Origin of the sequence: Clostridium sp. AF17-21AC (assembly GCF_003461365.1) — a bacterium.
In the GTDB taxonomy this organism is placed as follows: domain Bacteria; phylum Bacillota; class Clostridia; order Lachnospirales; family Lachnospiraceae; genus Coprococcus; species Coprococcus ammoniilyticus.
This window is the reverse complement of sequence record NZ_QTWY01000001.1, coordinates 519,044-634,386: the sequence shown is the minus strand read 5'-3', so window position 1 is coordinate 634,386 and position 115,343 is coordinate 519,044. Positions and strand designations below refer to the sequence as shown.

General features: G+C 41.6%; 94 protein-coding genes, 1 tRNA gene, 2 pseudogenes and 1 riboswitch (1 of these 98 cut by a window edge). Of the genes and pseudogenes, 13 read left to right on the top strand and 84 right to left on the bottom strand.

What is annotated here, in order from left to right; all coding sequences use genetic code 11:
• Window positions 1-3 precede the first annotated feature (3 nt).
• Window positions 4-1,035 carry an ABC transporter permease gene (locus DWW85_RS02815; protein ID WP_181986483.1) on the top strand — a complete coding sequence of 344 codons (1,032 nt, stop codon included), beginning with the start codon at window positions 4-6 and terminating at the stop codon, window positions 1,033-1,035.
• A 98-nt stretch (window positions 1,036-1,133) separates the two neighbouring features.
• Here the strand turns inward: DWW85_RS02815 and DWW85_RS02810 are convergent, their stop codons facing one another.
• The 14 genes and pseudogenes from DWW85_RS02810 to DWW85_RS02750 form a co-directional block, all read right to left on the bottom strand.
• Window positions 1,134-1,754: a YigZ family protein gene (locus DWW85_RS02810; protein ID WP_117807428.1), complete on the bottom strand. Its 621-nt coding sequence runs from the start codon at window positions 1,752-1,754 to the stop codon at window positions 1,134-1,136.
• A gap of 12 nt (window positions 1,755-1,766) precedes the next feature.
• On the bottom strand, window positions 1,767-2,234 hold the full coding sequence (gene nrdR, locus DWW85_RS02805) for a transcriptional regulator NrdR (protein ID WP_021943105.1): 468 nt from the start codon (window positions 2,232-2,234) through the stop codon (window positions 1,767-1,769).
• A gap of 56 nt (window positions 2,235-2,290) precedes the next feature.
• On the bottom strand, window positions 2,291-2,539 hold the full coding sequence (locus DWW85_RS02800; RefSeq protein WP_117785395.1) for a YlmC/YmxH family sporulation protein: 249 nt from the start codon (window positions 2,537-2,539) through the stop codon (window positions 2,291-2,293).
• Window positions 2,540-2,679: 140 nt separating this feature from the next.
• Window positions 2,680-3,471 (bottom strand): RnfABCDGE type electron transport complex subunit B, encoded by a 792-nt coding sequence (locus DWW85_RS02795; RefSeq protein WP_173783569.1) that lies wholly within the window; start codon window positions 3,469-3,471, stop codon window positions 2,680-2,682.
• A gap of 12 nt (window positions 3,472-3,483) precedes the next feature.
• A complete protein-coding gene (locus DWW85_RS02790; protein ID WP_117785396.1) occupies window positions 3,484-4,059 on the bottom strand; it encodes an RnfABCDGE type electron transport complex subunit A in 576 nt (191 codons plus the stop codon).
• A 728-nt stretch (window positions 4,060-4,787) separates the two neighbouring features.
• Window positions 4,788-5,444, bottom strand: a pseudogene (locus DWW85_RS12860) (electron transport complex subunit E); the annotation flags it as partial.
• Complete coding sequence (locus tag DWW85_RS12855; RefSeq protein WP_242995999.1) at window positions 5,444-6,055, bottom strand: RnfABCDGE type electron transport complex subunit G; 612 nt, start codon at window positions 6,053-6,055, stop codon at window positions 5,444-5,446. The gene DWW85_RS12855 and the pseudogene DWW85_RS12860, both read right to left, overlap by 1 nt.
• A gap of 42 nt (window positions 6,056-6,097) precedes the next feature.
• Window positions 6,098-7,033, bottom strand: a pseudogene (locus tag DWW85_RS12850) (RnfABCDGE type electron transport complex subunit D); the annotation flags it as partial.
• A gap of 11 nt (window positions 7,034-7,044) precedes the next feature.
• Window positions 7,045-8,370, bottom strand: coding sequence for an electron transport complex subunit RsxC (gene rsxC, locus DWW85_RS02775; protein WP_117785399.1), 1,326 nt, complete (start codon window positions 8,368-8,370; stop codon window positions 7,045-7,047).
• A gap of 96 nt (window positions 8,371-8,466) precedes the next feature.
• On the bottom strand, window positions 8,467-9,033 hold the full coding sequence (locus DWW85_RS02770) for a Gx transporter family protein (protein WP_117807425.1): 567 nt from the start codon (window positions 9,031-9,033) through the stop codon (window positions 8,467-8,469).
• A gap of 45 nt (window positions 9,034-9,078) precedes the next feature.
• On the bottom strand, window positions 9,079-9,444 hold the full coding sequence (locus DWW85_RS02765) for a NusG domain II-containing protein (protein WP_117807424.1): 366 nt from the start codon (window positions 9,442-9,444) through the stop codon (window positions 9,079-9,081).
• Entirely contained in the window at window positions 9,441-10,541 is a 1,101-nt protein-coding gene (locus tag DWW85_RS02760) for an FAD:protein FMN transferase (RefSeq protein ID WP_117807423.1), read from the bottom strand. The genes DWW85_RS02765 and DWW85_RS02760 overlap by 4 nt, the downstream gene beginning before the upstream one ends.
• Window positions 10,542-10,702: 161 nt before the next feature.
• Window positions 10,703-11,341: a hypothetical protein gene (locus DWW85_RS02755; RefSeq protein ID WP_117807422.1), complete on the bottom strand. Its 639-nt coding sequence runs from the start codon at window positions 11,339-11,341 to the stop codon at window positions 10,703-10,705.
• 78 nt (window positions 11,342-11,419) lie between these two features.
• Window positions 11,420-13,207 carry a hypothetical protein gene (locus tag DWW85_RS02750; protein WP_117807421.1) on the bottom strand — a complete coding sequence of 596 codons (1,788 nt, stop codon included), beginning with the start codon at window positions 13,205-13,207 and terminating at the stop codon, window positions 11,420-11,422.
• Window positions 13,208-13,443: 236 nt separating this feature from the next.
• Between DWW85_RS02750 and DWW85_RS02745 the strand changes: the two genes are divergently transcribed.
• Window positions 13,444-15,375, top strand: coding sequence for an ABC-F family ATP-binding cassette domain-containing protein (locus DWW85_RS02745; protein WP_117807420.1), 1,932 nt, complete (start codon window positions 13,444-13,446; stop codon window positions 15,373-15,375).
• Window positions 15,376-15,463: 88 nt separating this feature from the next.
• Here DWW85_RS02745 and DWW85_RS02740 read toward each other — a convergent pair whose 3' ends face one another.
• Genes DWW85_RS02740 through DWW85_RS02725 form a run of 4 tightly spaced genes read right to left on the bottom strand, consistent with a single transcriptional unit; the run spans window position 15,464 to window position 21,616 of the window.
• A complete protein-coding gene (locus DWW85_RS02740; RefSeq protein ID WP_117807419.1) occupies window positions 15,464-17,812 on the bottom strand; it encodes a hypothetical protein in 2,349 nt (782 codons plus the stop codon).
• Complete coding sequence (gene metA, locus DWW85_RS02735) at window positions 17,796-18,740, bottom strand: homoserine O-succinyltransferase (protein ID WP_117807418.1); 945 nt, start codon at window positions 18,738-18,740, stop codon at window positions 17,796-17,798. The genes DWW85_RS02740 and metA overlap by 17 nt, the downstream gene beginning before the upstream one ends.
• A gap of 51 nt (window positions 18,741-18,791) precedes the next feature.
• The gene (gene ligA / locus DWW85_RS02730; RefSeq protein ID WP_117807417.1) at window positions 18,792-20,753 is read right to left on the bottom strand and encodes an NAD-dependent DNA ligase LigA; all 1,962 of its coding nucleotides are present in this window, start codon (window positions 20,751-20,753) and stop codon (window positions 18,792-18,794) included.
• Window positions 20,723-21,616: a pseudouridine synthase gene (locus DWW85_RS02725; RefSeq protein ID WP_021944426.1), complete on the bottom strand. Its 894-nt coding sequence runs from the start codon at window positions 21,614-21,616 to the stop codon at window positions 20,723-20,725. Before DWW85_RS02725 ends, ligA begins: the two co-directional genes overlap by 31 nt.
• A 190-nt stretch (window positions 21,617-21,806) precedes the next feature.
• Between DWW85_RS02725 and DWW85_RS02720 the strand changes: the two genes are divergently transcribed.
• Window positions 21,807-22,274 carry an Lrp/AsnC family transcriptional regulator gene (locus DWW85_RS02720; protein ID WP_021944425.1) on the top strand — a complete coding sequence of 156 codons (468 nt, stop codon included), beginning with the start codon at window positions 21,807-21,809 and terminating at the stop codon, window positions 22,272-22,274.
• Window positions 22,275-22,461: 187 nt separating this feature from the next.
• On the opposite strand, the gene DWW85_RS02715 is transcribed toward DWW85_RS02720, so the two are convergent.
• Complete coding sequence (locus DWW85_RS02715) at window positions 22,462-23,193, bottom strand: hypothetical protein (RefSeq protein WP_021944424.1); 732 nt, start codon at window positions 23,191-23,193, stop codon at window positions 22,462-22,464.
• A 155-nt stretch (window positions 23,194-23,348) separates the two neighbouring features.
• Here DWW85_RS02715 and DWW85_RS02710 point away from each other — a divergent pair.
• Window positions 23,349-23,420: transfer RNA gene (locus DWW85_RS02710), tRNA-Arg, on the top strand.
• An 83-nt stretch (window positions 23,421-23,503) separates the two neighbouring features.
• On the opposite strand, the gene DWW85_RS02705 is transcribed toward DWW85_RS02710, so the two are convergent.
• Together DWW85_RS02705 and DWW85_RS02700 are read right to left on the bottom strand one after the other, a co-directional pair.
• A complete protein-coding gene (locus DWW85_RS02705) occupies window positions 23,504-24,958 on the bottom strand; it encodes an NCS2 family permease (protein WP_117807416.1) in 1,455 nt (484 codons plus the stop codon).
• Window positions 24,959-25,063: 105 nt separating this feature from the next.
• Window positions 25,064-25,882, bottom strand: coding sequence for an HAD family hydrolase (locus tag DWW85_RS02700; RefSeq protein WP_173783376.1), 819 nt, complete (start codon window positions 25,880-25,882; stop codon window positions 25,064-25,066).
• A gap of 175 nt (window positions 25,883-26,057) precedes the next feature.
• Here DWW85_RS02700 and DWW85_RS02695 point away from each other — a divergent pair, with 175 nt between their 5' ends.
• Window positions 26,058-26,636: a TetR/AcrR family transcriptional regulator gene (locus DWW85_RS02695; RefSeq protein WP_021944421.1), complete on the top strand. Its 579-nt coding sequence runs from the start codon at window positions 26,058-26,060 to the stop codon at window positions 26,634-26,636.
• Here DWW85_RS02695 and DWW85_RS02690 read toward each other — a convergent pair.
• The 31 genes from DWW85_RS02690 to leuC form a co-directional block, all read right to left on the bottom strand.
• Window positions 26,633-28,177 (bottom strand): AMP-binding protein, encoded by a 1,545-nt coding sequence (locus DWW85_RS02690; RefSeq protein WP_117807414.1) that lies wholly within the window; start codon window positions 28,175-28,177, stop codon window positions 26,633-26,635. The genes DWW85_RS02695 and DWW85_RS02690 overlap by 4 nt on opposite strands.
• Before the next feature lie 54 nt (window positions 28,178-28,231).
• Entirely contained in the window at window positions 28,232-28,474 is a 243-nt protein-coding gene (locus tag DWW85_RS02685) for a phosphopantetheine-binding protein (RefSeq protein WP_008402883.1), read from the bottom strand.
• A gap of 27 nt (window positions 28,475-28,501) precedes the next feature.
• Entirely contained in the window at window positions 28,502-29,890 is a 1,389-nt protein-coding gene (locus tag DWW85_RS02680) for a condensation domain-containing protein (protein WP_008402884.1), read from the bottom strand.
• Window positions 29,891-30,110: 220 nt separating this feature from the next.
• A complete protein-coding gene (locus DWW85_RS02675) occupies window positions 30,111-31,094 on the bottom strand; it encodes an alpha/beta hydrolase (RefSeq protein ID WP_242995993.1) in 984 nt (327 codons plus the stop codon).
• 105 nt (window positions 31,095-31,199) lie between these two features.
• Complete coding sequence (tsf, locus tag DWW85_RS02670) at window positions 31,200-32,270, bottom strand: translation elongation factor Ts (protein ID WP_117807412.1); 1,071 nt, start codon at window positions 32,268-32,270, stop codon at window positions 31,200-31,202.
• A gap of 41 nt (window positions 32,271-32,311) precedes the next feature.
• Window positions 32,312-33,049 carry a 30S ribosomal protein S2 gene (gene rpsB, locus DWW85_RS02665; RefSeq protein WP_021944417.1) on the bottom strand — a complete coding sequence of 246 codons (738 nt, stop codon included), beginning with the start codon at window positions 33,047-33,049 and terminating at the stop codon, window positions 32,312-32,314.
• 295 nt (window positions 33,050-33,344) lie between these two features.
• Window positions 33,345-33,983 carry a hypothetical protein gene (locus DWW85_RS12660; RefSeq protein WP_181986482.1) on the bottom strand — a complete coding sequence of 213 codons (639 nt, stop codon included), beginning with the start codon at window positions 33,981-33,983 and terminating at the stop codon, window positions 33,345-33,347.
• 36 nt (window positions 33,984-34,019) lie between these two features.
• The gene (locus DWW85_RS02650) at window positions 34,020-35,132 is read right to left on the bottom strand and encodes a hypothetical protein (protein WP_117807411.1); all 1,113 of its coding nucleotides are present in this window, start codon (window positions 35,130-35,132) and stop codon (window positions 34,020-34,022) included.
• Window positions 35,133-35,156: 24 nt separating this feature from the next.
• Window positions 35,157-35,921, bottom strand: a complete 765-nt coding sequence (codY, locus tag DWW85_RS02645) for a GTP-sensing pleiotropic transcriptional regulator CodY (RefSeq protein ID WP_021944414.1) — start codon at window positions 35,919-35,921, stop codon at window positions 35,157-35,159.
• 177 nt (window positions 35,922-36,098) lie between these two features.
• Window positions 36,099-38,180 (bottom strand): type I DNA topoisomerase, encoded by a 2,082-nt coding sequence (gene topA / locus DWW85_RS02640; RefSeq protein WP_117807410.1) that lies wholly within the window; start codon window positions 38,178-38,180, stop codon window positions 36,099-36,101.
• Between the two features lie 113 nt (window positions 38,181-38,293).
• A complete protein-coding gene (gene dprA / locus DWW85_RS02635) occupies window positions 38,294-39,394 on the bottom strand; it encodes a DNA-processing protein DprA (RefSeq protein WP_117807409.1) in 1,101 nt (366 codons plus the stop codon).
• A complete protein-coding gene (locus tag DWW85_RS02630; RefSeq protein WP_117807408.1) occupies window positions 39,384-40,967 on the bottom strand; it encodes a YifB family Mg chelatase-like AAA ATPase in 1,584 nt (527 codons plus the stop codon). The genes dprA and DWW85_RS02630 overlap by 11 nt, the downstream gene beginning before the upstream one ends.
• Window positions 40,968-41,118: 151 nt before the next feature.
• Window positions 41,119-42,081, bottom strand: coding sequence for a GTP-binding protein (locus tag DWW85_RS02625; protein ID WP_021944410.1), 963 nt, complete (start codon window positions 42,079-42,081; stop codon window positions 41,119-41,121).
• 9 nt (window positions 42,082-42,090) lie between these two features.
• Entirely contained in the window at window positions 42,091-43,206 is a 1,116-nt protein-coding gene (locus DWW85_RS02620; protein ID WP_117807407.1) for a GTP-binding protein, read from the bottom strand.
• 93 nt (window positions 43,207-43,299) lie between these two features.
• The gene (locus DWW85_RS02615; protein ID WP_117807406.1) at window positions 43,300-44,235 is read right to left on the bottom strand and encodes a mechanosensitive ion channel family protein; all 936 of its coding nucleotides are present in this window, start codon (window positions 44,233-44,235) and stop codon (window positions 43,300-43,302) included.
• A 4-nt stretch (window positions 44,236-44,239) separates the two neighbouring features.
• Window positions 44,240-46,153 (bottom strand): alpha amylase C-terminal domain-containing protein, encoded by a 1,914-nt coding sequence (locus tag DWW85_RS02610; protein ID WP_117807405.1) that lies wholly within the window; start codon window positions 46,151-46,153, stop codon window positions 44,240-44,242.
• 100 nt (window positions 46,154-46,253) lie between these two features.
• Complete coding sequence (locus tag DWW85_RS02605) at window positions 46,254-47,492, bottom strand: DUF1015 family protein (protein ID WP_117807404.1); 1,239 nt, start codon at window positions 47,490-47,492, stop codon at window positions 46,254-46,256.
• Between the two features lie 87 nt (window positions 47,493-47,579).
• Window positions 47,580-48,146 (bottom strand): AAA family ATPase, encoded by a 567-nt coding sequence (locus DWW85_RS02600; RefSeq protein ID WP_021944405.1) that lies wholly within the window; start codon window positions 48,144-48,146, stop codon window positions 47,580-47,582.
• Between the two features lie 98 nt (window positions 48,147-48,244).
• A complete protein-coding gene (locus DWW85_RS02595) occupies window positions 48,245-48,967 on the bottom strand; it encodes a class I SAM-dependent methyltransferase (RefSeq protein WP_117807403.1) in 723 nt (240 codons plus the stop codon).
• Window positions 48,960-50,777, bottom strand: coding sequence for an aminotransferase class I/II-fold pyridoxal phosphate-dependent enzyme (locus tag DWW85_RS02590; protein WP_117785422.1), 1,818 nt, complete (start codon window positions 50,775-50,777; stop codon window positions 48,960-48,962). The genes DWW85_RS02595 and DWW85_RS02590 overlap by 8 nt, the downstream gene beginning before the upstream one ends.
• Before the next feature lie 14 nt (window positions 50,778-50,791).
• Window positions 50,792-52,771, bottom strand: a complete 1,980-nt coding sequence (yidC, locus tag DWW85_RS02585; protein WP_242995997.1) for a membrane protein insertase YidC — start codon at window positions 52,769-52,771, stop codon at window positions 50,792-50,794.
• Between the two features lie 47 nt (window positions 52,772-52,818).
• Window positions 52,819-53,076: a hypothetical protein gene (locus DWW85_RS02580; protein ID WP_021944401.1), complete on the bottom strand. Its 258-nt coding sequence runs from the start codon at window positions 53,074-53,076 to the stop codon at window positions 52,819-52,821.
• A gap of 21 nt (window positions 53,077-53,097) precedes the next feature.
• Complete coding sequence (locus DWW85_RS02575; RefSeq protein ID WP_147340228.1) at window positions 53,098-55,155, bottom strand: hypothetical protein; 2,058 nt, start codon at window positions 55,153-55,155, stop codon at window positions 53,098-53,100.
• A 405-nt stretch (window positions 55,156-55,560) separates the two neighbouring features.
• The gene (asd, locus tag DWW85_RS02570; RefSeq protein WP_008402908.1) at window positions 55,561-56,646 is read right to left on the bottom strand and encodes an aspartate-semialdehyde dehydrogenase; all 1,086 of its coding nucleotides are present in this window, start codon (window positions 56,644-56,646) and stop codon (window positions 55,561-55,563) included.
• Window positions 56,647-56,673: 27 nt separating this feature from the next.
• Window positions 56,674-57,837: a phosphoglycerate dehydrogenase gene (locus tag DWW85_RS02565; protein ID WP_021944399.1), complete on the bottom strand. Its 1,164-nt coding sequence runs from the start codon at window positions 57,835-57,837 to the stop codon at window positions 56,674-56,676.
• A gap of 70 nt (window positions 57,838-57,907) precedes the next feature.
• A complete protein-coding gene (gene serC, locus DWW85_RS02560) occupies window positions 57,908-58,990 on the bottom strand; it encodes a 3-phosphoserine/phosphohydroxythreonine transaminase (protein ID WP_008402910.1) in 1,083 nt (360 codons plus the stop codon).
• 33 nt (window positions 58,991-59,023) lie between these two features.
• Window positions 59,024-60,706 (bottom strand): biosynthetic-type acetolactate synthase large subunit, encoded by a 1,683-nt coding sequence (gene ilvB / locus DWW85_RS02555; RefSeq protein WP_117807402.1) that lies wholly within the window; start codon window positions 60,704-60,706, stop codon window positions 59,024-59,026.
• Between the two features lie 25 nt (window positions 60,707-60,731).
• Entirely contained in the window at window positions 60,732-62,408 is a 1,677-nt protein-coding gene (gene ilvD, locus DWW85_RS02550) for a dihydroxy-acid dehydratase (RefSeq protein ID WP_117807401.1), read from the bottom strand.
• Window positions 62,409-62,422: 14 nt separating this feature from the next.
• Window positions 62,423-63,508, bottom strand: coding sequence for a 3-isopropylmalate dehydrogenase (gene leuB / locus DWW85_RS02545; RefSeq protein WP_021944396.1), 1,086 nt, complete (start codon window positions 63,506-63,508; stop codon window positions 62,423-62,425).
• A 259-nt stretch (window positions 63,509-63,767) separates the two neighbouring features.
• On the bottom strand, window positions 63,768-64,253 hold the full coding sequence (gene leuD, locus DWW85_RS02535) for a 3-isopropylmalate dehydratase small subunit (protein WP_117785428.1): 486 nt from the start codon (window positions 64,251-64,253) through the stop codon (window positions 63,768-63,770).
• Between the two features lie 18 nt (window positions 64,254-64,271).
• The gene (leuC, locus tag DWW85_RS02530; protein ID WP_021944394.1) at window positions 64,272-65,537 is read right to left on the bottom strand and encodes a 3-isopropylmalate dehydratase large subunit; all 1,266 of its coding nucleotides are present in this window, start codon (window positions 65,535-65,537) and stop codon (window positions 64,272-64,274) included.
• Between the two features lie 165 nt (window positions 65,538-65,702).
• Between leuC and DWW85_RS02525 the strand changes: the two genes are divergently transcribed.
• Window positions 65,703-66,743: a LysR family transcriptional regulator gene (locus tag DWW85_RS02525; RefSeq protein ID WP_117807399.1), complete on the top strand. Its 1,041-nt coding sequence runs from the start codon at window positions 65,703-65,705 to the stop codon at window positions 66,741-66,743.
• A gap of 27 nt (window positions 66,744-66,770) precedes the next feature.
• Here DWW85_RS02525 and DWW85_RS02520 read toward each other — a convergent pair whose 3' ends face one another.
• From DWW85_RS02520 to DWW85_RS02480, 9 genes are all read right to left on the bottom strand, one after another.
• Window positions 66,771-68,432 carry a DUF6541 family protein gene (locus tag DWW85_RS02520; RefSeq protein ID WP_181986481.1) on the bottom strand — a complete coding sequence of 554 codons (1,662 nt, stop codon included), beginning with the start codon at window positions 68,430-68,432 and terminating at the stop codon, window positions 66,771-66,773.
• A 55-nt stretch (window positions 68,433-68,487) separates the two neighbouring features.
• The gene (locus DWW85_RS02515; protein WP_181986480.1) at window positions 68,488-71,142 is read right to left on the bottom strand and encodes a YfhO family protein; all 2,655 of its coding nucleotides are present in this window, start codon (window positions 71,140-71,142) and stop codon (window positions 68,488-68,490) included.
• Window positions 71,143-71,343: 201 nt separating this feature from the next.
• Window positions 71,344-75,099, bottom strand: a complete 3,756-nt coding sequence (locus DWW85_RS02510; protein WP_117807396.1) for a phosphoribosylformylglycinamidine synthase — start codon at window positions 75,097-75,099, stop codon at window positions 71,344-71,346.
• A 169-nt stretch (window positions 75,100-75,268) separates the two neighbouring features.
• Window positions 75,269-76,207: a M14 family metallopeptidase gene (locus DWW85_RS02505; RefSeq protein ID WP_117807395.1), complete on the bottom strand. Its 939-nt coding sequence runs from the start codon at window positions 76,205-76,207 to the stop codon at window positions 75,269-75,271.
• Window positions 76,200-77,144, bottom strand: coding sequence for a M14 family metallopeptidase (locus DWW85_RS02500; RefSeq protein WP_117785519.1), 945 nt, complete (start codon window positions 77,142-77,144; stop codon window positions 76,200-76,202). The genes DWW85_RS02505 and DWW85_RS02500 overlap by 8 nt, the downstream gene beginning before the upstream one ends.
• 169 nt (window positions 77,145-77,313) lie before the next feature.
• Window positions 77,314-78,126 carry a sporulation transcription factor Spo0A gene (gene spo0A, locus DWW85_RS02495; protein WP_021944388.1) on the bottom strand — a complete coding sequence of 271 codons (813 nt, stop codon included), beginning with the start codon at window positions 78,124-78,126 and terminating at the stop codon, window positions 77,314-77,316.
• A gap of 172 nt (window positions 78,127-78,298) precedes the next feature.
• Window positions 78,299-79,123, bottom strand: coding sequence for a sporulation transcription factor Spo0A (gene spo0A / locus DWW85_RS02490; RefSeq protein WP_117807394.1), 825 nt, complete (start codon window positions 79,121-79,123; stop codon window positions 78,299-78,301).
• Window positions 79,124-79,353: 230 nt separating this feature from the next.
• Window positions 79,354-80,466, bottom strand: a complete 1,113-nt coding sequence (locus DWW85_RS02485; RefSeq protein WP_021944386.1) for a 4-hydroxybutyrate dehydrogenase — start codon at window positions 80,464-80,466, stop codon at window positions 79,354-79,356.
• 103 nt (window positions 80,467-80,569) lie between these two features.
• Window positions 80,570-81,988 (bottom strand): DUF512 domain-containing protein, encoded by a 1,419-nt coding sequence (locus DWW85_RS02480; protein ID WP_117807393.1) that lies wholly within the window; start codon window positions 81,986-81,988, stop codon window positions 80,570-80,572.
• Between the two features lie 161 nt (window positions 81,989-82,149).
• Here DWW85_RS02480 and DWW85_RS02475 point away from each other — a divergent pair, with 161 nt between their 5' ends.
• On the top strand, window positions 82,150-82,992 hold the full coding sequence (locus DWW85_RS02475) for a M15 family metallopeptidase (RefSeq protein WP_207660241.1): 843 nt from the start codon (window positions 82,150-82,152) through the stop codon (window positions 82,990-82,992).
• A 67-nt stretch (window positions 82,993-83,059) separates the two neighbouring features.
• Here the strand turns inward: DWW85_RS02475 and DWW85_RS12655 are convergent, their stop codons facing one another.
• From DWW85_RS12655 to clpX, 4 genes are all read right to left on the bottom strand, one after another.
• A complete protein-coding gene (locus DWW85_RS12655) occupies window positions 83,060-83,860 on the bottom strand; it encodes a hypothetical protein (RefSeq protein WP_181986479.1) in 801 nt (266 codons plus the stop codon).
• A 159-nt stretch (window positions 83,861-84,019) separates the two neighbouring features.
• Entirely contained in the window at window positions 84,020-85,762 is a 1,743-nt protein-coding gene (locus DWW85_RS02465) for a S8 family peptidase (protein WP_242995991.1), read from the bottom strand.
• Window positions 85,763-85,824: 62 nt separating this feature from the next.
• On the bottom strand, window positions 85,825-87,702 hold the full coding sequence (locus DWW85_RS02460) for a DUF885 domain-containing protein (protein WP_117807445.1): 1,878 nt from the start codon (window positions 87,700-87,702) through the stop codon (window positions 85,825-85,827).
• 346 nt (window positions 87,703-88,048) lie between these two features.
• Entirely contained in the window at window positions 88,049-89,515 is a 1,467-nt protein-coding gene (gene clpX, locus DWW85_RS02455) for an ATP-dependent Clp protease ATP-binding subunit ClpX (RefSeq protein WP_117807392.1), read from the bottom strand.
• Window positions 89,516-89,833: 318 nt separating this feature from the next.
• On the opposite strand from clpX, the gene DWW85_RS02450 reads away from it, so the two are divergent.
• The gene (locus DWW85_RS02450) at window positions 89,834-90,172 is read left to right on the top strand and encodes a P-II family nitrogen regulator (RefSeq protein ID WP_008402931.1); all 339 of its coding nucleotides are present in this window, start codon (window positions 89,834-89,836) and stop codon (window positions 90,170-90,172) included.
• 261 nt (window positions 90,173-90,433) lie between these two features.
• Here the strand turns inward: DWW85_RS02450 and proC are convergent, their stop codons facing one another.
• From proC to ribD, 12 genes are all read right to left on the bottom strand, one after another.
• Complete coding sequence (proC, locus tag DWW85_RS02445; protein WP_117807391.1) at window positions 90,434-91,228, bottom strand: pyrroline-5-carboxylate reductase; 795 nt, start codon at window positions 91,226-91,228, stop codon at window positions 90,434-90,436.
• An 80-nt stretch (window positions 91,229-91,308) separates the two neighbouring features.
• Window positions 91,309-91,698 (bottom strand): DUF6465 family protein, encoded by a 390-nt coding sequence (locus tag DWW85_RS02440; protein WP_117807390.1) that lies wholly within the window; start codon window positions 91,696-91,698, stop codon window positions 91,309-91,311.
• 253 nt (window positions 91,699-91,951) lie between these two features.
• On the bottom strand, window positions 91,952-93,319 hold the full coding sequence (gene murF, locus DWW85_RS02435; RefSeq protein ID WP_117807444.1) for a UDP-N-acetylmuramoyl-tripeptide--D-alanyl-D-alanine ligase: 1,368 nt from the start codon (window positions 93,317-93,319) through the stop codon (window positions 91,952-91,954).
• 143 nt (window positions 93,320-93,462) lie between these two features.
• Window positions 93,463-96,075, bottom strand: a complete 2,613-nt coding sequence (locus DWW85_RS02430; protein ID WP_117807389.1) for an ATP-dependent DNA helicase — start codon at window positions 96,073-96,075, stop codon at window positions 93,463-93,465.
• Window positions 96,076-96,080: 5 nt separating this feature from the next.
• Window positions 96,081-96,623, bottom strand: coding sequence for a DJ-1 family glyoxalase III (locus tag DWW85_RS02425; protein WP_117807388.1), 543 nt, complete (start codon window positions 96,621-96,623; stop codon window positions 96,081-96,083).
• Between the two features lie 16 nt (window positions 96,624-96,639).
• A complete protein-coding gene (locus DWW85_RS02420; protein ID WP_117807387.1) occupies window positions 96,640-97,164 on the bottom strand; it encodes a CYTH domain-containing protein in 525 nt (174 codons plus the stop codon).
• Window positions 97,165-97,188: 24 nt separating this feature from the next.
• The gene (locus tag DWW85_RS02415) at window positions 97,189-98,001 is read right to left on the bottom strand and encodes a DUF1189 domain-containing protein (RefSeq protein ID WP_021944373.1); all 813 of its coding nucleotides are present in this window, start codon (window positions 97,999-98,001) and stop codon (window positions 97,189-97,191) included.
• Complete coding sequence (locus DWW85_RS02410; protein ID WP_021944372.1) at window positions 98,001-98,804, bottom strand: Cof-type HAD-IIB family hydrolase; 804 nt, start codon at window positions 98,802-98,804, stop codon at window positions 98,001-98,003. The genes DWW85_RS02415 and DWW85_RS02410 overlap by 1 nt, the downstream gene beginning before the upstream one ends.
• Window positions 98,805-98,925: 121 nt before the next feature.
• Window positions 98,926-99,387: a 6,7-dimethyl-8-ribityllumazine synthase gene (gene ribE, locus DWW85_RS02405; protein ID WP_008402941.1), complete on the bottom strand. Its 462-nt coding sequence runs from the start codon at window positions 99,385-99,387 to the stop codon at window positions 98,926-98,928.
• 100 nt (window positions 99,388-99,487) lie between these two features.
• Complete coding sequence (locus DWW85_RS02400; RefSeq protein ID WP_117807386.1) at window positions 99,488-100,684, bottom strand: bifunctional 3,4-dihydroxy-2-butanone-4-phosphate synthase/GTP cyclohydrolase II; 1,197 nt, start codon at window positions 100,682-100,684, stop codon at window positions 99,488-99,490.
• Window positions 100,685-100,713: 29 nt separating this feature from the next.
• Entirely contained in the window at window positions 100,714-101,370 is a 657-nt protein-coding gene (locus DWW85_RS02395) for a riboflavin synthase (protein ID WP_021944370.1), read from the bottom strand.
• 443 nt (window positions 101,371-101,813) lie between these two features.
• A riboswitch (FMN riboswitch) is annotated at window positions 101,814-101,945 on the bottom strand.
• A gap of 33 nt (window positions 101,946-101,978) precedes the next feature.
• Complete coding sequence (ribD, locus tag DWW85_RS02390) at window positions 101,979-103,073, bottom strand: bifunctional diaminohydroxyphosphoribosylaminopyrimidine deaminase/5-amino-6-(5-phosphoribosylamino)uracil reductase RibD (RefSeq protein ID WP_117807385.1); 1,095 nt, start codon at window positions 103,071-103,073, stop codon at window positions 101,979-101,981.
• Between the two features lie 123 nt (window positions 103,074-103,196).
• Here ribD and DWW85_RS02385 point away from each other — a divergent pair, with 123 nt between their 5' ends.
• Window positions 103,197-103,703, top strand: coding sequence for a YqeG family HAD IIIA-type phosphatase (locus tag DWW85_RS02385; protein WP_117807384.1), 507 nt, complete (start codon window positions 103,197-103,199; stop codon window positions 103,701-103,703).
• A gap of 136 nt (window positions 103,704-103,839) precedes the next feature.
• Here the strand turns inward: DWW85_RS02385 and DWW85_RS02380 are convergent, their stop codons facing one another.
• Entirely contained in the window at window positions 103,840-105,912 is a 2,073-nt protein-coding gene (locus DWW85_RS02380; RefSeq protein ID WP_117807383.1) for a hypothetical protein, read from the bottom strand.
• Between the two features lie 183 nt (window positions 105,913-106,095).
• A complete protein-coding gene (locus DWW85_RS02375) occupies window positions 106,096-107,874 on the bottom strand; it encodes a mutS domain V protein (RefSeq protein WP_021944366.1) in 1,779 nt (592 codons plus the stop codon).
• A gap of 292 nt (window positions 107,875-108,166) precedes the next feature.
• On the opposite strand from DWW85_RS02375, the gene DWW85_RS02370 reads away from it, so the two are divergent.
• Entirely contained in the window at window positions 108,167-108,583 is a 417-nt protein-coding gene (locus DWW85_RS02370) for a hypothetical protein (protein ID WP_117807382.1), read from the top strand.
• 77 nt (window positions 108,584-108,660) lie between these two features.
• Here the strand turns inward: DWW85_RS02370 and DWW85_RS02365 are convergent, their stop codons facing one another.
• The 3 genes from DWW85_RS02365 to DWW85_RS02355 are packed head-to-tail and all read right to left on the bottom strand — an operon-like array spanning window position 108,661 to window position 111,471.
• On the bottom strand, window positions 108,661-109,587 hold the full coding sequence (locus DWW85_RS02365; RefSeq protein ID WP_117807381.1) for a hypothetical protein: 927 nt from the start codon (window positions 109,585-109,587) through the stop codon (window positions 108,661-108,663).
• A 6-nt stretch (window positions 109,588-109,593) separates the two neighbouring features.
• Window positions 109,594-110,484 carry a TPM domain-containing protein gene (locus tag DWW85_RS02360; RefSeq protein WP_117807380.1) on the bottom strand — a complete coding sequence of 297 codons (891 nt, stop codon included), beginning with the start codon at window positions 110,482-110,484 and terminating at the stop codon, window positions 109,594-109,596.
• Window positions 110,485-111,471, bottom strand: coding sequence for a hypothetical protein (locus DWW85_RS02355; RefSeq protein WP_117807379.1), 987 nt, complete (start codon window positions 111,469-111,471; stop codon window positions 110,485-110,487).
• 256 nt (window positions 111,472-111,727) lie between these two features.
• On the opposite strand from DWW85_RS02355, the gene DWW85_RS02350 reads away from it, so the two are divergent.
• Complete coding sequence (locus tag DWW85_RS02350; protein ID WP_117785440.1) at window positions 111,728-111,979, top strand: chorion class high-cysteine HCB protein 13; 252 nt, start codon at window positions 111,728-111,730, stop codon at window positions 111,977-111,979.
• Here DWW85_RS02350 and DWW85_RS12650 read toward each other — a convergent pair.
• A complete protein-coding gene (locus DWW85_RS12650; protein WP_173783371.1) occupies window positions 111,976-112,140 on the bottom strand; it encodes a hypothetical protein in 165 nt (54 codons plus the stop codon). The two genes, DWW85_RS02350 and DWW85_RS12650, sit on opposite strands and share 4 nt — an antisense overlap.
• 109 nt (window positions 112,141-112,249) lie before the next feature.
• Between DWW85_RS12650 and DWW85_RS02345 the strand changes: the two genes are divergently transcribed.
• Together DWW85_RS02345 and DWW85_RS02340 are read left to right on the top strand one after the other, a co-directional pair.
• Window positions 112,250-112,861: a hypothetical protein gene (locus DWW85_RS02345; RefSeq protein ID WP_117807378.1), complete on the top strand. Its 612-nt coding sequence runs from the start codon at window positions 112,250-112,252 to the stop codon at window positions 112,859-112,861.
• A gap of 77 nt (window positions 112,862-112,938) precedes the next feature.
• Complete coding sequence (locus tag DWW85_RS02340; protein ID WP_117807377.1) at window positions 112,939-113,196, top strand: hypothetical protein; 258 nt, start codon at window positions 112,939-112,941, stop codon at window positions 113,194-113,196.
• 218 nt (window positions 113,197-113,414) lie between these two features.
• On the opposite strand, the gene leuS is transcribed toward DWW85_RS02340, so the two are convergent.
• Window positions 113,415-115,343: the 3' portion of a leucine--tRNA ligase gene (leuS, locus tag DWW85_RS02335; RefSeq protein WP_021943381.1), read on the bottom strand. It continues 489 nt past the right edge of the window; the window shows 1,929 of its 2,418 coding nt (coding positions 490-2,418); its start codon lies off the right edge, out of view; the stop codon is at window positions 113,415-113,417.

The following is a 115,343-nucleotide window of genomic DNA, read 5'->3' as shown; positions in this document are numbered from 1 at the left end:
CTTATGCTGTTACGTCAATACAGAATCCTGTTAAAACGGACTTCAAAAAAATTCATCAATCTTCTTCTGCTGCTGATCATTCCGTTCACGGCATTCTATATAAAAAATCTGCCGGTGGAAGAAAAAAGTACGGTATTCATCTGTGGATATTATATGGAAGAATCAAACAGTTACCTGACACAGGTGGAGCAGGAGCTCTCCGGACATCAGGACTGTTTTACTTTCGAGAAATGCGGTTCTATGGAGGAATTAAAGGATCAAGTTGCATCCGGGCGGTATGACTGTGGATTTGCGTTTGACAATGGGTTTTCTGACGCATTTATACACGATATCAAGAACTGCCACATCCGCTTATACACTTCCCCATCTTCGATGTTCCAGTCAATTTTTTCCGAAACATTATTTGACCGGCTGTTGGATGCTTTCTCGCCGGCTATTGTCGTCAACTATCTGGCATCGAATTCTGCCACAAAAGACTTTTATCGAAGTTCTTTCCAGTCATATCTGGAAGATCAATACAGAAATTATATGAACAGTGATTCTGTCTTCCGGTTATCTGTCAATAATACAGGAGCCTACCACGGAACAACCGACCGCATAGATCTGTTCCCGGTTCATGAATTTACCGGTTTTCTTCTGTTCTTATCTTCTCTGGTCGGTTTGCTGGTCTATTTGAAGGATCAGGATGACCACATCTATGACAGAGTATCCAAACGGAAAAGACTGCGTTTCTGTCTGACCGGTATTCTTGCTAATATAACACCGGTATGGCTGATCAGTGTGGTTACGCTCTACTTATATGAGCAGCCGGAAGCCATCTTGCCATTTCTGTTAAAGATGTCCGGATATGTACTGCTGTGTCTGCTATTCGCTTTTATCTGTCTGCTCATCTTCCGACATTATAAGCCGTTTGTATCGGCTCTGCCAGTTCTTGTAATCTGCACTTTGATCTTCTCGCCGATCTTCCTGCATCTGGAGGATTATGTGCCGATCCTGCGGTATCTGTCCTACCTTTTTCCGCCGACCTTTTTTTAGGGAAAACAAAAATAAGCTTGCCTGTAACGCTATATGACGCTACAGACAAGCTTATCTTTTATTATTATAAAATAATTTGCGTAAAGAGCGAGTCCCATCTATACGAATTTCTCGCCTTTTTCGTCGATGACAGCGCGGGCTGCTGTTGCTTCTGTAATCTTCTTTTCGATCATAGATACATCGGAGACAGGGACTGCTGTATGGAAGGTTACGTCTGCGGCGTATTCTGTATTCTCTATGCTGATCTCATTTGTTGATAAGAGATACTGTACTTTGCCGAAATCATTATAGGAGCAGGTGATATCCATAAGCTTCATGCGCTGCATCTGGTGAATGCCGGCATCTGCAAGGGCAAGCTTAGCGGCTTCTGTGTATGCCCGGACAAGCCCTCCTGTTCCAAGCAGAGTACCACCGAAATATCTTGTAACCACAATACAAATATCTGTTACCTGATTTCCTGATATCACTTCTAATATCGGTTTTCCAGCTGTTCCCTGCGGTTCTCCGTCATCTGAAAAACGATAAAGGGTATTCTCTTTTCCGATTGCAAATGCATGGCAATTGTGTCGTGCATCATAATGTTTTTTCTTGACACTTTCTACAAACGCATATGCTTCTTCTTCTGAAGAAACTGGCTGTGCATAACCGATAAATCTGGATTTCTTCTCAACGATCTCATCGATGCCCGGTGTCAGTATTGTGTTATATGAATCTACCATGATTGTTCCCGTCTATTTCTTGTCAGAATTTGCAGATAATAACTTACTCAGCTCATTCATAAATGTATTCACATCTTTGAACTCTCTGTATACAGAAGCAAATCTTACATAAGCTACCTGATCCAGATCCTTGATCTTATCCATAACGATCTCACCGATTGTTGTACTCTCTACTTCTTTTGCCTCCAGATTAAAGATTTCGTTCTCGATATCATCGATACACTTGGATATCTGTTCCGCAGATACCGGTCTTTTATGACAGGATCTTATGATACCGGATTCGATCTTCTTTCTGTCATAAGTCTCTCTGTTCTTATCCTTTTTGATTACGATAAGCGGGATCGTCTCAACCTTTTCATACGTCGTAAAACGTCTGCCACAGGCATCGCACTGTCTTCTTCTTCGAATCGAACAACCGTCATCCGCCGGTCTGGAATCTATAACTCTTGTATCATCAACATAACAAAATGGACATCTCATGTTTTTGCCTCCGTAAATCAGGGAAAATTATTTTATCCCCTCTATTTTCTCTGCTACTAACTTTTACATATTCGGGGTGGAATGTCAACTAAAATAATATCCGGCCCGATCTTTACTACATTACAGAAATCAATGCGATACTCCTCGCAAGATCCAAAGCACCAGAAAATTTTTCCCTGCTCTGGAACAATTATCGCCTCAATTCTTCCGGAGCAGGGATCAAATTCAATATCTGCAACAAAGCCAAGCCGCTGGCAGTCCTTGCAGTTTATTACTTCTTTTTCTTTTAATTCACAAAATCTCATCTATATTCCCTTTTCAACAAAATCCACCTTCCGTATCATAATATGAAGCAGAGAATATATTTAGACATATAAATTATCGGTTTCACCGATCTGCCTATGAATCAGTCACAGCAGTCAGATTCTGAATCCGATCACATTGATCAGCTTATGATCTTGACCGGACACTTTCTGGCACATGCGCCACAATGGGTACATTTATCATAATCAATGTGTGCAAGGTTCTGATCTACCGATACCGCATCAAATTCACAGGATCTGACGCAGAGTGAACAGCCGATACACCCTGCTGAACATACTGCCTTTACTTCTTTTCCTTTTTCCTTTGAATTACATCTGACACGATGAGGAGCATCGTATGGAACCAGCTCGATCAGATGTCTTGGACAGACATCTACACACTTTCCGCACGCTTTACATTTTTCCTCATTTACAACTGCAATGCCATCTATAATATCAATCGCACCGAATTCACAGACTGCCTTGCAGGAACCATATCCTGTACAGCCATATGTACAGCCCTTTGGCCCGTTATTTGGGCTGTTTTGTGCAAGAACACAGGTCTTTGGTCCAACATAGTCATAGACATCCTTTGCCTTCTCACAGTCACCTGCGCATTTGACAAAGGCTACATACTTAGTGCTTGCTGTATTCTCTACGCCGAGTGCTGCACTGATTGCCTCTGCAACGGCTGCACCTCCAACAGGACATGCAGATGGTGGCATCTCACCCTTTGCAATGGCTGCTGCAAGACCATCACAGCCGGGATATCCACATCCACCACAGTTATTTCCGGGAAGAAGTTCCCGCACCATAACTGCCTTTTCATCTACCGGAACTTTAAACTTTTCACCAGCTACACCGAGCAGAATACCAATGATAACACCAACGCCTGCTACAACAGCAACTGCGATCAGAATTGTTGTAATATCCATAACGATCCCTCCTTATATCAATCCGGCAAAGCCAAAGAACGCTATTGCCATCAGACCTGATGTGATCAGAACGATCGGAGTACCCTTAAATGCTTCCGGAATATCACTATATTCCAACTTCTCACGGATACCTGCAAGGATCGTAATTGAGATCGCAAAACCTACTGCTGAACCAAAACCATTTACTATACTCTCAAGGATCGTATATTCATTCTGTACATTTGAAAGTGCGATACCAAGAACTGCACAGTTTGTTGTGATCAGGGGAAGGTATACTCCAAGTGACTCGTATAAAGACTTCATATTCTTCTTTAAGAACATCTCTACAAACTGTACCAGTGCCGCTATTACAAGGATGAACACGATTGTATTCAGATAATCTAATCCCAGCGGGGAAAGGATTCCATAATAAACAATACTCGTTACCGCTGAAGCGATCGTCATTACAAATATAACTGCCCCGCCCATACCGGTTGCTGTGTTTACACTCTTTGATACGCCAAGGAAAGGACACAGTCCGAGGAACTGGCTTAATATTACATTATTTACGAGGGCTGCTCCAACTGCCAATAATAAAATATGCATTATTTTCTACCTCCCCTTTTCTTATTCTTTTTATCTGTCGGTTTCTCATCAAATTCCTGATATTTGTTTACCTGATCTGCACTTGCAACATCTGGTCTTACAAGCTTTGATGTGTCAACCATATCGGATTCTTCCGATACTACTTCCGCTTTCTCTGGCTCTGAAACCGGATTGTCTGTCTCTGAGAGAACAACTGCATGTGGTACTCTATTCAGATTCGCCGGAATATGGATTCTCGGTCTGTCAGACATCTCTTTTGCCACCTGAACCGGAGTCTGCTGCACGGTTGACGCTGGCTTTTCCTGTACCGGCTGCTGCTCTGGTTGTACTGCCTGTGCTACCTGTATTTGTGGCTCCTGTGAAACCGGAGTAGTCGTAGTCTCTGATGAAGCTGCTATCTGTGGCTGCAGTGTACTCTGAGCAACAGCCTGCTGTACGACTGGTGCTGGTTGCTCTGGAACCGGCTGCTGCGCTGATTGTACCGACTGCACTTGTTGTCCGTTTTCCTGCTCTACCGGTTTCTTTGCTATCTTGTCTGGGATCACAACCTTTTTCAGCTGTGGTGCCGGTGCTGTCGGAGTCTGTGCAGCGGATGCCTTGCCGGCATTTGTCTGAACATTAACCTGAGTATCCTGCATAGCAGCCTTTCTTCCTGCACACATGATGTTTGCGCATCCCATACAGGATTCCGGCTTACAGCTTGCAGGGATCTCTTCTCCAATTGCAAGTGCCTTTGCTGCCTTCTTCGCATTTCTCTTATTGATCGTTGCAATAATAAAAGCAAGTACAAAGAATGCTCCCGGTGCAAGTACAAAGATTGTGATCGGCGTATATGCTGCAAGCACATCTCCGATTGCTTTTCCTGCTCCTGATGTCTTCTGAAGAAGGTTACCATCTCCAATGATCTGGAATCCGAATACACAGCCTTTTCCGATCAGTTCACGGAACATACCGATCAAGGTAAGACCGATCGTAAAGCCAAGTCCCATTCCAAGTCCGTCAAAGATTGACGGAAGAACTTTATTCTTCGAAGCGTAACTCTCTGCACGTCCAAGAATAATACAGTTTACTACGATCAGTGGAATATAGATTCCAAGACTGTCATTTAAGGACGGCAGGTATGCCTGCATTAAAAACTGAATAACCGTTACAAAGGAAGCAATGATAACAATATAAGATGGTATTCTGACCTTATCCGGTATCACTTTACGAAGCAGTGAGATAAACGCATTGCTCAACACCAGAATACAGGTTGTAGAAAGTCCCATACCTGCTCCGTTGATCGCTGATGATGTAACCGCAAGTGTCGGACACATACCAAGCATCTGTACGAAGGTTGGATTTTCTTTCACGATACCATTGTATAAACGTTCTGTACATTTACCCATTAGTTTGCTCCTCCTTTCAGATAATCTGCATAGGAAAGTCCCGCATTTACTGCATTCGTGACTGCATTTGTCGTGATCGTCGCACCACTTAATGCATCGATCTCCTCATCCGATGCCGCACCGGATTTTGTATATTTAAACTGTGCTACATTCTTGCCTGAGAACTGTGATTTGAACTCATCAGTATCTGCCTGCATACCAAGACCTGCTGTCTCACTTAATGACAGGAAGGAGATACCATTTGTAGTTCCATCCTCTGCTACACCAAGAGCAAGCTGAAGATCTCCGCCATATGCCTCATGGGATGTAATAACAAATACATAACCAAGTGCATTTCCATCTTTGTCACAGGCAGTTACTGCCTCATCTATATCTGCCTTATAGCCTTTATCCGAAAGCCATGTAGATGCAGTCTCACTGTCGAAGCCATCTACCGTCCGGAAGGCATCCGCATCTGTAAATACTTCCCGGTATGCGTCCTCCTTTGCCTGCTGTTCCGCCTGTTCGATCGGCTTCTTTGTGATCTGCTGTACATATGCAAGCACACCGCCGGCAACAAGTGTAATGACAAGGATTGCTACCGTTGCGATGACAATTGATTTCTTATCCATCTTCTTGCTGTCTGCTGCCGAGCCGCCTTCTTCCTTCTGAAGCTCAGCGCCCTTACCAAATGACTTCGGTTGTGTAAACCGTTCGATCAACGGAACAAGAAGGTTCGAAATAATGATCGCATAGGATACACCTTCTGCCGAGCCGCCATAGATTCGGAACAGGAAGGTCAAAAGTCCAAGGATAATACCAAATACCACTTTTCCCTTCTTTGTAATAGGTGAGGTCACATAGTCGGTCGCCATAAAGAAAGCGCCTAACATCAGACCACCACCACAAAGGTGCGCTGCCAGATATAATGGTTCAAAGCCCATGCCGGATGCAAGGGAGTACAGGAATATAAATACGGAAAATGTTCCAATATAAACCAGTGGAATGATCGGGCTGATCACCTTACGAATAATCAGATATAAACCACCGATCAACAGACAGATCGCAGATGTCTCACCGATCGTACCTGCAATTCTTCCGATAAACATATCTAATACATCTACTGTTCCGCCACTCTTTAAAATCGCAAGCGGGGTCGCTGTTGTAACTCCATCATATGTAAATGTAGTCATCTTTCCCGCAAATGATATTAACAGGAAGCATCTGGCTCCAAGTGCCGGATTCATAAAGTTCTGACCCAGACCGCCAAATAACTGTTTTACTATAATAATGGCAAATGCGCTTCCGAGTATCGCCATCCATACAGGAACCTCCGGCGAAAGGTTAAGTGCCAGAAGCAGTCCTGTTACGACTGCACTGAAATCTTTTACTGTACTGTTTCTGTGCAGGAGCATTTCCACGCCCCATTCAAAAAAAATACAAGATGCTATACAGGTTAAGATCAGCACAAATGCTTTTGTTCCAAAATTATATACACCAAACACACTCGCCGGCAGTAATGCAATGATCACGTCCAGCATCAGGGATGATGTTGTTTTCCGATCTCTGACGTGCGGAGATGCAGAAATACTCAATGTTGTTTCTTCCATGTCTCCACCTCCTACTTCTTCTTACTTGCCAGAATACTCTTTCTGGTTCCGGCTATTGTCTGTGTCAAATGTCTCTTGGCAGGACATACATAAGAACAACAGCCACACTCACAACATTCCATGCCATCATGCTTTAAGAATGCATCTATATTGCCATGTTCTGCATATTTTGCAAGATCTGACGGAATAATTCTTCCCGGACAGACATCCACGCATCTTCCGCAACGGATACATGCAGATGGCTCCCAGTCCTGAACCTCATCATGTGTCATACAAAGAAGTGCTGACAGACCTTTTACTGCCGGAACATCGAGCGAGAACATCGCTTTACCCATCATAGGTCCACCTGCAATGATCTTCTCCGGCAGCTTGCCATCCTTAAAACCGCCTGCCGCTTCTATGATCTCCCGACAGCTTGTACCATTACGGACCAGCAGATTACATGGATTAACGATAGCATCACCTGTAACCGTTACGATTCTGGTGTACAGTGGCTTACCCTCGATCACCGCCTCATAGATGGAAACAATCGTATCTGCATTATGTACGATACAGCCCGCATCTGCAGGAAGCATCTTGGAATTCACATATCTTCCTGTCGTTGCATAAATCAACTGACGTTCCGCACCCTGTGGATATTTTGTCTTTAAAACTTTTACCTCGATCTTATCGTTATCAGCCAGATGCTCTGAGATCTTTGCAATTGCTTCCGGCTTATTGTCTTCAATCGCGATAATTCCCTTTGCCTTATCAAACAGATTTACACAGATCTGAAGTCCAAGGATCAGCTTATCTGTCTCCTCTAACATTCTTCTGTAATCAGAAGTCAGATACGGTTCACACTCCGCACCGTTTACAATGATATATTCGATATCATCTTCATTTCTCGGTGACAGCTTTACGTGAGACGGAAAACCTGCACCGCCCATTCCAACAATACCTGCCTCCTTGATCATATCCTTGATGTCTTCTCTGTAAAGTGTGGAGAGATCTCGCACATTCTCGGAGAAATCAACCGTCTCAAATAAACCGTCATTTTCTATTACGATTGAATTTACTTTATTACCGCCACTTGTCATCCTCGGTTCGATCATTTTTACCGTTCCTGAGATTGAAGAATGGATATTTGCCGAAACAAATCCTCCCGCCTCTGCAATCTTCTGTCCTACCAGTACACGGTCGCCACGCTTTACGATCGGAACAGCCGGTGCACCTATATGCTGACTGAGCGGATAAACACACTCTCCCTTTGGAAGATATTCTCTGACAGGCTTGTCTTTTGTTAGATCTTTGCCTTCATATGGATGAATACCACCCGAAAAAGTTAATAAACCCATCTGCATACCTCTTTCTCTCGTTATTCTTATCAATTCATTCTCTGTTATCGAGAAAAACTAATCATATAATAATACTTCACAGGGTCAAAAACAACCCTAAAACTTGCCAATCTGGCCGCCAACCGCCCGCATGACAAATGCTGCCGCAAGACCGATCAGAACTCCCGTGATCGTTCCAGAGACCAGTAAAACCGGAGCATATATCAGGATATTTTGGTTCTTTATCACCAGATATGCAACGATAAGCTGACCAACATTATGTCCGATACCTCCAAGAATACTCGTTCCCGTTGTTGAAAAAAAACCAATCTTAACAGAGATCCACATAAACAGCATGCTGACTGCTGCTCCGGCAAGACTGTATATCATAACGGTAAAATTGCCAAATAATAAAGACGACAGGAAGATACGGAGCACGGATACCAAAACCGCATCCGCAAGTCCAAGCTTGCACAGCACTACAATAGTTACAATATTGGCAAGTCCGAGCTTGATTCCCGGTACCGCGATATCGATCCGGATAAAGGATTCGATATATGAAAACACCATTGCAACCGCAATAAACATTCCAAGCTGTGCTATCGTTTCTGCGCTGTTATGAGCCTTTTTCTGTATCTTTCTATTTGTAGATTTTTTTTTGGAATTTTTTTGTTTCTTCCCCATCTTTTCTTTCTATATATGCCTTTCCTGCTATACTATGAATAGCCCTTATCGATTATCATATTCTGATTTCTGTCCAACATCACCCTCCACCTGAATCACCAGCTTATGCGGCAGGCAGACGATAGTTTCTCCTGTCTTTGATATCTTCCCCATACGGATGCATACCTGATCCGGACAGTCTGCTTCTGTTACATATGCCATTCCATTCTTTATTTCCAGAATATTCATTCCTTTTGCGGTCTGAATCTCTTTCGTGGTATCTGTATTCAGATCATATCTGCCAATCTCTTTCTGGTCTTCATATATAATAACCTGACTGCCTTTTTTCTGACCCAGCCGGATGACTCCACAGCAGACGATTCCTAAAAGGATCATCACAAATGCCAGAATGATGTCTCTTTTTTTTATCATTTTACTTTATAGTCTCCATTTGTTATCGTGAACTGTTTTCCTGCCTGCTCGGTCATATATATATTCTTATCCTTATCGATCAGGATCACATCTGCGTCAAAGCTTTTTACAAGCTTAAGTGCCCGATCCGCCGGAAGCAGAATACACATCGTTGATAAGGCATCACTTAATGCACCGCTTTCACAGATCACTGTCGCTGATATCGTTCCGGTGTCTGCCGGGTATCCGGTCTTTGGATTTAAGATATGATGATATCTTTTTCCATCCTGAATAAAATACTTCTCATAATCGCCGGATGTTGATATATAGACCGGATGCTTGTCTGACCGGACTTCTACGGTTCCCATCATATCATTTTCATTTCCTCTCGGATCACGAATACCGATCCGGAAACCGGAACCATCCGGCTTTGCGCCGTAACATAAAACGCTGCCGCCGACTGCCACACAAGCGCCTTCCACCTGATTTTCTTCAAGGCTTTCTGCCACCCGGTCACAGGCAATGCCTTTTCCCATCGCACCGAAATCAAGGCTTAAGCCTGTTTCATCAAACAGCACATACCATGTTCCATCCTCTGAAAGCTCATTTACCTGTGTCAGCTCTTTTCCCTGTTCGTCTACGATATGCACTTTCGAATCGTTAACTACCGAACAGGCTTCTTCTATCTTCTGAGTCTCCGGTACTTCTTTCTTCCCATCTTCGATACCCCAGCAGGACGCTAACGGACGGATCGTGAGTGCCAGCAGATCATCTCCTGCCGCGCTTACTTCTTTTTCCTGCAAGACCGCAGATGCCAGGTCATAGCTTATCTCATAAGGCTCTCCTGCCTTATATTCATGATTCACACGGTATACCTCTGCGCCTTCTATCCGCCATGAGATCTGTTCACGCTCCAGTCTGCTTACGCAGTCGATCACTGCATCCGCATCCTGTCTGCCCTGATCCGAATAGACCGATACCGTAACTGCGGTTCCCATGGCAAATCCGGCCGTCGTATACCCTTCCTTTTTCTGATTATCCTTTCCGGTATAAAAGATAAACGCAATTACCAGACCGATACACAATATACCTGATAATAATGCAAGTTTATTCTTCAAAGCATTTATTCCTCCATATAAACAGCCAACACGGGCTTAAACGCACTTTGCAAACTTATTCACAGGAACATCACCCGCGTAAATAAAAAGAGCTGTTGCCAACCACGGTTCCAGCTCTCTTTTTGTCTCTGTCTGCAAAGCTCCTCGCTCCGCAGCTTTTTCTATCCTCTGTAATATTTCAGGATCGCATCTACATCAAAATATCTGCTTCCAAAATCTTTATAAATGGCATTCTTCGTCATCGCATAGACAAATACATCACCCTGACCCTTGATTCCGTCTAAAGCAGATGGCTCGATCGCAACTGCAAACTCATCAAAGTGAAGTGCAAGTGTAAAGCCCTCTGTATAATATGTATTATACAGATTCATCACTGTGAGCTCTGTCTCCGGTGTGATCGTCATATCTGAGATCGTAAGGCTGTTACCTCTTGGAATATTCATATATATCTCAGCTTTCATTTCTTTACCGAAGGAAAGCTTTACGGATACAGGATCTTCTGTCGCACGAATGCTTTTCAGAACCTCTGCTGCTTCGGCCGGTATTGCTCCCGGTGTCTTCGTGCAGTCTACAACTTCACGTCCTGCCATATATTTCTTATCCAGAATGTTGACACATTTTACAATCTTGTTGTCATTTCCCGGATTCGGTAATATGCTTGCAACCTTGTAATAGTCTTCGTTCTCTAAGATCTCCTTGAACAATAAGCTCTTAATATCATAAAACTTTGCCAGCATTACAGGCTTGTAATCCATGTACTTGATCGCTGACCGTATTTCATTTATATCTCTGATTTCCATTTGTATATTGTCTCCACTTCATTCAAATTTGTTCCGCTCAAATCATACATCCATTTTCTGATCTTTGCAACCCGGTTTTTAATGGAATTCCTGACAGACCAGTTCTCGCAGTCGATATCGGAAAGCTTTCTCGTATTCCTCGTCTTCATCGACGCTGTGATTTACCTCCTCAAAACAGGCTTTGCGAATAGCTTCCTGTGTAAATATCGTAGGGCTTTCGTCGTCTCTGCCCCAGTAGAACACTGCACCATCAATACTTTCATTTCCATAGATCTCCTGCATCCGGCTGATGCAGCTCTCATCTCCCAGGAACACATGACAGATACCAGCTAATGATTTACAGAGAACCTCTGCATTGATCGTATATCCGTCAAAATCCTGCGCCCAATCCGGAATCTGCTCCGGCTTATCTACAAGGATCACCGGAAGGCTTCTACCATCATGCGAAAGAAGATTTTTAAGCTGGTCCGCGGATATCGGAACCGCTTCGGTGTCTTCATCCATAAATACACCCGCATCCAGGAATCCGACCTGATTAAATATATCCCGCATAAACTTCGGTCGATTATACCGGCGCTCTCTGGAATAGATATTCTCACAGATATGACGGCAGGTCAGATACAATCCATCGCTTTCTTTTCGGAGTTCTGCAACCACATGCCAGATCATACCGGCTTCTTCATTGCTGATCGTCTGCATATCCATTAGAAAATATTCCTTCTCTGCAACAACCTTTAACTTATACCCCATCACTTCATAAGAAACAGACTCCATTTTTTTTGGCATCTGTCCGAATATCAGGGAGATATGCTGGTACGCCCATTCGTATATGATCTCACTTGCCCGGTCAAATCCGTCATCCCGTATCCGTATCGTCTGGTCAAATACCAGATCCGATACCAGCGGCCGGATCTCCTGCTTGATCTCTTTGTTCAACACCCTGCCGAACTGTTCTCTGTCAAGCTGTGCTGATATGAATTCGTCATTTACCACTTCTTTATTAATGAGGTAGATTACCCTATTCGGCGACAATACCTTCTGATATTTTTTATTCAGCAGAATATTTACAAGCTGCTGCTTGGATACCGCCCAGAACTTCTCTACGACCTCCGGATGTTCATCAAAATATGCACGAACCTCAGGCTTGATCTTATCCTGTGTGATCTTTAACCGGTATTTGCTTCGGATCGCATTTTCCCAGTTTTTCTTGATATACTGATCTCTTGCCAGATTATCGAAGATCTGCACGATTGACCAGTCGCACAGCTCTAGGTTTGCGATGATGCTGTTCATCATGCGGGCATCCTTTTCCTGTCCATCCCACAAACTGCTTCTGTTATCATCAAAGCCTTCATCCATTTTATACTTGTACCGCATCTCATGCTCGATCTCATGCCAGCCCTCAAACAGAACCGTTCTGAGCTGAACCTCAAAGGTCCGGTCAAATGGCTGCTCCCACAACTGATCGGATATGTTGATCAGATATTTGCTTGGGATCTTAAATACACCATTGCACTTCTGGGCTTCAAACCGGTTCTCTTCCCATGCTGTCTTTGACCAATTATCTACCATAAAGGTGTCTTCGAGCAGTGCTTCACTAATCCTGATATCTTCTGTATAAAATAAATTAATACGGATACCGATCAGATCCTGTATCTTCTTATCATCTTTTCCCGTGCCATATTTTCCTGTATCTAACTTACGCTGTAATGACGTCAGTGTCTTTACTCTCGACATACTGTGAAAATAGATTCCGGCATTTCTGAGCTTCGTCATCAACGTCTGTTCCAGCTTCGTTCTTATATCATTCAATTCCTGAATATCTTTGTCACTGATCAGTGCCAGAGACTCATTATTACGTTCCATATAACCACCTGCTTTTCAAATAACTTTCACCCGTAAAAAGCGCACAAAAATACACTGTTATGATACCATTTTATTCCCTTGTCAGTCAATTTTTATGACATAACCTTTTTCTAAATTTTATGTGAAAATATTCCCTTTTTATTAAAATTCTATTTCAATGGATATTGCTTATTTCCTGACACACCGATATAATGTTATGAGATCTGACATGATATAAGAAAATAAGGAGGAATCTTATGATTCTCGATTGTCAAAATATAAGTAAAGCATTCGGAACCAACGTAATTCTCGACAATGTATCCTTTCATCTTGAAGATAAGGAAAAAATGGCGATCGTTGGTATCAATGGTGCAGGCAAAACAACATTATTAAAGATCATTATGCAGGAAGAAGAAGCAGATTCCGGACAGATTGTTTTATCAAAAGACCGTACGATCGGTTACCTTTCCCAGCATCAGGATATTTTCTATGACGATACGGTATACGGCGTGATGGAGGATGCCATGAAGCCTTTGATCGAGCTTCAGGATAAGATCCACAAACTGGAACAGGATATGACAACACTGACTGGCGACGAACTGAAAGCCGCCCTCTCAACCTATAACCGCTATACACATGAATTTGAATATAAAAACGGATATGCCTACGAAAGTGAGATCACCGGAGTATTAAAAGGTCTCGGCTTCTCCAAAGAAGATTTCGACCGTCATACCGATACCTTATCGGGCGGACAAAAAACCCGTCTTTCACTCGGCAGACTTCTTCTTACAAAACCGGATATCATCATCTTGGATGAGCCGACCAACCATCTGGATATGGATTCGATCAGTTGGCTTGAAACCTTTCTAACCGGATATCAGGGAAGTGTGATTCTTGTCTCCCATGACCGTTACTTTCTGGATAAGATCGTAACAAAGGTCGTAGAACTTGATCGTGGACACAGCACCGTATATAACGGAAACTACACCTACTTCTCTCAAAAGCGCGCCGAGATCCGGACAAATATGATGAAAGCCTACTTAAACCAGCAGGCAGATATCAAGCATCAGGAAGAAGTTATCACAAAATTAAAGCAGTTCAATCGTGAAAAATCGATCAAACGGGCAGAAAGCCGTGAAAAAATGTTAGACCGTGTGGAACGTCTGGACAAGCCAACCGAATTAAACAGTGAAATGCGGCTGACGCTGGAACCATCCGTTATCAGCGGTGAAGATGTACTTACGATCGAAGGGCTGTCCAAAGCCTTTGAACAGTATAATCTGTTTTCCGATCTGAATATGGAGATCAAACGTGGTGAGCATGTCGCCCTGATCGGCGGAAACGGAACCGGTAAGACTACGATCTTAAAGATCATCAACAAGCTTGTTCCAAAGGATGACGGAACTGTCATCTTAGGCTCCCGTGTCAAGATCGGTTACTACGATCAGGAGCATCAGGTCCTGAATATGAACAATACGGTATTTGACGAGATCAGCAACGCCTATCCCGACCTGACCAATACCAGGATCCGAAACGTTCTTGCCGCCTTTCTGTTTACCGGAGAGGATGTGTTCAAACGGATCGCAGACTTGAGCGGGGGCGAAAAAGGGCGTGTATCCCTTGCCAAAATGATGCTCTCATCTGCAAACTTCCTGATTCTCGATGAGCCGACCAACCATCTGGATATCACATCCAAGGAGATCCTTGAAGAAGCGATACGGAACTATACCGGAACAGTCCTTTATGTATCCCATGATCGATATTTTATCAATCAGACAGCAACAAGGATCATCGAATTAAAGGATAAGCAGTTAACCAATTATATTGGAAACTATGATTACTACGAAAGCCACAGAGCCCAGCCGGCTTCCACCGGAAAGCAGGCATTTGCACCAGTATCTGATACTGTCTCTCAGGAAAAACAGGCAGAATCCCAGGCAAAGCTCTCTTGGAAGGAAAACAAAGCCGAACAGGCAAGACTTCGAAAAAAAGCAAATGATCTGAAAAAGCTGGAAGACAAGATCGAACAGCTTGAAAACCGTCTGGCTGAAATTGATGAAGAATTTCTGGTTCCTGAAAATGCAACAAATGTTGCACTGTTAAATGATCTGACAAAAGAACGAAATTCTGTAGAAGAAGAATTGAACACGATGTATGAACAGTGGGAAGAATTATCTTCTGAGGAATAAACATCTAAAAAAGCATTAGATACGGACAATTTGCTGTTGTAAGTTACATACAACCATGCAATATCCGCATTCTAATGCTTTTGTATTATCAGTCGATCACATTTATGATCTTTCTTCCATATGTATATGTATTGCCGGATGCCGGAATACAATAAGTACTGTTACTGATATAGACCTGACTACTGCTTCCCATTCCACCGTGAATACACCAGTAAGTTCCATCATTATCATAATAAGCGCCCCAGTCCTTGACACAGGCTTCCGCCAACTGTTTGGAAACACCCATCCGGATCAGATATTTCTTAACCGCTGCCGCATTTTTAAACTTACCAAGAAACAGGGAAACATGGCTTGCCTCTGTCTCTCCGTTTTTATAATATACGATCACGTCTCCCGGAGTTAATGCATCATATGAGAAATCTACAATATCTGAATTCAACTGAATCGAATCCTGTTTCATCCAGCTTTTCCCATCTGACAGAACAACTTTTCCGGTCACAGTTCCGGCACCGCCCCATTCCGTTCCGGTATACATCCGATCTAACAGGATACCGCCTTTTTCCGGACTTGTATACTGAACCGCAAGTTTCTGCGATGGATCATCTCCACCAGCAAGTGCAAATGCCTGATCGACAAATACATTGCAATATATATTTGTCTTACCCAGATATGCCAGGATCACGCGCTTCATCCATGCATCCGTATCCCAGTAAACAGAACCTTCCAGTCGTCTGCTATATGCACGTCCATATTTATCAAAGTCATATAGATATCCATCCACGGACTGACTTCCAGATACACTCTGTCCCTGTTCATTCATCAGGTAATATACCGTCTTGCCATTGATCTGGACAGTAACAATCCCCGGAACGATCTGATCCAGCTTCTGTCCTTCTCTGTATATGGAATATTTTCCGGTCTTGTCATAATATATGTATTTTGATACTTTTCCGGAAGCATCCGTATAGACTGCAGTTTTTTTGTCAATGGTCTGCCAGCCCTCTTCTGCCTTTATCACGCCATCTTCCGGTATATAATAATAATCCGAATGAATATTTAATAATTTATCTGTTACCTGCTGCCATCCGGAACTTCCTGCATCATAGATCCATACTGTGTTCCTGTATTTGCTCTTTGAATAGCTGGCATTAAAATACCGGTACAGACTTGTTCCATTTTTATCATAGTAAAAGGTTTTTCCTTTATTATATGGCGCCCACATACTGGAAACTTTCTTCCATCTGACTCCATTTGCCTGATACAGCACATATCCGTTTCCGGACTGTTTTCGTTTATAGAGCACTTCTCCCTTTCGGATATAATACATGGTCGTATCATTTGAGCTGTACCATCTGGTTGATGTATAATGTCTTCCATTTTTAAAATATACAAATGAGCCATCGATCTTATAAATGCCATCTGTTACAAAATTCCATTTGTTTTTACTGTAGATCTTATACATTCCGATCCGCTCGCTGTCCTTATATCCATCCAGATAATAGGTCTTTGTATTACGTGCATTTGCATTAAAATACATCATGGCATTTTTTACATTTACCCATGTATCTCTTACTGCTTTGCCATCTTCGCCAAAATAATAGCCATAACGATCAACCTTTTTATAATAGTTCCGACGGCTTACACCATCCCGCAGATAATAATATTCTCCGCCGGCCTGTTTCATTCCCTGTGCCAGTGCACCCGCTGCATCAAACCAGTACACTGTGCCTTTAACGCTGATGTAACGATCCGTTACACGCTGTTTCTTGCCATTTGTAAATGAATAACAGGCATCTCCTGAAAAGCGGAATATTGTCTTTCCATCCTTTACATATACCTGTGATCTTCCATATGGATACCAGCCGGTTTCATCCACCCGCTTTCCTTTCCGGAAGAAATAATACGTTCCTGCTACCTTCTTGATTCCTTTTACCGGTGTTCCGTCAATGTAATATATATCCTTTGAAAAACCGGTTGTCAGAATGGAATAATCGTCACTATAGTAAAAGCATTTTTCAAGAGCTGTGTTTCCGGTTTTATTTTTTGAAAACCGAAGCACGGTCTTTGTCGTTGCCGGCTTAAATTTCAATGACATCTTGCCTGTATAAGAGCTGGTATCATAGGAACCATTAAACTCACTTTTCTTAGTTACTACAACCGCCCACAGCTTCTCATCATAGCTTACAAGTGCATATTTCAGTCCGGTGCTCTCATCTACACCCATACCTTTATAGTAATCTGACTTTACTGCATAATCATATTGGAAGGAACCGTCACTGGCATTTGAAAATGTATGTGTGTTCTCGTCCTGTGATAATGCCTGTTTCTTTACTGATTCCGCAGCCTGCACATTTCCGGTATTTTTCCCGGCTCCCATAAACAATATCAACAAAGCTGCTATACATAGAAGTATTAATCGTTTATTCTGCTGTTTCATCTTTCTTTTTATCCGCCTTTTCTGTCCATAAATATGGGGTTATCTGGTATACGTAATAATTCAGCCAATTGGCATATAATGTATTAGCATGGCAGCGCCAAGATTTGATCGGTGTCTTGCTTGGATCGTTGTCCGGATAATAATTTACCGGAATATCCGGATTCAGTCCCTTTGCAAGATCACGCTTATATTCTTTATCAAGTGTCAGAATATCATATTCCGGATGTCCGGTTACGAATATATTCTTTCCTTCATCGCCAATGATCAGATAAGGACCTGCCTCATCGGACTCCGCTACGATCTCCAGATGCGGATTTTTTACGATCTCATCTTTATCGACACCTGTATATCTGGAATGCGGTACATAAAAGATATCATCAAACCCACGAACAAGCGGTGTCTTTCTGTGGAAGGTATGATGCATATAGATTCCTGATAATTTCTTATCCAGCTCATGCTTCTGCACCCCATACCGATAATACAGACCTGCCTGTGCGCCCCAGCAGATATGGATCGTGGAGGTTACATTTTTCTCCGACCAGTCCATGATTTCTTTTAATTCATCCCAGTATTCTACATCTTCAAATTCCATCTTCTCGATCGGTGCTCCTGTGATAATGAATCCATCCCATTTCCGATCTTTGATGCTGGAAAAATCGGTGTAGAACCGTTCCAGATGGCCTTTTGGTGCATGCTTGGATTCATATGTCATCGTACGGATCAGGGAAATATTCACTTGAAGCGGCGTATTTGACAGACTTCTCATAAGCTGTAATTCTGCATCCTGCTTTAAAGGCATCAGGTTCAATATCAATATATCAAGCGGACGGATATCCTGACGGATGGCTCTGTCTGAACCCATCACAAAGATATTCTCATCCTCCAGTATTTTCTTTACCGGTAAATCATCGTCAACTCTAATTGGCATTTTCTATCAAGTCCTTTCTGTTCCAACTGCCATTTTTCTGTTTCTATATTATCAGGAAAACTGTTCCAGAAACTGCGCTTCTGAAATGATCGGTATTCCCAGACTCTGTGCTTTTTTATTCTTCGAAGATGTGGATGTCTCATCGTTATTGACCAGATATCCGGTCTTTGAAGATACAGAACCTGCTACCTTTCCGCCCCGGTCTTCGATATACTGCTTCATCTCATCCCGGTTTGCAAATTGTACCAGACTTCCGGTTATTACAAAGGTAATACCTGCAAGCGTCTGTGGTACCGTTTCAGTCTCTGCTTCAAACTCTAATTCACGAAGCAACCTATCTATAATAGCACAATTCGACGGATTTTTAAAATATCTTACAATTTCCTCTGCGATCACTGTTCCAATTCCATCAATCTCTGTATATGCTTCTACATCCGCATGCATGATCTGATCCAGGTTATTTTTAAAATGTTTGCAGATCAGCTTCGCTGTTGCATCTCCGACCCCAGGAATTCCAAGGCCATAGACAAAACGGTTCATCGTTGTGTGTCTGGATGTATCAACAGCCTGAATCAGCTTCGCATAAGACTTCTCTCCAAAGCCTTCCAACTCAACGATCTCTTCTTCATGACGATTCAGGTGATAGAGATCATCCAGATGATCCAGATATCCCTGTTCAATAAATTTGTCTATCGTGGCTTCTGATAGGCCGTCAATATTCATAGCATTTCTGGATACAAAATGAGCAAATGATTTTAACTTCTTTGCAGGGCAGAATTCATTGGTACAATAAAGGGTCTCTACCTGATCTACACCCTCTCCCTCCGTCACGATCTTTGTCAGACCACCACAAGCAGGACAGGATTCCGGAATCGGTACATTTCCACTTCTGGTATGATTTTCGGCAATCTGCGGAATGATCATATTTGCCTTATAGACCGAGATCTCATCTCCGATCCCAAGCTGCAACGACCGAAGGATACTGACATTATGGATACTTGCACGGCTGACTGTTGTTCCTTCAAGGGACACCGGATCAAATACAGCAACCGGATTGATAAGTCCCGTTCTGGAAGGGCTCCACTCCACATACTGCAGATGGGTCACTGCCTGTTCATCCGCCCATTTGAATGCCATACTGTCTCTTGGGAACTTCGCTGTTCTACCGAGGCTCTTTCCATATGCAAGATCTTCTAACACCAGTACCAGACCATCCGAAGGAAAATCGTTCTGCTCAATCTGTTCTGCAAACTTTGCTACACACTCCGGCAGCTTATCAGCATCGATCAAATAATGCTCTACGACATCAAAGCCCTGATGCTCCAGCCAGTCTAATTCATAAGAAAAGGAATTCTTAAAGTCCACATCTTCTCCATCCACCAGATTAAAGGCAAAGAAATGTACGTTTCTCTCTTTTGTAATGCGGTTATTCAACTGTCTGACAGAGCCGCTGCATAAGTTTCTCGGGTTTTTATATTTTGCATCTGCATCTGCGATCTGCTCATTTATCTTCTCAAAATCTGAATACTTGATAACTGCCTCTCCACGGATCGTCAGCTTACCCTTATATGGAATCTCTTTCGGAATATTTGCAAATACTCTTGCGTTGTTCGTTATAACCTCGCCCTCTAAGCCATTTCCTCTGGTTACTGCTTTTACAAGCGTGCCATTCTCATAGGTAAGGACAACGGTAAGACCATCTAACTTCCATGAGATCACACCCTGATGTTTGCCAAGCCATGCTGCCAGTGCTTCCACACTCTTGGTCTTATCCAGAGAAAGCATTGGATGCTCATGAGCCTCTTTCGGAAGCTCACTTACAATCTCATATCCGACATGAACCGTCGGACTGTTCGACATTACAATTCCTGTCTCTTTTTCAAGTTCTACCAGTTCATCATACAAGGCATCATATTCCAGATTGCTCATGATCTCGGTATCTTCCTGATAATATTTCTTTGATGCCTCATTCAGTTTTTCAACTAATTCTTTGATTCTGTCTCTCTTTTCCAACTGACATACCTCTTATTTCCAACAACATTCTGTTCATTTTTATTATCCGGCTGTGCTTCTTCCCGCTTTGTTTTCACTTCTTCTTTTCGTTCCACTAAACGTCTGAGTTCTGTTTCTTCTTCCTTTGTCAAATGGCGGTACTCACCCGGTCTCAGATTCCCCAGACGAATATTGATCACTCGAAGCCGTTTCAGATTTACGACCTTATATCCAAAATATTCGCACATTCGTCGGATCTGGCGATTCAGCCCCTGTGTAATTATGATCTTAAAGGAATAATTATCGATCTTATACAGACGACATTTTTTTGTCACCGTATCAAGAATCGGAACACCTGCCGCCATCTGTGTTAAAAATTCGTCCGTGATCGGCTTATTCACACGGACACGATATTCCTTCTCATGATTATTGACTGACTTCTGGATACTGTTTGACAGGTCTCCATCGTTTGTCAAAAGCAGTAATCCCTGTGAATCCTTATCTAATCTTCCTACATACTGCAATCGGATCGGATACTTAATATGATCAAAGATGTTATCCGGATCATCATGACTTGCCGTGCAGGTCAGTCCCAGTGGTTTATTGTATGCAAGAATAACTGTCTCTTCACGCTTTCTTACAGGCTTTCCATCGACCATTACCCTGTCATTTGCCTCTATCTTCTGTCCCATTTCCGCAGGCTTCCCATTTATTGTGATCCTGCCTTTTAATATATATTCATCTGCCGCACGTCTGGAACAAATGCCAGCTTCGCTCAGATATTTATTAATTCGAATGCCTTCTGCCATATCATGACCCTTCCTGTTCTGTCTCTCTGCTGCGACTGTTTTGCCGCTCTTTTTATCTGTTTTCTTTATAACCATATCTTTTTAATCATACCATTCTGATCATTAAAAGTAAACAATTACAACTTTTCAATTTCGGGGCTTGTTTTTTCTCTTTTTCCGACGTATAATAAGGCAAACGCAAAGGTGTGTTTCTACGGAAACGCACCTTTTTTTGTATTTAAATTTAGAAGCTGAAGTTATAACATTTTATAAAGGACGTGAATATATGGATAATATCGATAAGAAAATATTACATTTATTACAGCACAATGCCAGAACCCCTTTAAAGTATCTGGCAAATAAAGTATTTCTCTCCTCTCCTGCGGTATCCGCAAGAATCGACCGGCTGGAAAAGGCAGGTGTGATCACCGGATACCATGCAGGCATCAACCCGGAAGCTCTGGGGTATCACATTACCGCATTTATACACATGGCACTCGATCCAAAACAGAAACCAACCTTTTATCCCTTTATCGATGCCTGCCCCAATGTACTGGAATGTAATTGTGTGACCGGTGCCTACTCTATGTTGATGAAGGTTTGTTTTCCAAGCACAATGGAACTGGATTCTTTCATTGGCCAGCTACAGCGATTCGGAAATACAGAAACACAGATCGTATTCTCCACTCCTGTTCAAACTCGTGGAATCGACATCGGTATTGTATCTCCTGTAAATGAAGAAAATGCTATCTAGTATGTCTGTGGACGGTCGTCTGTAACTTCTATATTATATAAGGCAAATAATAAAACAAAAAAGTTCCGTATCAGAATTCTGTCATATCCAAAGAATTCTTTTATGGAACTTTTTATGTCTTGATATCTGCTTACAAACCTACTGCTAACTGGTTCACACATTTGCAGAATCAGCTAAAATATCCTTCCTATTGTGCATCTTCCGGTGTAGCTGCAGTATTCTCTGTTGTAGCCGGTTTGCTGATCAGATCATAAAATGCCCGGAATGTTTTATCTGTATCCAGAAGATATTCTGTATTCTCTTTTACATGAACATAGATATCCTGAATATCCTTTGATGCCTTAAAGCTGTTCAGATAAGAAAGCTGTGCATTTGACAGCTCCCCATTAGCGATCTTATACGAACCATCCTGGTCTGTTATAATATAGAAGGTCACGATATCAAGCGGCTTTGATTCTACGTCCGCAATGTCCATATAGGACAATTCAACCACAACATATTCTCCTTCTGCATAACCATCTGCCAGATAACAGGTCGTATCTTCAAAACCTTTTAGGTATTTTGCAGAGTTTTCCAATACTGACATATCATCAAACTCGGTTGGATCCGTCACCAGTGACTGTAACGTTGCCTGATCACAGGCTGCTTTTGCCGTAAGATACTTACTAACCAGATCATTGATCTCTGAAACATCACTTTTCTTATATGATGCATTCTCCGGAATCGTCAGCTCAACCGTATTATTTTCTCCCGGCACAATTTTGGGTTTTCTGATAAAAAATGCGTACACATAACAGGAACACAATAATGCAAATATCACCCAGCCGATCGCAAGCTTCATTCCAGCCCGGATCACGATCTCTCCTTCTTTTGTCTTTATATATGTATCACCAAGAAAACTGTTTTTTTTATGATTCAATTTTCCTATGCTCCTTTTCATATTTTATATCGACAAAATTCTACCATTCTGTTCTGTATTTTGCAAGTTCATCCAGGAAGTATTCATAATTCAGCGAAGAAATATAAGAAAATATTTGATTATTTCAGCGAAATATTGTATTATATATAAGCCATGCACCAGTAGCTCAGTGGATAGAGCAACGGCCTCCGGAGCCGTGTGCGGTGGTTCGATTCCACTCTGGTGCATATTTTTTATGCATAAAAATACCGGCAGCCACTTAAAAGGAATGTGGCTGCCGGTATTTTCTTTTAATAAAATGATGATATTTTTACATTGTAACAAAGATGAACTTTACAACGAATAACGCTGCGATGATCGTTACAACAATATCTTTCTTCTTGTAGTTACCTGTGAATAAGGTAATCAGAACGTATGAAATTGATCCTACACCGATACCATTTGAGATAGAATAGGTTAATGGGATCATAAGGAAGGTAAGGAACGCAGGAACTGCTGAACGCATATCATCCATATCGATCTTGGCAAAGTTCTTAGCCATTAATACACCTACAAAGATCAGTGCCGGAGCTGTTGCACATGTTGGGATCACACCTGCGATTGGGCTTAAGAACAGACATACTGCGAAGCAGGCTGCTGTAACTAAACTTGCAAGACCTGTTCTACCACCTGCTGCGATACCGGATGCAGACTCAACGAAGGTTGTACATGTCGATGTACCAAGAATAGCACCTGCTGCTGTACCGATAGAATCGCACATCATACTCTTATCTAAGTTGATCGGGTCACCATTCTCATCTAACATATTTGCCTGTGATGCGGTTCCATATAAGGTTCCGATCGTATCAAACATATCTACCAGACAGAATGCAACGATCAGCATGATACCTGAGAACACGCCACCAACATATGGGCTTTCAAATGCATTTCTCCATGCATCCGCCTTGAAGCATCCAAGGAAACCGATCTCGCCAAAGTCTTTGAAAGACTGACCGATGCTGGATACATCAAAAGATGGTGTCTCCAGATTAAATACATAATAAAGAACTGTGGAAACAATGATACCGATTACGATATTTCCCTTTACATTTAACTTTGCAAGAACTGCGATCAGGATAATACCGATGATAGTTACAACCGGTGGAATAACTGCTTTCCATGCAGCTGCCGGTGTCTCTGCGCCTGAAATCGCTCCATGGAAATCAAAGATCTGTACCAGTGTATACTTATTCGCCTGTACAAGACCTGAACCCTTTAAACCAACCAATGCGATGAACAAACCGATACCGGCCGGTATTGATTTCTTCAGACATTCCGGCATGGCTGTCGCAATGTACTTACGAAGTCCGGTTACAGACAGGATCAGAAATACGATACCTGATAACAGGATGATAACAAGACCTGACTGATAACCTTCAATCACGCTGCAGCCTGCAAAGAATGCACCGGATACAAATGAGGTACAGAAGAATGAATTCAGTCCCATACCACATGCCTGTGCATACGGCATTCTGGCAAGGAATGCCATAAGAAGTGTACCGATAACAGCCACAAGAACGGATGCGATAAATACTGCATTCCAAACCCTGCCTACTTCTGCTGCGCTTGCGCCTTCTGCAACAAGCCATCCAGCCTTACCATCTGCTGCTACCTGATTTGGGTTTACCAGGACAATGTATGCCATGGCAAAAAATGTTGTGAGTCCGGCCATAATCTCTGTACGAACATTAGAACCGCGCTCTGAAATGTGGAAAAATTTATCCATATTTCCCTTCCTTTCTTTTGTTTATTCTTATTAAAAGCATTGGTTGTCTACCTGTCCCTCACTACAGATATATGCCATGCTTTATAATCAAAATTCTGTGTGCCGTTACCGCACTGTTTCTTCCAGAAATTCGGCTACACTGTCATCCAGATAATCACCGATCACAAGATCCGCCGCTTCCTTGCAACGCTCTGTCGCATTTAAAACCGCAACTCCAAGTCCGGCTTCTGCTAACATCTCACTGTCATTATCTCCATCGCCGAAAGCAATTGTTTCTTCCATTGATATTCCAAGGAATCGTAAAACTTCCTTTAACCCATTATGTTTGCCGGAATGACGATCAGATATCTCAATCAATCGCGGCGCTCCGGATGTTACATAAACAGTATGGATATTTTGCGTTAATTCATGCATGATACGGTATTTTTTCTCTGTCGGTCCTACAATTGAGATCGAATCCAACTCCGTATTATGCTGTAAAATAAACTGCCTTATATCAGGCACCGGCGTTCTGGTGCTTCTTACATAAGCACTGATATCCTCTGACTCTCCAAAATTCATTGGATTCTCATAATATATCTCAGATGTATATCCTCTACCGTCTATAAAACATTCAAAGAATACATCTTTATCCGTAACCAGATCAAATATCTGCTCCGGTACTTCCGGTCGTAATTTTAAATTATATACTGAATGATCATCTGATAAATCATAGATTGCTGCCCCATTGGATGTGATCGCATACCGGACACCCCGAATCTCCCGGATGCATTCTGGAATGGAATAAACAGATCTTCCACTTGCCGGAATAAAAATAACGTGGCTGTCTGCCAGTTTTTCAAGAACTTCCTTTGTTCTATGGGAAATCCCATCCCGTCTTAAAATCGTTCTGTCCAAATCTGAAACCACGCATCTGTACTTCATATGCTTTTCCTCTGTTTTCGAATTTACTTTCATATGTTACCATATTTCGTAAGGGAAATAAAGATATTATAAACTTTTTTACATAAATACAGAAAAAGGAGCTATTTTCATTACATTTTTACCCGGTTGTATAAAAACTGTGATAAAATAAATACACATCAGAAAGGAGACCACTATGTTGCATGAAATATCCGATGAACGCTACTGCTTTATTGAAGATACCATTTGTGATGCATTTTTATTGGTATTGAAAGAAAAAGGAATAGAAAAAATTACCGTGACCGACATCATAAAAAGAGCCGGAATTGTTCGCAGTACATTCTATAACCACTACGAAAATATTCCAGCTCTTATAACTGCTGTTGAAGATAAAACTATCCAGGATATTTTCACCCTCATGGAAGACTTTCATCCTGAAAACAATCAGGATATATGCAAATCTTTCTTTCTGACAATTTGTAATTATACCAAAACGAATCCGTTTCTGGCAAATATTCTCCGGAGTCCAAGAGGCGATGAATTCTTTGAAAAGGCTTTAACTATGTTCCATCGTTATGTAACAGATGCCACCCGGAAAACAACGCCTTCCATGCACTCCAAGGAAGAGGTCTCCTATATGATCGCATGCAGCATTGGCAGTACCTTGGGTGTTCTCCATAAATGGACAAGAGAAAATTTTGAGAGTTCCGAAGAAATCATTGCCGGGATACTGACACAGTCATTTCTCACAGGTATACTTCCTTATCTGTCTTAAAGTGCTTCATCAATCAGAACTTCCTGCCTTTTTATCTTCTTAGTTGCACTCTTGATAAATGGATATTTACGAATAATCAACCCCGTAATCCGACGATAGGTCGGCTGCGTATTATTATAACTGTCAATAAATGCCTGAAGCTCTGATCTGATTGTTTCCTCGTTCATCCGTTTTGCCGAGACAGCATCCTGATCCGGATAGATTCTTGCAATTAGGCCATTGTTCTCTCCTGTCACAATCACCTCTCCCACCAGTTTTCCAAGAGCAAGTTTATTTTCTATTTCCTCCGGTGATATATTTTCTCCGTTTGAAAGAATGATCAGATTTTTTATTCTTCCATTGATAAATAAGAATCCGTCTTTATCCAGATATCCTTTATCTCCCGTATGCAGCCATCCACCTTTTAAGGTCTCTGCAGTCTCTTCCGGCATCTGATAATAACCCTTCATAACGCTGCTGCCCCGTACCAGAATCTCGCCATCCTCAAAAGAAATTTCAACATTGGAAAGCGGTCGTCCTATAGAACCGGTCTTATGATCTTCCGGTACATTGCTGCTGATAACAGGCGAACATTCCGACATTCCATATCCCTCATAAATATTTACACCATATTCTGCAAATTTCTCAATATAAAACGGATCCAGATGTGCTCCACCTGTAAATATTGTTTTCAGCTTTCCCCCAAATGCCTTGGCTGCAACTATTTTCTTTGGGATCAACGGGTTCATTGCCGAAAGACGTTTGTAGATTGTTTCTACCATCAAAGGTACCATCAGCATAATATCAGGATGAAAGACGCCCATATTTTTTACCATATGCAACAGAGAATCATTAATACATACCGTTGCTCCAAAGGAAAAACCTTTGAGCCAATCCATAACAAGGCAAAATGCATGATGAATCGGTAAAACACTTAATACTATGGTTCCGGGCTCTGCAGTATAATTAACAGATTTTACATTTTCTGCCAGATTTCTCTGTGTCAGCATAACACCTTTACTTTTTCCTGTAGTTCCGGAGGTGAAAATAATCGTAGCAATATCTTCCGGATCCGGTGCTGCAAAATCATCTGTACCGTTTATACCTGACGTCATTAATTCTGCTACAGATGCAACTTTTTTCTGATTTGTTTCGATGTTTTCTTCCTGTAATATCCAGATTTTTTTCAGTTTTGGACATTCCTCCAGTATCCGTTCCGACAAGGTCTGAATTTTAGGACTTAAAAAGAGTGCTTCCGCATCTGAACGATTCAGAAGATCTATCAAATCCTCTACCGGAAGTCCTGCATCAAGAGGAACGGCTACTGCCTGACCTGTTATAATTCCAAGATAAGCTTCTATCCATTCCACAGAACTACTACCGATCAATGCTATATGCTTTCCCTGAAAGCTTTCCTCACACAATCCTTTTCTGACATACTTGACATTCTCCATCAGCTCCCGGTAGCTTCTATCACAGATCTCCTTTTTCTTCAACCATTTTACTGCCTTTATTTCTGAAAACTTTTTTTCGCTTTCTTCCAAAATATCACGAATCAACATATCTTATTATACCTCCGCACATACTTACTGCGATCATATACTTATATTCTCTGATTATACAGTTTCCTGCTGTAATCGCTCTAACAGATCAAGTGCTTCTACAATTGTGAATACATGCAGTGCATCGTCTTCCTCCAGTTCAATGTCAAATGTGTCTTCGATTTCTCCCAAGAAAGACATAAAATCAAGCGAACTAAAGCCCAGATCTTCTCTGAACTTCATATCGTTTGTCATCTCCTCCGGCTTAACATCACAATACTGTGCTATGATTTTCTTAAATTGCATTTCCTGTGTCATAATAATTTCTCCTTTATATGTTTTATTTTATACCTGTTCCATGATTTCTCCGATACTCATATCAGGTTCCGCGATTCCTTTAAACAATATCCGCATCATATAGTAATATAACAATTCCATATCATGTTCTGCCAAATGTGCGGTCTGGTAATGATATGAAAAATTCATACCTCCATTATCTGTATGAGATACTGTCAGATACATTTTCTTTGTAGCTGCACCATTTGCAAACCATTTTGCATGCTGTGGAATTTGTACCAGATGAGGATTATCCAATTTTACCGGCATCGGCTGATAAGTAAGGTAACAGCTTTCATAGGCTGTATTCTTCGGTGTATGATATCGTTTCTGCATCTCCTCTCTGATCAACGCCGGATCATAGTTACTGTGCATATAGATCCGATTCTGCATATTCTGGATCTCATATGCTGCCGACAGGAAATCAGTATCTGCCGAAATCACAGTTCTACATGGAAACATAATAGTTCGACTACCACCGGAGGTCCATTCATCATGAGTAGACCGTCTTGAAATGAAGTTTTCTATCGTAATATCTTCCTGTCCATGATTCATCTTTGACAGATATGTACGAATACCAAGCAACAACAGATTTGTCATTGAAAGCTGATGGTTCATACAAAAATCTATCAAGTTTTTCGTTGGCTCCGGCTCCAGTTGATAATCCTTTACTGCCACAAACAACTGATCTAATTCTATATCGGCAGCCCTGAGTGTTTTATTCCTATGTAACTTTCTTGATGCTTCCAGTACATCTAAACCCTGGATATCAGAATAAAGGGGTTCCCCCCATGCATCCAGCTGATCATCCCAGAACTTTTTATCTTTGGCAAAACGTTTTTCATTATTTGCACGATTCAGATCTTTAACCAGCACTTCCTCAAAATCAGCTAACTTCTGCGGATATGGTGTATTGAATTTATAATGCGTATATAGCTGCATCAGATCATTGATCATCACAACCAGTCCACAGGAATCAATCAATCTATGATCCATATGGATGAAGAAACCATTATATCCATCCGGCAGTTTTACCATCACTATATCGCAAAGCGGAATATCATCTCCGTCAAATGTCTCATATGCCCACTGCTGCATTAGATTGTCTGCTTCTTCCATATGCATTCCTGATAAGTCTTTTAAAGGAATGTCACGGGTTTCTTTTTCAGTAAGATATTGCTTCACATCACCATTTTTATCACGTTTCGTAAAACGAATACGCATACATCCATATCTCTCATATTCCAACTGAATACATTTTTTTAAAAGTCCGAAATCTAGTTCTGCTTTTAAAGATGCCACAACACTGACACCGGACACCTGCTGTGTTTTATATTTTTTTATCCAGTCATCATGCATTTTTTGTGCTGCTGTTAAGGGATATTGTTTCATCATCATGGATAACCTCCTGTATTCTTTATTCCTTTGTGAACTTATCACATTTCATTTTTGAATTCCACCCCTTGTACAACTTAACAAACACTTTACATGAAATTGACCGAAACTTTAAAAGTAATCTATGGATCAGAATTATCCCAATATAAAAATCCCCCTTAAACAGATTCGGCATTTACCTTATCTGCTTAAGAGGGATCCTGTTACTTCCGGTGATTCTATTTTAATTATCATATTTTTCAAAAAAATCAAGCATCTTTTGTCGGTAAAGCCCCGGAGCTGCATATGGCGCACATAGATGCCGTGCTTCCGGTATAATGACCAGTTCTTTGGGAGCACTGCATAATGCATAATTATATACAGAATTCTCTGGAACTACATAGGTATCTGCTTCCCCATGAAAAAACAAAACCGGACGTTTATTTTTCTTCATTGCTTCTATCGTGTCAGCATCACTCATACGAAATCTTCCAAACATCCTGCAAAACAGATCTACACGGAACAAAAGCAGCTCTACCCAGCCCAAATGGAACCAGTTAGCTGCGATATCCTGAAGCTGACGCTTCATCGAACAAAATCCACAATCTGCAATCAAGCCTTTCACTTCTTCCGGCAGCTTATGTCCTGAAGCCATAAGCACCGCCGCAGCCCCCATGGATTCTCCATAAAGATAGATTGGGAGCTTCTCTTTGTTTCTTGCAGCAATATAATAACTCCATTGCTGTACATCCCATTGCTCTTTTGCACCAAATGTAATATATTCACCCTCGCTCAAACCGCAGCATCTCTGATCAATAAACAATAAATTACACGCATTCTCATGAAGGAAACGTGCTGTATATGCAAAATCGCCAAAGCCACTACCTTTATATCCATGACTTAACAAAACAAAACGTTTCGCTTCTTTTGTCGGAAGATAATAAGCATGCAGATACAGTCCATCTCTGCTTCTGATAAAGCAATCCTTCATCTGCTGCTCAGCACACCACAGTTTTCCTTCTTCATATTCCTTTTCGTATTTGTCTCTTGGATGATTTTTCTTTATATGAGACAGTTGAAACCATTTCTTTTTCTTCTGTCGTTTTTTTCCTTTGCAACGAACAAGCATATCAAAGAAAGACCAACCAAATGCAACAAACAGACCAAATGCACCGGCTGTTATTTCCAGTAATCTTAATATTTTCTGCTTATTCCCTGTATCATTCATAATCGTTATCTTCTCCGCTTCTTTTTCGCGTATTTGTAAAACAGCCCTTGAAAACATAATGTTTTCAAGGGCTTGAAATACTTTATTATCATTCAACAAATAAAATTATACATTCATCTGCTTAGCAACTTCTGCTGCGAAGTCTTCGTTCTTCTTCTCCATACCTTCACCAACTTCGAAGCGAACGAACTTAGCGATCTTAAGAGCAGGATTTACAGACTTCAGGTATGCTGCAACTGTCTGCTTGCCATCTTCAGCCTTAACATATACCTGATCAAGAAGACAGATTTCCTTCATCTGCTTAGAGATACGTCCTTCAACAAGTCCTGAGAAGATCTTGTTGCCTGAGATCTCTTCCTTATCAGCACAAGCGATCTCTGCTAACTGAGCCTTAGCTTCCTTTGAAAGGAAGTTCGGTAAGAAATTCATGTTTGACTTCTTCTCTTCGTAGATAGCTACATCTTCTGCGCTCCATACACCGGCTACAGCCTTCTCGATCAACTTGGAAAGAACCGGCTTTGGAAGTGAGAACGGATCATTTAATGCACTGTCAATTGTGATCTCTTTCATCTTAGCAAGCTCATCTGCTGAGATCTCGTCTCTTGAGATGTACTGTGGGTTCATAGCAGCGATCTGCATTGCAATGTTTGTAAGTGCTTCCTTAGCTGCATCATCTGAAGCACCGTTACCGGCTACAAGAACACCGATTCTTCCGCCACCATGGATATAAGAAGCAACAACATCTGCTGTAACCTTCTCAAATCTTCTGATGGAGATCTTCTCACCAATCTTGAGAATCTTATCATCAAGATCAGCCTTCATATCAAGGATTGAAACAACGTCTTCGCCATCTCCAGCCTTTTCTGTATCTACTGTAAGTGCCTTATCTGCAACTGCCTGTACAAACTCCTGGAAAATTGCATTCTTTGCAACGAAGTCTGTCTCTGAGTTAACTTCAACAACTACTGCTGTATTACCATCAATTGCAACCTTAGCGATACCTTCTGCTGCAATTCTTGCTGCTTTCTTCTCAGCCTTAGCTGCACCACTCTTTTTGAGTACTTCCACAGCGGCATCCATATCACCGTTTGTCTCTGTAAGTGCTTTCTTACAATCCATCATACCAGCACCTGTGAGTTCTCTTAACTCTTTTACCATGCTTGCTGTAATAGCCATCGTAATAACCTCCAAAATTCTAGTATTTATATTCTAAAATATTACTCTTCTACTGCTGCATCCTCATCTGCAACTTCTTCAGCATCTGTTGCATCAGCGCCCTGCTGAGCTTCGATAACTGCATCTGCCATCTTTGAAACAATAAGCTTTACAGCTCTGATAGCATCATCGTTACCAGGAATAACATAATCTAATTCTTCCGGATCACAGTTCGTATCAGCAATACCTACAAGCTTGATTCCAAGTGAATGAGCTTCCTGGATACAGATTCTTTCCTTCTTAGGATCTACAACGAAGATCATGTCAGGAATTTCCTTCATTTCCTTGATACCGCCAAGGTTCTTCTGAAGCTTCTCCATCTCCTTCTTGATCTGGATAACTTCCTTCTTAGGAAGAACATCAAATGTTCCGTCAGCTTCCATAGCTTCGTACTTCTTAAGAGTAGCGATTCTTGTCTGGATTGTGCTGAAGTTTGTAAGCATACCGCCTAACCATCTCTCGTTTACATAGTACATACCGCAACGCTCTGCTTCACTCTTGATTGAGTCCTGAGCCTGCTTCTTTGTACCAACGAAAAGAATCTTTCCACCATTTGCTACGCAGTCACCGATTGCATTGTAAGCATCGTCAACCATTCCTACTGACTTCTGAAGGTCGATGATGTAGATACCATTACGCTCTGTGTAGATGTATGGCTTCATCTTAGGGTTCCATCTTCTTGTCTGGTGTCCGAAATGTACACCTGCTTCTAATAACTGTTTCATTGAAATAACGCTCATTTTTTCTACCTCCATGGTTATATTCTTCTGCTGATCTCTCTTTCACCGAGTCACCCGAGCTATAGGCACCACTTCAGGAATCAACCAGCATGTATATTATTTTTACGAGCCTGCTATATTCAAGCCCACACACAAAATCGATAATAACACAAAAAGAAAGTGCATGCAAGCACTTTCTTTTTATAATCTCATGTCACTTAACAGTTCCATGTCTTTTTCGCATTATGCTGGTATGTGCGAGCACATTCCAGCGCAATGCTCATTATCTCATATTTTGTTTTAATTCATGCTATAACTATCGTCCATCTCTCATAATGGTAATCATCTCATCGTAGGTTTCATCACCCTTGAATGTGAAAGTTCCACACATCAGTTTCATGGAATTACCGGAGCTTACAAGGTAATCATAAAAATCCTGTACACTGTCTACCATTCCGATATCATATAATGCCTGAGAGATTGCCTCTGCATACATACCCGGCTTGATCGTAATCGAACCACCCTTTTTCTTTTCTTCTGTAGTTGTCTCTGTCGTAGCTTCCGTAGTTGTTTCTGTCGTCGTCTCTGTCGTAGCTTCCGTAGTTGCTTCTGTTGTAGCTTCCGTGGTTGCCTTGGTTGTACTTTCGGTTGTGGCTTCCGTGGTTGCCTTGGTTGTATTTTCCGTTGTGGTTTCCTTTGTCGCCTCTGTTGTAGCTTCTGTCGTCACTTCCGTCGTTGCCTTAGCTGCATCCTCTTTTGTCGTTTCCGTTGCAGTCTCTGTCGTTTTCGCTGATTCAGTAGTTTCTTCTGATGCAACAACTTCTACCGCATCTCCTTTTGACGGATCATTCTTCTTTGTATCTGCAAAGCTTCCGGACTTAATTCCAACCATCATAACGAGCGCACCAATGATAAGTCCAAAGCCTAATCCTCTGAAAAAATATTTTTTCTTCATACTGCCGTTTCTCCTATCGTATAAAACAATTTCAATTTACTGCTTCTGATTCTCAATATTTTTAATGATCACCTTGGTTTCACCAACACCGATTCCAAGCTGGTTCGCGATCTCCATAATTCCAAATCCCTGCTTGTAAAGCTCTGCCACTTCTTCATCGATATTTTTCTCATCATCCCAGATTTCTTCCGGTGCAGGAGCTTCTTTCTTTGCCTCCTGTGCACGATTCTGATTTCTGTTTGTTCTGTTCTTCTTGCGGTTCTTCTTTCTGGAACGGTTGCCTCCCGCCGGCTGTTCTGTCTTCTGTACAGGCTCAGTACCGGTTGCTTCTACGACTGTTGTTTCTTCTGTAATTTCGGTTGCTTCTGACTCAACAGCAGGCTCTTCTGCTTTCTTAAAGGCAACAACATTGGATTTTTCTTCTGCCGCTTCTTTCTCGGCTTCCTCAGCAACAACTTCTTCTGCAACAGCTTCCTCTACTTCTTCCTTTGGTTCCTCCGCATCATCTTCTGCTGTGTTCTCTTCAACATCCTGTTCCGGTACAGTTTCGGTTATATCACCATTTGCAACTGCATCACCGGAAATAACTGTCTCCGTCTCACTTGCCTCTAATGCTCCGAGAGAATTCTCATCCGGCTCTTCTTCGATTTCTTCTGTCTGCTCATTTTCTTTGGGAGCTTCTTCTGTCTGCTTCTCTTCCGAAACAGCTTTTTCAGCCTGTTGTTCTTTTTCTTTTGCGATCTCTTCTTCGGTTTCCTTTACTTCCATTTCAAGAAGTTCTTCATAAGTAACCGCTTCCGGTTTTTTCTCTGCATCCGGATTATATTCTTCATAGGCTTCTGCAAGGCTCTGATTGATATAATCGATCATCTCCTTCTTTGCCTTTTCAGACAACTTGGATGCCCATTTTTCAATCTGTTCCTTCAGTTCCTTTTCTGTCTTCTTGCGAACATCTTCGCTGTATTCGTCTAATGATGTCTTGCTCTGCTCAAGAAGAGAATCACATAATTCCGTGATCTTTCGTTTTAATTCTTCTGAGCTTTCATTATATATCTCATCTTCCTCTTTAAAATCATGACTATCCAGAATAAAAAAGCTTACACCTACAACTGCTACGCCAACTAATAATGTTATGATTGGTAATATCATTTCTTTACTCTCCTTTGCAAAATTTTATACGGCCTTTAATTCGTCAAATACAACATCATTCAGAACCTTAATGTAAGTTCCCTTCATGCCTGAGGATCTTGCTTCTATAACACCAGCACTCTCAAACTTTCGAAGTGCATTCACGATTACGGAACGGGTAATTCCGACCCGGTCTGCAACCTTACTTGCAACAAGAATTCCCTCATTTCCATCCAGTTCTGAGAAAATATGCTTGATCGCCTGTAATTCTGAGAATGATAAAGTACTGATCGCCGAACGCACAATTGCAATCTTACGATCTTCTTCTGCATTTTCTTCATTTAAAGCCCGCATCATCTCAAGTCCTACAACCGTCGTTCCGTATTCCCCGAGAATAATATCATCAATATCATACTGTGCATCCAGCTTATACAGAAATAACGTTCCAAGCCGTTCTCCTGCTATATCGATTGGAAGCAGAAGTCCCTGATATTTCTCTATGTTATCACTGTCAAATCCGAGCGTAGTCAAATTTACATTTTCTTTTGTTGACAATACAAGGAGAAGTCTCTCATTCAGCATACTGTCGATCAGAAGACCGACCTTATCCTCGATCAGTTCATGGATCTCAGGTATATCTTCACGGTTCTTAATTCCCAGAACCTTTCCTTTTTTACTGATAACCAGTACATTTGATTTTAAAATATCACTCAAAACATCACAAATATCATTAAAAACAACCTTATGCGAATTGTTATTGTGCAATAATTTGTTGATTTTTCGTGTTTTATCTAATAATTGAACACTCATTTCTGTTCCTCCGTATGTAAAATACAAAAAAGTTGTTTTTGCATAAAAAAATCTACACTATTTGACATTCTATCACAATGGTCTGGAGATAACAATAGTCTTTCCTGTCAAACGAGAGATTTAATATTTAAAAACAACTTTTTTTATATGGCAGGCCGGACAACTTCATCCGATCACTTATGCCTGTTTTTCCTTTTCGGTATTATCTCTGGAATATCCACAGTTTTCTGCTGAACAAAGTAACTTATTACCCTTTTCAACCATATAACTGCCACATACCGGACATTTTTCCCTTGATGGTTTCGCCCATGACATAAAATCACATTCAGGAGCATTGATACATCCATAGTATCTTCTGCCCTTTCTGGTCTTCTTTATTACTATGTCACCACCACATTTTGGACAAGGAACTCCTGTCTTTTCAAAGAACGGCTTCGTAAATTTACAGTCAGGGAAGCCCGGACATGCAAGGAATTTACCGTGTGGACCATACTTAACGACCATATTGCGTCCGCACTCGTCACATACCTCATCCGTTACTTCATCCTCAATCTTAATGGACTGCAACTCACTCTCGGCTTTCTTAACCGCCGCATCGAGATCTGGATAGAAGTTTCTTACTACAACTTTCCATTCGATAGCACCCTCACCGATCTTATCGAGAAGGGACTCCAGATTCGCTGTAAAATTCACGTCGATAATAACCGGAAATGCCTGTTCCATAATCTGATTAACGGCTTCTCCCAGTTCTGTTACGTATAATTTCTTATTCTCTTTTGTGATATAACGACGATTCAATATCGTTGAGATCGTCGGTGCATAAGTACTTGGTCTTCCAATGCCAAGCTCCTCTAAGGTTCTTACCAGAAGTGCTTCTGTATATCTTGCCGGCGGCTGTGTAAAATGCTGCTTCTCGTCAAAATCTTCTAATTTTAACAGATCTCCTTCATTCAGATCCTTAATACCGGCAATATGCTCACTCTTCTCATTGTCCACATTATAAACCGTTGTAAATCCTGCAAATGCAATCTTTGATACTGAGGTCTGGAACCGATAGCCTGCTACTTCTGCCTTTACGGTCTTAATGCTGTATACTGCCTCTGCCATCTGGCTTGCAAGGAAGCGGTTATAGATCAGCTGATACAGACGGAACTGTTCTCTGCTTAACTGATCCTTGATAGCTGCCGGTGACAGTGTGATATCCGTCGGACGGATTGCTTCATGCGCGTCCTGGATCTTCTTACCCGGTTTGTCTGCCCGAGGTATTCCCGCTGTATAATCTTCTCCAAAATTCTTTATGATATAATCTTTGGCTGCTGCTGCCGCTTCATCTGATATTCTGGTAGAATCCGTTCTCAGATAAGAGATCAGGCCGATGGAACCTCTGCCCTTGATCTCCACACCTTCATATAACTGTTGTGCGATACGCATCGTTTTGGATGTCGCAAAATTCAACTTGGAGGAAGCTTCCTGCTGCAACGTACTGGTTGTAAATGGAAGTGGCGCTTTCTTATGACGCTCACTGTCCTTGATCGATGCGATCTTAAAAGACTGCTTTCCGATCGTTTCTATGATCTGATCCAGTTCCGCTCTGGAAGATATTTCTTCCTTATCGCTCCCATTTCCCATGTATTTGAATTCAATGCTTTTCTTGGCCTTTTCCGGTGCCAGCATAGCAGAAAGTGTCCAGTATTCCTTTGGAATAAATTCGTTGATCTCTTTTTCTCTGTCACAGATCAGCTTCAATGCCACTGACTGTACACGTCCGGCACTTAAACCTCTCTTGATCTTTGCCCAGAGAAGCGGACTGATCTTATAACCAACCAGTCTGTCCAATACACGTCTCGCCTGCTGTGCATCCACAAGTGCCATATCGATATCGCGTGCCTGCTTAATTGAATTCTTTACTGCATTTTTCGTAATTTCATTGAAGGTAATTCGCTTGTACTTCTTATCATCCAGTTTCAGTGCTTTTGATAAATGATAGGAGATCGCTTCTCCCTCACGGTCGGGGTCAGTTGCAAGATACACCTTGTCAGCTTTCTTTACTTCTTTTCGAAGCTGTGCGAGTATATCTCCTTTTCCTCTGATCGTTATATATTTTGGTTCAAAATCATTATCAACATCAATGCCCATCTGGCTTTTAGGCAGATCACGCACATGACCATTCGACGCAATCACTTCATAATTACTGCCTAAAAACTTTTTAATCGTCTTGGCTTTCGCCGGAGACTCTACAATAACAAGATATTTAGCCATGTACTCTTTCCTTTCCTGTTCGTTTAAACGACACAAACTATACACCATTTTTCCCTGCCATGCAAGTGAATATTTTATTACAATTTTCTGAAAAAATGCCCCGGATCCTGTTTTCATCCCTGTGCAACAGCAAAATAATACCGTACCGGCTGCCGAATTATTCCTTTTCTTTCCATATCAAATAACGCTGTCAGGATTCTTGCAGGAGGCTGATCCACGCGGGCACAGATTTCCTCTATATGCAGCACTTCCCGCCCCATACAGACACATATCTTCTGTTCCAGAGCGGTAAGCCGGCTGTTCTCCCGACATTCTGCTTTCCCTGCTGCAAGGATCCTCCGTTCAAGTTTTAAATCCTCCACAATATCCTCAGGATCCGTCACAAGCATAGCCCCCTGCCGGATCAGATGATTGCAGCCCTCACTGTTTCTGTCTCCAATCCGTCCCGGAACTGCATACACCTCACGCCCCTGTTCCAGCGCCTGATCGGCGGTGATCAGAGATCCGCTTTTCTTCTGTGCTTCTACAACCAGCACCCCTTTTGCAAGTCCACTGATGATCCGGTTCCTAAGTGGAAATCTCCATGCCGCAGGCTCTATATCCAACCCATATTCTGACAGGATCACACCCTGACGCCCAATCCGTTCAAACAAATTGTAATTTTCCTTCGGATAACAGATATTGATCCCACAACCTAGTACTGCAACTGTAAATCCATTTTCTACATTGATTGCGGCATGCTGGGCGGCGCCGTCGATTCCTGCTGCAAGTCCGCTGATAATACCAGTCCGATATCCTGCAAGCACAGAAGCAAACTGCTCCGCCATCTCTTTCCCATATGCGGATGCCTTTCTTGCACCTACGATCGCTATACCGGTTCTGTCTGTTTTAAGCGTCTCCACACACCCCTTTGCATACAGCAGAAACGGACAATCCGGAATTTCCCGCAGGACTTCCGGAAAATAAGGATGTCCTGGATATATATATGTAATATTCCGCTCTTTTAGTCTGTTTTTATAGACGATTATTTTCTTTTCATCCCGTGTGCACAGGATCCGTTCACTCTGTTTTTCTGTCAACGTTTCCCGAAGCACATGTTCTGGAACATTCCACAGTTCTTCAGGTCCTCCAAAATAATCAAGGATCCTGCCAAGTGCTGCATTCCCCATATCCGATATCATCCCCAGCCACAGCCTTATAAGATCATACTCCATATCTGTCCCCCCCTTTCATTCCTTTGTACTGCATATTTCCCTCTGCCTCTTCTGTAAGATTCTGATACCGGAAAAACAATGCCTCTTTTAAATGTTCCTCATGGATCCCGATACTTCCTGCCAGATCAGCGATCGTCCTTGCGATCTTAAGTACCCGGTTATAGCCTCTGGCAGAAAGTTCTGTATGTTCAAACGCTTCCCGCACCAGCTCCTGCTCTGCCCTTCCCAGGGAAATATATTGCTTTGTTCTCTTTCCATCCAGTTGGGAATTAAAATTTATCGACTCTGAACGGTAACGCTCCTTCTGTATATTCTGCGCCGCAAGCACCCTTTCCCGGATCTCAGCCGAAGTTTCTGCCCGTTTATCCTCTAACAGGTCAGAACAGTCAATCCTGCGGACATTTACGTTGATATCAATACGATCGAGCAGAGGTCTGCTAAGCCTTGCATTGTATTGTCGGATCTGCCTACAGGTACAGGTACATTTATTCAGATCCGGATACATGCCGCAGGGACAGGGATTTCGTGCCGCAACCAGCATAAATCCTGCCGGATATATATATTTACCCTGGATCCTTGCAATCGTTACTTCCCGATCTTCTAACGGCTGCCGCATTACTTCAAGAACATTTCTGCCAAATTCCGGAAGCTCATCCAGAAACAACACCCCATTATGACTGAGACTGATCTCTCCCGGCTTCGGTATTGCTCCGCCACCGGTCAGAGCAATGGCTGATACGGTATGATGCGGTGCCCGGAACGGACGCTTTGTTATCATCGCCTGTCCTTTTTTCAGCAGACCTGCCACACTGTATATCTTGGTAATATCAATACTCTCCTCAAATGTCAGACGTGGAAGGATCGTTGGCAGGCATTTTGCGATCATGGACTTTCCTGAACCTGCTGCTCCTGTCATCAGAATATTGTGCATTCCGGCTGCTGCGATCTCCATTCCGCGCTTCAATATTTCCTGCCCTTTAATATCTGCAAAATCTCCCAGTTCCCCCATATCCTCCTGGTCGAGCAGAGCCTCCACATCTACAAATGCAGGCTCGATCACCGCTTTTTCATTCAGATAAGATTCCGCTTCTGACAACGTCCGGAGCGGGATCACTTCTATATTTCGGATCAGTGCCGCCTCCTCTGCATTTTCCGCCGGAACAAGACAGCGTGTGATTCCTTGTTTTACTGCATGATGAACAACCGGGAGTATTCCTGATACAGCATTGATCCTGCCATCCAGCCCCAGTTCACCCATAATCAAGGTATTTTCTATTTTATCGTTTGGAATAAGCCCCATAGATACCATAATTCCTATGGCAATGGGAAGATCGTAGGCAGTTCCTTCCTTCCGGATATCTGCCGGTGATAAATTGATCGTAATCTTTTTCGGTGGTATCTGAAATCCAGAGTTTTTGAGCGCTGTTCTCACCCGCTCTCCGGCTTCCTTTACGCATGCAGACAAAAAGCCTACCATATGAAACATTGGCAGTCCGTCATTGATATCTGTTTCCACCTGAATCAGAAGTCCCTCTACTCCAAGGACTCCTCCACTTGTTACTTTACTGTACATCTGTATCTGCTCCTTTCGACATTTCTGCCGTCTCTCCATGGAGCATGCCTGAACAGAATCAGCGGAAACAAAAAGCTGCCACCTGGCAGCTTTTTATACGCCTGCATTTATACTACCTGTATCCATACAAAAAGTCAAATGCATTTTTATATTAACTGAAGTATACAACCTCTTCTTCCGGCGGACCGGTCAGCACAACCTTCTCTGCATAGAGAACCGGACCATCTCCCTCAAAATCAGGATAGTATTCTTTCTTGATCGTTGCTGTTACATCTACCCACTGTCTGTCAATCAGATTCTTAGAGCCATCGTAATAGCATTTGAAGCCTACAAATGTAATATCCTCTACACAGCAGGTCATCGCAAAACGTCCCGGTACAAATGCATTCTTACCATACTGTTTCGGCTTGAATACCATGCCACGGAAATGGATCTTCTTACCGACATAACGATCCGGCTGATCGGAGGCATCCACATACCAGATACCAAAATCCTCATCGTTCAGCTCGATCACGTCAGCCTTTACATCGTATGGCAGATCTTCTTCGTCATTCTCATCCGGTGCGATCGAACCATCCTTCATCTCAAAGATGATCTGTGCCCGTCGGTTGACTGCTTTGATTCCTCTGCGCCATTCTGCGCGCTTGGACTTCTCATCACAACGGTTAAATACAACCATATCCGCACTGTTAACCTGATCCATCATTGTTGCTTTCATATTCTGCTGATATACATCATATGTCTCAGCATTTACAAAGGATAATACCTGGACAACGGTCCATCCTTTCGGCACACGGATATCAAAGATCTTGTCCAGCTTCCACATACCATTGTATTCGATCATAACCTGCTCCGGCTGATATTTGTCCTGCAGATCTAACAGATGCTCTGTGTTCAACTGATCTTCTTCTATGAATTCCAGAAAAATATTTTTCTTTTTCAGGTCTTTCTCATCGTACTCTTCTTCACCGTCTTCGCATACAAGAAGCAGTGTCTTGGCGCCTCCGGTGAATTCCCGGTCTAATAATGTCTCCTTCACAAATGTAGTTTTACCACTGTCAAGGAAGCCCATAAATACATAAACCGGAATCTCTGTTTCCTGTTGTCTTGCCATCATTTTCTCCTATACCTCAAACAGCTCTGCAAGCTTGTCTTCTGCCAGTTTGCTTCCGATCACACATAACTTACCTGTGATATCCGGATTTCCCTTACGGATCTCATACTCACCCGGTACAAGATCAAAGTATAACCAGTCTGTACCATCACTTGGAACGATACCCTTTGCACGAAGGATAATACCATATTCCTCTGTATTAGCAAGCTCATCCAGAGTCTCTTTTAACTTATCTTCATTAAACTTATGTGGAGTTTCCTTACCCCAGCTTGTAAATACCTCATCTGCATGGTGGTGATGGTGATGATCGTGATCATGACAGCCACAACTACATTCGTCGTCATGGTCGTGATGATGATGTTCATGATCGTGGTCATGATCGCCACAGCCACATTCATCGTCATGGTCGTGATGATGATGTTCATGATCGTGGTCATGATCGCCACAGCCACATTCATCGTCATGGCCGTGATGAAGGTGGTGATGCTCATGCTCATCTTCATCCTCAAATAAAGCGTCCTTAACGGTTTTATGATTCTGCATAGCTTCTTTGATCTTAGAACCGTCAATATCATCCCATGGAGTCGTGATGATCGTAGCATCTGCATTGTGCTCACGGATCATGGCAACTGCCTTTTCGATCTTATCCTGGGAAGCTGTCTGTGTTCTGCTCAGTACGATCGTATTTGCACTTTCGATCTGATTATTGAAGAATTCACCAAAGTTCTTCATGTAAATCTTGCATTTGGATACATCTGCAACTGTTGTATAGCTGTCAAGCTGTACTTCAACTTCTTCTGCAACATCCTTTACAGCCTTGATAACATCTGAAAGCTTACCAACACCGGATGGCTCGATAATGATTCTGTCCGGTGCATATTCTGTAATAACCTTCTTTAAAGCCGTACCAAAATCTCCAACTAAGGAGCAGCAGATACAACCGGAATTCATCTCAGTAATCTGTACACCGGCATCCTTTAAGAATCCGCCGTCAATACCGATCTCGCCAAATTCATTCTCAATCAGCACAAGCTTCTCGCCCTTAAAACCTTCTTCGATCAGCTTCTTGATCAGAGTTGTTTTTCCGGCACCTAAGAAACCGGAAATAATATCAATCTTTGTCATTTCTAAATCACTCCTAATCTATTAAATGTACGGATAATTGTGTGATAGTAAACTCATCACACAATTATCTAGTTTTCATATCACAACCGATTATTATACTCGATTATCTGTTTTTTTGCAAGAATCGAGGTTGACATCCAGTTTATTATATGGGATAACGATGCCATTTTCATCAAATGCTTTCTTGATATTCCATCTTGCCGACCAGAGTGCATCCCAGTACTGGTCGATCTTCGCATAGAACCGAACACTGACCACAATGCTACTATCTGCGAATTCATCAATGAAGAAATCCACGACTTCATCCTCCAGATATCCCGGAACTGTCTTTACCGCATCCAGTACCACACGCTTTACCTTATCCAGATCTTCATCGTAACCGACACCGAGCTTGATCTCTGCCCGCCTCTTATCATGTAAAGTAACATTCACCAGTGATGTATTCGATATGCTTCCATTTGGTATGACTACGGAACGATTATCGATCGTCTTAAGCTTTGTATAGAATATATCGATCGATACAACCTCGCCTTCACATTTGGTATTATTCTCGATAATATAGTCACCTACATGAAATGGTTTCAATATCAGGATCAGCACACCACCGGCAAGATTGGACAGGCTGCCCTGCAGCGCAAGACCGATCGTCACACCTGCCGTTCCAAGCAATGTAACAAATGAAGTAACTTGAAAACCGACAATGGATGCCGCCGTTATCAATATTATAAAATTCATCAGAATACGGATGGCGGACAGCAAAAATCCTGCGACACTGACATCCATATTGGAACGGTCAAAGGTTCTCTTTATCAGCTTGATGATCCATTTCACAACCCGAAATCCGATCACCATAAAGATAACCGCCACTACCAGGCTTCCAACCTTTGACATGCACCAATCCAGCAGATCTGTCATATACTGTCTGAGCAATCCAGCTTTTTGTTCAGCATCCTGTACGATCTCCGATGCCGTTTCTGATGCTGACTCTGTAGTATCTGCCAGCTTCTCCGTCAATGCTATACCTATCACTTAATTATTTCACCTTCTTAAATACTGTGATTGAAAGTGCCGGGAGAACAATCTCGATATCACCGTCCTTCGTCACCTTCTGCTGTTTATTGTTATTACCTTCTCCACCATACTTTGCCGCATCACTGGAGAAGATCTCTTTATAAGTTCCCGGAGCTCCGGTCTGTAATACATAGCTCTTCTGATCTGAAGTTCCAAAGTTCGCAGCTACATAACAGACAGAACCCTTACTGTCTGTTCTTGTGAAGCATACGGTATGTGGCTCCTGCTCTCCTGCAAATACAAATGGAAGTTTGTCTGCTTCATAAAATGCCGGTTCTGCAAGATATAAAGCATTCAGATCCTTTACATACTTCTGAAGATATTTATTTGCTTCAAACTCCAGAACGCTCCAATCAATAACATGATAGCCATCAAAGCCGCCAAACATTCCAATCTCCTGTCCCATAAACATCAGTTTTTTACCAGGAAGGAACATATTCAAACCATAAAATATACGAAGATCTGCATATTTGTCTTCATAGCCACCCGGCATCTTCTCTATAAAGCTTCCCTGACCATATGCCACTTGATCATGTGATAATGCACTTACCTCCTGATGCTCGGATATAAATCCGGTTACAGAAGATACATAGTCTACAAAGTTCTCTCTGCGATCCGGCGCAGTCTTCATATACTCTGTAAGCTTTGAAACGCCCATTGTGTTCCATGTAAGATCCACCATAACATCCGCATATCTGTCTCCGGTCACCTTTCGGAAGGAACGGATCAGCTCTTTATTATCCAGACGGATGCCATCCAGATGATACGCTTCCAACCAGTAAGTCATACAGTCAATATCCATCACAGGCACCATATCAAGGATCACACCAATACCTTTTGCATGCAGATAATCAACCATTGCCATGAAATCAGTTGGAGAACCAAATCTGGACGTTGGTGCATAGATACCCGTCGTATCATATCCCCATGTATCCTCACCGGAATATTCCATGATCGGCATAAGCTCAATGTAATTATACTTCATGCTCTTTACATAAGCTGCGATTTCTTTTGCAAATGCCTGATAGGAAAGCCGTTCTCCATCTTTGTCGGTCTTAAATGTCTGCATATGTACCTCATAGATATTCACAGGTTCCATGCTGATATTCTTCTTTTTCCGGTCTGTCATATATGCCGCATCCATCCAGTCATATGTCAGCTCTGTAAATAAGGACGCATTGCCCGGAACCGGTTCAAATGCTGTTGCATATGGATCGGAGAAAATATCGGTTTCTCCATTTTCATATAATACTTCAAATTTATATCTGGTCTGGTTAATGTCATATGGTATAAACAGTTCAAACAGATCGGTATACTCAATCTTCCGCATCTGGTTCACTCTGCCGTCCCAGTTATTGAAATCTCCGACCACGCTGGCTCTGACGCAGCCCGGAACCTGAATACAGAATGCCACTCCTTCTGTGCCATCAAAGTTCAGCTTTCTGGCTCCAAACAATTCTTTGATCCGGAAGCCTGATTCCACGTCATCTTCTCCATTTACCACCTGCATTACTTTTTCAAGATCCGCAGAATAGAAAAAGCTGTATGCATCCTTTATCAGACTGACTTCATCTGCTTCTTCTCCGTCTGCATCCCATACCTTCCGGACAATCTTTAGCAGATATGCAAATGGCTGCCGGTTCTCAATCTTTACTGTAAAAAATCCATCGGCGTATTCTACATGCATCGGATATTCTGTCTGATCCTTTTCATCCACTACATAAACTTCTGCTGCATCCGGCAGAAATGCATTTACATATACATCAGCCAGACAGGCATGCATACCAAGTATGTGATGTGGATTGCCATGTCTCGCCCCCGTGATCGCCATAACCTCATCCTGATTCAGAACGAAAATCTCTGTGTTCTTTGTCATAACCCATTCTCCTCATGTGTATTCTTTTCTATATGCAAAATACGAAATAGCTGCACCGTTTCCCTGTTCAATTTTCTCATTTGCATATGACTGTTCATCTTTATTCGTTTATCTTGTGGATAAAGATTCCGCTTCGAAGCTTTGGTTCAAACCATGTAGACTTCGGCGGCATCAATTTGCCTGCATCCGCAATATCAAATAATTCTGTAATGGAAGTCGGATACATGGAAAATGCTACCTTCTTTCCTCCATCCACCAGTCGTTCCAGCTCGGAAAGTCCACGGATACCACCGACAAACTGGATCCGTTTGTCCGTTCTCGGATCTCCAATGCCAAGCATCGGTGCCAGAACATTTTCCTGAAGCACAGATACATCCAGACAGCCGACAACATCCTCCGGAACAACTCCGTCCTTTACCGTTAACTGATACCATCTGCCATCCATATACATGCCAAAGCTGCCTTTCTTCTCCGGTGAAACAGCCGCATCACATGCTTTTACTTCAAATTTGTCTTCCAGTTTATTTAAAAATTCGTCATCAGTCATACCGTTCAGATCATTTACAACACGGTTATATGGAAGGATCATCAACTGATCATGCGGAAACAGAACGGACAGAAAATAATTAAATTCTTCCTCTCCGGTATAATCCGGATGCTGTTCTCTCATATGGAGGCCTGCTTTTACAGCAGAAGCAGAACGATGATGTCCGTCTGCTATGTAAATCTCGTTGATACCTGCAAATGCTTCCTGAATTATCTGAATATCATCTGCTTCATCAATGATCCATACATTATGTGTGATACCATCCGGTGAAGTAAAGCCATATAACTTTTCTCCTGTCTTTACCCGGTCAATGATCTGATTTACAATATCAATCGAACGATAGGCAAGGAAGATTGGTCCGGTCTGCGCACCACAGGCTTCTACATGGCGGATACGATCCTGTTCTTTGTCTTCTCTGGTATTCTCGTGTTTCTTGATCACACCATTCACATAGTCATCAATCGAAGCACAGGCAACCAGACCTGTCTGATGACGTCCATCCATGATCAATTCATATATGTAGTATACCGGCTTTTCTTCCTCAATATAAGTACCATCCTCCATCATCTCATGCAGAAGATCTCCTGCCTTCTTATACACTTCCGGTGCATAGGTATCCACACTGTCATCAAATGATGTCTCTGCACGATCTACCTTTAAAAATGACATCGGTTCCCGACGTACTTCTTCACAGGCTTCTTTTCTGCTATACACATCATATGGTAATGCTGCCACTCTGTCGCAGATATCCGGTCTTGGTCTGAATGCTTTAAAGCATCTGATTGCTGCCATGTTCTGTTCCTCCTGATCTCTGTTTGTCTATATAAATATTGCAACAGAAAACATTGCTGATTCCTGTTGCAATACTCAAAATCACTATCAACCTCTGATTGCCTTAACAACCTTATCTATAGATGCCTTAAATTCTTCATCGGAAGAATTCTCAAATATAAAGAGCTCTTTGATATTTGTTGGCGGATTGAAGTTCTGACTGTTGATATATTCATCCCAGTGCTCCAATTTCCAGGTATCTCTGTCTGATGCACGCTTGATCATTCTTTCGTGGCAGACATCTTTTCTGGTATTTACCCAGATCACAAAGAGCTCTGCACCTTTTTCTGCAAGCTTTGCACGGAGATTGTCAAGATATTCGTCATCTCTGATCTCATCTGTGAATGGTGCATTTATAAGAACTGTATCATTGTATTCCAGTGCTTCAAATGCAAGATCCAGTACACAATAATATTCGTAGTCGCGGATATTTTTCTGGAAGAAATCGGATGAACGGTTATATTCCTCACCAGCCACTACAAAAATCTGCTTTGAAAGAACAATTAATGTATCCTTATCCAGATATACACAATTTGGCAGTGCCTTTGCCACCTGTTTGGAAATAAATGTCTTTCCACAGGCTGGTGGTGATGTAACTAAAATTAATTTCTTCATGTGTGTGCCTCCATTTTTCTCATTATCTCAATCCTGTTTGATTTTAGCACAATTGTATGATGGTAGCAAGAATTTGTTAGCGAATTTGGTGTTATTTCTTATTTCTTAATAATTAATACATTGTACATAAATTGACTATTCCAGTAATATGGATTTTCAACAGATGTAAATACCAATTCACAACCATGCCTTTGTGAAAACATTTCAAACATGGATTTTGAAACAAATAACTTATCAAGATTTTTATATTTTTCATCATAATTCTGTATTTTAGCTCTTCTATACTGCATGCAGGCATCTTCCAGCTCTTTATCAAATATCTCTGTGATCAGCACAGCCTTATGCGCTTTTTCATACATCTTCTCCAGAACATCAGATACATATGTTTCATCTGGGAAATATGCAAATACAGAATCAGCCATCACAACATCAAATTTTTCATCTGTTGAAATATGGTCAGCTTCCATACATGCTATCTCCGCTTCTTTTAATACAATTTTTGCAATTTCTGTACTCTGTCTGGAATAATCAATTCCACCAACCTTTTTATTCTGTCTGGAAAATAAATATAAGGTTGCTCCTGCTCCGCATCCTACTTCAAAAATGCTGTTCCACAGACCAACATGCATATCCAGAAGTGCACATTCTTCTTCCCAGCTATTATAAAATGCATTATAATATGCATCTGCCGAATCTCCCAGATCCACATCAAATCCATCAATTCGTTTCAGCTCCCGCCAGATTGCTTTAGGATCTTCAAGCGACTGCAAAAAACATTCATCCGCTTCTCTTCTATTCCAGATTGCTTTCCAGTTATTCAATATATTCACCTCCAAATTTTTTCAACAATTCAACCAGATGCAGATTCTCTTCATCCGTCCGAACTGCAAGTCTGATCATTTCCTTTTGGTTATTTAATTTCTCATTCAGCACTTTGATCAAAATATTATTTTCCAGTAAAAATGATGCAAGTTTCCTGCTTTTCACTCCATCTGAAAGTTCACACATAACATAATTTGCCTGCGATGGATATACCTTCATATATGGGAGTTTTTCCAGCTCTTTCATGAAAATCTCACGGGACTTTCTAAGACGATCCAGTGACAGTCTGTAATCCTCCTTGTACTTTTCTATGATCTGTAAAAAGAATTCTGCATAAGAATTAATATTCCAGATTGGCAGTTTGCGCTGGATCTGATCAAGTTTTTCACTGTTTCTTCCAGCTAATATTCCCAGTCTGCAGCCCGGAACCCCATATGATTTTGAAATACTTTTTATTACATAAAACTCATCATACAGTTCCAGATACGAATCAGCTATACAAGATTCTGCCTCATCCGAAAAATCCGAAAAACTCTCATCTAATATAAGACATATCTTTTTCTTCTTACACCAATGGATCAATTCATATATTTCTCTGGAATCAATATAATTCCCACTAGGATTATCCGGATTTACCAGCACAAGCATTTGAATATGCTTCTGTTCAAAATAATCCTGAATGTCCTGTCCAGAATATGAAAAATCCATTTTTCTGGTATCCATAATAACTCTTTGTTCCTGCTTACAGCAATTTATATATTCCTCAAATGTCGGAGTCACAAAACCTATTTTTCCATTCGTTTCCTGCATCATTTCACGAATTAATTCCGCCGCTCCATTACCAACTATAATTTTCTTATCTGATATGCCAAACAGTTTGCCTGCCAATAACCGTATCACTCTTGCACCAGAGGGATACAGCATGATCAGCCGGTCACTGTTGGCACGAATTTCTTCCAACATGTGTTCTGTTGGGAAATACGGATTTACAAGATAGCAATAATCGACCAATTTAGGATATCTCCAAAAACCACCATATCTGGCAGTTATTTTTTTATACTGTTCCTCTGTATTATCTGTAAACAGGCTTTCTGCAATATCCAGATCCTGAATATCATCAATCTCATACCAGCGCTGACCGTTAAGCCGTCTGGCCTGCAGCTCTTTCGTGTCAAGCATTGCGATCAGGCGGATAACAGACTCATAATATTCATTATTTCCCATTGCCATTGCATACGCCTTTAGAAAAGGCACATATGTATACTTGGAAAAATGCCTGCTGAATTTATATATATTCACTGTCTTATAGTATTGATCCGCATTTACAAAATGAAGATTTTTTTTTGCGACCATATCCACAATACAGTCATTCTCATCCAAAAGCATACATGTACCATCCATCCAGCTTTCAAACCGATCAACAAGTGCAAGGTTCTCTCTTGGATCACATAATATCAGATCTATTACCGTTTCATCAAAAATCAGATCTGATTCCAGCAAGAGGGTGTCTTCTTCCTCCAGAAAAGTGGCTGTTAAAGACAGGGAATAAATATTATTTGTTTTATCATATATTGGATTTTCCACAAATATGATCGGTGTATGTATTGTTAATGACGCAATATATTCCTTTAATGTCTCTTCCTGATACCCTGTCACTATAACGATCCTTGACAGGTCTTTTCTGTCAAGGATCTTCAGCATTCTTTCAATCAGAGATATTCCATTTACTTCAACCATACATTTAGTCTTACTCTTTGTAATATTCTTTAATCGTTTCCCCATTCCTGCTGCTAATATTATACCCTGCATTCTCCTACCCCTCTCTATTCCATAAGCCGTTTCATAATATATTTTCCACTTAATATCCGGCTCTTTCCGATATTAAAAATATGTTTCTCTCTGGCATCCGCAATCTGCTTTCTATACATGTCCTTTTGCTTTAACATATCTGTAGATATTTCAAGTATATTATCAATATCATTTACAGATATCGCCTTCCCAAGCACATTTCGCAATGTCACATTAATTGGCTTCTGCTCAATCTTATCATATTCAGGATTCATGATTTTCATTGGCGTATCAATAAACAGCACTGGTTTCAATGTTGTAAATGCATATTCAAATGATATATCTGACCAGTCTGTTATCAGCAGATCAGCATCCATAACCGTACTGTTAGAAGAAAAGTCCGTCTGTATAGTTATATTATCATCCTTTGCATATCGCTCCTGCATTTCCACAAACCGTTCCATCTGATGTCTCACCTGCTGCGGATGCGGCCGTACAATGACCTCATATGGTGTATTCTTATATTTATCTAATATCTGCTCAATACACAGATCAATAATATTTTCCGGCTGCCACGATGGTGCGATCAGTATCTTTTTCTTTTCATTTTCTTTTCTGTTTTCAATCTGATACTGCTCGATCATCTGATCCAATAACGCATATCCTGTCTCAACCAGAGTTTTAGGCTGTGTCACATACAGTGCTTCCATTTGCTGTATTTCACGTACCGAATCGATTCCTACACAAAAAACCGTGTCATAATAATCTAATGCACCTTTCCGTAATGTAAGTGCATTACTTCCCATCCCATGTGCTACATAAATATATTCAATATCTGATCTTACCTTGGAACGCTTGATATGATATTTTTCCAGATCTGGCATCGTCATCAGACAGATATCACAATCCAATTTCATAAACAAAGGAATCAGATACTTGTCCTGTGCTATATAATATGCCCGGACTGCCGACTGCTCCTGCTTCAGGATCGGATCCTCCGGATCACTGGTAACATAATCCATTTTATAATCAGACCGTTCAGCCAGATACTCTATGATCGGCTGATAATATTTATAAAAGCCCCGGTCCTCTGCATAAAATACAATTCTCTTTTCAGTCTTCTCAAACCGATGATAATCCTGTTTCTCTGTTCTCCCATACTTTTTTCGTATCTTTTCTTTTTCCTCTGCTGTTTCATTCAAGATCCGTATGTAATCCATATCAATATATTTTTCAGGCGGCATCACAATATTTACCAGATACATGGAAGGAATTGCGAACAAATTTCCAAAGATCCAATATACCCCGACTCCAGCCGGAACAAGGAACGCAAAATATGTGGAAAATGCTATCATAAATACCGTCATTCCTATTTTATTCCATTTTCCGGCATATAACTGCAGCACATTTATTTTATTTTGAACAACACACATGAGCCATGCGCTCACACCCGATAAAACAGGAATCAAAACCAGTTTATTATGTAATGATAATTGTGGTTTCTCTGATAAATTAAATCCGATAAAATTCATATCAAAATCTGATATCTTTTCTATCAGTCCCATAAGGTTTTCAGGCACACCGCTAATACCATTCTGTATTTCATGGATCATTGTCAACTGGTAAGAATTATCCTGCAATGTCCATCCAAGCCCCTCAAACCATTTTTGCAGCATAGCGATATCGGGATCCTGCATCCGCAGGATATATGAAAGCGGGCAATACATAACACCCACCAATCCAAGAACGATCAGAATCTGGATCAGCAGTGGTATCATATCCAGTAATGGATGATATTGCATTTTTTTATATAATTCCAGTTGTGCATCTGCATACCGATCTTTATCATCCACATATTTTACTTTTAAAGCATCAAGTTCCGGACGCATCTGTGCCATTTTTATCGAATTTTTCTGTGTAATCAATGAAATAGGAAATAATACAAATTTTGTAAAAATCGTAAACACAATAATTGACAATCCATAATTATTTACAAAAACATAGCACCATCTCATTATGATCCCGAAAAAATCCGAAACATAATTAATTATCTGATTCACTTCTATTCCTCATCATCTAACAAATCATCTGCAGTAACAATTTTCTTTTCTTCATTTCTTGTCTTTTTTACGGGCTGTTCTTCTGTTTTTCCTTTTTTTAATGCTCTTTTTATTTTACTGAATGCAATTCCTGCTACCGCACCTGCTGCGATCACTACTCCGGCAATTATCTGGATCAGATAACTTGTCGTCGCCGGATCAATATATAATTTCATTGTTGGAAATTCCTGTACTAATAAATTCATTTCATTAAACATCATACTATCTCCTTTTCTTGTTTTTTAATACCAGAAATCGATCAACGGTATCTTCTGCTTCGGTTTTGCACCTGCATATTTCCTTAATTCATCCTTGTCTCCCTGATATGTATACTTATACAAACAAGCATAATTTGCTGAATCATTTTTCAGAAGATCGGATATATTTTCCTTGTACTGTCGTATATATACACTTCTTGACCGATTTTCATCCGCTTCATAATCATAAATGGTTTTATCTTTGCTTTCACCTGTAATAAGCTTCATGATCGTTGGCATAAACTCTTCCGCACTTACCGGAGAACTGCAAACTGCAAGCCTGTCATTCTTTTTATAGGGTTCTTTGATAAAGAAAATAGGCTGAATACCATCTACCGTCATGATTTTTCCATGATCTGCCGTTATTATGATCGTCGAATTATCATAAACTCCCATATTTTTCAATTCATCAAGAAAAACGTACACATCATTTAGATTATCGTAAGCCGCTTCTGGCAGATTTTTTCCCTTTCCATCCCCATAATCATGCATTCCGCTAAAATGGTAAATTGCAAATGTTCCAGAACTGCTGTTATATTCTAGTCCCTGTGTCTGTAATTTTAAATAAAAATCATCATCCAGGTCCGGCGAATCTTCCCCTCCGCCGGAAGAACTGACCGCACCATCAAAATCACTGGTAACAACTAAAGAAAATCTCTTTAATGCCAGCGGCAATACTTTATACATTGCCCCCTTTATAATATTTTTCCGGACTGCGTGGTAATCGACTAAGATCTCACCATCTGCATTTTCCTGTACATTATCATAATATTCATATAGATTCTTTGCATTAAGAAAACTAACTGTTGCTTTATCCGTATATATATTACAAGAATACTGTTGTTCTTTTAGTGTATTATAAAATTCGACAGCCTTTTCTGAATGAAATGCTTCTTTAGAATATTCCCGACAAGGAATCGTATTATCAAATTCCTGTCCCGTTAACAGATAATTCATTGCCAGCGCTGTTCCGTCATATTTGCTGTCATAATTATCATAATATGTAAAATCATGCAGCGGCTCTAACGCATCCGGATATTGCTCTGTCATTTCGTCAATAAAATCATTGCTGTATGTATCAAGAACAAATACAAAAATATTTTTTTCTTCCGATACTGTATATTCATTTTTGCCTGAAACATAGTAATTTGTAATCTCTGCTTCTGAAGTATTCCTATAACCTCCGGATTTTATAACCAGATATACAGTTGCCGATATCTGAATACATAATAAACACACTGCTACATATTTCAAAATACTAAAGAATTTATTTTTAAATTTTGCAAACAAAATAACCGGAACTACAATACAGATTCCCCATACAATTCCGGTCATGATCATCTTGCCGGAATAATCACTCCATTTAATTGCATAAGCATCCGTAATACCAAGGTCACGATCAAATATCATAACCTGAATATAGGAAGCTACCGCTAATCCCCATAAACAACAACTGATAATCTTTGTTACATTCGTTTTCAATAAACTGACCAGAACAGATATGATAACGGATAAGAAAAAAGACTGCACGATCATACTACCCCAGAAATCAGATAAGTTAAATTCCAAGGTCTTTCGATTGGTATAATAAAATTCCAGTGTATTCTCTATAAATACCCAAAACATCAACAAAAACAGGGAAAGGAAGATATTAAAAAATCTTTTTATAATTCTTTTATATCGAACAACCTGTACTTTTCGGTTTTCTGCTGTTTCTGTAAACAGCCAGTATAACATTCCCGGATTTTTATCAACTGCTCCAAAGGTAAACAAACATAATAAAACAAGCCAGATGATCAATAATAAAGCAAACAGCCAATTTGAAAAATATTGAAAATCATCTGATCTTGCAACGATCATACATATAATAAAGGCAAAGAAGCCTGCAATATTCTGAAGCATATGCATTTCCCAAATGGATTCCCGCAGCTTTTTCATCACCATAAAGAAAGCATTTACCAGATATGACATAATAAAGAATCCCCCGCTGATCCCCCATTCGCCATTTGGAAGATATAACAGGATCAACATTCCCCAAAACATAAACGAACTCATCACTTGTTCATGCCAGTTCTTCAGCACTTTAATTACCCGATTATCTCTTCCAATATGATTGAAAAGGAATGGTAATCCTATTTGAAGAATAACCATGAAAAGAACAATTAGCAGATACAGTATTTTTACACGGCATTTACCAACAAGCACATAGTAAAACAATCCAGTCACATCATACAAATATAAAAAATACGAAAATAACATACATGGATTATTTCCCTTTCTTTTCCATATATAACGAAACACTGTAAGAAAAATAACACATATAATAAACCAGACCCCCAGCATTTTATCCTCCTCATACAAATCTTGCATTATGTTATGAAAGAAAAGAGGCTCTTTTTGTATATTCTAAAAGAACCTCCTTTTTTCAACTTATTGCTTTATGAACATTTATTTCTTTGTGATATATCCCTGTGCTTTTAATAACTCTGCGCAAAGGACAGCACCACCTGCTGCACCTCTGACTGTATTATGGGATAAACCAACAAACTTCCAGTCATATACAGTGTCTTCACGAAGACGACCAACGCTGATTCCCATACCATGTTCAAAGTCAACATCCATTGATACCTGTGGACGATTGTCTTCTTCCAGATACTGGATGAACTGCTTTGGTGCGCTTGGAAGCTCAAGCTCCTGAGGAACGCCCTTATATGATACCAACTTTTCAATCAACTGTTCCTTTGTAGGATTCTTCTTGAACTTAACAAATACAGCTGCTGTATGTCCGTTTAATACAGGAACACGGATACACTGACATGTGATAACCGGTGTTGTTGCAGGAACGATCACTCCATCCTCGATCTTACCCCAGATACGAAGTGGTTCCTTCTCTGACTTTTCTTCTTCTCCACCGATATATGGAATGATATTTCCAACCATTTCCGGCCAGTCCTTAAAGGTCTTACCTGCACCTGAGATTGCCTGATATGTGGTAGCAACCACCTCATATGGCTCAAACTCTTTCCATGCTGTAAGAACCGGTGCATAAGACTGGATGGAGCAGTTTGGTTTTACTGCTACAAAGCCTCTGGTTGTTCCAAGTCTCTTCTTCTGGAAATCAATGACCTTCATATGCTCCGGATTGATCTCAGGTACTACCATAGGAACATCCGGTGTCCAGCGATGTGCTGAGTTGTTGGATACTACAGGAGTCTCTGTCTTTGCATATGCTTCTTCAATCGCCTTGATCTCTTCCTTTGACATATCAACTGCACTGAATACAAAATCTACAGTTGCAGCAACCTGTTCTACTTCATTTACATTATGAACGATGAGCTTCTTAACGCCCTCCGGCATCGGAGTATCCATCTTCCATCTATCGCCGACTGCCTCTTCATATGTCTTTCCGGCACTTCTTGGGCTTGCAGCCACTGTTACAACCTCAAACCATGGATGATTCTCTAATAATGCTATAAATCTCTGTCCTACCATACCGGTAGCACCAAGAATACCAACTTTCAGTTTATCACTCATTTTTACTAATCTCCTAATCTTTTTTTCTTAGATCGCGCGAACCTTGATAACACCATCAATTGCAAGCAACGCATTGATATCGTCTTCTGTAGGAACCTTATCAATGTCAAGGATTGAGTATGCATATTCACCCTTTGCCTGACTGATCATTCCCGATACATTTCCGCCCTGCTTTGCAAATACGCCTGTAAACTGTGTCAGCATGTTAGGAATATTCTTATGGCAGATTGTAACTCTGGCAGTATCACCACATACGCCCATATTTACATTTGGATAATTTACGGAGTTCTTGATATTACCATTCTCCATAAAGTCTGTGATTTCTTTACATGCCATGATCGCACAGTTATCTTCAGATTCTTCTGTAGAGGCACCAAGATGTGGTAATGCAATTACATTTTCTGTACCTGCGATTGCCGGATTAGGGAAATCTGTTACATATTTTGCTACCTTGCCGCTTGCAAGTGCTGCCTTGATATCTTCATCATTTACAAGAACATCTCTTGCAAAGTTCAGGATTCTGACACCATCCTTCATCATGGCAAATGCATCTGCGTTCAACATTCCCTTTGTTGCAGGAAGTGCTGGAACATGGATTGTGATATAATCACATTCCTTATAGATATCTTCTACATTTGTAATATGTTTGATGTATTTGGATAAGCCCCATGCTGCATCAACGGATACAAACGGATCATAACCATATACTTCCATTCCAAGTCTGACTGCGATATTTGCTACCTTGGCACCAATCGCACCAAGACCGATAACGCCGAGCTTCTTGCCGGCGATCTCATTACCTGCATACTGCTTTTTCTGCTTCTCAACTGCTTTTGCAAGGTTCTCGTCAGAAGCATTGTCCTTTACCCAGTTGTATCCGCCCATCAGATCACGGGAAGCAAGAAGCAGACCTGCTACAACCAGTTCCTTAACACCATTTGCATTTGCACCTGGAGTATTGAATACTACAACGCCCTTTTCTGCGCATTTATCAAGTGGAATATTATTTACGCCTGCACCTGCTCTTGCAACACACAGGAGTTTGTCTGAAAGTTCCAGATCATGCATGGATGCACTTCTTACCAGGACCGCATCTGCGTCTGCATAATTATCCGTTATTTCATATGTATCCGGTAACAGCTCCATGCCACATGCAGCGATCGGATTTAAACAATTCACTTTAACTGCCATTTTTTATTTAACTCTCCTTTATATCTGCCTCCGCATGCAATCCCAAAGGACTGCATGCAGAATGCTCTTATTATGAATTCTTCTCTTCGAAATCCTTCATGAATTCTACTAACTTCTCAACACCTTCGATCGGCATTGCATTGTAGATTGATGCTCTCATGCCGCCAACCGTTCTGTGTCCCTTCAGATTTACAAAACCAGCTTCTGTTGCAGCCTTTACGAACTTGGCATCTAATTCTTCATCACCTGTAACAAATGGAACATTCATTAAAGAACGATCCTCTTTTACTACAGTTCCCTTAAACATCTTGGAGCTGTCTAAGAAATTGTAAAGGATTGCTGCCTTCTTCTCATTGTGCTCCTTCATAGCTGCAAGACCACCCATCTCTTTTACCCATTTGAATACCTTGCCACAAATATAGATACCGTAGCATGGTGGTGTATTGTAAAGAGAATCTGCATCTGCCTGTGTCTTATACTTTAACATGGTTGGTGTAAATGGCATAACGTCATCACGGATCAGATCTTCACGGATGATCGCAACTACTACACCGGCCGGACCTACGTTCTTCTGTACGCCAAAGTAGATCATACCATAGTCAGATACATTGACCGGCTGAGACAGAATGTCGGATGACATATCTGCTACCAGAATCTTACCCTTTGTATTTGGAAGCTTGTGATATGTAGTTCCATAGATTGTATTGTTGTGACAGATATATACATAATCTGCATCCTCATCAATCGGAAGATCAGAACAATCCGGGATATAGGAGAATGTCTTATCTGCTGATGAAGCAACAGCATTTACCTTTCCATATTTTTTAGCTTCTTCGTACGCTTTCTTTGCCCACTGACCTGTGATGATGTAATCCGCTACACCATTCTTCATAAGGTTCATAGGTATCGCAGCGAACTGCTGGGAAGCACCGCCCTGTAAGAATAATACTTTGTAATTATCAGGGATTTCCATGATATCTCGAAGATCCTGTTCTGCCTCTTTGATGATCGTATCGAATGCTTTCGATCGATGACTCATCTCCATAACACTCATGCCTGTTCCTCTGTAGTCAAGCATTTCTTCTGCTGCTTCTCTTAATACAGATTCAGGAAGCATGGATGGACCTGCTGAAAAGTTAAATACTCTTGCCATTTTTTATCTCCTTCTTTTTTATTATTGTTATTTTTAATTATCAAGATCTTTGTCTGTGAAACAGGTGTCGATTGCAGCACCCGGAGCTACCATAGGCCATACCTTATCATCGGAATCGATCATAACATCCAGTACGGTCGGACCATCTGCTGTCAATGCCTTCTTAAACTCTGTTTCAAACTCTTCGATCGATGTGATCTTACTTGCATTTGCCCCAAGTGCTTTTGATACTGCTACAAAATCAACAGAATCATCTAATACTGTATTCGAATACCGCTGTCCGTAGAACAGATTCTGCCACTGTCTTACCATTCCGAGAACGTGATTATTTAATACCACCTGAATGATAGGTACTTTATAACGGGCTGCTGTCGCAATCTCGTTCATATTCATACGGAAGCATCCGTCTCCTGCGATATTTACTACAGTCTTATCCGATCTGCCATATTTTGCGCCGATAGCTGCACCGACACCGTATCCCATAGTACCAAGTCCGCCTGATGAAAGGAAAGTTCTTGGCTCCTTATAAGTGTAATTCTGTGCCGCCCACATCTGGTGCTGACCTACATCAGTAGTGATTATAGCATTTCCTTCGGTAATTTCATAGATTTTTTTGATAGTTGCCGGTCCATTTAAGTGATCCATGTCGTATGTGACCGGATTTTTCTCTGTTAAATCCTTGATTTCTGCCATCCAGGAACGATTTGACTGAGTTGGAAGTTTACTGTTTAATATCGTCAGAACTTCTTTAGCATCACCCACAATGCTTGCATTTGCCGGAATATTCTTATCAATCTCGGCTGCATCGATATCAATATGAATGATCTTTGCATTTGGTGCGAACTTGGAAGCATTTCCAATGACACGGTCGGAGAAACGTGCTCCTACCACGATCACAAGGTCGGATCTGGATACTCCAAGATTCGATACCTTGGTTCCGTGCATTCCGATCATGCCGGTATAACGCTCGCTTGTACCATCATATGCGCCCTTTCCCATAAGTGTATCACATACAGGTGCATCTACCTTCTCGGCAAATTCTTTTAATTCTTCGGAAGCTCCTGAAATGATCACTCCGCCGCCTGCCATGATATATGGTCTTCTGGATACTTTGATCATCTCGATCACTTTATTTATATCTTCTTCCCGGATTGTATCTGTCTTACGCTCGATCACTGCCGGTTCTTCATATGTATACTCTGCCTCTGCAGCCGTAACATCCTTTGTAATATCAACAAGGACAGGACCTGGTCTTCCACTCTTTGCGATCTTAAATGCACGTCGGATCGTCGGTGCCAGATCTTCTACATTTTTTACGATAAAGCTATGCTTTGTGATCGGCATTACAACACCTGCAATGTCGATCTCCTGAAAGCTGTCCTTACCAAGCATATTTACTCCGACATTTGCGGTGATCGCAACCATCGGAACGGAATCCATATATGCAGTTGCAATTCCCGTTACAAGGTTTGTTGCACCGGGACCGGATGTAGCCATACAGACACCGACCTTACCTGTTGCTCTTGCATATCCGTCAGCGGCATGTGCTGCCCCCTGCTCATGTGATGTAAGTACATGCGTGATCTCTTCCTGATGCTTATATAAGGCATCATAGACATTTAAGATTGCGCCCCCCGGATACCCGAACACAATATCAACACCCTGTTCTTTTAAACATTCAATTACTATCTCAGAACCTGATATCTTCTTTGCCATTTTCCTTTTGCTCCTTTAATACTCTCTACTTATCAGCCTTTGGTACCTCTAAGATTGCTCCACGATTTCCTGATGTTACCATAGCGGCATATCTTGCAAGATAACCGGTTGTTACCTTCGGTGTTCTTGGCTTCCATGCAGCCTTTCTCTGTGCAAGCACATCATCCGGTACATCTAACGTGATCGTAGTATTGTTAATATCGATCTTGATGATATCTCCCTCTTCTACGAGTGCGATCGGACCACCAACTGCTGCTTCCGGTGAAACATGTCCGATGGATGCACCACGGCTGGCTCCTGAGAATCTTCCGTCTGTGATCAAGGCTACTGATGATCCAAGTCCCATACCTGCGATCGCTGATGTTGGATTTAACATCTCACGCATACCAGGGCCTCCTTTCGGTCCTTCATAACGGATAACAACGACATCACCGGGTACGATCTTACCGCCCTTGATCGCTGCAATCGCATCTTCTTCACAGTCAAATACTCTTGCAGGTCCTTCATGCACCATCATCTCAGGTACAACAGCGGAACGCTTTACAACAGAACCGTCCGGTGCAAGATTTCCCTTTAATACTGCAAGACCACCGGTCTTACTATATGGATTATCCAGTGTACGAATAACTTCCGGATTCTTATTTGCTACGCCGTCGACAGCTTTACCGATTGTCTTACCGGTTACTGTCATACAGTCTTCATTTAACAGACCTGCGGATTTTAATTCATTCATAACAGCGTATACGCCACCGGCTTCATTCAGATCTTCCATATAAGTAGGACCTGCAGGAGCCAGATGACATAAGTTTGGTGTCTTGGCACTGATCTCATTTGCATAGGAAATATCAAAGTCAAACCCGATCTCATGTGCGATAGCCGGAATATGAAGCATTGAGTTGGTAGAACATCCAAGCGCCATATCAACGGTTAATGCATTGATGATCGCTTCTTTTGTAATGATATCTCTTGGTCTGATATTCTTTCTGTACATATCCATAACAGCCATACCTGCATGCTTTGCAAGCTTCAGACGCTCAGAATACACCGCAGGTATCGTTCCGTTTCCAGGAAGTCCCATACCAAGTGCTTCTGTTAAGCAGTTCATGGAATTCGCTGTATACATACCGGAACAGGAACCGCAGGTAGGACATGCCTTACATTCAAATTCATTTACATCTTCTGCTGTCATGGTTCCTGCTGAATAAGAACCAACAGCCTCAAACATACTGGAAAGACTGGTCTTATGACCTTTTACATGACCTGCAAGCATTGGACCACCGGATACAAATACGGTAGGTACATTTACTCTTGCTGCAGCCATTAACAGACCAGGTACATTCTTATCACAGTTCGGGATCATAACCAGTGCATCAAACTGATGTGCAGTTGCCATTGCTTCTGTAGAATCAGCGATCAGATCTCTGGTTACTAATGAATATTTCATACCGATATGTCCCATAGCGATACCATCACAGACTGCAATTGCCGGGAACATGACAGGTGTACCACCAGCCATAGCAACTCCCATCTTAACTGCCTGTGCGATCTTATCCAGATTCATATGTCCCGGAACGATCTCATTGTAAGAACATACAATACCTACCAGCGGACGTTCCATTTCTTCCTTTGTCATACCGAGTGCATTAAACAGGGAACGATGTGGTGCCTGCTGCATTCCGACTTTTACATTATCACTCTTCATCTCTATACTCTCCTTTATTTTATGCGTTCTGCAATTAAATCTCCCATTTCAGAACAGCTTACCGGTGTCATTCCTTCCGAAATGATATCACATGTTCTGTAACCATCTACCAGTACCTGTTTTACAGCCTGCTCTACTGCATCTGCTTCCTTATCCAAGTCAAATGTGAAGCGAAGCATCATAGCTGCCGACAGGATCGTTGCGATAGGATTGGCCTTGTTCTGTCCTGCAATATCCGGTGCTGATCCGCCGCTTGGCTCATACATACCAAACTTCGTCTCATTTAAGGATGCAGACGGAAGCATACCGATCGAACCTGTGATCATGGATGCCTCATCGGAAAGGATGTCACCGAACATATTCTCTGTTAATACAACATCAAACTGTGCAGGATCCTTTACAAGCTGCATTGCGCAGTTATCAACTAACATATGCTCGTAGCTTACTTCCGGATAATCCTTTGCCACTTCTTCTACGATCTTTCTCCATAATCTGGAAGAATCCAGAACATTTGCCTTATCTACAGATGTAACTTTCTTTCTTCTCTTCATTGCGATATCAAAACCCTTGATCGCAATACGACGGATCTCGTTCTCATTATATACAAGGTTATCATGTGCAGTTAACACACCATCGATCTCCTCTGTACTTCTTGCTCCAAAATACAGGCCACCTGTCAGTTCACGCATGATCATCATGTCAAATCCACGATCTGCGATCTCTTCCTTTAACGGACAGGCACTCTTTAACTCCTCATAAAGATTTGCCGGTCTTAAGTTTGCAAATAATCCAAGCTCCTTACGGATCTTAAGAAGTCCTGCTTCCGGTCTTAAATTTGGAGGAAGCTTATACCATGGCGAGGTAGAAGTATTTCCACCAATGGAGCCTAACAATACGGCATCCTTTGATTTTGCTACTGCTACTGCCTCATCTGTAAGCGGCACTCCGGTTGCGTCGATCGAGCATCCACCCATCAGGATCTGCTCATAATCAAATGTATGACCATATACTTCACCGACTTTATCCAGAACCTTCATTGCTTCTGTTACGATCTCAGGGCCAATACCGTCACCCTTGATCACTGCTAAATTACATTTCATCTTTTATTCCTGCCTTTCTTTACCAAGTAATGCAACCTCGCCTTTCGGCTCGGTTTGTGCTGCGCACTATACATTTGAATAACTCCTATGCTGTATGCAAGCAAGCTTGCATAGCATAGAGTTATTGGCATATGCCTTTTCTTTACCAAGTAATGCAACCTCGCCTTTCGGCTCGGTTTGTGCTGCGCACTATACATTTGAATAACTCCTATGCTGTATGCAAGCAAGCTTGCATAGCATAGAGTTATTCAAATGTGCATTACTTGTTGTTAATGTAGTTAATCAGGCCTTCATTCTTAATGATCTCCTGCATGAATGGAGGAAATGCCTGCCCCTTATACCGGGTATCCTTTGTCTTATCGTAGATGATACCACTGTCAAAATCGATCTCTACTTCATCACCGTCCTCGATACCTTCTGCTGCTTCCGGGCACTCAATGATCGGAAGTCCGATATTGATCGAGTTACGATAGAAAATTCTTGCAAATGTATCTGCGATAACACAGCTTACACCGGATGCTTTAATCGCGATCGGTGCATGCTCTCTGGAGGAACCACAGCCAAAGTTCTTCTTTGCCACAATGATATCTCCTGCTTTTACGTTGTTTACAAATTCCTTATCTATGTCTTCCATACAGTGTTTTGCAAGCTCCGCAGGATCTGATGAATTCAGATATCTTGCAGGGATAATAACATCTGTATCTACGTTGTCACCATATTTGTGTACTGTACCATATGCTTTCATTCTGCGTACCCTCCTTAATTATAATCCAAGTTCTTCCGGACTGCTGATCTTGCCTGTGATCGCTGATGCTGCTGCAACAGCCGGGCTTGCCAGATATACTTCTGAATCAACATGACCCATACGTCCTACAAAGTTACGGTTGGTTGTGGATACGGCTTTTTCTCCTGCTGCCATAACACCCATATGTCCACCAAGACATGGTCCACAGGTAGGAGTGGAAACTACAGCGCCTGCCTTTACAAATATCGTCATGAGTCCTTCTTCGATACACTGTAAGTATACCTCCTGTGTTCCGGGGATCACAATGACACGAACACCCTGTGCTACCTGTCTGCCCTTGATGATATCTGCTGCAATACGCATATCGGAAATACGTCCATTTGTACAGGAGCCAATTACAACCTGATCGATCTTGATATCGCCAACTTCATCAATTGTCTTTGTATTCTCCGGAAGATGTGGGAATGCAACTGTTGGACGAAGTGTGGAAAGATCAATCGTATACTCTTCATCATAAACCGCATCAGCATCTGCTTCATACTTCTTGTAAGCCTTTGTAGAATGTTCCTTCATATATGCTTCTGTTAATTCATCCACCGGAAAGATTCCGTTCTTGGCACCTGCTTCGATCGCCATATTTGCGATAGTAAAACGGTCATCCATTGTCAGGTTCTTGATGCCATCGCCAACAAATTCCATTGATTTGTATAATGCACCGTCTACACCGATCATGCCAATGATATGAAGAATAACATCCTTGCCGCTGACCCAAGGTGCTTTCTCTCCTACAATATTAAACTTAATTGCAGATGGTACTTTAAACCATGCTTTGCCGGTCACCATACCGGCTGCCATATCGGTACTTCCAACACCGGTTGAAAATGCACCAAGTGCACCATATGTACATGTATGAGAATCTGCACCGATACAGGTCTCGCCTGCAACGATCAGTCCCTGCTCCGGCAACAGAGCGTGCTCAATACCCATAGAACCTACATCAAAAAAATTCTTGATCTGGTTCTCTGCCGAGAATTCTCTGACACATTTACAATGCTCTGCACTCTTAATATCCTTATTCGGTGTAAAGTGATCCATTACAAGTGCAATCTTATTCTTATCAAATACTTCTTTCTTATTGAATTTGTCCATCTCATGAATTGCTACAGGTGTTGTAACATCATTTCCAAGTACAAGGTCCAAATCTGCCTCAATCAACTGTCCGGCTTCCACGCTGTCAAGTCCTGCATGTGCAGCTAAAATCTTCTGAGTCATTGTCATACCCATGTGCTTTGTCCTCCTGATCCTAAATCTTATTTTGTAAATAACTGTCGCTATTTCACGCATTTTGTTATTGAATATTTTTATTGATTTTACCACACCGGCTGGTATAATTACAATATATAATAGTAATACATTGTATAACTTGTATTTATATATCGGAGGGACGCCATGATCAATAATCTGAATTATTATAATGTGTTTTACACAGTTGCTAAGACCGGCAGCATCAGCCGTGCCGCAAACCAGCTTTATATCAGCCAGCCCGCAGTCAGCAAGGCGATCAGCAATCTGGAAGAAAGCATAGGGATTGCACTCTTTGTCCGCAATTCCAGGGGCGTTGCCCTGACCGAAGAGGGGACGATCCTGTATGACTATATCGAACGCGCGCTGGATAACATTGTAAAGGGAGAAGAAAGTCTGAAAAAATACAACGAACTTGGGATTGGTCATATCCGTATCGGTGTCAGCACCTCTCTCTGCAAGCATATCCTGTTGGACTACTTGAAGCCCTTCATCAAAGATAACCCGAATATCAAGGTCAGCATCGACTGCCACTCTACCAAAAATACGATCCGACTCTTAAAAAATGAAGAAATCGACATCGGTCTGATCTGCGAAACGGAACTACCTAAAAATATCACTTATTCCCATGTACGCTCCATCCAGGATATTTTCGTGGCAAATAGTGATTATATCGATAATTTTCCATACCGGGAAACAGAAGCCGGTCTGGAAGCAGGCGAAGAAACCGCCGATACACAACCGGAAGCTGCCAGATATCCGATATTTTCCGGCTCAATCATAGGGAACCTGATCCCGCTCATGAATGTACAGCAGTCCGTTTCGGATTCTGAAGTCCTGACCGAAGATCATATCCGGGATATCTTCCGCCACTCTACACTTATGATGTTAGAGGAGGCAAACGTAACCAGAACCCATGTCGATAACTATCTGAATGAACATTCATTCCACTGTAACCAGCTTCTTGAGATCAATAACATGGATCTCCTGCTTGACTTCGCAGCGATCGGTATGGGAATCGCCAGTGTTGTCCGGGAATTCTCTGAAAGCTACCTGAAGGATGGACGTATCGTAGAAATTCCCCTTCCAACACCTATTCCAAAAAGAAGTGTCGGCTTCGCCTATCTGCAAAACCGACACCAGTCAAAAGCGTTATGTACTTTTTTAGATTATTGTAATATTTCGTGATTTCATCACTTAATGCATTCCACAAAATCAGATGTATTGTGTGTCTGTATTTTCCCGTCCACTTTTATGCTTTGTAAGGAACTGGATCACACCAAAAGCAACGATAAGCAACAGACTAAGCAGAGATATCCATTTCGATACTGTCTGCATTATGGTTTTTCCGTACCAGACACAAATCGTTCCGCTTTTCCCATTCAGTTCCAATCTGACCAGTCCGGTATCCGGATCTTTGGAAACCGGAAGCAGTTCCTGACTGCCGGCCGGATCGGCTACAGTTGCTTCATATCCTTTGTAGTAATATTTCGGAACAACACAACTGTCATAAGTACCATTTACATCAAAGGAATAGCTTCCATCTGAATGATATTCACCTGTCTCCGTCTTCTCATTCTCTCCATACAACCATATCGTTCCACTATTATCACTGAACACCGTCTGTCCTCTGTCCGCTTCTGATGGCAGCCATTCACAAAAGCCGATCTCATTTGTATTTGCTGGTGTCTCGATATAATCATATGAATAATCCATGTGCCGAAGGATCTCCACCTGCCATACGACACTCAGATTAAAGACTCCGATCAATACACAGAGCACAAAACAAAGTTTGCAGTTTTTCTCGGATAAAAGCCTGTGTTTATATAATGCATATAACTGGTTTCCGATTCCAAATGCTACAAAAAATTCTGTGAACATATTCAGTCTCCATGGGAACTGCAGACTGATAAGCGGTGTTTTATCTATTAACTTCCATGGGAACAACCGTGTTTCTATGAGTAACAAACCAACTGCAAGGCAAAGGCACAGAATTGCCTTTTTATTTTTTATCTGCGATCGTAGTCCAAGCATTACCAGTAACAGGAAAATACCAAGCTCTGCAAAGGAAACTGACAGTCTTCCACTTACAATACCAAGTATCGTCATCATCTCATCCTGTGTCTCAAATGCCGGATTCGTACTGACATAATATGTTCCATCCGCAAACTGTTCCAATACCGGAATCCAGTAAAATGCAGTCAGCAGTACACAACCTAAAATCTCTGCCAGCATACCTAGAATATGCTTTTTATTCCATACCTTTCGGATACGGATCAGCACCCATACCACAGCGATTCCAACGCATAACACGAAGCTGATCGTGTGACAGAGCAGCAAACCGGAAAATACCAGACATAACAACCCTTTTCTCCGTTCTTCCCGTTCTGTATAATCATACAATGCCAGAAATACCAGAGGAATGAATGCCATGGCGACAACTTCTCCCATTGCCGACCGTCTGTATATATCTTCCAAATGATAATGTCCCATTGTATACAATACCATCGTAACAAGCCCCACAAAATGACTTTTCCCAATTAATTTTCCTGCCCGGTATGATGTATAACAGGTAAGTAACAGCAACAGGAAAATATATCCCTTCATGGCCCCTGCCGGTGACAGTCCCATAAAACGGAACAGCACAGCCGGAAGCAATAGAATATCCGGATAAAAAATTCCTGCTCCATATCCATATCCCTCCAACAGCTTATCATAAACATATGCAGGGAATCCCTGTCCGGTCTTCAACGCATGGTATACGCTTTCGATTCGTAGAATATGAAAGGTCATATCGTCTCCCTGCGGAAGCAGTTTCCCCATGCATGGTATCATGCACAGCAGACTGACGACCAGCATTATAACCAGCCATTCCATTCGTTCTCTTCTGCTTTTCTCCATAAGATCATTAATCAAAAATAGAAGAATTTAATTAATTTTCTACTCTTGTTTTTCCTTCCTTAATTATTTGAAGTTTTCTGGTATTCAACCATATAATAAACGCTGTACACAGCAATCCTAATATACTACAGATAATTCCGGCTTTTAGTCCATATGGAAAGTAAGTAATACGAATATCATGTTCTCCTGCCTGCATCTCTATACCGATTAGCGCTTTTCCGATTGGGACCACTGATTCTCTTTTACCATCTACATATACCTGAAATCCCTTGTAATATGGAATTGAGGTATATAAAATGCCATCTTCTTTTGCCGATATGTGTTCCTCAATCCGTGTATCATCCAAACGAGACACTTCTAATTTCTGCGCCCTTAATTGAGTCAAAGAAGTCTGCATGAGAACATCATCCAAGCTATAAAAATTAATCGTTGTTTCCCCTTTTACTCCAGGGCTCGCAAGTGTATATACAAGAAGAATCACCCTCTGTCCTTTTTTCAAATTACCAAGGTCAAGGATCTCGCCATTTGATGGATATGAATCAAGTGTACTATATTCTTTTCCATCAATATATACATTTGTCATAACTCTATATACATCACTTAAATGTACATACAAATGTATATCTTCTGGAATAGTAATTCCTAATGACAGATTCATTACAGAATCATTCAAAGCTGTTGATAAATACGGGAATAAATTACCTTGCTGTTTAAATGGCAGGCAATAATTTCCTGAAATCTCTATAGACGGAATGGTAACCTCTGTAAACAAATCAGTCTTTTTCCCCAATGCACTGCTCATAAAGGCATTCTGTACTTCAAATGCATTTCCATTCATCCAATCATTCGATTCAAGTTCATAAGAACCCATAAATCCAAGTCCGGCTAAATAATCATTTTCCATTAATTGAAGTACATCCGAAGTCTGCTGATAATCATTATATATTTCCTTTTGTTCTTTACTGGTATATCCACCATAATGCACTGGTGAATCCGTTAAAACATTTCGTACATTAAACATAGCTGCAGTTACAGGTGTTGTTCCACGATATACATAACATCCCCCATTATCCTGATAAGAGAGTCCTAACTTTTGAAACAGCCACACCATTTCTGTATTTTTCATTGACGAAAACAAATTTGTATCTGAATCAATCATATTGTTTGTTAAAAACACCCAGCTTGTCTTTCTCTCTCCCGCCTGCAATTTAATTGCTTTATAATCGTCTTCCCATTCCGATGCAGCAATATTAGGAAGAACTCTTATATCTACCTTTGAGTTATCATTGATCAAAAACGAGTTTCCCATAACTTCAAGCAAACATAAAACAATTACATTTATAAGCATACTTTTCCCTGTTATGCTATTTCTTTCATACAAAAATAAACATATTAAACTGTAAACAAGGATCAGAATTGTTCCCATGTAACATATAATATTTTGTACATCATTATTCCATATAAATGCACAAATTGTTAAACCCATCAGAATGATTGCAACTATTGACATTCTGATAATTCCAAGTTTTTTTAATTTACAAACCTGTTCAAATGCAGATATTATAATAAATACTGTAAGTAAAAAAGCATCTCTATTGGATATACTATGCGGATATGAAAAACCATGCATCACATAGATCAATCCCGAAACACACAGGGAAGCCGCCAGAAACAGCAATATCACACAGCGGCGTATACGATTGCCAGGCGTTATCTCCGCATTAAGCAGATAGCAGACCATCAGTACCACAATAACAATTCCACAATACGAGTTAACTGTAAACAAATCGTGTCCAGCTATATCCAATGCATGTCCCCAGAAAAAGCTCTGAATAAAGTTTCCTATATTTCCAATCGTGTTCCATGTATAAGAGGATGCATTTGTAAAATTATCATTTCTGGAACGTACTAATATGTAACACGGAATTAATACTGCTGCTGCCGCAAGTGCAGCACAGACAGATACCAGAAACCATTTGACAAAGCATTTCATCCATGCTTTGCATCCTCCCCGGTTCTGATCAATAAACCAGAAGAAGGATAACAGACAGACAAACCATGCAAAATAAAAATTCACAACAAATACAAGTATCATGGTTACGATATACAATCTGTAATCTTGTTTTCTGACAATTTTCTCAATTCCAAGCATAACAAAAGGAACCAATACCAGGCTGGTAAGCCACATCAGATTATACTGATAGGCTAAAATATAATTGCACATTGCATAAACAATGGAAAATACAAATGTTACTCCATCATTTATCCTTCCATGCTCCATAGAATTAATATATGTATGTCTAAAATAATACAATGCAGAAACAGCACACATACCAATTTCCACTGCCATGGTTACGATCATGCCCAGTTCCATACTGTATCTGCCAAAACAAAGCGTGATCAGGTTGAATGGGCTCATCAGATAATACATCATATTGCAATAAAAATCATAACCCATTCCACCATTCCAACTAAAAAGCAGTGACTGGCCGTTTTTTAACCGGTCATATAATTCTTTAAAAAAAGAAAGGTACTGATCTTTGGCATCCCCAAGTAAAATAGAATTATCACCAAATGGATAACATTTTCCAATCAACATATGTACCAGAAGTCCGATAACCGGTACACAGAATGCAAGAACATAAAGTCCCCAACTTCTTTTTTTCCCTTTCTCTTTTTTGTCCATAGTTCCAATCTCCTTTATATTTATACCTAAATCTGTAAAAATTCTTTTTCTCATTTTTCTGACTACATCATGAATCTGTCAAAACCTCATGATTATACAAGTCTTTAACAAATAATAAAGCCCGCATAATCCTCTCTCAGCCACCAAACGGTTATGCCTCAATCCTATCATGCGGGCTTTTATTTATGATCTATTATTCTCTTACTTGAAGTAATCTACACCACTTTCAAAGATCTTCTGGTTCTGGTCGCCATAGATATTGACTGCAACCGCACGACCGGTACGCTCTGAATGTCCCATCTTACCAAGTACACGACCATCCGGGCTTGTGATACCTTCGATCGCATAGTAAGAACCATTGACATTGTAGTACTCATCCATTGTCGGGTTACCATTCATATCAACATACTGTGTTGCAACCTGACCATTTTCAAACAGCTTCTCGCACCATTCCTTGCTTGCAACAAATCTTCCCTCACCATGTGAGATTGGAATTGTGTATACGCCGCCAAGTTCAGCTTCCTTTAACCATGGGGACTTGTTTGTTACCACCTTGGTATAAACCATCTTGGACTGATGACGACCGATACTGTTGATCGTCAATGTAGGTGAATCATCTGTCTGTGGACGGATCTCACCGTAAGGAACCAGTCCGAGCTTGATCAGTGCCTGGAATCCGTTACAGATACCAAGTGCAAGACCATCTCTCTGCTGTAACAGCTTCATAACCTCGTCTGCGATCTTCGCATTACGGAATGCTGTTGCGATAAACTTACCGGAACCATCCGGTTCATCACCTGCGGAGAAGCCACCCGGGAACATGATGATCTGTGACTGGCTGATTGCCTTTGTAAATGCATCTACAGAATCACGAATGCCCTGTGCTGTCATGTTGCGGAATACGATCGTCTCAACCTCTGCACCTGCACGTTCAAATGCCTTTGCAGAATCATATTCACAGTTTGTACCCGGGAATACAGGAATGAATACCTTTGGCTTTGCAACCTTATTCTTTGCTGTATATACGGTCTTTGCATCAAAAAGACCGGTCTCGATCTTCTTCTGTTCTACACCTGACTCTGTCGGGAATACCTTCTCCAGTGTCTTTGTCCATGCAGCAAGTGCTTCATCCATTGTAACTGTTACATCACCATAGGTGAATGCTGCACTGTTATTTACAGTACCGATCTTCTTAACCGGAATACCAAGTGTATTTACATTCTCCGGCTTCACTTCAAGGATGATTGAACCATAATCCTTGGAAACCAGTTCTCTCTTTGTAATACAGGTATCAATATCTACACCCAGTTTATTACCAAATGCCATCTTGCTGACAGCTTCGATCATACCACCAAATCCTACAGCGTAAGCAGATTCTACCTTGTCTGCAAGGATTGCCTGATGTAACAGATCGTACATGGCAAGTACATTCTGATATACCGGGATATCATTTTCATCTTTTTCTATATCAAGCTTAACAAGCACATTGCCTGCTTTCTTAAGCTCCGGTGTTACTACGTTCATGTAACTTGCAACATCAACTGCAAAGGAAACCAGTGTCGGAGGAACATCGATATCATTGAAGGTTCCTGACATACTGTCTTTACCCCCGATAGATGGAAGTCCAAGTCCGACCTGAACATCATATGCACCAAGCAGGGCTGCAAATGGCTGACCCCATCTGTATGGATCTGTTCCGAGTCTCTTGAAATACTCCTGGAAGGTCAGACGGATCTTTGAAACATCACCACCAGCTGCTGCGATCTTTGCTGCAGATGTTACAACTGCATATACAGAACCATGATATGGGCTCCAGCTTGACAGATATGGATCAAATCCATAACTCATCATTGTGATCGTATCGGTCTTACCCTTCATAACAGGAAGCTTTGCGATCATTGTCTGTGTCGGTGTAAGCTGATACTTTCCACCATATGGCATCGTTACTGTGCCTGCTCCGATTGAGCTGTCGAACATCTCAACAAGGCCCTTCTGTGAGCATACATTCAGATCTGACAATGTGTCGATCCATGCTTTCTTTACATCTTCCGGTTCTTTTACAGAATCGAAATAATTATCTGCCTTTGCAGGAATCTCTACCTTAACATCTGTTTCCTGATGTGCGCCGTTTGTATCAAGGAATGCACGGGAGATATTTACGATCTCTTTTCCTCTCCATGTCAGAACCAGTCTTGGTTCTTCTGTTACTTCTGCTACAACAACGGCTTCCAGATTCTCTTCATCCGCATACTTAAGCATCGTATCTACATCTTTTGGATCTACTACGATAGCCATACGCTCCTGAGATTCTGAAATAGCAAGCTCTGTTCCATCCAGACCTGCATATTTCTTTGGAACCTTGTCCAGATCTACAACCAGACCAGGTGCAAGTTCTCCGATCGCTACGGATACACCGCCGGCACCAAAGTCATTACATTTCTTTATGATAGAAGCAACTTCTTCTCTTCTGAACAGTCGCTGGATCTTTCTCTCTGTTGGAGGATTACCCTTCTGTACTTCTGCACCACAGGTCTCAAGAGACTGGCTGTTATGTGCCTTGGATGATCCGGTTGCTCCACCACAACCGTCACGACCGGTACGTCCGCCGAGAAGGATGATCTTATCTCCCGGATCAGAATTCAGACGTTTTACCGCACGTCTTGGAGCTGCACCCATAACTGCTCCGATCTCCATTCTCTTTGCTACATAATCCGGATGATATATTTCATTTACAAGTCCTGTTGCAAGACCGATCTGGTTACCATATGAGCTGTAACCTGCTGCTGCGGTCGTAACGATCTTTCTCTGTGGAAGCTTTCCAGGAAGAGTATCCTTTAAAGACTTTGTAGGATCTGCTGCTCCGGTTACTCGCATAGCCTGATATACATATCCTCTACCTGACAACGGATCACGGATCGCACCACCAAGACAAGTAGCAGCACCACCAAACGGTTCGATCTCAGTTGGGTGGTTATGTGTCTCATTCTTGAAGAATACGAGCCATTCCTCTGTCTCACCGTCTACTTCTACAGGAACGATGATACTGCAGGCATTGATCTCATCGGATACTTCCATATCGTCTAATTTGCCTGCTGCCTTTAACTGCTTCATACCCATAAGGGCTATATCCATCAGACAGATGAACTTATCATCTCTGTCCTTATACATTTCTTTCATCTCTGCCCGGTAAGCATCAAATGTCTTCTCAAGCATATCCTTATAATCACCATCATCAAATTCAACATTTGTAAGCTCTGTTGAGAATGTGGTATGACGGCAATGATCAGACCAGTATGTATCCAGCACACGGATCTCTGTCATAGATGGATCACGCTTCTCTTCACCCTTGAAATACTTCTGGATATGAAGGAAATCCTTAAATGTCATCGCAAGTCCGAGGGAATCATATAACTCCTTTAACTTGTCCTCAGCCATATCCTTAAAACCATCAAAGATAATAACATCGGCCGGTTCATCATACTCGGTAACAAGTGTCTCAGGGATCTCCATACCACAGGCTCTGGAATCTACCGGGTTGATACAGTATTCCATAACTGCTTTTAACTGCTCATCCGTTACATTACCGGATAAAATATATGTTGTGGCTGTCTTTATGATAGGATCTTCATCTTCATTTAAAAGCTTAACACACTGTTCTGCTGAATCTGCTCTCTGATCGAACTGTCCCGGAAGGAACTCAACAGAAAATACCTTATCTGTATCTGCCATTGGAAGATTATCTCCCTCGTAGATCATATCGATCGGTGGCTCTGAAAATACTGTAACCAGTGCTTTTTTGTATGTTTCTTCAGACAGATTCTCAATATCGTAACGAACCAGTACTCTTACATACTCGGCATCGATATTCAGATAGTTCTTGATCTCGTCATGAAGTTCCTTTGCCTTAACTGCATAGTCAGGCTTCTTTTCAACATAAACTCTCTTAACTGTGCTCATAAAAACCTCCATTTTTATCATATGTTTTTTCCCATATTTCGGGAATTCATATTATTACAAGCGTTTCACAACGCCTATGATACCACTTTTGAAATTCATTGAATAGCTTTTTTCAGCTTTTCTTTTTAAATTGTTGCTGTTTACCGAATAAACCTCAAAACAGCCATCTTTAATTGTGCAGTCTGCGGATAAGCTTGAATACCACTGAATTCTGATAGATCATCGGTGCATTCTGCGCATAGAAAATAATTCCATCTGTCGGTGCGTAAATATCGGCTGCAATCTCTCCGGTCATCGGATTTATAACATTTGCAATAACATTTCCCCGAACCACTTCATCTCCCGGACTTACAAACCGCTTTAAAAAACCACCGGATTTATCCGACTTGACAGACAGCAGCTCCTCCTCATCAAGAACAGTCGATATATAACCTGCATGACAGTTGTACCGGATGATTCCCATTCTGGTCAGGAATCGGAGTACCGCTGAAACCGCATGTGACGCACTCTCACTGTCAATCTTCTCCGTCACACCGGAATACACGGAAAACGCCTCTGTTCCTCCGATCTGCCAGTTATAATTTAAAGTTGCCTTATCATATGCCCTCGGTTCTGCTGTCAGAACATAAGGAAGACCGAACAGATTGGCCAGACTGGTACTCTGCTTTCCCGTCTCCATCATTCTGACATGTGGGATAAATTCTCCATCCATATAAAAGCTTGCAAACTGTATTCCATACGCATAATCTTTTACTTGATCCATAACCGCTGCCGCTATTCTGCTGGTCGCCTGTCCCTCCGGATTTCCCGGAAAAGCACGGTTCACATCAGAATTATCAGAAATCCAGTATTTTTTACCGACATTAAAGGAACTGTAATTTAAGGATGGGATCAACAGTATCTGTTTTCCCGATACGATTGCTCCTCTTGTCTCAAGTTCGCTTAATTTTTTCGACAGCAGGGAACAGATGTATAACTGCTGGAATTCATTTCCGCGCATAGCTCCCATGATACATGCCGCCTTTTCTCCTGTTCCGAAGCTGAAGCCTTTAATGGAATATTCTCCACGATAGGCGGTGTTCATCGTATATATGATCTCTTTACGCATTATTTGTCACACCTCCAAATATTCTGGCAACCAGCGAGCCTTCCTCGATCACCGGATAAGCACGAAGTGAGAATACCACGCCTCTTCTTGGTGACAGGATCGTCTCTTCGACAGAACCGGTCAGTACATTTACGATCTGTCCGATCACATCTCCCTTTTCGACTACGCCTGAGTGCTTTACCTTTGGTATAAAGATACCACTGCTCTCTGCATTCACAAAAGAAACATCCGTATCTCGGGCAATCTTCGGCATATGTGTATTATATGCGCAGCCGTCCCAGATCCCCATATATTCCATCAATGAAAATAATCCTTCAACGATCTGATCCGCATAGTCATAATCGATCATAAGTGCAACACCTGATTCTACGACCATACTCTTGACTCCGATCTCATTTAACGAGTATGCAAGGCTTCCTTCCATAACGGTAGAGGATGGATGCACCCATACAACATCCGTATTCATTCTGGCAGCATACGGAAGAATATCATCGGCAATATCCGAATTCACCCGTACCTGTGGTAATTCTTTCAAATATACGCTGCTGGAATGCAGATCGACGCAGATATCCGAACCTTTAATATCCTGCAGCACAAGTGCCGCCGTATACTCCCCGACCGTTCCTTCTGTAGAACCCGGAAACAATGTGTTCATATCAATATCAAACACGGGAACATCTCTCACCTGTGCTTCTAAGCCCATTGGATTAATAAACGGATATATGTCCACGATTCCTTTTAATTTATCAAAATCCTTTTTGATCCGTCGGATCACCTCATAGCAGATATACTGTCCTGCCACTTCATCTCCATGTACACCGGATACAATACTTAATCTTTTTTCTTTTCCTGTGGCAAAATCGGGAGCCAGACGATTTTTCTTTACCCGCATTACCTCATCGATCAGCATATCTGCTGACGCTACTGTTTCTATCATTTCTTCTTCCTTTACAGCAAAAAACAGAGCCCCCATGGCGCTCTGTTTTGTTTTTTTATTTATTAGGATCCCTGTCTTATACAAGATTTCCATTTTTTATTTCAGCACCTTATCTATTATACACGTTTCTCTCATTATACGTCAACAAACAAGGAACTTTTTATACACATCATGCTCTTTTTCGATATTCGATCCGGAGCTTATCTGCGATCAGTGCAATAAATTCTGAATTCGTTGGTTTTCCTTTACCAGCATTCACCGTATATCCAAAAATATCATTGATCACATCGATCTGTCCTCTGCTCCATGCAACCTCGATCGCATGACGAATCGCACGTTCTACGCTGGATGATGTCGTTTTATATTTCTTTGCAATCGTCGGATATAAAAGCTTCGTTATGTAATTCAACATATTGACATCGTTTACTGCCATAATGATTCCTTCACGAATATATTGATAACCCTTTATATTAGCCGGAATTCCTATATCCCTGATAATATCCGTTACATCACTCTCAATATTATTCGCTGCACCAGACAGTCCCTCTCTATTCTGGATGCAGATCAGATCTTTTGAGATCTCAGTCTGTACCTCTTTTCTTCTGTTGTAAATCTGATGAATTCTTGCAATGAGCTGCTCAGAATTATATGGTTTCAATACATAAAAAGATGCCCCCAGTTCGAACGCGCACCGTATCAGTCTCTGCGAACCAACCGATGTTACAATGACAAATAATGTATCTGGGCATTCGCCTGATTCCCGGATCTGTTCCATTACCCCTAATCCATCCAGAACCGGAAGACAGATATCTAAAAGTACAACATCTGGCTGATATTTTTTTATTGATTCGATCGCACTCTCCCCATCACTTACCTTATCAAGAACCCTCATCCCTGTTCTTGTGTTCGCTGCTGTAAGCTGACGTGCTATTAATTCACAGTCGCTATCAGCAATAATAATACTGATTTCTTGATTGTTCATTATTCAATCCCCCTTAATCTTTTTTGTTTGAAAAATCGACTGTTTCTAAAGTATATTTGTGATTTCGACAAATGTCAAGAACTTACCAGGTTCACAGAACCCCCTCTGATAAGTGAATTTTTATCCATTTTTCAACATATTTCGTCGTCACCTGATGGAATGCACCATATTTCTAAGAAATGCTTTGCAGGGAATACTCCGTTTTCTGAAGCATACTGCGATTATCCAGTCGAATTTTGTCTGCAATCAATGCAATAAATTCCGAATTTGTCGGTTTGCCCTTTCCCGCATGGATCGTATATCCAAATAATTCATTGATCGTATCCATACTGCCTCTGCCCCAGGCAACCTCGATTGCATGACGGATCGCACGTTCCACTCTGGAGGCTGTCGTTCCATATTCCTCTGCAATCGATGGGTACAACTGCTTTGTAATTGAATTCAGGATGTCCATATCGTGAACTGCCATCAGAATCGCACTGCGAAGATACTGATATCCTTTTATATGTGCAGGGACGCCGATCTCATGTATGATATCAGTCACTACGGCTTCCAACATGGTTTCATCCGAACCTGTTTCCACCAATTTCTGATAATTATCATTTCTTTTAGCCTTCATAACATCCTCAATGATCTCCCGGATCTTTCGTTCATCATATGGCACATCAAGAATTCGCAATACAAGGCGGTCTGCGATCTTATAGTAGATGAAGTCCAGATATTCTTTATGTGTTTTCGATCCACACAGAAGAATCCTTGTATTCTTCAGATTCTTATAGTGCATGATCTCTTCTGTTATCTCCAGGATATCTTTGCCCGGCAAAACCTCATCCATGATCACAACATCCGGTTCCCGTTCCAGAATCTTCTTCACGGCTTCCTGTCCACTGTCACATATCCCCGAAATCTCATACCCCGGAATCGACTTCACGATAGATACAAGCTGTTCCACTTCTCTTTTGTCGCACTTTACTATCATTATTTTTACATAATTCATAATGTCCCTCCTGCTCTTCTGCCTTGGACAACATTATATCTCTATGATACCTGCTTTGGAATATGCTTCTCTCCGCAAGTTGCGACAGCTTTTCGCCTCTGAGGAACAATTTTGTACCGTCTCGACATTTTACAAGCAGAACTCCGTAGAATTATGTCTGATCTGGGTAATAAAAAGAAGATGATGTTCCATCTTTCTTTTTTTCTATATCCGAAAAGGCTCCGTCCGGATTAAAAGAGTTCTTTATATATCTTGTAAACTCTGTCCCGGTCAAGTTCCACGAAGTTATTCGCCATCAGACGACCCTGATTCGTCATAACGGAATCGGTAAATTCGACAAGATCCTGCTCCGTTACCCCATATTCATGCAATGCTTTCTTTGGAATCAGAATATTTAAAAGATCCTCCAGAGATTCATAGACATTTTCAACATCGCAGCCAAGGATATCTGCAATAAATGCATTTAATTTTGCAATTTCTCCATCCTGCCTGATCTCCATATAATTCTTCATGACTCCGGTAAACATGGCATAGTTCGATTCTCCATGTGCAACATGATAGGTTGCTCCAAGTGGATAGCTTAAGGCATGTACTGCCGCACAGCCAGCATTGCCAAATGCGATTCCGGCGTAGTTTGAAGCTACAAGGAAACGGTCTAACAATGGAATTCTGGCCTCCGGTCCTTTCTCACGGATCTCCATATATCCATGAAGGATCATATCGATCGCCTTATAGCCAAACATACGTGTATATTCATTTCCTTTCGGAGACAAACTGGACTCTACTGCATGGACAAGTGCATCGATCGAACTGGTTGCAAAGAAGCGGAACGGAAGCCCCTTTAACAGCTCCGGTATCAGGACCGCAGAATCTCCATACATCTCATCGACTGCCAGTCCCTTTTTCGTTCCCCTGCTGTTTAATGCAAGGATCGCTATATTTGTTACCTCTGAACCGGTTCCACAGGTAGTTGGGACCAGTACCAGTTCTTTATCTTTTTCTATCGGAAGCTTGCCATCATACAGATCAAGAATCGGGGATACATACTTTAATGCAAACAGCTTTGAAATATCAATTACCGTTCCTCCACCGATTGCTATAATTCTTTTATGTTCACCCTTTATATCCTTATAAATTGCCTCCGCCATATCATCTGAAGGCTCACCTGCACCATATTTTTCCTGAAAGATAACATCACATTCCAGATCCATCTTTCCAAAAAACGGTTCATAGATATATTCATTTGTAATTACCAGATCACCTTTTTCGATATGGAATTCATCAGCAAATTCCTTACATGTGTCATACTTATAAATCGTTGGTTTGAGCATTAACTGTTTCATACGTATCCTCCATTCATTTTCTCTGATATTTCTGTACCAAAATTTTTGCTCACATTGTACCACTATAGAATGAAATTACAATTACCCAAAAAGAGCATCTTTTTTACTCTTCTGTATCATCAAATGCCTGAATATATCCAACGGTTTCATTGTTTCGATCCATCGAATAGGAAGGATCGATGACTGCCTGTATAAAATCTGCACCTCCGGATTCGATCGGTACCACCTTTAAGCCCAACTGCTTCTCTACCTGTGCAACTGTCATATCATCTAAAAATACCTGTTCTCCCATTCGCAGCATATTCGATGGAATGAGCAGCGCTTCTCCCAGATCATCTCCTGCTGCCTGCCGCTCTTTTAACTGGGTCGTCAGATCAATGCCTGTGATCAGTCCGGATACTGTGATTGTTTCTCCAAAGAAGTCATTCCGGATGCAATATACACGGATCGTAAGTCTTGGATATGCCTGCATCAGCCTTGCTGCAAAGTCTACAACCGTACTATATGTCAGTTTTCCTGTTGCCATACAGATCGTACGGCGGAATGTTTCTTTCTGTTCCTGATATTCCGGTGAAGCCAGCAGCTCCTGATAGGCTTCATCAAATTCCTCTAAAAACAAACGCATCATTCCAACGCCATTTTCAAGCTGGATATAACCATCATAGCGTTCTGCTTCCGGAAATTCCCGTCCGGCCGTTATATACCACTCATCACTTGCATGAATAAAATGAAGCGAATACCTTTCATAGAATTTTTTCTGATAACTCTCGATCAGATCGATAACCTGTCCCGCTTCTTCCTTTGTAAATAATTCTAATGGGTACAAACCTTTTCGGAATTTCGTAAGTCCGGCAGGAACAACGGATACACTCCGCATAAATGGCAGATACTTTCCAAGATCCCGGATACTCCGTTCCAACTCTGCCCCGTCATTTACACGCTTGCAGAGAACGATCTGCCCATTCATCTCTACATGCCCTTCAAAAAGACGATCCAGATATTTCAGCCGGTCACCTGCAAAACGATTATGCAACATCTTGCAGCGAAGCTCCGGATTGGTCGTCTGAACCGATATATTGATCGGCGCAAGCTGCATCTTGATGATACGATCCACATCCTCATCTGTCATATTTGTAAGCGTGATATAATTGCCCTGCAAAAAAGACAACCGGGAATCATCATCCTTAAAATAAAGTGTCTCTCTCATCCCCGGCGGCATCTGATCAATAAAACAGAACATGCATTTATTGGTACAGGAACGATAATCGCTCATAAGACCGTTTTCAAATTCCATCCCAAGATCATCATCATAATCCTTCTCGATCTCAAGCAGCCATTCTTCTCCATATGATTTACGGATCAACACCTCTATATATTCATCTTTGATCATATAACGATAATCAAATACATCTTTTATTTCTTTATCGTTGATTGCAAGCAGATAATCACCCGGTTCTATTTCCATCTCTTCTGCAATGGAGCCCGGATAGACTACCGTAATTAAATGTTCTATTTTCTTCACAGTTATTCCTCATCATTTTCTAATGTATCTTCCCCATTATACCATTGCAAAATAAAAAAGAAAGATGATAAATATGCAAAAACGATGCTTTTTTGAGAATTTTTGTATGCTTCTGTGGCGTATCCTTCTGTACATAAACAAAAGACAAAGGAGCGAACATCATGTTGCATATATTTGGAACTGTAATTAAGAAAAAGAAGGTCATAATTCTGGGGATCATCTATATACTGTTACTGATACTTGTAATCCTTGCAGGAAAGGCAAAAAAAATGAAACTTCAGGAACAGGTCTCCCAGTCAGACTCCAGTCCCATCACAACAGAACAGGTTTCTGTCTCCGAAGATTCCACCGAGAAAACCAAAGCATCCTCCGGCAGCTATTCTTCCTTTGATACTGCATCCGTTTTACAAACGCTTGCCTCCGCAACAGAAGCAAAAAACAACGGGCTGCTGACACTGGTCAATATGTCTCATACCCTGCCAGCTGACTGGACCGTTGATCTGGTCGAACTGCGAAACGATCAGTCGATCGACCGCCGTGCTTATGACGGGCTTCAAAAAATGATGGACGATGCAAGAGCCGAAGGTCTTGACCCTCTGATCTGCTCTTCCTACCGTACAAATGAAACACAGGAACGGCTCTATACAAATAAAAAGAATTCTTATCTGGAGCAGGGTTACAGCGAAGATGATGCTACAGCCCTTGCTGCTACCTGGGTTGCCTATCCCGGTACCAGCGAACACCAGCTCGGCCTTACCGTTGATATCTGTTCCATTGGCAACCAGGAGCTGGATTCCTCCCAGGAAGATACCGCCACCCAGCAATGGCTGATGGCAAACTGTTATAAATACGGCTTCATCCTCCGTTATCCGGCAGATAAATCCGATATAACAGAAATCTCTTATGAACCCTGGCATTACCGCTATGTTGGTGTTGAAGTTGCTACAGAAATGTACCAGAAGCATCTTTGTTTAGAGGAATATCTGGAACAGCATACCAATTAAAAAAGCAGTTCAGTCTCCGGTGCTCTGTTCTTCACCATCCAGACTGGACTGCTTTTTATTTATATTCTTATTCTGCCGGAATAAATGGAAGGTCAATCGGTTGATCTGCTTTTGTGGATGGATCCGTTGTAGCTTCTGTCGTAGCCTCCGTTGTCTTCTCTTCCGTCGTTTTCTCTTCCGTTGTACGCTCTTCTGTCGTCTTTTCTTCGGTTGTCTTTTCCTCGGTCGTACGTTCTTCCGTCGTCTTTTCCTCAGTCGTCTTCTCTTCGGTTGTCTCCTCGGTTGTCTTCTCTTCTGTCGTCTTTTCTTCCGTTGACGGCTCTTCGGTTACGATCGGCTTCTGTTCCTCGGTCGTTACAACCGGAAGTTCATCTTCGGTTCCCGCTGCCGTTGTTACCTCATACGTCGTAGAGGCTTCCGTAGAGTAAGATGTGTGTGAATCATAGGTATTATATTCCGATGTTACTTCTATTTCTTCTTCATTCTCGGAATCGTCATTAATATTTGTAGTTGGCAAAGGCTCTTCTGTAACAATATTTACTTTCTTCCCCTCAGTAGAACTCTCTTCCTGTTGCGTCTCCTGCTTTGCCTTTTCATATTTTGCTTTATTTGTCTGAAAGAACACACCAAAGAAGGTATATTCACATATGATAAGTACAGCAAGCACTGCAACTATGATCTTCAGTATATTATCCTTCCTCCAGAACCGTTTCTTTGCAGGAACTTCATCCGTTTCCGGAACATCTGTCTGATCTGTCTCTTCCGGCTCGGTTTCATCTATATCTTCTGTCTCTATGATCCCACTTACTTCATCTATATCTTCTGTTTCAAATATTTCTGAGTTATCCGTATGAATCTTTTTATCCATATGTACCTCCGACTATTATTATCCATTCTGGCACATTTTATACATGCCCTTTACCTGTTGGTTACAAACACGTCTTATAGTATAATACACCGCACAAAATCTGTAAAATCATTTTACGAAAAATTATAAATCTTTTACATTTTTGTTACATTTACAGTGTCAGGTCCGGAGCGAATCAAAGGTATTATACACATTCAGGATTCCATAGCCCCACTCCGGGTTCGGATATTCCCTTGCAAACAGATATCCCTCTGTATCGTTCATGACATATGAAAACGGACTTCCTGCCGTTCCCGGACGAACTGCTCCCCGAATAAAATAATTACGGATCTGATTTCCATTTACAAACCGTGCCAGATCCCGGTCTCTTGCCCATTGCAGGATTAATGCCGCACACCCGGCACAATGCGCTGCTGCAACAGAAGTACCCGTTTTCCTGACAAATGTTCCTGCTCTGCCCGGACCATATACATCAACACCCGGAGCAACAAAATCCGGCTTGATATCATCTGCCGCCGTATATCCCCTGCTTCCATCCAGAAACAGCGTATCCGAATAATGATCATATGCCCCCACTCCCATCGGAACTACTCCTGTAGCCGGATTCACAAGCGTTGTTTCAGGCGTTGGTCTTATAAACCGGGTATCCGGGGAAAGAAATGCCGTGATCGGCAGCCATGCATGAAAGGTCTTCTCGGTATCACCGCTTCCATATACCCGGATCCGCCACAGACCATTTGGCGGATCAAAAAAGCGCATCATGATCAGTTCTTCTCCCGACTGATCCTCCACAAGAAAATAATCGATATATATGATCCCACCACCAAAAACCGGACGTATGACTTCACTTTTATCAAAGCGGGGAGTAATCTGACTTACAAACTCCCCACCCGGAATCTCAAATGCCACAGAATATGTATTGGGAACCGCTCCCCAGATTTCAAGTGTAAAGCTGTTATTTCCCGTAACATTAATCTCCATTTCCGTATAAGTGCTTCCCCCTTCGATCCTGCCTCTGAAATGATGCCCTGCAATTCCCTCATTTCCTGCCGGAACGGACACAGCGACTCCGGTCATGATACCAACATTTGAAAGCAGTGCTTCTAATGCAGAAGAACCAGTATGGCTCCCACTGTTCGAACCAACTCCAATCAGGATCGATATATTTTTCCGAAGTCTGCTTGCCTGTCTCCGCAGAAATGCTACCCCCATCATAATATCATTTTCCTGATATGCTTCTACGTCCTCCGGCACACCATATAGTCCCCGCAGATTATTCTTTGCCTGCTTTAATTTTACAATCACATATTCTGCTTCCGGCGCCACTCCTGTGAAATCAGCTGTCCGTTTTCCTGCTGCAATCCCTGCAAGAAAGGTTCCATGTCCATTTGCATCTGTCAGGATATCCGCTTCATTTCGTATGGCTTCATTAATATCCTCCTGCTGATATACCGTTCCATATCCGGGATTTTCTTCCTGATCTGACGGTCCCGGCACGGACTGATCCCATGCTGCAATAATTCTTGTATTTCCGGCAGCATCCAGAAACAGATCATTCCGAATATCAATCCCGGTATCGATAATTCCGATCAGAATTCCCTTTCCGGTAAGTCCAAGGATCGATTCCTGCTGTATATTCACAGCTCCGACTGCTTCTACACTACTGGTATCCATCAGCCCATACAATTTGGGGAAAAGTGTATATTCCAGTCTGGAAAAGATCTGCATATAATCCTCCGGCTTCTCCCTGTATAAAACAGCAAACCGCTCATCAATAAAGAGCAGGCAGCCGTTTTCTCTGTAAATATCCAAAACAGCTTCCCGCTCTTCGTTGTATTCAATCAGATAGTCTGCATAATCTTCCCTGTACGCTAAATTTTCACATTCCATTTCGATTCCCATCGTATGCTTTTTGTATACAGTCTATTCCGTCTGATTTCTTTCTATACCTTTTTTTGCACCTGTTATATGATCGGCCCCTGCAGCTTCTTATCCACCTGTTCCTTCAGTATATCAAACTGACATGGACCTGTTTCCAGAATGATCGTGTTAAATGTTTTCAGGTCAAAGTCATCTCCCATTTTCTCTTCTGCATAATCCCGCAGTTCTTTCATTTCATAATATCCGGTCGAATAACTCTGATATACTGCCGGATCTCCGACCATTGTCGTGTACAGCTCCTGTGCAGCACTGCCATCCATTCCATTCTTTGTCAGATAATCGGCTGTATCCTGCAACGTCCATCCCTCATAATTGATTCCCAGATCCACTCTTCCCATCATAAGATAACTCATCTCATCATTCAACTGATAAAGGGCTGCAATGGTGTCTCCATATTCCGGTTCCTCATACTCATAGTAATATAAAGAATCATAACATGCATACATCGCCCAGCCTTCTTTATATCCTAAGAAGTTCATCAAAGTCCGGACCGGCTCCGGATCCGTTGACATATAATAAGCATTTTGCAGCATATGACCCGGATATCCCTCATGTGCCAGTGTCGTCCACATGCCATCCGTATGCAGACCATTCACCCGGATCAGATTATTATCCGGATCATCGATTGCCGGCGCCATATAATAAGCCAGTACATCATCCATGATCGTTTCGAGGTTCTTATCCAGCGCCTCTGCCTTATAGTTTATCGTTCCTGCATCCGGATAATGCTCTGATGCCGTTTCCATCATTTTATCGACCATTTCCGAAGCTGTCATCTGATCGGTTTCCGCAAATATTGAATCATAATTGGCAGCAAAATATTCATATGCCGCCTGATTTCCCAAATAATACTGATATAACGATACCATGAGTTTTTGAAGCTCTGTATCCAGCATATCGATTACCTCTTCCGGCGACTTGGCTGTTCCTGCAAAATTTTTCAGCAGATATTCATAATATTCCTTGCCACCATCATAGTTGCAGATACCACCATCATTGGTTCCGGTTCCCTTCAGACCGGAAAGCACCTCTGCAACATTCCCAAATGCCGGAAGCAGGGAATTCACAACTGCCTGCTTATTAGCCTCCTTGTATTCTGCCTTTTCCTCATCCGTCAGAAAATCAAGTGCGTCAATATTATCATTAAATGTTGTTACCATAAAATGATTTTCTTTATCTGCAACAAAATCCTCGCACTGACTGATGACTTTATCGCAGACTGCATCACTCATAAAATAACCTTTTTCTGACTTTTCCTGTTCAAAATCCAGATACTCTGCAAAATAATCCGGAATCTGACCAAGCAGTTCAATATAACGTTCCACATCTCCCTTATCATCAAATCGGTAATCTGTGAAATTCGTTGCAATATTGGCCTGAAGTCCACGCATCGGGGAAAACGGCTCATACAGATATACATTATCAAAAATTCCCGCAGACACTTCAAAATACTCATCCAGCACATCATAGGTCAGCTTCTGATCCTCTGTCAGGCAGGAACGGTCAATAGCATCCAGCTTCTTTACCCAGCCTCCAAACTCTTCCTTATCCTGTCCGATCTCCTCTGCTGTCATTCCCGGGTCTCCCAGTGTGACCTCCGGTTCTTCCAGACCGTAATCCGCACCATCCTTGATCGTATAATTATACGTCAACGTGTCGTCCGTAACAACATCCTTAAAATAATCATCCAGATACTGTTCAAATTCCTGCTGCTTCTTCAGCGCATCCTCGGAGAAAGACTCCTGCGCCCTCTCTGTATTTTCAGTTGTATCGTTTTTGTCATTCAGATGTCTGCGCTCTCCCTGTGTCTCCCCACAGGCAGATAATCCAACCGCAAGAGAAATGCAGATAGCTGCAGCCATTACATTTTTACAGGTTCGTAATAATCTCTTTTTAAACATGCCCTGCTCCTTTTCGCTTTTTTTCATAGTATCACAGGATTCTGCGACCATCAAGGACTACCTTGATACAAGACTGCGGTATCAGCATCGGAAGAGTCCCTGATCATCTTTCTGCAATACATCTGTATTTTTCTTTTATCTTACCCAGAGATAACCATTTACATACTGGTGCCGCTGCAATACAACACATTCAAAAATTCCGGTTATGTTCCATTTCTGCTCTGCAATACCATCTCACGATCTAAAAATTATGAGCCAATATAATAAAGGCTTAAAGACCGTATATTTTCTGTATACAATCTTTAAACCTTATTAATTACAGTTTTTTTTCTTATTGCATCAATTATTATGATTGTTTTGTCGCACAGGCCTCGATCTGCATCGGCTCTACACCACGAAGCTCGATGATCGGATTGCCCTTGCCATTTACATAATCTCCGGTTATGATCACCCTGCCAATGCTATCATCTCTTGGGATCTGATACATGATATCCAGCATGAATTCCTCAATGATCGCCCGAAGCGCTCTTGCTCCTGTATTCTTTTCAAGTGCTTTTTCTGCGATCGCTTCATATGCAGAATCATCAAACTGAAGATCTACCTCATCCAGTGCCAGCAGCTTCTTATACTGTTTCAGGATTGCATTCTTCGGTTCCTTTAAGATCTTGATATACATATCCTTATCTAACGCATCCAATGTGAATAAGACAGGCAGTCTTCCAAGAAATTCCGGTATCATACCGAATTCCCTGAGATCCTCGTTGGTCACCTTCTTTAAGATATTCGGATCCTTGTCGTATTTGTCCTTCAGATCTGCACGGAAACCGATCGAGGACTGTTTATTCAGTCTTGCTTTAATAATATCTTCTATCGCCGGGAACGCACCGCCACAGATAAATAAAATATTCTTTGTATTGACCGTTGTCATAGGCACCATTGCATTCTTGCTTCCGGAACCAACCGGAACCTCAACATCTGCGCCCTCCAACAGCTTTAACAGTCCTTGCTGAACGGATTCTCCACTCACATCACGGCTGTTGCTGTTCTGCTTCTTTGCGATCTTATCAATCTCATCGATAAATACGATTCCCTTTTCTGCCTTTTCGACATCATTATCTGCGGCTGCCAGAAGCTTTGACAATACACTTTCTACGTCATCACCAATATAACCTGCTTCCGTAAGTGTGGTAGCATCTGTGATCGCAAGCGGTACATTCAACAGCTTTGCGATCGTTTTTACAATATAAGTCTTACCACAGCCTGTCGGTCCTACCATCAGCATATTGGATTTCTCGATCTCGATATCATCCATGGAGTCTGTCAGCACACGCTTATAATGGTTGTATACTGCAACAGACATTACCTTCTTGGCATATTCCTGACCGATCACATATTCATCTAACATTGCTTTGATCTTATGCGGTGCCGGAATCGTTGCAAGTGTCATTTCCTGTTCTTTTTTCTTCGGTTTTGCCGCTTTCTTCCTCACCTTCTGTTTATCCGGTATATCATTCATTCCCATCAGTCTGCTCATATCAATATTTCCCATATTGGAAAGATTAGAGAGATCCAGAAACTGCATTCCGCCAAATCCGCCCTGATTCAGATTATCAAAGGTCTTCTGCATACAGTCTGCACAGATATGTATATTGCCCGGCATATCGATCAGCTTTCCGGCAACACTTTCCGGTCTTCTGCAGAGATAACAATATTTCTCGTATTCATCCTCACGCTTGTCTTCTGTTTTATGATCATCAGCCACCGTCTGACTGGTCAGTTCTTTATTTTCATCATCATTTCTATAATCAGACATTTTCATCCTCCATACTTTTGTTTCCTGTCTAAAACAGCTATCTATATTAAATGATATAGCTCTGCTACATGATACCACAGATTCCATCCATATGAAAACAGTATTATTTCTGGTAAAACGGTTAAATTTTTCTAAATAATTTCCTTATTGCCGCCCTCGATTAATTAAATTAAGTACAACTACTCGCATTCCTCCCTGTTTTCCTGTTTTTTCTTCAGATAATATACAAAATCTACCATTCTGTTCCACTTGTAGAAATGAAACCGAGAATATGGTATCATATTTTTAGTTATATATGTATAGAATGGAGGGTTATACATGAAGAAATTATCAATTATTGTCCGTTCTGAAAAACTGGATGATGTAAAAGCCATTCTGGACGAATGCGGATCCACCGGTGCTACTGTATCAAATATTATGGGATATGGTAATCAGAAAGGTTATAAAACAACATACCGTGGAAGTGAGTATGTGGTCAACCTGATTCCGAAGATCAAGATCGAAACCATCGTCAAGGATGATGTTGCCGATAACATCATCTTTAAGGTATGTGAAAAGATATCAACCGGAAAAGTCGGTGACGGCAAGATCTTCGTCTATGATGTTGCCGATGTCATCCGTATCCGTACCGGCGAACACGGTGACACCGCCTTATAACATCTACCTGTCATACAAATAAATCCGCTGTGCTATACCACATCTGTTATTCCGCAAAACACTTCCGTTCTAGTCCTCGAGCAGCGGTACATAAAGCTGCAAAAGACGCAGCTTAAGTACCGGCCTCGGACAAGGTTTGCTTCATAACAGTGTAATATAGCACAGCGGATTTATTTGTATAACAGCTACGTAAGAATCAAACGCAAGTGTTCTGCGAAATAAAGTTATAGCTACCACAAGCACAGGCTTTTATAGCGGCTGTTATATTCCGCGAGTTTTGCGTACACAGGCTTTCATTGCTTCGATCACGGAGGAACGGAAGCCTTTTTCTTCTAAAACGCGAACAGCTTCTATCGTTGTTCCGCCAGGTGAGCAGACCTGATCCTTTAATTCACCCGGATGTTTTCCCGTTTCAAGTACCATCTTTGCACTTCCAAGCACGGACTGTGCTGCAAATTTATATGCCTGTGCTCTTGGCATACCATCTGCCACTGCTCCATCTGCCATAGCTTCGATCAATATATAAATATATGCCGGAGAACTTCCGCTGACCGATACACATACATCCATCAGATTTTCCGGTATTGTCTCTACTTCACCAAAGCTTCCAAGGATCCGAAGAACTGTTGCATAATCTTCATCGGTAACATATTCATTCCGACATGCTCCTGTCATACCCTCACCAACCAGTGCCGGTGTATTTGGCATTGTCCGGACAAGTCTCACACCTCCTCCAAACTGTTCCTGTAACCAGTCTAATGTTTTTCCCGGTGCTATACTGATCACAATCTGCTCTTTACGGACTACGTCCTTTATCTGAGCGATCACCTCCGGATAATACTGTGGTTTTACCGCCAGAACCAGAATATCACTGTTTTCTGTTACCTCCAGATTATCGGTTGATACCTTTACTCCAAGCTCTTTCTGAACTCTGTCAAGTGTCGCTTTCGTCTTTGCAGATGCTATGATATTCTCTGCATCTATGATCTGCTTTCTGATAATTCCCTTTATGATCGCTGTTGCCATATTGCCACAGCCAATAAAACCAATCTTCATATTTCACTTCTTCCTTTCTAATTATACAGAAAAAGCAGCATCCTTATGTTAAGAACGCTGCCCTTCCAACTATTTATAGATTAAAGACTGTAAGAACCTGATTCTCCATCAGCTGTATAGTATACCATACCTGTTTCTGGCTGGTAATATACGTTCAATTCCTTAACTGCCTTATTGCCAAGTGCTTCTTTTGCTTTTGCTACAATGTCAGAAACATTGATCTGTCCATTGTTATATTCAACAAAAACTGTCTCTGTTGTCTTAGCTGCTGGCTTCTTTGCTGCCGGCTTTTTAGCTGCTGGCTTTTTCTCTTCTTTTACTTCTGCCTTTACTGGCTCAGCCTTTACTGCTGCTTTTACTTCTTTAGCAGCTTCAGCTTTCTTTACAGCTTCAGCTTTAGCAACAACGCTTTCTACTGTTGCCTTTTTTGCAACAACCTTTTTTGCATCTTCAGTCTTCTTAGTAGCCATGATTAACACCCTCCGTTTTAAAACTAATTTCTATCACTTTACTTATGTAACAATTCATGTATGTATTCTTTATTCAAGCTAGGATTGATATTACTCCATTTTCCTTTTTTTTTCAATACAAGTACTGTTTTTTCTCCGTTTTGTACCACAGAGTGTTTTTTTTCATGAAAATCAAAGTCATTTTAGACAAACAAAACTACCAAATTTTATGAAATTTGGTAGTTTATATGGTTGTTTTGTATAATTTGCATAATTAATTCGTAAGAATTTTGACAATTTCGTCCATTTTCATGCCGTGTGATCCCTTGATCAAAACAACATCCTCTGGTCTCATAATAGCCATCAGATAAAGTGCCACTTCTTCATTATCCATAAATGAAAATGTTTTTGCATACTTTGTGTCGCAGACATCCAGTGCCTTTTTAATCTCCAAAGCTTCCTTTCCGACTACCACAACCTCATCGATCTTCTTGTCCCGCAGGTATTCTCCGATCTGATAGTGATAGCTGGCACTGTCAGCTCCCAGCTCAAACATATCTCCCAGTACTGCGATCTTTTTTCCCTCGCAGTCCATATCACAAAGCACATCAATGCTTGCCTTCATGGAATCCGGGCTTGCATTATAGGTATCATCGAGGATCGTGTATCGATTCTCCATATGGATGAGTCTCTGTCTCTGTCCTTCAAAATGTTCAAAGGCTTTTGCTGAAATTGTTATCGGAATTCCCATCTGATATGCAACTGCAATACCTGCCAGTGCATTTCTCACGTTATGTTTTCCGAGGATATCCATGGTAACATGAACGGTCTCACCATTATGAGTACAATCAAATTCCATGCCCTGCTCTCCACATTTTACATTGGACCCCTGAAAATCACAAATTTTATCTATACCAAAAGTAAGTGTCCGACATGGCATATCCGCTTTTATCTCACGCAGTAATGGATCATCTCCATTTAACAGCAACAGGCCGTCCTTATTCATATGATTGATAATAGACAGCTTCTCTTTTCTGATATTCTCCTGAGTTTTCATAAATTCAATATGTGCAACACCGATAATCGTCACCACACAGATCGATGGCTTTACAATCTCAGACAATATCTCCATCTGACCAGGTTCACTGATCCCCATCTCGATCACCGCTGCATCATATCCATCTGTCATTCTGGAAAGTGTCATCGGTACACCAATCTGTGAATTTTCATTTCCATTTGTCTGAAAACAGCGTTTTGCTGTGCTGACAGCCGCTGCGATCATCTCTCTGGTCGTTGTCTTTCCTACACTTCCTGTCACTCCGATATACGGAATATCATATCGGTCACGGATATCCATTCCAATTGCCTGAAGTGCTTTCATCGTGTCATCAACACGGATAAACGGCTTCTCTGAAATAACAACATTATCATGCTCCGATGTCAGAGTTGCAGACGCTTTCTCCATAGCGGATTCAATAAAACGATGTCCATCAACTTTATTACCCAACAGAGGAATAAACAAATCTCCCGGCTGTGCTTTTCTGGAATCAATACACAGGCCTGTGATCGGTGTATCTTCATCGCCGCAAAGCAGGAAACCTCCTGTTGCTTTCACAATATCTTTTACTGTAATATTTTTCATTTTTCCTCTATCTGCCTTTCCAGAACAGTTCCATAATTTTATATAAAAGCATGCACTGCATGCAGGCTGTAAAAAAATGCCTGCGTCCATTCTATCACATGTATATGCGAATTTCCAGTATTCTTGTATTTATATTCCCGTTTTCAGGAAAGATTAAGATTCGACCAGAACTGTTCTATGCTCCGCGAAATCTGATCAAAATTTCCAAAGACCGCATCCTGCCACTCCACCGGAAATAACGAATTATATTCCCCGGTTCCAAATCGTTCATCTAGCAACAGGATCACTCCGGCATCCGCTTCTGTCCGGATCACGCGTCCGGCTGACTGAAATACTTTATTAATGCCCGGATACAGGTATGCATATTTAAAACCATCAACCGATGAGCCAGCATATGCCTCCATACTCTTTCTGGCATTAAAATAGTCCATCATGATCTTTCTCTCATTGCACACCTGCGGAAGTCCCGGACCTACTACAACCGATCCGATCAGCCGTTCTCCGGTCAGATCAATCCCCTCAGAGAAGATCCCGCCCATGATACAAAAGGCAACCACATTTCTTTTCGCTGAAAAATGATCCAAAAATGCTTCCCGGTCTTCCTCCTTCATGTTCTGTTCCTGACAGAGCATCTCCATGCCAGAACAATCACCCTCTATCATCTGCTCATAGACCTCCTGAAGCATTTTATAGGATGGCAGAAACACCATATAATTTCCGGAATGTGCGTTAAACAACTGCCTGATATATTCAGCCACGCGCTTATACTCCTTTACAGACCGTCTGGTATATTTCGTAGATACATCCACACCAACCATGATCTGTCGTTTCTCCGGATCAAACGGAGAAGGAATATAGATAGCCTGATCGGTCACCGTATCGGACAGCATCTCCATGTAATATTTTACCGGCAGGATCGTTGCCGAAAAGAAAACAGTCGATACCCCCTTATCCAGGCAAAGCTTCAGATTATTTGCCGGATGGACGCAATATAACCGAACCATAAATCTGCCATCCGACTTAAGCTCATCATAGATCACATAGCTGTCATCGATCAGATCCGCAATATTTAAAAATGTCGTAAGTGCAAAATAAAACTCCAGTATCTCCTTACGTTCCGGGATCTGTTTGTAATCTTCTAAAAAAGCCTCCATCGTCGTATGAAGATGCAGCAGCTTCAGATATAGAACCCCAATATCATTTAAGATCTGATATCCATGCTCCGGACATTTTTTCTTCAATTCCAGAAGCTCCCGGTTGCAGGATTCCAGACTCCGTGCCAGTTTTTTGCTGTACGGCATTACCAGCCTCTTTACAGCAAGGAAATCTTCTTTATACAGCGTGGCACTGTACATGGACGATGCCCTGTCCACCAGATTGTGTGCTTCATCTACCAGAAATACATACCGTCCTGTATCATATGCTGTCTGTGAAAAGAACCGCTTCAGATTCACTCTCGGATCAAACACATAGTTATAATCTCCAATAATAGCATCTGCAAACAGGCTTGCATCCAGTCCCAGCTCAAAAGGACAGACCTGATACCTTTCCGCATAAGCCCGGATGATCTCCCGATCCATTTTTTCCTCCTGAGTGATCAATTCAAATAATGCATCATTAACCCGGTCAAAATGTCCTTTCGCATAAGGGCAGTGCTCTGCATCACATTCCATCGTCTCATTCAGACATATCTTCTCTTTGGCAGTCAACATAACGGAAGAAAACTTCACTCCACGTTCCCGCAGCAATGTAAGTGCCTGATCCGGCACGGTTCCGGCGATCGTCTTTGCGGTCAGATAAAAGATTTTCGATACCAGCCCGGTTGCAAATGCCTTAACGGAAGGAAACATCGCTGCCATCGTTTTCCCGATTCCGGTTGGAGCCTGCACAAACAATCTGCGCTCCCCTTCAATCGCCTTATACACACAGGCAGCCATCTGCTTTTGTCCTTTCCGATATTCATATGGAAATTCCAGTTCTGTAATTGACGCATCTCTGCTTCTTGCATGTGATACAGCATGATCAACCCATTTCATCATCTCATCCACTGTATCATGAAACCATTTCTCAAGAAATGAACAAGAAAACACATAAAAAAATTGTTTTACTTCTTCACTTTCCAGATTCACATATGTGATCTGTACATTGATCCGATCCAAAGACTGCTCTTTTGCATAAATATAGGCATAGCACATTGCCTGCGCTACATGAACCGTTTCCGGTACTTCGATATCGGCAAGTTTTCTGTATACACCTTTGATCTCGTCGATCGTAACATCCGCAGACTCATCCATTTCCGGCATCTGACTGGTCATTTCATCCACAGGCTCATCCATTTCTGACATCTGACCGATCGTTCCGGCAGCATTTTGTTCCATAAAGTCTTCACCGACTTCCAGATCCAGACTCTCCGTTTTTTTGAACAGCAGCCGGTTCCAATATCTATCCTCTACCCGGATCACCTGCCGCTCAATTTCCTTCTTCTTCCTGCTTCGATTCTTTTCACCCCTCAGATCTATGATCCCATCTGCTCTGCCCTCTACCGTAACATCCAGATCATGAATCCCTTTCTTCATCGTGATCTTTAAAGGAACTTCTGCATCATAATAAGACCCTGCCATTTTCTGAAGCTTCCGATGCATCTTACTTCCTGCATTCATCGCTTCCTTTGACAGAGTCCCATTACTGCTGCTTGTAATATCGCCGCATCTGTATATAAATTCTACCATATGCCTGACCGATACTTTAAATTCCATAATTCTTATTTGTAAACAATAGCTGCTGCCAGCTTCTCTGATGTATTCTGATCGGTCAGGATCTCAACCAGCTTCAGGCCAAAATCTATAGCTGTTCCCATACCTCGGCTTGTGATTACCTTACCGTCTGTTACTACACTGTCATATAATACTTCCGCACAATGAAGTCCCGCCTCCATTCCCGGATAGCAGGTAGCCTTCTTATCCTTTAAGATGCCAAATGCTCCAAAAGCAGTCGGTGCTGCACAGATTGCTGCAACATATCTTCCTGCTTCATACTGTCCGCATACAAGATTCTTTACCTTCTCATTTGCGATCAGATTCGTCACACCTGGCATACCACCTGGAAGTACGATCATATCTGCATCATCTGCAAGTTCACTGATTTTCTCATCCATCTTTACTGTGATTCCATGTGAACCTGTAACCGTATCCTGATCGTCTGCTGCCACCATAAGGCAGTCAACCTTTGCACGTCTTAACAGATCTACAACGGTCAATGCTTCTACTTCTTCATATCCTGTTTCAAATAACATTCTGACTTTCATGCTTCTGCCTCCATTCTTAATGTCCGAAAACTCTTGCCATAAATACAAGTCTCTGTTCTTCATTCATACTGCTTAATGCGCTGTTATGATACGCTCCATCCATAGATACATCTCTAGTAAACCAAGCCGGTGCTGCGAAATTATCTGCATCTTCCTTTGTCTCAAATTCGACTTCTGCATAGATCAGCCCCTGATACAGCCCCTCAAAGACATCCAGTTCAATCTTAAGTCCTGCATCCTTTTCCTTATCGCCGGTTGTTCCCTCTGTATCCGTAAGCGGGATGATATACCGACGTTTCGTCACCAGATTTCCATCAACCTTACCAAGCAACCGTTTATAATCCGTCTCATTCATCGGAAGCTCGAATTCCTGTCGTTCCAGCAATCCGCTTGACTTTACTGTAAGAATATATTGTTCATCTGCCTTTCGGATACGGATGACGGGGCTGGTCGAGATATACCCCTGCTCCAGTTCCTTATATGGATACGCTTCCAGTGAAAACGGTATCTCTTTTATCAGATATTTTCTTTCGATCTCCATAAAAGCCTCCTTTTATATCGCCCTTTATAACCAATCCTCCGGTGGTGCTGTTGTTCCCACATGACTTGCGATACCTCTGTTTATCATGGAAAATGCCAGAATCAGAGTGATCACAAACATGATCGATGATGGAATCAGGAAGTCCAGACAGGTATTCACGGATGTCAGCAGCATCGGTAAAGTCAGTCCGTAAAGACATACCCGGAATACATTTCCATAGGACAGCCCTGTATGAAGACCTTTCGCAAGTGTCCGTGCGACGATCGAAAATACAAGTGCAAGGAAGATCATCTTTATTACACTTCCGAACATAATTGCAATGTACATAATGACAATAGCCACATAGAACGCCGGCACTGCGGATGCAAGCTGATCATTGTTAAACCCATCATAGAATAATTTGTCGAGATCCATCGTTGAATATTCATACGTCTGTCCGCCGTTTATCATTCCCATGACTACATTCTCTTTGCCAAATGCAATATACACGCCATTTGTCTTGATATCATCAAGTGTAATTCTGTCATAATCCGTATTCATATATATCGTTGCATTTCCAATATCCAGTGACATCTCTGATTCTGCCGTAAGCTTACCATCCTCGATCACAAACTGCGGAACCTTATTCGTGATCAGGTTATTTAACCCTCCCACATGCATGATAAAGGTAATGACACCGATTCCAAACTCGATAAAGGTCAGAATAAAAGCGATCAATATCATAAATCCTACCGTCTTGCTCGCTTTTAACTTCGTCAGATGCTTATAATTTTTCGGGCTGGATACCGCGATAGCTAACTGATCGACCATCGTTACTTTTGAATATTCTTCGTCCATTAGATAATCTCCATTTTTTTCATAGCTTTATAGATTCCGTCTTCTCTGACATCATCCGTTACAAGACGGACTTTCTTTCTCAGATACTCCGGACCTTTTTTCATTATAATACTATTTGGCACATATGCCAACATAGGTTCATCATTACTTCCGTCTCCAAATGCATAGGCATTTTCTAATGGCAGGTCAAAATAATCAAGCAGATACCGGATACCGGTTGCCTTCGTATATCCCTTTGGCACAACCTCACAAAAATTTCCCTCTCTCTGGATATACATATAATCTTTTTCCAGATATTTCTTAAATGCTTCCAGATACGGAGTATCTGCATCATACCATGCACAAAACTTATCAAAGATCTGATCGTTTGCCGGATCATCATTCTCCATATAGGTGCTGGTCGCTTTAAAATAACTGATTAGTTCTTTTAAATGCTCATTATCGGAAAAAGCAGCGCTGGTAAACACCTTGTCCGCATGTTCGTATACGGCATCCATTTTATATTCCCGACATTTCCGAATCACACCTGCACAGACCTCATATGGTGTATCATGATGAAACAATGTCTCTCCATTATAAACAATATGCGTTCCGCAGCCGCAGACAAAGCCATCAAAGCCTGCGCTTCTGATCTCTTCTGTCACATTGCAGAATACTCTTCCCGTATTGATAAATGCCAGGTGTCCGTTCTCTCTTGCCTTTTGTATTGCTTCTTTTGCACTGTCCGGAAAATACCGTTTTCCATCATCCGTGATCAGAGTTCCGTCGATATCAAAAAAGAGAATCTTTCTTGTCTTATTCATGTCTATTTCCTCCGTTTATTATCGCATAAGAACAAAAACGCTCCACGCAGTATGAATACATTCAGGGTTCTATGACCTTTGCATCATAAAACCCTGAACCCTCGTTTATGCTATGCAATTTTTATAACTGCTTCATCAGGTCAATCATCTCAAGTGCGCCCATTGCACAATCGTAACCCTTGTTACCTGCCTTTGTTCCGGCACGCTCGATTGCCTGCTCAATATTCTCTGTTGTTACAACACCGAACATAACAGGAATACCGGATTCAAGTGAAACAGATGCGATTCCCTTGGACACTTCATTACATACATAATCATAATGACTGGTTGCTCCACGGATAACTGCTCCAAGGCAGATCACTGCATCATATTTTCCTGACATCGCCATCTTCTTGGCTACAACCGGAATCTCAAATGCTCCCGGAACCCATGCAACAGATATGTCATCCGGATTTACGCTGTGACGTAATAATGCATCCTCTGCACCGCTTACCAGTTTTGATACGATAAATTCATTAAATCTTGCTGCTACAATACCGATCTTGGCACCATTTGCTACGATCATTCCTTCAATCTTCTTCATTTTATTATCCTCCTGTTATTGATTCGATCTCAATATTTACAATTGCTTATTCTCTGTTACCACTAAATCATTATGCATATAATTCCCAGTCCATATGGCTTTACAGATCAAGTATATGACCCATCTTTTCTTTCTTTGTCTTCAGATAAAATGCATCAAATTTGCCCGGCTGCATCTGGATCGGTACTCGTTCCACAATCTCAAGATTGTATCCTGACAAACCATATACCTTTAATGGATTGTTCGTAAGCAGTCTCATCTTTCTGACACCAAGGTCTACTAAGATCTGTGTTCCAATCGTGTAATCTCTTGCATCTTCAGGGAAGCCAAGCTTCAGATTTGCCTCTACGGTATCTAAACCCTGATCCTGTAACTGATATGCTTTGATCTTATTGATCAGACCGATCCCACGTCCTTCCTGTCTCATGTACAGAAGCACGCCTCTGCCTTCCTTTGCGATCATCTTCATCGCTGCATCATACTGCTGGCCACAGTCACAACGGGCTGAACCAAGTGCATCTCCGGTCAGACATTCGGAATGAACTCTGCATAATACCGGCTCGCCATCCGTGATATCACCCTTTACCAGTGCCACATGATGCTCGCCATTTAATTTATTGATATATCCATAGATCGTGAACTCCCCATATCTGGTTGGCATCTTTGCCTTTGCTACACATTCTACAAATACTTCATGTTCCTTACGATACTGAACTAACTTTTCGATCGTGGAGATCTTCAGGTTGTGCTCCTCAGCAAATGCAAGCAGATCATCTTTTCTTGCCATTGTACCATCATCCTTCATGATCTCACAGCACAGACCACATGGCTTCAAGCCTGCAAGTCTGCACAGATCAACCGTTGCCTCTGTATGTCCGCCTCGTTCAATCACTCCGCCCGGAACAGCGCGTAATGGGAACATATGACCCGGTCTGCGGAAATCCTCCGGCTTTGCAGCTTCTTCTACGAACTTTCTGGCTGTAATGCCACGCTCATACGCTGAGATTCCGGTTGTAGTGCTTACATGATCAACAGAAACTGTAAATGCAGTACAATGATTATCTGTATTTGTGATGCACATCTGCGGAAGATTTAATTTCTCCACATAAGAATCATCCATCGGCATACAGATCAGACCTCTTGCATATTTTGCCATAAAGTTCACATTCTCCGTGGTCGCGAATTCAGATGCGCAAATGACATCTCCTTCGTTCTCTCTGTCTTCGTTATCGAGCATAACGACCACCTTACCGGCTGCCAGATCTACTAATACTTCTTCTATACTGTTTAATTCCATCTGTCTTTACCTCCATAGGAACATTTATTTTATAAGAATCCATTTTCTGCCAGAAAATTCATATCTACTTTTTTCCCTGCATCCGGTTCTTCTTTGTCTTTAAAATGGAGCAGCTTATCTACATATTTGCCAATCACATCGTTTTCCAGATTGACCACTGCTCCGGTCTGCCTGCGGATCAGCGTTGTCTCCTCCGCCGTATGTGGGATGATCGAAACCTTGAAGCAGCGATCATCGACATAAGCAACCGTCAGGCTGATTCCATCGATCGTAATCGATCCCTTCTCGATGATATACTTTAATAGCTTTTTATCACATGTTATTGTCACCCAGATTGCATTTTCTTCTCTAGTGTACTCTGTGATCACCCCGGTTCCGTCGATATGTCCGGATACGATATGTCCACCAAATCTTCCATCTGCCGCCATCGCCCGTTCCAGATTTACCCTGCTGCCGGAGCTTAAGGTTCCGAGATTGCTTCTTCTTATCGTCTCTGCCATCACATCTGCCGTAAACAAATGCCCCGACATTCCTGTGATCGTCAGGCATACCCCATTGACAGCTATGCTGTCACCGATCTCGCTTCCCTGCAGAACCTTATCTGCCTCTATGGTCAGGCGACCGGATGATGTGCCTTTTTCTATCTTCTTAATCGTGCCTGTCTCTTCCACAATGCCTGTGAACATGACTGCCTCCTTTTCGGGGACGTTTTTTTGCAAACAGTCATTTCGTCACCCCATTGACTCTTGTTCCGTAAAACGCTTGCGCTCTATTTTCATGTAACGGTACTAAACTCACTGCCCTTTGCAGTTCGTTAAGGACCGACATGAAAAAAGGTTTACTACACAAGATCAATGGAGTAACAAACTGACTATTTACAAAAAAACTGTCAACCTAATTAATTAACAACTTACTCGTTGAATTACTTCTTTTAACATGTTAAGTTCCTATATAACTTAACATAAAAAAAGCCAGAGAACTATGTCTCCGGCGGGTTATTTGTTATGAAATGTTGCTGCAGATTTCTTTAATATTTTTTCATTCAACAGCATATTGTAAAACATTCAACTACACATTCCATCATGTCCGTATTCATGTTTTAATTTCAATTTGCTATTGAAATTCTCTCTGCATTCTTCTTTCATCCAGACTTTACTGTCGGCTTTGGATTCTCACCAAATCATGCCTTACGGCTCGCGGGCTCACATAGATTACTATGTATACCGCCGGTGGGGAAATGAGCCCCGCCCTGAAGACTTCAACATGGTTATATTGGCACAGTTTGTTATGTTTGTCAAGCTGTTATCTGAAAATACTGAAGCATAATATCTGCTCCAAACCTCTGAATGGAACCAAGCGCAAACGGATAGGCTTCTGCCGGTGATTCTACTCCCACACCAGCGACCGGCGTATAGCCTGCACTTCCACCAAAAATCTTCGGTGCTATATAGACATCGACCTCTTTTACAATGCCTGCTTTTAATGCACTTTCATTTAAAGTGCCTCCACCTTCAAGCAGAATTCCGTCTATATTTCTTACTCCGAGCTGTTTCATCAGTTCCTGCAGATCCACATGACCATCCACACTCTCCGTCTCGATGATCTCAACGCCTGCCCCAATCAGCTTCTGCTTCTTATCTGCCTGATCCTCTGACTGTATGGTTGCAAGAATCGTCGGTACTTCCGATGCTGTTCTAACGATCTGAGAATCCATTGAAATCCGAAGTCTGCTGTCGCAGATAATTCGAACCGGATTTCTTCCTCCCTCTATCCTGCAGGTAAGCGACGGATCATCTTTTATCACCGTCTCGCTTCCGACCATGATACCTGTAAGTGCATTTCTCTGCTCCATTACATGGGCTCTTGCTTCTTCGCCGGTGATCCATTTACTCTTTCCACTGTATGTTGCAATCTTCCCATCCATAGTCATTGCATATTTCATTACGACATATGGTGTCTTATTTACAATATAATGGAAAAATACCGGATTCAGGCTGTCACATTCTTCTTTTAATACATGTGTGATAACTTCAATCCCTGCATCCCGTAGTATCTGATATCCCTTTCCAGATACAAGCGCATTCGGGTCATCCGATCCGACATAGACTCTGCTGATCTTATGCTCGATGATCGCATTCACGCACGGAGGCTGTTTGCCATAGTGGCAGCAGGGCTCCAGCGTCACATACATTTCCGCGCCCGCTGCGTCCTCTGTCAGATGTGCAAATGCATCCCTCTCCGCATGAAGCTCTCCGTATTTTCTGTGATATCCCTCACCAATAATCCGCCCATCCTTTACGATCACTGCTCCAACCAGCGGATTCGGATTTACCGCTCCGATTCCTTTTTTTGCCAATTCAATGGCTCTCCTCATATATGTTTCCTGCATACTGTCTAACCTCGTATTTCTTATCTGACCATTATCTGTTTCTTATATACTTCCTGTATATTTCTTGACAAATCCGTTTTACACTATTTATAATTTCACTATCTTATACTATTGGAGTTTAACATGTTTCAGAAATTTTATCCATCAGAATATTATACATCAACCTATGTCATTGATTTTGCCGAATATTATAAAAAAGGATATCGTGGCATCTTATTTGACATCGACAATACCCTTGTTCCCCATAATGCTCCGGCAACAGAAGAAGCAATCAAACTGATCCAGAAGTTAAAAGCGATCGGATTTGGCATCTGTCTGGTATCCAACAACAAAGAGCCAAGGGTTGCGGAATTCAACAAGCCTTTGGATGTAAAGTACATCTATAAAGCCGGAAAGCCAAAACGCACCGGTTACCAGAAGGCCATGCAGCTTCTTGGTACTGATACAACAAATACCCTCTTTGTCGGCGATCAGTTGTTTACAGATCTCTGGGGCGCAAATAACACCGGTATCACGTCACTGTTAGTGATGCCAATCGACAAAAAAGAAGAGATCCAGATTGTCCTGAAGCGGATCCCTGAAAAATGGATCTTGCATTCCTACCTGAAAAAGCATCAGATTGTACGGTAAATCAGGCAGGCATGTTCCATAAAAATAGTATCATCTCTCATTTTTCTAACAATAAAGAGGTATACATTTCAGATCTAAGTTTTTCATCTGGAATGTATACCTCTTTTTATTTGCTCTTATTGTCTAAGCTTTTATACTAAACTAACATATCCATATTCAGACGTTTGATTACCTGGAAGGATTTTGCACGAAGCTCTTCTGCATCAAACTGTGACAGCATGGTATCTTTGTCCCACTTTGTCTTCATCAGTGCATTTAACAGATCTTCGATATACGCCTTTACATATTTTACATTTTCTTCCGACTTGTCTTTCAGAAGAACTACGATGTTATCAATTGCTTCAATCACACCGGACTCCTGCTGCTTTACAGGTGCCTGACCTGATTCATCAGATAACTCGATAACCTTACCTGTCTTGGTAATGATTACCTTCTTATTCGGAGAGCTTGCAGCCTTTGAAGTTCCCTTCTTGTCAAGCATTCTGTGAATTACTTTTACAAGACATGCAACAGCATAAGTTGCTTCTTCTGCAGTTGGCTTCTCAAGGCCCTTATCATTATGCTGATTCCATAACCATTCAGACTTACACAACATTTCTTCTACAGATGCATCACGTAGTAATCTTGCAAGATCTGCATCAGCCGCTGAGCCTTTGTTCTTTCCGAAGAAACCACCACCGGATGTCTGTGTCTCCTGACCGTACTTTGCAGGCAATACAATCTTTGCATAAGTTTCCTGTAAATACTTCTTTGCTGTATTCAGATCATATCCTGAACTGATGATCTGCAGCTTACCACCGCCAAGTCCATTAACGATCATATCTTCAGCAGCCATAAATAACAGGTGCTTCTGTCTGTCGTCGATCATCTTCTTGATCTCGTAGTTGGTCTTGCTCTTCTCAAGAATTGAATTCTTACGAACCTTAAATGCCTTGATCTTTTCCTTTACACTGAAGAACTGCTTCAGAAGATTTGGATTTGCATTTACATAATTATTGATCCATGTTAATTCAATGTACTGATGCTCGATCTTATTTGAAATCTCATATACATTGTATCCGTCAAATACAACATTTAATGTTGTATAGAGAAGTTCAAGCATCTCATACTTTTCTTCCCATGAACGTGTTGACATATCCTGATTTACGATTGCCTTGATACCACATTCGTAGAATACAAGGTTATATTCATACAGACCTTCAAAGATATTTGTCTTGCCATTCAACTGGGAACCGGTTCCAAGTGTCTGAAGATTCTTCTTCATCTCCGGTTCATCCTCGATATATTTGTATACCTTCTTGATAAATCCTGAAACCTCAGCAAGAAGAGTATCGATCCTCTTGTTGTAAATCTCCTGCTTGGAGATAGCAGATACAACGCTTCTGGACAGTACACTTGTACTCTGTGCACTGTTACAGTTACGAATCAGCTCCTTGAAATTCTCATATACCGCAAGATTGTCAATTGGAATGTATTCTGCATTTAATCCGTAGAATTCAAATGCTTTTCCATAATTCTTGTCATTGATATATGCATTAAACAAGCCAATGCTGAACTGAATCTTATAATCATTTCCAACATGTGGATCTTCCACTACATAGTCAAAGAGAACTTCCAGATTGTTGATGTATGCATCTGATTTTGCTGATGAAAGTGGGAGTCCCATCTCCATTACAACATTGATCAGATCCAGATATCCCATCACTGCCTTATCAAAGTTCTTTGGTCTGTCGTCATCCTCTAAGATCTGATAACTTACATTGATAAGTAATGGTGCGATACGCTCGCCGATCAGCCGCATAGCCTCCGGGAACTTCTCTGTCTGATACAGATAGATCAGCCAGATGCTGTATCTGTAAATACCAGTTGCACTGATAGGTGCATCGATGTCTGATGGATCAATATCACCATAAATAAATTTAAATAATGGCTCTATCCACTCTTCAATCTCATAACGTCCGGTTGCCTTAATATTAAAATCAACGAATTCAGCAAGCTCATATAACTTTGTACACTGAGCCTTTACTTCATCATCAACCATCATGGATGATAAATCAAAATTACTGTCTTTCAGATAATCAATAACAAGTGCATAAAAACCGTCCTCAACCTGCTCGTTCAAAAATCTGATCAGTAATCCTTTGTTATTGGATGCTGCTATGGATAGAACATTATTATCATTGTCTGATGCAATGTTAGCTGGTAGCATATTCTATTCCTCCTTTTTTGTCTATTCTTTGTATGCTTTCGATAAAATTTCCTTCATATTTATAACTATATCACAAAACATTTTACTCTTCAATCAGTTTTTGGTAATTTCTACAAATCGTCATTGTGCATAATTGCTGAAAATACAAATCCTATGAATTGAAAATCGTTTTGTCAGTATTTACTAATCAAGTCCTGCCATATGAAGGATTGCCATCGCATTTGTCGTTGTACATCTGCCATCCTTCTTCTTATAATCAAACTTTAACTGATCACCTTCATAGTACTCCTCAAAATGATAATTTGCTGCCGGCACTCCGCTCTCACTCTTCAGCTCACACAGTTCAAAATCGTGCGTAGATACAAGTGTCATGGAATGATCATCCGACAGCTTTCGGATCACCTGGGTTGCTCCTACAATACGGTCTGCCGAATTTGTACCTTTAAATATCTCATCGATCAGACATAACATCGGCATTTCATTCTTCTTATATTCAACCATCGACTTGATCCGGAGTATCTCTGCATAAAAGGTTGATATACCATTACTGACATCATCCGTCACGCGCATGGATGTAAATATCTTCATGTAATCTGCATGCATTTTCTCTGCGCATACCGGAGCTCCGGCATATGCAAGGATCAGGTTGATGCCAAGGGTTCGTAAAAATGTTGTCTTGCCGGACATGTTAGAACCGGTAATGATCGTAGCTCCCCCTTTAAAGGCTGCATCATTTGGAACTACCTTCGACGGATTGATCAACGGGTGACGCAAATTTTCTGCTGATACTTCTACTTTCTCATGTCTTGTCACCTCCGGATAGGACACCTCTCTGGTACGGGCAAGTACTGCAAAGGATAACAATTCCTCCATTCTTGAAATCGCATGGATCCAGTCCTTCACCTGACTGCCATACTGGTCTCTCCACTTATCCATCATAATTCCAAGATGAAAATCCCATAAAAACAATCCACATAATACCTGATGTACGATTGGATTATAACGGATATTGAATGCTGCGCTGATACGCTCCAGCTTCTTTACAGCATTCAGTGCTCCGGAATCTGTAGAGATTGTATTCTTGATATCATTCAACAACTCTGAATCAAATGTTTCACCGGAGACCAGTTCAAACATCCGGATATAGTCATTGATCACATATCCAAATGAGATCATCGGCATAACCGCCTGTCCTGCAACACCTGATGTGATCCATGCAAACAGCAAAACTACAAAAAAGGAGATCAGGGAATATCCCAGATTGACTTTTCCCATAATACCCAGAATCAGAAGCACGATCGTTATCAACGGAAGCAGAAAACGAAGCACTTGGAAAATCTCCGGTATATGATCATCACTGGTACAATAGGCAACAAATTCATCGGATGAATATTTTTTCTTCTTTCCGGTTTCTGACTTCACACACAATGTCTCAAAGTCCATGGAGAAGTCATGCTTCTCTGCAAGCTCCTGTATCGCGATCTGACGTTTCGTTCTGTCCTCTGCCGCAAATTCAGGCTGTCTTAACGTTTCAGCAAGCATCTGCCTGCCATCCTCTGTTCCTGCCACACAGATAAACTGATAGATGGAATTCTTTCCCATAATATCCAGATCCTTTGCTACAAGATCATCATCGGTCAGATACTCGGAGCCATCTTCTGCGAACTCCTTCCAACTATCATCATAACGTTTCATATACCGCTCATATACGATCACCTTTGCTTTCGTATATTCCAGTTCCTCATTCAGCTTACCATGCCGGAACACCAGCAGTACAAAAATAACGACAGCCACGATACCTACTGCAAGAAACGGTATATTGGAATCATATAGTCCGACGATCAGTCCGCCCAGCATCACAAGGAACATCAGGAACCGGATTGTACCAATATTGGAATAACTATGTTCCAGCTCCTTCTGTCTCTTTTTTAAATCTTCTAACTCTGTCTTAAATCGACCCATTTTTCTTCCCCCTCTGATCTCTGCTATTTTTATTTGTTCTTAATTTTATCTTCATATATGTCCTTTCAATCCTCTTCCAGGAAAATTCTCACGCTGATCAATATACGATCATACATCTTTCAAAACTATAGCATACTTCATCTTATCAGGCAAATGTTAAAAGTTCGTGAAATCTGCCTGCATTCCCTTTTTGTTTATCATTGTTTTCTTGCTTTTTCCGTGTATACATATTAAAATTATGGAAACGTTATTTATAACGACTTTACATCATATATAAAGGAGATTATGTATTATGGGAAAAGGTAAATTATTCAAAGCCGCTGCTACGATCGCTGCGATCGGCGGTGTTTGCTATGTATTCCGGGATAAGATTAAAAATTCTACTGTATACCAGTCATTGGATATGGATGACAAGGTAGAGAAAGTAAAAAATACGATTAAAGAAAAAATGCCTGCAAAGGAAGAACCGGAGCGTAATTATTTCTCTTTAGATGATGCTCCTGTGGAAGGAACAATCGATCAGCAGTCAGAAAACACCTCTGACATTTCGGCAGATAATGCCAAACCGGAGGGAACAGAACATTCCACTGAAGAAGCAGCCACTGTTACAGAAGAAACTGAAAGCCCGATTCTTTATGAAAATGAAGGCTTATCCGATGTATCAGAGGATCTCGATGTGATCGAAGAACAGGACAAACTGGATGTATAAGCACATCACCAAATGATTGCTTTGCAGTATAGCTATTAAAAAACGGGGCAGACCCAGTAACACTCCACTGTGTTATCCTATCTGTCCCGTTTTTTCTTTTGTATATATGGCAATATTGTATCCAGGATCTTCTCATCATGAAAATCATGCTCAAATATTGTACCATTTGCATTTGAAATGATCAGCTTGTACACATCCCGCGGCGGCATCCATGGCAGTATTTTCTTTGTTTCCTTATGCCGGGAAACCACATCGATATCCCGCAGCACAATGATATCCGTCCGGAATGGTGTCCAGATTACCAGATATTTTCTGGTCACATAACAATTTCCTGTTTCATATACCAGTGCATCATGCAACTGACGGTTAATATCTCCTGTTAACAGCTTCTTGTCACGATATCCTTTCATCTGACGGATCTGTGGATGCTTCCATGGATAAAACCAGTATACAATTCCCTCAATGATCGATAATATAATCACTGCAAATGCAATGATCAACGCTGCCTTTACGATCATATAAAATGTCTTTGGATAATCCACCTCACTGATCAGATAATCGTATGTGATAGTCTCTAACTGCTGCTGTTCGATTCCTACACTCTCCGCACATTCTGACAATATATAGTTATATGCCGCAGGATCCTTCTTCAACTGTCCCTGCACCAGATAATCACAGATGATCGTCTCATCACTGTCAAGCAGAACAACCATAAATTTACCATTTACCCAGACATAATAATAACCGCCTACCCGTTCTCCATCTATCTCATAATCGTATCCCATATAGGTCAGCTTCTGAAACCGCATTTCTACATTAGTGGTGCCTGCGTCATATAAGACTCCTAATTGCTGCGGATCATCCACATGATAAAAATCCAGATTATTCAACAGATGAAAATGCCGCATACCGCTAACGATCAGCAACATGATCACGATCGTAGGCAGTAATGACATTCCTGTATTCTTTAATAATAATATATTTAACTTCTTGTTCTCTAGCATTTCGTTTTAAAAATGGCTTCCGCCACCACCGTGGCTGCCGCCTCCTCCACCGCTGCTGCCGCCTCCGCCGCTGCTGGATGATTCGATCTTAACACTGGTAACTTCCTTGCGGACAAATATATCCCTTCTGTCCAGTACCTGCACATTTCCATTTACATATGTATTCAGATTAGTTGTCGTTTCGCCTGCCTTCTTTGACATATTCGTTATAAAGAATATAGCTCCACAGATCAGCACCAGAATCACAATATAAAATGGGGGAATCTTCAGACCGCCACCACTGGAGCTCTTCATACACTGTACCGCCCCCTGGATCATAGTTGCAAACCCCTTCTCTGCATCCTCTCTCAGGTACTTGCCACCTTTCTCTGTTAGGCTGGATGCTTTGGAATCACTGATCCTTGCTCTGACTCTTGTTCCTGTTGTGCTCATCCATACATCACCAGCTTCATAATTTGCAGCTATAATGATGCTGTCGCTTGGTACATAGCCATCGCTGGTGCTCCGGTTACTTTGTGGGTTGTATTCCCAGTTTTCCCAACCAAAGCGTTCCTGCTCACTGAAACTCTTGGCAACTGTCTTGATTGCCTCAAATTCTTCATAATAAGTATCGTCCATATAAGTACCGAACATACTCTGTGCCTGTGCATTATCGATCGTCATTACAACGATATCCATGCCTGTTTTGTCTTCCCATTTTGCAATCTTTTTTTCCAGTGACCGTTCCTCATTGCCTGTCAGTTTATCTGCATAATCAAACACACGCTGATCTGTCCTGCATTCCGTATTACTCCGTGCATCATGCTTCAGATTGCTGTTTGAAACGATCAGTCCCATGATCATAAATACAATACCGATCGCAAATAATATAAGAACTGTTATCCTGAATTTTTTCATTTACAACACCTCCAGAAGCATAGCAATTCCACTGGCACAAGCCGCAACCGATGCAGCAAATGCTGCTGTCAGTCCGATTGCACGGCTGACACTTCTTGGCGGAGTTCCAACACACTTTCCAGTCTGACCATTTACATAAAACATGTAATTCTGTCCTTGATACCGGTATTCATAAATCCACACCGGCATCAAAGCAAATTTATTTCCAAGCAACTGATTATTGGCATTCATGTTTTTAGTCAACAACGAATGATATCCGCTGGCTTCACTTTTTGCCCACTCCATGGATGTATCGTTGATCTTTTTAACCGCACGTCCGGATAACTGATCTGGGGTATAATTATAAACCTCTGCCTCAAAGCCTGACATGAACTTATTATCATGCTTTAACAGCGCATCATATCCATAAGGCTCCATCAGGTCCATAATTCCATCCGGCATCTCGACTGATGCATCAACCGGAATTCCGTTGTATTTGATATGCAATTTCCGGTATACATCAAAATAAGATGTCTCCGTGTATCTCGTATCTCCGGATGTCCATGTCCGCACCTTCGTACCTATTGCGGTATAATCAACATTGGAATCAAAATCATATATCCAGAATGGAACATATACTCCGCGAAGCTTTTCCAGTGTCTTTGTCGATAAAAAGTCCGCTGGCAGGAATAACTTCTTTCCAAATTCTTCCTTTAGTTTCTCTTCTGCAAGACGTTTTGAAAACTTAAATGGCAGGATCATATCCGGTCCATACGGATACACCACAAAGTCATCTCTGATCAGAAATGTACCACAGGCTGGACATTTTCCTGCTGAACCATATTCATTCCGATATGTGATCTGTGATCCGCAGGACGGACAGATCATCGGTGTCTCCGACGGTATACTCTGCTCACAGTCACTTCCGCCACAGCTTAGACATTTCATATGTCCACTTTGTGGATCAAATACAACATTTCCACCACAGTTTACACATTTATAAATCATACTGTTATCTCCTCCTGTTTTTACCCCTTTATAAGCGCTTTTGCGTTCATTATTTCGTGAGCATGTTGGCTCTCTTTCGCTCATTATTTCGTGAGCATAGCTCACTCAATGCATTCGAAAAATCGCCCTTGCAAGCAAGCGATTTTTCATCATTATATCATATCTATGGTTTTTTCGTATATTGTTTTTGTATTTTTGTCACATTTGTCTTTCCCCGGAATACTCTATAGCATAAAGAAAATTGGAGGTATTTACCATGAGTGATTTATCAGCAACACAGTGCGGTTGTGGAAAAAATGGAATGTTTGGTTTTGGTGGAGGCAGCAGCTGCTCTTGCATCATCATCCTTCTTCTTCTCTTCTCCTGCTGCGGAAATGGTTTTGGAAATGACTGTGGCTGTGGCGGCGGAAGTAATGGCTGTGACTGCATCTGGATCATCCTGATTCTCCTTTGCTGCTGTGGTGGATGCGGCAATGGAAATGACTGCGGTTGTGGCTGTGGATGCTAACAGCAACCATTCCCTTTCATTTCAAAATGATGCGGGAACATATGAAATGCGATCAGTGACCATTTCACCAATATAACAAGCATGCTACCGGAATTGTCCCATGCCTTACCGCTGGCAGTTCCGGTTATTCTTGCAGCATCCATTTTCTGTTTATTATGCATAATTACACCTGACTATTCATAAATAACACTATGAAACTTATAACAGAAAACGGGTAACCGGCTAACCATCCGGAAACATCCGTATCACAGTACTCATAAGGAGGTTTCCATGAATCAGATTCCACACTCCCATCCACTTGACAAATTAATATCGGATGACCGTCTGTTTCTTCTGGAAGCAATCCTACCCTTTGTGGAAGGACCTATGCGCATGCCACTCGTTATCTATCTGAAAATGATGGAACTCCAACAGATCATGCGTGTGATCAACAATCAGTCCTATATCCGTCAGTGTGATTTCAACCGTGATCTTCATAATCAAAATGATATTCTGGCATCGCTGGCCCAGTGTGGCTTTCCGGATATCGCCGATCAGATGAAAAATATGCAGCAGGCAATGAATATGATGCAGGTTATGAATGCCATGAACCGGACCGATTCTGAGTTTTCGGATTTTCAAAGCATTTTCCAGTCTTATGACCAAACCGTTCAAGCTGAGCCGGATAACACATCTATATCCACAGATACAGAATATACAAATAATAATCCGTCCATACAGGGGAACAGAACAGATGAGAAAATTCACGATTCCTCCACACATGAAAACACGAAAAATACCAGTACGACTGATCAATCATTATCCCAACATAGCGACAATTCCATAGATCACATCATGCAGTTGTTACAGGAATACGACACGAACACCCGGTCTGCAACCTGACCGGTCATTATAGATTATAAATACATATAACCGGAATCAAAATAAATCCTATAAAACAGAAAGGACGATCCATTGCCATGAATCAATTTGAAAACGATCCCCGTCTGAAAAACCTTATGCCCCTGAAACGTCAGATTATTCTGGAACTTGCAAACGGTTCCCACAATGCTACTATGGAACAGATGCTTCCTCAGATCATGCAGTTAAACCGGGAGCTTCAAAAACGTAATCTTTCTTTCTCAAAAGAGGAATCCAAGCTCATCATGGATATTATGATGGAACAGGCTTCCCCTGCTGAACGCCAGAAGATCGCCATGTTCCGTAATTTCCTGTAAAATATAAATAAGCAGCTTTACCTGCCTTGCAGGCACACTGCTTATTTTGTATTTATATTTATGAAATAATATGATTTCTACGTTCTTCGAACTCCCGAAATCATCCCACAACATGCGCATTCCGAGCATCCGCTCTACATGCTTATGTTGTTTTTTCCGTCAAATAAATAAGCAGCTTTGCCTGCCTTGCAGGCACGCTGCTTATTTGCTTGACAGATTTATTTCATCACAATGTTTACAATTCTTCCCGGTACATAAATTTCTTTTACGATATTGCCGGTCAGCTTGTCTGCGATAGCTTCTTTTGCCTTTGCAATAACATCATCCTTTGGATCAGCCTTATTGATTGAAAGAGTTGCTTTCATCTTACCATTGATCTGAACTGCAATCTCTACTGTAGACTCAACGGTCTTTGCCTCATCAAATGTTGGCCATGATGCCTGATAAAGATATCCATCGTAACCAAGAATACTCCACATTTCCTCTGTGATATGTGGTGCAACCGGATTCAATAATGTAAGGAGTGTCTTCATCTCACCCTTTGTCACTGCATTCTTCTTATAGAAATCATTTACAAGTGCCATCATAGCAGCAATAGCTGTATTATACTTCAGATTCTCAAAGTCAGTTGAAACCTTCTTGATCGTCTGATGCATCTTTGTCTCCATATCCTTAGAGTAAGCATCACCATCTACTACGATATCCTGCAGTTTCCATACTCTCTCAAGGAAACGACGACATCCCTTTACACCATCATCTGACCATGATGCAGCAAGATCAAAGGCTCCAATGAACATCTCATATGTTCTTAATGTATCTGCACCATATGCATTTACAATATCATCCGGATTTACAACATTTCCTCTGGACTTACTCATCTTCTCGCCATTCTCACCAAGGATCATACCATGGGAAGTACGCTTCTGATATGGTTCCGGTGTAGGAACAACGCCCTGATCATACAGGAATTTATGCCAGAATCTGGAATAAAGCAGATGAAGTGTTGTATGCTCCATACCACCATTGTACCAGTCAACCGGCAGCCAGTATTTTAATGCTTCCTTGCTTGCAAGTGCCTCTGTATTCTTTGGATCCGTGTATCTCAAGAAATACCACGATGAACCAGCCCACTGAGGCATGGTATCTGTCTCACGCTTTGCAGGACCTCCACAACATGGGCACTTCACATTTACCCAATCCGTCATAGCTGCAAGTGGAGATTCTCCATTATCCGTTGGCATATAGCTCTCTACCTCCGGAAGCATCAGCGGAAGTTCACTTTCATCAAGAGGTACATAGCCACATTTATCACAATGAATGATCGGAATTGGCTCGCCCCAGTATCTCTGACGGGAGAAAACCCAGTCACGGAGCTTATAATTAACTTTTGCCTTACCGATTTTCTTTTCTTCCAGGAACTCGATCATCTTCTCTTTTGCATCTTTTACCTGTAAACCATTTAAGAAGCCGGAATTGATCAGAACACCTGTTGCAACATCTGTAAATGCTGCTTCATTGATATCTACTTCTTCTCCATCCTTTGCTACAACCTGAATCAGCGGCAGATTGAATTTCTTTGCAAATTCCCAGTCTCTTTCGTCATGTGCAGGAACCGCCATGATCGCACCTGTACCATATGACATCAGTACATAATCGGATACCCAGATCGGGATCTCTTTCTCATTTACAGGATTGATTGCTACCAGACCATCAATAGCTACACCGGTCTTATCCTTTGCAAGCTCAGAGCGCTCAAAATCAGACTTTCTGGCAGCCTGCTCTCTGTAGCTTTCGATCTCAGACCAGTTCTTGATCTCATCTTTATATTTATCAAGCAATGGATGCTCCGGTGATACAACCATATAGGTTGCTCCAAATAATGTATCACATCTGGTTGTGTAGATACGAAGCTTATCTTCTTTTCCTTTGATCTGGAAATCCACTTCTGCACCTGTAGAACGTCCGATCCAGTTCTTCTGTGATACCTTCACACGCTCAATATAATCAACAGTATCGAGACCTTCGATCAGCTTATCTGCATATTCTGTGATCTTTAACATCCATTCAGATTTGACCTTACGGACAACCGGTGCACCACAACGCTCACAGACACCATTTACAACTTCCTCATTTGCAAGGCCAACCTT

Excerpts from the sequence above, each read along its gene's own strand:
- DWW85_RS02815 (WP_181986483.1), top strand. The coding sequence starts at position 4 with ATGCTGTTACGTCAATACAGAATCCTGTTAAAACGGACTTCAAAAAAA.
- DWW85_RS02810 (WP_117807428.1), bottom strand. The coding sequence starts at position 1,754 with ATGGTAGATTCATATAACACAATACTGACACCGGGCATCGATGAGATC.
- nrdR (WP_021943105.1), bottom strand. The coding sequence starts at position 2,234 with ATGAGATGTCCATTTTGTTATGTTGATGATACAAGAGTTATAGATTCC.
- DWW85_RS02800 (WP_117785395.1), bottom strand. The coding sequence starts at position 2,539 with ATGAGATTTTGTGAATTAAAAGAAAAAGAAGTAATAAACTGCAAGGAC.
- DWW85_RS02795 (WP_173783569.1), bottom strand. The coding sequence starts at position 3,471 with ATGGATATTACAACAATTCTGATCGCAGTTGCTGTTGTAGCAGGCGTT.
- DWW85_RS12855 (WP_242995999.1), bottom strand. The coding sequence starts at position 6,055 with ATGGATAAGAAATCAATTGTCATCGCAACGGTAGCAATCCTTGTCATT.
- rsxC (WP_117785399.1), bottom strand. The coding sequence starts at position 8,370 with ATGGGTTTATTAACTTTTTCGGGTGGTATTCATCCATATGAAGGCAAA.
- DWW85_RS02770 (WP_117807425.1), bottom strand. The coding sequence starts at position 9,033 with ATGGGGAAGAAACAAAAAAATTCCAAAAAAAAATCTACAAATAGAAAG.
- DWW85_RS02765 (WP_117807424.1), bottom strand. The coding sequence starts at position 9,444 with ATGATAAAAAAAAGAGACATCATTCTGGCATTTGTGATGATCCTTTTA.
- DWW85_RS02755 (WP_117807422.1), bottom strand. The coding sequence starts at position 11,341 with ATGGAAATCAGAGATATAAATGAAATACGGTCAGCGATCAAGTACATG.
- DWW85_RS02750 (WP_117807421.1), bottom strand. The coding sequence starts at position 13,207 with ATGGAACGTAATAATGAGTCTCTGGCACTGATCAGTGACAAAGATATT.
- DWW85_RS02745 (WP_117807420.1), top strand. The coding sequence starts at position 13,444 with ATGATTCTCGATTGTCAAAATATAAGTAAAGCATTCGGAACCAACGTA.
- DWW85_RS02740 (WP_117807419.1), bottom strand. The coding sequence starts at position 17,812 with ATGAAACAGCAGAATAAACGATTAATACTTCTATGTATAGCAGCTTTG.
- metA (WP_117807418.1), bottom strand. The coding sequence starts at position 18,740 with ATGCCAATTAGAGTTGACGATGATTTACCGGTAAAGAAAATACTGGAG.
- DWW85_RS02725 (WP_021944426.1), bottom strand. The coding sequence starts at position 21,616 with ATGGTTATAAAGAAAACAGATAAAAAGAGCGGCAAAACAGTCGCAGCA.
- DWW85_RS02720 (WP_021944425.1), top strand. The coding sequence starts at position 21,807 with ATGGATAATATCGATAAGAAAATATTACATTTATTACAGCACAATGCC.
- DWW85_RS02705 (WP_117807416.1), bottom strand. The coding sequence starts at position 24,958 with ATGGATAAATTTTTCCACATTTCAGAGCGCGGTTCTAATGTTCGTACA.
- DWW85_RS02700 (WP_173783376.1), bottom strand. The coding sequence starts at position 25,882 with ATGAAGTACAGATGCGTGGTTTCAGATTTGGACAGAACGATTTTAAGA.
- DWW85_RS02695 (WP_021944421.1), top strand. The coding sequence starts at position 26,058 with ATGTTGCATGAAATATCCGATGAACGCTACTGCTTTATTGAAGATACC.
- DWW85_RS02690 (WP_117807414.1), bottom strand. The coding sequence starts at position 28,177 with ATGTTGATTCGTGATATTTTGGAAGAAAGCGAAAAAAAGTTTTCAGAA.
- DWW85_RS02685 (WP_008402883.1), bottom strand. The coding sequence starts at position 28,474 with ATGACACAGGAAATGCAATTTAAGAAAATCATAGCACAGTATTGTGAT.
- DWW85_RS02680 (WP_008402884.1), bottom strand. The coding sequence starts at position 29,890 with ATGATGATGAAACAATATCCCTTAACAGCAGCACAAAAAATGCATGAT.
- DWW85_RS02675 (WP_242995993.1), bottom strand. The coding sequence starts at position 31,094 with ATGAATGATACAGGGAATAAGCAGAAAATATTAAGATTACTGGAAATA.
- tsf (WP_117807412.1), bottom strand. The coding sequence starts at position 32,270 with ATGGCTATTACAGCAAGCATGGTAAAAGAGTTAAGAGAACTCACAGGT.
- rpsB (WP_021944417.1), bottom strand. The coding sequence starts at position 33,049 with ATGAGCGTTATTTCAATGAAACAGTTATTAGAAGCAGGTGTACATTTC.
- DWW85_RS12660 (WP_181986482.1), bottom strand. The coding sequence starts at position 33,983 with ATGAAGAAAAAATATTTTTTCAGAGGATTAGGCTTTGGACTTATCATT.
- DWW85_RS02650 (WP_117807411.1), bottom strand. The coding sequence starts at position 35,132 with ATGATATTACCAATCATAACATTATTAGTTGGCGTAGCAGTTGTAGGT.
- codY (WP_021944414.1), bottom strand. The coding sequence starts at position 35,921 with ATGAGTGTTCAATTATTAGATAAAACACGAAAAATCAACAAATTATTG.
- topA (WP_117807410.1), bottom strand. The coding sequence starts at position 38,180 with ATGGCTAAATATCTTGTTATTGTAGAGTCTCCGGCGAAAGCCAAGACG.
- dprA (WP_117807409.1), bottom strand. The coding sequence starts at position 39,394 with ATGGAGTATGATCTTATAAGGCTGTGGCTGGGGATGATATCGGATATG.
- DWW85_RS02630 (WP_117807408.1), bottom strand. The coding sequence starts at position 40,967 with ATGTACAGTAAAGTAACAAGTGGAGGAGTCCTTGGAGTAGAGGGACTT.
- DWW85_RS02625 (WP_021944410.1), bottom strand. The coding sequence starts at position 42,081 with ATGGCAAGACAACAGGAAACAGAGATTCCGGTTTATGTATTTATGGGC.
- DWW85_RS02620 (WP_117807407.1), bottom strand. The coding sequence starts at position 43,206 with ATGACAAAGATTGATATTATTTCCGGTTTCTTAGGTGCCGGAAAAACA.
- DWW85_RS02610 (WP_117807405.1), bottom strand. The coding sequence starts at position 46,153 with ATGACAAAGAACACAGAGATTTTCGTTCTGAATCAGGATGAGGTTATG.
- DWW85_RS02605 (WP_117807404.1), bottom strand. The coding sequence starts at position 47,492 with ATGGCAGCAATCAGATGCTTTAAAGCATTCAGACCAAGACCGGATATC.
- DWW85_RS02600 (WP_021944405.1), bottom strand. The coding sequence starts at position 48,146 with ATGAAGAAATTAATTTTAGTTACATCACCACCAGCCTGTGGAAAGACA.
- DWW85_RS02590 (WP_117785422.1), bottom strand. The coding sequence starts at position 50,777 with ATGCAGGGTATAATATTAGCAGCAGGAATGGGGAAACGATTAAAGAAT.
- yidC (WP_242995997.1), bottom strand. The coding sequence starts at position 52,771 with ATGAGATGGTGCTATGTTTTTGTAAATAATTATGGATTGTCAATTATT.
- DWW85_RS02580 (WP_021944401.1), bottom strand. The coding sequence starts at position 53,076 with ATGATGTTTAATGAAATGAATTTATTAGTACAGGAATTTCCAACAATG.
- DWW85_RS02575 (WP_147340228.1), bottom strand. The coding sequence starts at position 55,155 with ATGTTTTGGGGAATGTTGATCCTGTTATATCTTCCAAATGGCGAATGG.
- asd (WP_008402908.1), bottom strand. The coding sequence starts at position 56,646 with ATGAGTGATAAACTGAAAGTTGGTATTCTTGGTGCTACCGGTATGGTA.
- DWW85_RS02565 (WP_021944399.1), bottom strand. The coding sequence starts at position 57,837 with ATGGCAGTTAAAGTGAATTGTTTAAATCCGATCGCTGCATGTGGCATG.
- serC (WP_008402910.1), bottom strand. The coding sequence starts at position 58,990 with ATGGCAAGAGTATTTAACTTTTCAGCAGGTCCATCCATGCTTCCTGAA.
- ilvB (WP_117807402.1), bottom strand. The coding sequence starts at position 60,706 with ATGGCAAAGAAGATATCAGGTTCTGAGATAGTAATTGAATGTTTAAAA.
- ilvD (WP_117807401.1), bottom strand. The coding sequence starts at position 62,408 with ATGAAGAGTGATAATGTAAAAGTCGGAATGCAGCAGGCACCACATCGT.
- leuB (WP_021944396.1), bottom strand. The coding sequence starts at position 63,508 with ATGAAATGTAATTTAGCAGTGATCAAGGGTGACGGTATTGGCCCTGAG.
- leuD (WP_117785428.1), bottom strand. The coding sequence starts at position 64,253 with ATGAAAGCATATGGTACAGTACACAAATATGGTGACAACGTAGATACA.
- leuC (WP_021944394.1), bottom strand. The coding sequence starts at position 65,537 with ATGGGTATGACAATGACTCAGAAGATTTTAGCTGCACATGCAGGACTT.
- DWW85_RS02525 (WP_117807399.1), top strand. The coding sequence starts at position 65,703 with ATGATCAATAATCTGAATTATTATAATGTGTTTTACACAGTTGCTAAG.
- DWW85_RS02520 (WP_181986481.1), bottom strand. The coding sequence starts at position 68,432 with ATGGAATGGCTGGTTATAATGCTGGTCGTCAGTCTGCTGTGCATGATA.
- DWW85_RS02515 (WP_181986480.1), bottom strand. The coding sequence starts at position 71,142 with ATGGACAAAAAAGAGAAAGGGAAAAAAAGAAGTTGGGGACTTTATGTT.
- DWW85_RS02510 (WP_117807396.1), bottom strand. The coding sequence starts at position 75,099 with ATGAGCACAGTTAAGAGAGTTTATGTTGAAAAGAAGCCTGACTATGCA.
- DWW85_RS02505 (WP_117807395.1), bottom strand. The coding sequence starts at position 76,207 with ATGCGTAAAGAGATCATATATACGATGAACACCGCCTATCGTGGAGAA.
- DWW85_RS02500 (WP_117785519.1), bottom strand. The coding sequence starts at position 77,144 with ATGATAGAAACAGTAGCGTCAGCAGATATGCTGATCGATGAGGTAATG.
- spo0A (WP_021944388.1), bottom strand. The coding sequence starts at position 78,126 with ATGAACAATCAAGAAATCAGTATTATTATTGCTGATAGCGACTGTGAA.
- spo0A (WP_117807394.1), bottom strand. The coding sequence starts at position 79,123 with ATGAATTATGTAAAAATAATGATAGTAAAGTGCGACAAAAGAGAAGTG.
- DWW85_RS02485 (WP_021944386.1), bottom strand. The coding sequence starts at position 80,466 with ATGAAACAGTTAATGCTCAAACCAACGATTTATAAGTATGACACATGT.
- DWW85_RS02475 (WP_207660241.1), top strand. The coding sequence starts at position 82,150 with ATGTTGCATATATTTGGAACTGTAATTAAGAAAAAGAAGGTCATAATT.
- DWW85_RS12655 (WP_181986479.1), bottom strand. The coding sequence starts at position 83,860 with ATGGATAAAAAGATTCATACGGATAACTCAGAAATATTTGAAACAGAA.
- DWW85_RS02465 (WP_242995991.1), bottom strand. The coding sequence starts at position 85,762 with ATGGGAATCGAAATGGAATGTGAAAATTTAGCGTACAGGGAAGATTAT.
- DWW85_RS02460 (WP_117807445.1), bottom strand. The coding sequence starts at position 87,702 with ATGTTTAAAAAGAGATTATTACGAACCTGTAAAAATGTAATGGCTGCA.
- clpX (WP_117807392.1), bottom strand. The coding sequence starts at position 89,515 with ATGTCTGATTATAGAAATGATGATGAAAATAAAGAACTGACCAGTCAG.
- DWW85_RS02450 (WP_008402931.1), top strand. The coding sequence starts at position 89,834 with ATGAAGAAATTATCAATTATTGTCCGTTCTGAAAAACTGGATGATGTA.
- proC (WP_117807391.1), bottom strand. The coding sequence starts at position 91,228 with ATGAAGATTGGTTTTATTGGCTGTGGCAATATGGCAACAGCGATCATA.
- DWW85_RS02440 (WP_117807390.1), bottom strand. The coding sequence starts at position 91,698 with ATGGCTACTAAGAAGACTGAAGATGCAAAAAAGGTTGTTGCAAAAAAG.
- murF (WP_117807444.1), bottom strand. The coding sequence starts at position 93,319 with ATGAAAAATATTACAGTAAAAGATATTGTGAAAGCAACAGGAGGTTTC.
- DWW85_RS02430 (WP_117807389.1), bottom strand. The coding sequence starts at position 96,075 with ATGGAATTTAAAGTATCGGTCAGGCATATGGTAGAATTTATATACAGA.
- DWW85_RS02425 (WP_117807388.1), bottom strand. The coding sequence starts at position 96,623 with ATGAAAGTCAGAATGTTATTTGAAACAGGATATGAAGAAGTAGAAGCA.
- DWW85_RS02420 (WP_117807387.1), bottom strand. The coding sequence starts at position 97,164 with ATGGAGATCGAAAGAAAATATCTGATAAAAGAGATACCGTTTTCACTG.
- DWW85_RS02415 (WP_021944373.1), bottom strand. The coding sequence starts at position 98,001 with ATGGACGAAGAATATTCAAAAGTAACGATGGTCGATCAGTTAGCTATC.
- DWW85_RS02410 (WP_021944372.1), bottom strand. The coding sequence starts at position 98,804 with ATGAATAAGACAAGAAAGATTCTCTTTTTTGATATCGACGGAACTCTG.
- ribE (WP_008402941.1), bottom strand. The coding sequence starts at position 99,387 with ATGAAGAAGATTGAAGGAATGATCGTAGCAAATGGTGCCAAGATCGGT.
- DWW85_RS02400 (WP_117807386.1), bottom strand. The coding sequence starts at position 100,684 with ATGGAATTAAACAGTATAGAAGAAGTATTAGTAGATCTGGCAGCCGGT.
- DWW85_RS02395 (WP_021944370.1), bottom strand. The coding sequence starts at position 101,370 with ATGTTCACAGGCATTGTGGAAGAGACAGGCACGATTAAGAAGATAGAA.
- ribD (WP_117807385.1), bottom strand. The coding sequence starts at position 103,073 with ATGCAGGAAACATATATGAGGAGAGCCATTGAATTGGCAAAAAAAGGA.
- DWW85_RS02385 (WP_117807384.1), top strand. The coding sequence starts at position 103,197 with ATGTTTCAGAAATTTTATCCATCAGAATATTATACATCAACCTATGTC.
- DWW85_RS02380 (WP_117807383.1), bottom strand. The coding sequence starts at position 105,912 with ATGCTACCAGCTAACATTGCATCAGACAATGATAATAATGTTCTATCC.
- DWW85_RS02375 (WP_021944366.1), bottom strand. The coding sequence starts at position 107,874 with ATGGGTCGATTTAAGACAGAGTTAGAAGATTTAAAAAAGAGACAGAAG.
- DWW85_RS02370 (WP_117807382.1), top strand. The coding sequence starts at position 108,167 with ATGGGAAAAGGTAAATTATTCAAAGCCGCTGCTACGATCGCTGCGATC.
- DWW85_RS02365 (WP_117807381.1), bottom strand. The coding sequence starts at position 109,587 with ATGCTAGAGAACAAGAAGTTAAATATATTATTATTAAAGAATACAGGA.
- DWW85_RS02360 (WP_117807380.1), bottom strand. The coding sequence starts at position 110,484 with ATGAAAAAATTCAGGATAACAGTTCTTATATTATTTGCGATCGGTATT.
- DWW85_RS02355 (WP_117807379.1), bottom strand. The coding sequence starts at position 111,471 with ATGATTTATAAATGTGTAAACTGTGGTGGAAATGTTGTATTTGATCCA.
- DWW85_RS02350 (WP_117785440.1), top strand. The coding sequence starts at position 111,728 with ATGAGTGATTTATCAGCAACACAGTGCGGTTGTGGAAAAAATGGAATG.
- DWW85_RS12650 (WP_173783371.1), bottom strand. The coding sequence starts at position 112,140 with ATGCATAATAAACAGAAAATGGATGCTGCAAGAATAACCGGAACTGCC.
- DWW85_RS02345 (WP_117807378.1), top strand. The coding sequence starts at position 112,250 with ATGAATCAGATTCCACACTCCCATCCACTTGACAAATTAATATCGGAT.
- DWW85_RS02340 (WP_117807377.1), top strand. The coding sequence starts at position 112,939 with ATGAATCAATTTGAAAACGATCCCCGTCTGAAAAACCTTATGCCCCTG.